This is a genomic window from Nostoc sp., from assembly GCF_036917415.1.
GTDB lineage: Bacteria > Cyanobacteriota > Cyanobacteriia > Cyanobacteriales > Nostocaceae > Nostoc.
In genome coordinates this window covers 1-108,502 of the sequence record NZ_JBALDJ010000117.1, presented here as the reverse complement: position 1 = coordinate 108,502, position 108,502 = coordinate 1, and the positions used below count along the sequence as shown (strand labels likewise).

At 40.5% G+C, this 108,502-nt stretch carries 92 protein-coding genes, 1 tRNA gene and 6 pseudogenes; 55 read left to right on the top strand and 44 right to left on the bottom strand.

Translation table 11 applies throughout. The annotated features are described in order from the left end of the window. Nucleotides 1–336 precede the first annotated feature (336 nt). On the top strand, nucleotides 337–1,977 hold the full coding sequence (locus V7K41_RS28905) for a metallophosphoesterase family protein (protein WP_334853821.1): 1,641 nt from the start codon (nucleotides 337–339) through the stop codon (nucleotides 1,975–1,977). Nucleotides 1,978–2,185: 208 nt separating this feature from the next. Here the strand turns inward: V7K41_RS28905 and V7K41_RS28900 are convergent, their stop codons facing one another. Continuing rightward, nucleotides 2,186–3,118: a serine hydrolase gene (locus tag V7K41_RS28900; RefSeq protein WP_334853819.1), complete on the bottom strand. Its 933-nt coding sequence runs from the start codon at nucleotides 3,116–3,118 to the stop codon at nucleotides 2,186–2,188. A gap of 9 nt (nucleotides 3,119–3,127) precedes the next feature. On the opposite strand from V7K41_RS28900, the gene V7K41_RS28895 reads away from it, so the two are divergent. From V7K41_RS28895 to V7K41_RS28885, 3 genes are all read left to right on the top strand, one after another. Beyond that, nucleotides 3,128–3,832, top strand: a complete 705-nt coding sequence (locus tag V7K41_RS28895; protein WP_334853817.1) for a C40 family peptidase — start codon at nucleotides 3,128–3,130, stop codon at nucleotides 3,830–3,832. 14 nt (nucleotides 3,833–3,846) lie between these two features. After that, the gene (locus V7K41_RS28890) at nucleotides 3,847–4,860 is read left to right on the top strand and encodes a glycosyltransferase family 2 protein (RefSeq protein WP_334853816.1); all 1,014 of its coding nucleotides are present in this window, start codon (nucleotides 3,847–3,849) and stop codon (nucleotides 4,858–4,860) included. 118 nt (nucleotides 4,861–4,978) lie between these two features. Further along, complete coding sequence (locus V7K41_RS28885; protein WP_334853814.1) at nucleotides 4,979–6,232, top strand: MFS transporter; 1,254 nt, start codon at nucleotides 4,979–4,981, stop codon at nucleotides 6,230–6,232. A 39-nt stretch (nucleotides 6,233–6,271) separates the two neighbouring features. On the opposite strand, the gene V7K41_RS28880 is transcribed toward V7K41_RS28885, so the two are convergent. Further along, a tRNA-Arg gene (locus V7K41_RS28880) sits at nucleotides 6,272–6,345 on the bottom strand. A gap of 34 nt (nucleotides 6,346–6,379) precedes the next feature. Here V7K41_RS28880 and moaC point away from each other — a divergent pair. Then, the gene (moaC, locus tag V7K41_RS28875; protein ID WP_334853812.1) at nucleotides 6,380–6,889 is read left to right on the top strand and encodes a cyclic pyranopterin monophosphate synthase MoaC; all 510 of its coding nucleotides are present in this window, start codon (nucleotides 6,380–6,382) and stop codon (nucleotides 6,887–6,889) included. A gap of 14 nt (nucleotides 6,890–6,903) precedes the next feature. Here moaC and V7K41_RS28870 read toward each other — a convergent pair. After that, nucleotides 6,904–7,035 (bottom strand): annotated as a pseudogene (locus tag V7K41_RS28870) (Uma2 family endonuclease); the annotation flags it as partial. A 124-nt stretch (nucleotides 7,036–7,159) separates the two neighbouring features. On the opposite strand from V7K41_RS28870, the gene V7K41_RS28865 reads away from it, so the two are divergent. The 3 genes from V7K41_RS28865 to V7K41_RS28855 all read left to right on the top strand — a co-directional run bounded on the left by V7K41_RS28865 (nucleotide 7,160) and on the right by V7K41_RS28855 (nucleotide 8,341). Continuing rightward, nucleotides 7,160–7,417, top strand: coding sequence for a hypothetical protein (locus V7K41_RS28865; RefSeq protein WP_334853811.1), 258 nt, complete (start codon nucleotides 7,160–7,162; stop codon nucleotides 7,415–7,417). A gap of 119 nt (nucleotides 7,418–7,536) precedes the next feature. After that, a complete protein-coding gene (locus tag V7K41_RS28860) occupies nucleotides 7,537–7,845 on the top strand; it encodes a DUF3181 family protein (protein WP_334853809.1) in 309 nt (102 codons plus the stop codon). Between the two features lie 280 nt (nucleotides 7,846–8,125). Continuing rightward, nucleotides 8,126–8,341, top strand: coding sequence for an acetyltransferase (locus V7K41_RS28855; RefSeq protein ID WP_334853808.1), 216 nt, complete (start codon nucleotides 8,126–8,128; stop codon nucleotides 8,339–8,341). Between the two features lie 488 nt (nucleotides 8,342–8,829). On the opposite strand, the gene V7K41_RS28850 is transcribed toward V7K41_RS28855, so the two are convergent. The 3 genes and pseudogenes from V7K41_RS28850 to V7K41_RS28840 form a co-directional block, all read right to left on the bottom strand. After that, entirely contained in the window at nucleotides 8,830–9,303 is a 474-nt protein-coding gene (locus V7K41_RS28850) for an ABA4-like family protein (RefSeq protein WP_334853806.1), read from the bottom strand. 226 nt (nucleotides 9,304–9,529) lie between these two features. Then, nucleotides 9,530–9,754, bottom strand: a pseudogene (locus V7K41_RS28845) (GTP-binding protein); the annotation flags it as partial. Between the two features lie 207 nt (nucleotides 9,755–9,961). Then, a pseudogene (locus V7K41_RS28840) lies at nucleotides 9,962–10,282 on the bottom strand (acyl-CoA dehydrogenase family protein); the annotation flags it as partial. A 656-nt stretch (nucleotides 10,283–10,938) separates the two neighbouring features. Between V7K41_RS28840 and V7K41_RS28835 the strand changes: the two are divergent. Beyond that, a pseudogene (locus tag V7K41_RS28835) lies at nucleotides 10,939–11,451 on the top strand (iron uptake porin); the annotation flags it as partial. A 112-nt stretch (nucleotides 11,452–11,563) separates the two neighbouring features. On the opposite strand, the gene V7K41_RS28830 reads toward V7K41_RS28835, so the two are convergent. Continuing rightward, on the bottom strand, nucleotides 11,564–11,710 hold the full coding sequence (locus tag V7K41_RS28830; protein WP_334853803.1) for a hypothetical protein: 147 nt from the start codon (nucleotides 11,708–11,710) through the stop codon (nucleotides 11,564–11,566). Between the two features lie 68 nt (nucleotides 11,711–11,778). Then, nucleotides 11,779–12,012, bottom strand: coding sequence for an acyl-CoA dehydrogenase family protein (locus V7K41_RS28825; RefSeq protein WP_334853801.1), 234 nt, complete (start codon nucleotides 12,010–12,012; stop codon nucleotides 11,779–11,781). 792 nt (nucleotides 12,013–12,804) lie between these two features. Here V7K41_RS28825 and V7K41_RS28820 point away from each other — a divergent pair. Both V7K41_RS28820 and V7K41_RS28815 read left to right on the top strand, forming a co-directional pair. Beyond that, a complete protein-coding gene (locus V7K41_RS28820) occupies nucleotides 12,805–13,716 on the top strand; it encodes an LLM class flavin-dependent oxidoreductase (RefSeq protein WP_334853826.1) in 912 nt (303 codons plus the stop codon). 23 nt (nucleotides 13,717–13,739) lie between these two features. Next, nucleotides 13,740–15,023, top strand: coding sequence for an ABC transporter substrate-binding protein (locus V7K41_RS28815; protein ID WP_334853799.1), 1,284 nt, complete (start codon nucleotides 13,740–13,742; stop codon nucleotides 15,021–15,023). A gap of 309 nt (nucleotides 15,024–15,332) precedes the next feature. Here V7K41_RS28815 and V7K41_RS28810 read toward each other — a convergent pair whose 3' ends face one another. Continuing rightward, nucleotides 15,333–16,049, bottom strand: a complete 717-nt coding sequence (locus tag V7K41_RS28810) for a biliverdin-producing heme oxygenase (RefSeq protein WP_334853797.1) — start codon at nucleotides 16,047–16,049, stop codon at nucleotides 15,333–15,335. 569 nt (nucleotides 16,050–16,618) lie between these two features. Here V7K41_RS28810 and glmM point away from each other — a divergent pair. From glmM to V7K41_RS28750, 12 genes are all read left to right on the top strand, one after another. Next, nucleotides 16,619–18,091, top strand: coding sequence for a phosphoglucosamine mutase (gene glmM / locus V7K41_RS28805; RefSeq protein WP_334853796.1), 1,473 nt, complete (start codon nucleotides 16,619–16,621; stop codon nucleotides 18,089–18,091). A gap of 497 nt (nucleotides 18,092–18,588) precedes the next feature. Then, nucleotides 18,589–19,365, top strand: a complete 777-nt coding sequence (locus tag V7K41_RS28800; protein WP_334853795.1) for a glycosyltransferase family A protein — start codon at nucleotides 18,589–18,591, stop codon at nucleotides 19,363–19,365. Nucleotides 19,366–19,827: 462 nt separating this feature from the next. Then, nucleotides 19,828–21,483, top strand: a complete 1,656-nt coding sequence (hpsL, locus tag V7K41_RS28795) for a hormogonium polysaccharide biosynthesis protein HpsL (RefSeq protein WP_334853793.1) — start codon at nucleotides 19,828–19,830, stop codon at nucleotides 21,481–21,483. A gap of 271 nt (nucleotides 21,484–21,754) precedes the next feature. Further along, nucleotides 21,755–22,735: a hormogonium polysaccharide biosynthesis glycosyltransferase HpsN gene (gene hpsN, locus V7K41_RS28790; RefSeq protein WP_334853791.1), complete on the top strand. Its 981-nt coding sequence runs from the start codon at nucleotides 21,755–21,757 to the stop codon at nucleotides 22,733–22,735. A gap of 81 nt (nucleotides 22,736–22,816) precedes the next feature. Then, nucleotides 22,817–23,992: a hormogonium polysaccharide biosynthesis glycosyltransferase HpsO gene (hpsO, locus tag V7K41_RS28785; RefSeq protein ID WP_334853789.1), complete on the top strand. Its 1,176-nt coding sequence runs from the start codon at nucleotides 22,817–22,819 to the stop codon at nucleotides 23,990–23,992. Nucleotides 23,993–24,155: 163 nt separating this feature from the next. After that, on the top strand, nucleotides 24,156–25,331 hold the full coding sequence (gene hpsP / locus V7K41_RS28780) for a hormogonium polysaccharide biosynthesis glycosyltransferase HpsP (protein WP_334853788.1): 1,176 nt from the start codon (nucleotides 24,156–24,158) through the stop codon (nucleotides 25,329–25,331). A gap of 58 nt (nucleotides 25,332–25,389) precedes the next feature. Beyond that, nucleotides 25,390–25,809 carry a XisH family protein gene (locus V7K41_RS28775; RefSeq protein ID WP_334853786.1) on the top strand — a complete coding sequence of 140 codons (420 nt, stop codon included), beginning with the start codon at nucleotides 25,390–25,392 and terminating at the stop codon, nucleotides 25,807–25,809. Beyond that, on the top strand, nucleotides 25,797–26,144 hold the full coding sequence (locus V7K41_RS28770) for a XisI protein (protein ID WP_334853784.1): 348 nt from the start codon (nucleotides 25,797–25,799) through the stop codon (nucleotides 26,142–26,144). Before V7K41_RS28775 ends, V7K41_RS28770 begins: the two co-directional genes overlap by 13 nt. 138 nt (nucleotides 26,145–26,282) lie before the next feature. Beyond that, nucleotides 26,283–26,921, top strand: a complete 639-nt coding sequence (locus V7K41_RS28765) for a peroxiredoxin (RefSeq protein ID WP_334853782.1) — start codon at nucleotides 26,283–26,285, stop codon at nucleotides 26,919–26,921. Nucleotides 26,922–27,060: 139 nt separating this feature from the next. After that, nucleotides 27,061–27,645, top strand: a complete 585-nt coding sequence (locus tag V7K41_RS28760) for a Uma2 family endonuclease (RefSeq protein ID WP_334853781.1) — start codon at nucleotides 27,061–27,063, stop codon at nucleotides 27,643–27,645. Nucleotides 27,646–27,908: 263 nt separating this feature from the next. Then, nucleotides 27,909–28,160 carry a hypothetical protein gene (locus V7K41_RS28755; protein ID WP_334853779.1) on the top strand — a complete coding sequence of 84 codons (252 nt, stop codon included), beginning with the start codon at nucleotides 27,909–27,911 and terminating at the stop codon, nucleotides 28,158–28,160. Further along, nucleotides 28,126–28,497: a type II toxin-antitoxin system PemK/MazF family toxin gene (locus V7K41_RS28750; protein WP_334853778.1), complete on the top strand. Its 372-nt coding sequence runs from the start codon at nucleotides 28,126–28,128 to the stop codon at nucleotides 28,495–28,497. The genes V7K41_RS28755 and V7K41_RS28750 overlap by 35 nt, the downstream gene beginning before the upstream one ends. A gap of 206 nt (nucleotides 28,498–28,703) precedes the next feature. Here the strand turns inward: V7K41_RS28750 and V7K41_RS28745 are convergent, their stop codons facing one another. The 5 genes from V7K41_RS28745 to V7K41_RS28725 all read right to left on the bottom strand — a co-directional run bounded on the left by V7K41_RS28745 (nucleotide 28,704) and on the right by V7K41_RS28725 (nucleotide 35,079). Beyond that, nucleotides 28,704–29,378, bottom strand: coding sequence for a DUF305 domain-containing protein (locus V7K41_RS28745; RefSeq protein ID WP_334853776.1), 675 nt, complete (start codon nucleotides 29,376–29,378; stop codon nucleotides 28,704–28,706). A gap of 122 nt (nucleotides 29,379–29,500) precedes the next feature. Further along, nucleotides 29,501–31,747 (bottom strand): dynamin family protein, encoded by a 2,247-nt coding sequence (locus tag V7K41_RS28740; protein ID WP_334853774.1) that lies wholly within the window; start codon nucleotides 31,745–31,747, stop codon nucleotides 29,501–29,503. A 362-nt stretch (nucleotides 31,748–32,109) separates the two neighbouring features. After that, entirely contained in the window at nucleotides 32,110–34,188 is a 2,079-nt protein-coding gene (locus tag V7K41_RS28735) for a dynamin family protein (RefSeq protein ID WP_334853773.1), read from the bottom strand. A 16-nt stretch (nucleotides 34,189–34,204) separates the two neighbouring features. Continuing rightward, a complete protein-coding gene (locus V7K41_RS28730; protein ID WP_334853772.1) occupies nucleotides 34,205–34,540 on the bottom strand; it encodes a DUF3040 domain-containing protein in 336 nt (111 codons plus the stop codon). A 368-nt stretch (nucleotides 34,541–34,908) separates the two neighbouring features. Continuing rightward, nucleotides 34,909–35,079 (bottom strand): hypothetical protein, encoded by a 171-nt coding sequence (locus tag V7K41_RS28725; RefSeq protein WP_334853770.1) that lies wholly within the window; start codon nucleotides 35,077–35,079, stop codon nucleotides 34,909–34,911. Between the two features lie 281 nt (nucleotides 35,080–35,360). On the opposite strand from V7K41_RS28725, the gene V7K41_RS28720 reads away from it, so the two are divergent. After that, on the top strand, nucleotides 35,361–36,218 hold the full coding sequence (locus V7K41_RS28720; RefSeq protein WP_334853768.1) for a sulfurtransferase: 858 nt from the start codon (nucleotides 35,361–35,363) through the stop codon (nucleotides 36,216–36,218). A gap of 202 nt (nucleotides 36,219–36,420) precedes the next feature. Here the strand turns inward: V7K41_RS28720 and V7K41_RS28715 are convergent, their stop codons facing one another. Further along, a complete protein-coding gene (locus V7K41_RS28715; RefSeq protein ID WP_334719382.1) occupies nucleotides 36,421–36,612 on the bottom strand; it encodes a hypothetical protein in 192 nt (63 codons plus the stop codon). A 260-nt stretch (nucleotides 36,613–36,872) separates the two neighbouring features. On the opposite strand from V7K41_RS28715, the gene V7K41_RS28710 reads away from it, so the two are divergent. Beyond that, nucleotides 36,873–37,163: a hypothetical protein gene (locus tag V7K41_RS28710; RefSeq protein ID WP_334853766.1), complete on the top strand. Its 291-nt coding sequence runs from the start codon at nucleotides 36,873–36,875 to the stop codon at nucleotides 37,161–37,163. 91 nt (nucleotides 37,164–37,254) lie between these two features. Here the strand turns inward: V7K41_RS28710 and hpf are convergent, their stop codons facing one another. Next, complete coding sequence (gene hpf / locus V7K41_RS28705) at nucleotides 37,255–37,902, bottom strand: ribosome hibernation-promoting factor, HPF/YfiA family (RefSeq protein WP_292860256.1); 648 nt, start codon at nucleotides 37,900–37,902, stop codon at nucleotides 37,255–37,257. A gap of 620 nt (nucleotides 37,903–38,522) precedes the next feature. Between hpf and lipB the strand changes: the two genes are divergently transcribed. Then, nucleotides 38,523–39,206: a lipoyl(octanoyl) transferase LipB gene (lipB, locus tag V7K41_RS28700; protein WP_334853825.1), complete on the top strand. Its 684-nt coding sequence runs from the start codon at nucleotides 38,523–38,525 to the stop codon at nucleotides 39,204–39,206. Between the two features lie 274 nt (nucleotides 39,207–39,480). Then, complete coding sequence (locus V7K41_RS28695; protein WP_334853763.1) at nucleotides 39,481–39,681, top strand: hypothetical protein; 201 nt, start codon at nucleotides 39,481–39,483, stop codon at nucleotides 39,679–39,681. 88 nt (nucleotides 39,682–39,769) lie between these two features. Here the strand turns inward: V7K41_RS28695 and V7K41_RS28690 are convergent, their stop codons facing one another. Further along, nucleotides 39,770–40,525: an amino acid ABC transporter ATP-binding protein gene (locus V7K41_RS28690; RefSeq protein WP_334853761.1), complete on the bottom strand. Its 756-nt coding sequence runs from the start codon at nucleotides 40,523–40,525 to the stop codon at nucleotides 39,770–39,772. Between the two features lie 89 nt (nucleotides 40,526–40,614). Between V7K41_RS28690 and V7K41_RS28685 the strand changes: the two genes are divergently transcribed. The 3 genes and pseudogenes from V7K41_RS28685 to V7K41_RS28675 form a co-directional block, all read left to right on the top strand. Further along, nucleotides 40,615–42,105: an ABC transporter permease subunit gene (locus V7K41_RS28685; protein ID WP_334853760.1), complete on the top strand. Its 1,491-nt coding sequence runs from the start codon at nucleotides 40,615–40,617 to the stop codon at nucleotides 42,103–42,105. A gap of 353 nt (nucleotides 42,106–42,458) precedes the next feature. After that, nucleotides 42,459–43,094: a restriction endonuclease subunit R gene (locus tag V7K41_RS28680; protein ID WP_334853758.1), complete on the top strand. Its 636-nt coding sequence runs from the start codon at nucleotides 42,459–42,461 to the stop codon at nucleotides 43,092–43,094. A 24-nt stretch (nucleotides 43,095–43,118) separates the two neighbouring features. Beyond that, nucleotides 43,119–43,721: pseudogene (locus tag V7K41_RS28675) on the top strand (Uma2 family endonuclease); the annotation flags it as partial. Between the two features lie 220 nt (nucleotides 43,722–43,941). Here V7K41_RS28675 and V7K41_RS28670 read toward each other — a convergent pair. The 3 genes from V7K41_RS28670 to V7K41_RS28660 form a co-directional block, all read right to left on the bottom strand. Continuing rightward, on the bottom strand, nucleotides 43,942–45,207 hold the full coding sequence (locus V7K41_RS28670; RefSeq protein ID WP_334853756.1) for a GUN4 domain-containing protein: 1,266 nt from the start codon (nucleotides 45,205–45,207) through the stop codon (nucleotides 43,942–43,944). A 79-nt stretch (nucleotides 45,208–45,286) separates the two neighbouring features. After that, nucleotides 45,287–46,330, bottom strand: coding sequence for a glycerate kinase (locus V7K41_RS28665; protein WP_334853754.1), 1,044 nt, complete (start codon nucleotides 46,328–46,330; stop codon nucleotides 45,287–45,289). 15 nt (nucleotides 46,331–46,345) lie between these two features. Continuing rightward, complete coding sequence (locus V7K41_RS28660) at nucleotides 46,346–46,678, bottom strand: DUF565 domain-containing protein (protein ID WP_334853753.1); 333 nt, start codon at nucleotides 46,676–46,678, stop codon at nucleotides 46,346–46,348. Between the two features lie 807 nt (nucleotides 46,679–47,485). Here V7K41_RS28660 and V7K41_RS28655 point away from each other — a divergent pair. Both V7K41_RS28655 and V7K41_RS28650 read left to right on the top strand, forming a co-directional pair. Then, nucleotides 47,486–48,109 (top strand): hypothetical protein, encoded by a 624-nt coding sequence (locus V7K41_RS28655; RefSeq protein WP_334853751.1) that lies wholly within the window; start codon nucleotides 47,486–47,488, stop codon nucleotides 48,107–48,109. 355 nt (nucleotides 48,110–48,464) lie between these two features. Further along, entirely contained in the window at nucleotides 48,465–50,432 is a 1,968-nt protein-coding gene (locus V7K41_RS28650) for an ArnT family glycosyltransferase (RefSeq protein ID WP_334853749.1), read from the top strand. Nucleotides 50,433–50,497: 65 nt separating this feature from the next. Here the strand turns inward: V7K41_RS28650 and V7K41_RS28645 are convergent, their stop codons facing one another. After that, nucleotides 50,498–53,734, bottom strand: coding sequence for a hybrid sensor histidine kinase/response regulator (locus V7K41_RS28645; RefSeq protein WP_334853824.1), 3,237 nt, complete (start codon nucleotides 53,732–53,734; stop codon nucleotides 50,498–50,500). Nucleotides 53,735–54,395: 661 nt separating this feature from the next. Here V7K41_RS28645 and V7K41_RS28640 point away from each other — a divergent pair. The 8 genes from V7K41_RS28640 to V7K41_RS28605 all read left to right on the top strand — a co-directional run bounded on the left by V7K41_RS28640 (nucleotide 54,396) and on the right by V7K41_RS28605 (nucleotide 62,515). Continuing rightward, the gene (locus V7K41_RS28640) at nucleotides 54,396–54,977 is read left to right on the top strand and encodes a KaiA family protein (RefSeq protein WP_334853748.1); all 582 of its coding nucleotides are present in this window, start codon (nucleotides 54,396–54,398) and stop codon (nucleotides 54,975–54,977) included. Between the two features lie 108 nt (nucleotides 54,978–55,085). Then, entirely contained in the window at nucleotides 55,086–55,400 is a 315-nt protein-coding gene (kaiB, locus tag V7K41_RS28635; protein WP_334853746.1) for a circadian clock protein KaiB, read from the top strand. Nucleotides 55,401–55,477: 77 nt separating this feature from the next. After that, nucleotides 55,478–57,040, top strand: coding sequence for a circadian clock protein KaiC (gene kaiC / locus V7K41_RS28630; protein ID WP_334853744.1), 1,563 nt, complete (start codon nucleotides 55,478–55,480; stop codon nucleotides 57,038–57,040). A gap of 103 nt (nucleotides 57,041–57,143) precedes the next feature. Next, complete coding sequence (locus V7K41_RS28625; RefSeq protein ID WP_334853742.1) at nucleotides 57,144–59,390, top strand: TolC family protein; 2,247 nt, start codon at nucleotides 57,144–57,146, stop codon at nucleotides 59,388–59,390. 606 nt (nucleotides 59,391–59,996) lie between these two features. Continuing rightward, a complete protein-coding gene (locus V7K41_RS28620; RefSeq protein WP_334853741.1) occupies nucleotides 59,997–60,374 on the top strand; it encodes a hypothetical protein in 378 nt (125 codons plus the stop codon). A gap of 238 nt (nucleotides 60,375–60,612) precedes the next feature. Further along, nucleotides 60,613–61,119 carry a hypothetical protein gene (locus V7K41_RS28615; protein WP_334853739.1) on the top strand — a complete coding sequence of 169 codons (507 nt, stop codon included), beginning with the start codon at nucleotides 60,613–60,615 and terminating at the stop codon, nucleotides 61,117–61,119. Between the two features lie 111 nt (nucleotides 61,120–61,230). Then, nucleotides 61,231–61,647, top strand: coding sequence for a GNAT family N-acetyltransferase (locus V7K41_RS28610; RefSeq protein ID WP_334853737.1), 417 nt, complete (start codon nucleotides 61,231–61,233; stop codon nucleotides 61,645–61,647). A gap of 88 nt (nucleotides 61,648–61,735) precedes the next feature. Next, complete coding sequence (locus V7K41_RS28605; RefSeq protein WP_334853735.1) at nucleotides 61,736–62,515, top strand: photosystem II S4 domain protein; 780 nt, start codon at nucleotides 61,736–61,738, stop codon at nucleotides 62,513–62,515. Between the two features lie 108 nt (nucleotides 62,516–62,623). On the opposite strand, the gene V7K41_RS28600 is transcribed toward V7K41_RS28605, so the two are convergent. The 8 genes from V7K41_RS28600 to V7K41_RS28565 form a co-directional block, all read right to left on the bottom strand. Further along, a complete protein-coding gene (locus V7K41_RS28600) occupies nucleotides 62,624–63,400 on the bottom strand; it encodes an SDR family NAD(P)-dependent oxidoreductase (RefSeq protein ID WP_334853733.1) in 777 nt (258 codons plus the stop codon). A gap of 419 nt (nucleotides 63,401–63,819) precedes the next feature. Continuing rightward, nucleotides 63,820–64,377 (bottom strand): hypothetical protein, encoded by a 558-nt coding sequence (locus tag V7K41_RS28595; protein ID WP_334853731.1) that lies wholly within the window; start codon nucleotides 64,375–64,377, stop codon nucleotides 63,820–63,822. A gap of 617 nt (nucleotides 64,378–64,994) precedes the next feature. Next, nucleotides 64,995–65,600, bottom strand: coding sequence for an exopolysaccharide biosynthesis protein (locus V7K41_RS28590; protein ID WP_334853730.1), 606 nt, complete (start codon nucleotides 65,598–65,600; stop codon nucleotides 64,995–64,997). A gap of 117 nt (nucleotides 65,601–65,717) precedes the next feature. After that, nucleotides 65,718–66,602 (bottom strand): lipid kinase, encoded by an 885-nt coding sequence (locus tag V7K41_RS28585; protein WP_334853728.1) that lies wholly within the window; start codon nucleotides 66,600–66,602, stop codon nucleotides 65,718–65,720. Nucleotides 66,603–67,301: 699 nt separating this feature from the next. Continuing rightward, nucleotides 67,302–67,478 (bottom strand): hypothetical protein, encoded by a 177-nt coding sequence (locus tag V7K41_RS28580; RefSeq protein WP_334853726.1) that lies wholly within the window; start codon nucleotides 67,476–67,478, stop codon nucleotides 67,302–67,304. A 49-nt stretch (nucleotides 67,479–67,527) separates the two neighbouring features. Further along, nucleotides 67,528–67,944, bottom strand: a complete 417-nt coding sequence (gene arfB / locus V7K41_RS28575; RefSeq protein ID WP_334853724.1) for an alternative ribosome rescue aminoacyl-tRNA hydrolase ArfB — start codon at nucleotides 67,942–67,944, stop codon at nucleotides 67,528–67,530. A gap of 47 nt (nucleotides 67,945–67,991) precedes the next feature. Continuing rightward, entirely contained in the window at nucleotides 67,992–68,246 is a 255-nt protein-coding gene (locus V7K41_RS28570; protein WP_104909068.1) for an RNA-binding S4 domain-containing protein, read from the bottom strand. 317 nt (nucleotides 68,247–68,563) lie between these two features. Further along, nucleotides 68,564–68,923, bottom strand: coding sequence for a hypothetical protein (locus tag V7K41_RS28565; protein WP_334853722.1), 360 nt, complete (start codon nucleotides 68,921–68,923; stop codon nucleotides 68,564–68,566). A 246-nt stretch (nucleotides 68,924–69,169) separates the two neighbouring features. Here V7K41_RS28565 and dpdE point away from each other — a divergent pair, with 246 nt between their 5' ends. Next, on the top strand, nucleotides 69,170–72,475 hold the full coding sequence (gene dpdE, locus V7K41_RS28560) for a protein DpdE (protein ID WP_334853720.1): 3,306 nt from the start codon (nucleotides 69,170–69,172) through the stop codon (nucleotides 72,473–72,475). Between the two features lie 142 nt (nucleotides 72,476–72,617). On the opposite strand, the gene V7K41_RS28555 is transcribed toward dpdE, so the two are convergent. Next, entirely contained in the window at nucleotides 72,618–73,637 is a 1,020-nt protein-coding gene (locus V7K41_RS28555) for a tRNA-dihydrouridine synthase family protein (RefSeq protein ID WP_334853822.1), read from the bottom strand. Nucleotides 73,638–74,431: 794 nt separating this feature from the next. Between V7K41_RS28555 and V7K41_RS28550 the strand changes: the two genes are divergently transcribed. Continuing rightward, nucleotides 74,432–75,457: a S66 peptidase family protein gene (locus V7K41_RS28550; RefSeq protein ID WP_334853718.1), complete on the top strand. Its 1,026-nt coding sequence runs from the start codon at nucleotides 74,432–74,434 to the stop codon at nucleotides 75,455–75,457. 89 nt (nucleotides 75,458–75,546) lie between these two features. Here V7K41_RS28550 and V7K41_RS28545 read toward each other — a convergent pair whose 3' ends face one another. From V7K41_RS28545 to V7K41_RS28535, 3 genes are all read right to left on the bottom strand, one after another. After that, nucleotides 75,547–76,065, bottom strand: coding sequence for a hypothetical protein (locus V7K41_RS28545; RefSeq protein WP_334853716.1), 519 nt, complete (start codon nucleotides 76,063–76,065; stop codon nucleotides 75,547–75,549). Nucleotides 76,066–76,132: 67 nt separating this feature from the next. Further along, a complete protein-coding gene (locus V7K41_RS28540; protein WP_334853715.1) occupies nucleotides 76,133–76,570 on the bottom strand; it encodes a hypothetical protein in 438 nt (145 codons plus the stop codon). A gap of 128 nt (nucleotides 76,571–76,698) precedes the next feature. After that, complete coding sequence (locus V7K41_RS28535; protein WP_334853713.1) at nucleotides 76,699–77,562, bottom strand: DUF2382 domain-containing protein; 864 nt, start codon at nucleotides 77,560–77,562, stop codon at nucleotides 76,699–76,701. 680 nt (nucleotides 77,563–78,242) lie between these two features. Between V7K41_RS28535 and V7K41_RS28530 the strand changes: the two genes are divergently transcribed. From V7K41_RS28530 to V7K41_RS28510, 5 genes are all read left to right on the top strand, one after another. Further along, on the top strand, nucleotides 78,243–78,698 hold the full coding sequence (locus V7K41_RS28530; RefSeq protein WP_334853712.1) for a CAAD domain-containing protein: 456 nt from the start codon (nucleotides 78,243–78,245) through the stop codon (nucleotides 78,696–78,698). A gap of 129 nt (nucleotides 78,699–78,827) precedes the next feature. Continuing rightward, a complete protein-coding gene (locus tag V7K41_RS28525; RefSeq protein WP_334853710.1) occupies nucleotides 78,828–79,310 on the top strand; it encodes a hypothetical protein in 483 nt (160 codons plus the stop codon). A 268-nt stretch (nucleotides 79,311–79,578) separates the two neighbouring features. After that, nucleotides 79,579–81,066, top strand: a complete 1,488-nt coding sequence (locus V7K41_RS28520) for a helix-turn-helix domain-containing protein (RefSeq protein ID WP_334853709.1) — start codon at nucleotides 79,579–79,581, stop codon at nucleotides 81,064–81,066. 260 nt (nucleotides 81,067–81,326) lie between these two features. Next, nucleotides 81,327–81,620: a hypothetical protein gene (locus tag V7K41_RS28515; protein WP_334853708.1), complete on the top strand. Its 294-nt coding sequence runs from the start codon at nucleotides 81,327–81,329 to the stop codon at nucleotides 81,618–81,620. After that, entirely contained in the window at nucleotides 81,608–83,227 is a 1,620-nt protein-coding gene (locus tag V7K41_RS28510) for an NAD(P)/FAD-dependent oxidoreductase (protein ID WP_334853706.1), read from the top strand. Before V7K41_RS28515 ends, V7K41_RS28510 begins: the two co-directional genes overlap by 13 nt. Nucleotides 83,228–83,344: 117 nt before the next feature. On the opposite strand, the gene V7K41_RS28505 is transcribed toward V7K41_RS28510, so the two are convergent. From V7K41_RS28505 to V7K41_RS28490, 4 genes are all read right to left on the bottom strand, one after another. Beyond that, on the bottom strand, nucleotides 83,345–84,004 hold the full coding sequence (locus V7K41_RS28505; RefSeq protein WP_334853704.1) for a hypothetical protein: 660 nt from the start codon (nucleotides 84,002–84,004) through the stop codon (nucleotides 83,345–83,347). 28 nt (nucleotides 84,005–84,032) lie between these two features. Then, on the bottom strand, nucleotides 84,033–84,875 hold the full coding sequence (locus tag V7K41_RS28500) for an iron-siderophore ABC transporter substrate-binding protein (protein ID WP_334853702.1): 843 nt from the start codon (nucleotides 84,873–84,875) through the stop codon (nucleotides 84,033–84,035). 167 nt (nucleotides 84,876–85,042) lie between these two features. Beyond that, complete coding sequence (locus V7K41_RS28495; protein ID WP_334853700.1) at nucleotides 85,043–87,682, bottom strand: TonB-dependent siderophore receptor; 2,640 nt, start codon at nucleotides 87,680–87,682, stop codon at nucleotides 85,043–85,045. 206 nt (nucleotides 87,683–87,888) lie between these two features. Next, nucleotides 87,889–88,854, bottom strand: coding sequence for a helix-turn-helix transcriptional regulator (locus V7K41_RS28490; protein WP_334853698.1), 966 nt, complete (start codon nucleotides 88,852–88,854; stop codon nucleotides 87,889–87,891). Between the two features lie 417 nt (nucleotides 88,855–89,271). Between V7K41_RS28490 and V7K41_RS28485 the strand changes: the two genes are divergently transcribed. Together V7K41_RS28485 and V7K41_RS28480 are read left to right on the top strand one after the other, a co-directional pair. After that, nucleotides 89,272–89,460: a hypothetical protein gene (locus V7K41_RS28485; RefSeq protein WP_442943301.1), complete on the top strand. Its 189-nt coding sequence runs from the start codon at nucleotides 89,272–89,274 to the stop codon at nucleotides 89,458–89,460. Nucleotides 89,461–89,809: 349 nt separating this feature from the next. Further along, entirely contained in the window at nucleotides 89,810–90,694 is an 885-nt protein-coding gene (locus tag V7K41_RS28480) for a hypothetical protein (RefSeq protein WP_334853697.1), read from the top strand. 460 nt (nucleotides 90,695–91,154) lie between these two features. Here V7K41_RS28480 and V7K41_RS28475 read toward each other — a convergent pair whose 3' ends face one another. Continuing rightward, the gene (locus tag V7K41_RS28475; RefSeq protein ID WP_334825091.1) at nucleotides 91,155–91,421 is read right to left on the bottom strand and encodes a hypothetical protein; all 267 of its coding nucleotides are present in this window, start codon (nucleotides 91,419–91,421) and stop codon (nucleotides 91,155–91,157) included. 520 nt (nucleotides 91,422–91,941) lie between these two features. Continuing rightward, the gene (locus V7K41_RS28470) at nucleotides 91,942–93,066 is read right to left on the bottom strand and encodes a THUMP domain-containing class I SAM-dependent RNA methyltransferase (protein ID WP_334853695.1); all 1,125 of its coding nucleotides are present in this window, start codon (nucleotides 93,064–93,066) and stop codon (nucleotides 91,942–91,944) included. A gap of 552 nt (nucleotides 93,067–93,618) precedes the next feature. Between V7K41_RS28470 and V7K41_RS28465 the strand changes: the two genes are divergently transcribed. After that, the gene (locus V7K41_RS28465; RefSeq protein WP_334853694.1) at nucleotides 93,619–95,016 is read left to right on the top strand and encodes a hypothetical protein; all 1,398 of its coding nucleotides are present in this window, start codon (nucleotides 93,619–93,621) and stop codon (nucleotides 95,014–95,016) included. 406 nt (nucleotides 95,017–95,422) lie between these two features. Here the strand turns inward: V7K41_RS28465 and V7K41_RS28460 are convergent, their stop codons facing one another. Further along, nucleotides 95,423–96,310 (bottom strand): UTP--glucose-1-phosphate uridylyltransferase, encoded by an 888-nt coding sequence (locus tag V7K41_RS28460; protein WP_334853693.1) that lies wholly within the window; start codon nucleotides 96,308–96,310, stop codon nucleotides 95,423–95,425. A 10-nt stretch (nucleotides 96,311–96,320) separates the two neighbouring features. After that, nucleotides 96,321–97,502 (bottom strand): radical SAM family heme chaperone HemW, encoded by a 1,182-nt coding sequence (gene hemW / locus V7K41_RS28455; RefSeq protein WP_334853691.1) that lies wholly within the window; start codon nucleotides 97,500–97,502, stop codon nucleotides 96,321–96,323. 404 nt (nucleotides 97,503–97,906) lie between these two features. On the opposite strand from hemW, the gene V7K41_RS28450 reads away from it, so the two are divergent. Beyond that, nucleotides 97,907–98,983, top strand: coding sequence for a PIN/TRAM domain-containing protein (locus V7K41_RS28450; RefSeq protein WP_292775495.1), 1,077 nt, complete (start codon nucleotides 97,907–97,909; stop codon nucleotides 98,981–98,983). A 179-nt stretch (nucleotides 98,984–99,162) separates the two neighbouring features. Here the strand turns inward: V7K41_RS28450 and V7K41_RS28445 are convergent, their stop codons facing one another. After that, the gene (locus V7K41_RS28445) at nucleotides 99,163–99,798 is read right to left on the bottom strand and encodes a YqaE/Pmp3 family membrane protein (RefSeq protein WP_334853689.1); all 636 of its coding nucleotides are present in this window, start codon (nucleotides 99,796–99,798) and stop codon (nucleotides 99,163–99,165) included. 390 nt (nucleotides 99,799–100,188) lie between these two features. Between V7K41_RS28445 and V7K41_RS33035 the strand changes: the two are divergent. Beyond that, nucleotides 100,189–100,481: pseudogene (locus tag V7K41_RS33035) on the top strand (transposase); the annotation flags it as partial. A gap of 72 nt (nucleotides 100,482–100,553) precedes the next feature. Here the strand turns inward: V7K41_RS33035 and V7K41_RS28435 are convergent. Both V7K41_RS28435 and V7K41_RS28430 read right to left on the bottom strand, forming a co-directional pair. Further along, entirely contained in the window at nucleotides 100,554–101,456 is a 903-nt protein-coding gene (locus V7K41_RS28435; RefSeq protein WP_334853686.1) for an AraC family transcriptional regulator, read from the bottom strand. Between the two features lie 116 nt (nucleotides 101,457–101,572). Next, nucleotides 101,573–101,818, bottom strand: coding sequence for a hypothetical protein (locus V7K41_RS28430; RefSeq protein WP_442943300.1), 246 nt, complete (start codon nucleotides 101,816–101,818; stop codon nucleotides 101,573–101,575). Nucleotides 101,819–102,446: 628 nt separating this feature from the next. Between V7K41_RS28430 and V7K41_RS28425 the strand changes: the two genes are divergently transcribed. The 3 genes from V7K41_RS28425 to V7K41_RS28415 all read left to right on the top strand — a co-directional run bounded on the left by V7K41_RS28425 (nucleotide 102,447) and on the right by V7K41_RS28415 (nucleotide 108,433). Further along, nucleotides 102,447–104,393 (top strand): amino acid transporter, encoded by a 1,947-nt coding sequence (locus V7K41_RS28425; RefSeq protein WP_334853684.1) that lies wholly within the window; start codon nucleotides 102,447–102,449, stop codon nucleotides 104,391–104,393. 261 nt (nucleotides 104,394–104,654) lie between these two features. Further along, nucleotides 104,655–107,894, top strand: coding sequence for a PAS domain-containing protein (locus tag V7K41_RS28420; RefSeq protein WP_334853682.1), 3,240 nt, complete (start codon nucleotides 104,655–104,657; stop codon nucleotides 107,892–107,894). Between the two features lie 98 nt (nucleotides 107,895–107,992). Continuing rightward, nucleotides 107,993–108,433, top strand: a complete 441-nt coding sequence (locus tag V7K41_RS28415) for a 2OG-Fe(II) oxygenase (RefSeq protein ID WP_334853680.1) — start codon at nucleotides 107,993–107,995, stop codon at nucleotides 108,431–108,433. Nucleotides 108,434–108,502: the final 69 nt, after the last annotated feature.

The window sequence follows — 108,502 nt, the reverse complement described above, 5'->3', positions numbered from 1 at the left end:
ACGCCGAAATAACAAATGGGTACGCCGAAATAACAAATGGGTACGCCGAAATAACAAATGGGTACGCCGAAATAACAAATGGGTACGCCGAAATAGCAAATGCGTACGCTGAAATAACAAATGACCTAAGAGGATGTTTGAAAAGTCGTATTGTCGGTATAAAAAGTTCTAGATCCCCCTAAATCCCCCTTATAAAGGGGGACTTTGATTCCGGTTCCCACCTTTTTAAGGGGGGTTAGGGGGGATCTAAAAGTGCCTAAAATCACAGTGAAATATATACTTGTGCTTGTTATATGCTTTACTCTGGTAGGTGCGCGTTCATTTGGGCAAACAATTATGACATCAGTACCCCAACTGCTCACCGACCCATTTTTGCAATTGCCAACTGAAACTTCAGTACGAGTAGTTTGGTTTACTGAATTTGCTGGTGTTAATCACACAGTAACCTACGGCGAAAATCTCAAACAAACTGCTAAGGCAAGTACTACTAAGCTTAGTCGCACACGTGAAGACCAACACTCAAGAGTTGCAAACCAAACCAAAGACGGACAAGTTTATCAAAAACCCATCCAGCGAGATATTTGGCGACATGAGGCTGAGGTAACTGGCTTAACTCCTGATGTGCGGGTAAACTATCGTGTCACAAGTGTGCAAGAAGACGGCGAGAGTGTCGACAGTGATGTTTTTACCCTCACAGCTACTCCCAAATTAGATACAGCACTGAAAATTCTACTTACCTCAGATCATCAATTAAAGCCGATGACAGCAGCAAATCTGCAAAAGGTGGTAGAAACAGTTGGACGAGTTGATGGCGTGTGGTTTGCCGGTGATTTGGTCAATGTTAGCGATCGCGCCTCAGAATGGTTTGATGATAATATTGGTGGTGCGTTGTTTCCCGGTTTACAAGGTCGTGCTAAATATGAAATGACGCACAATGGTGTTAAGACAACCTACACTGGTGGACAAATAATTCAACACGCACCCATGTTTACTTGCATTGGCAATCATGAGGTGATGGGGCGTTTTGCCAGGATGGGAAGTTTAAATGATGAATTTGATGATACAATTCCCCGTGTCGTTGCTCAAAAAATCTACCCAGATAAATCTTTAATCGATAATTCTTTTAATACTAATACCTATGAAGAAATTTTCTCTTTACCAAAAAGTCAAGAGGGTGGAAAAAGGTATTATGCAGTCAGTTTTGGTGATGTGCGTTTGGTGGTACTGTACATTACGAGTATGTGGCGGACTCCCAGTTTAACCAGAAAGCATAAGGGTAGATATCTAGAAGCAGAAAAGGATTTAAATAATCCTGAAAATTGGGGCTATGGACAAGTTATTTATGAGCCAATTGCTAAAGGCAGCAAGCAGTACAATTGGCTAGAGGCAGAACTTAACAGCCCTAAGTTTCAACAAGCAAAATACAAAGTTGTGATGTTTCATCATCCGCCCCACACTCTGGGTGATAATATAGTTCCTGCTTATACAGAACCAGTTCAAATAATTGAACGGGATAGTGGCAATATCAAAGCAGTGCGTTATGAGTACCCCAAAGACGCAGATTATATTATTCACGATGTTGTGCCAATACTTGAAGCAGCTAATGTCCAATTGGTATTCTATGGACATTCCCATTTGTGGAATCGCTTTGTTAGTTCCAGTGGAATGCACTTTCTAGAAACATCTAATGTGGGTAATACTTACGGTGCTGCTTGGGGTGACAGAAAGCGAGAAGTACCAATTGGATATCAAGAGGATTATGTTAAGCTTGGCGATCCCAATGGTTTAGAACCGATAGTGCCAACAATTTCTCCCTCGCTGGGTGAAAATGGAAAGCCGATGCCTTATATTGCGAGTAATGATATTACAGTTTTCAGTATCTTTGATACGGGGGCAGGTACGATAAGTAGTTATCGTTTTGATACTCGCAAGCCTGATTCGGAAGTATTGAAGTTTGACGAATTTAAGTTGAAATAGTAAAGTAGCACATCTGTCATTAGTGTCAGACTGTATAAGTTTTGCCCTCACCCCCAGCCCCTCTCCCAATTTTGGGAGAGGGGAGCAAATTCTCCAGTTCCTCTTCTCCCAATTTGGGAGAAGGGGTTAGGGGATGAGGGCGACCCTATAACCCTTTCTCTTACCTCTAAGGAAGAAATAGGTATTCTTGCGATCCGATCGGAGTAGATTATAGACTAGCGATCGCATCGGCAACTAGTTTAGAAATAAAGGGCAAAATATCCTGATTCTTAGCCTGGGCTTTACCTTCAGTAAATACCACTAAAAGGTAAGGGCGTTGTTCTGGTAACTCAATATACGCGGCATCATGGCGAACTTGACTTGTCCAACCGGCTTTTGACCAAATTTGAGCATTTTCAGGCAATCCACCACCTAAAAAACCTGTCACCTGATTTTCCTCGGTGTTAGTGGACAAATCGTTGAGAGGACGTTTCAGTAAAGCCATCATGGCTTGCGATCGCGCACTTGAAACCGCCACCCCACCTACAATACTATGCACTAATCTAGCGATCGCATTTGTGGTCAACATATTACGATTTTCTAGCAACTCTCCCACAAACGCCCGTTCCCGTCCATAAGGGCCATCACCCCAAGTTTTTTGACAAACGTTAATTGTCTCCAATTCTTCCCAACTCAAAGATTGGTAATAGCGATTAACAATATTACGCTGATATTTCCAGGTTTCAAAGGGGCCGATTGGTAATTCTGGGCCTGATGTAGTGCCACTCAAAATATCGACAACCAAGCTGGTAGCATCATTACTAGAATCGACAATCATATCCCGCAAAGCTCGCTCCAACTCCTTGGAGGTTTGACTCATGCCTTTTTCTAGCCATTCGTTTACCGCCACCAGGTAAAATAGCTTGACTACACTGGCAGGATAAATCCGCTCAACACCGCGATAAGTGAAACCACGAACTGGGTGATCCCAAAAAGCTTTAGGAGTAAGCGCTCCACCAGTATTTACTCGCACCGGTGGATCGTAAACAACCCAAGTCAAGGCAATTTGGTTACGTGCTAAGGTTCCAAATGCTGCCCAAGTTGCATCTAAAATGCCTAACCCAAGATTTTCGAGTTGTTCGTCTTTATTAAAAAAAATCATTCTCTGATAATGTCCTTTAATCTAAAATCCAAAATCCAAAATCCAAAATCAGGGGAGTATCAGTGTTTAGCTGACCTGAATTTATATGATTCTCCTGAATGTACGCGTTTAGCAACTCAAGCTGCATCTGGGAGACATTTGTGGGTAACATCAAATCATCAAAATTCGGCGGTTGAGGTGTATTTATGTGAAGATGACTATCCAGGATGGGTATCCATTTCAGAATTTGATTCATTACAATCTGCTACTGTACCTTATCAAGCTGCAACATTTTCTGAATCGGAGATTAAAAAACTTCTAGCAGAAATTATCGCCTTTACCCAAAAAGCGATGCAACAATCAAATTATTACCTTTGGGGTGGTACGGTTGGACCAAATTATGACTGTTCTGGGTTGATGCAGGCGGCGTTTGCTTCGGTGGGTATTTGGCTACCTAGAGATGCCTATCAACAGGAAGGATTCACTCAACCAATTACGATTGCAGAATTAGCAGCCGGGGATCTGGTATTTTTTGGAACTAGCCAAAAAGCCACCCATGTCGGGCTTTATTTGGCGGATGGTTATTATATCCATAGTTCTGGGAAAGAGCAGGGACGAAATGGGATCGGAATTGATATTCTCTCGGAACAGGGAGATGCAGTTAGTCAGTCGTACTATCAGCAGCTGCGAGGTGCTGGTAGAGTTTTTAAGAGTTACGAACCACAGAGACGCTGAGGACGCTGAGGCTTATGAGGAGTGGGTTGGTTGATCAAGGGGTGATTGGGGAAAATGGGGCGATTTCTGCAATTGTTCCAGATGTTTCGGTGGTAGTACCAATACATGATGAGGTGGAGAGTTTGCCACTTTTACTAGAAGCGATCGCCTCTACTTTATCCTCTAGTCAGATAAATTATGAAATCATTTGTGTAGATGATGGTTCTACAGATGGTTCTGGGGATTTTCTCAAGAAAGAGGCGCAAATCCGCACTGATTTAAAGGCGGTGATTTTGCGTCGCAACTACGGACAAACTGCGGCGATGGCTGCTGGATTCTATTATGCAGTCGGTAAAGCGATCGTTACTTTAGATGCCGATCTCCAGAACGATCCGGCTGATATTCCCATGTTATTAGCAAAGCTGGATGAGGGTTACGATTTGGTGAGTGGTTGGCGACAAAAACGCCAAGATGGGGCGGTAAATCGGTTACTTCCTTCCAAAATTGCCAATTGGCTAATTCGCCGCACCACTAGCGTGAATATTCATGACTATGGTTGTTCGCTGAAAGCCTATCGTTCAGAACTGTTAGCAGATATGAATCTCTACGGGGAATTACACAGATTTTTACCTGCTTTGGCGTACATCGAAGGAGCTAGAATTACTGAAATACCTGTACGTCATCACGCCCGCCGCTTTGGTCGTAGTAAATATGGAATTTGGCGGACATTCCGGGTATTGATGGATTTGTTAACCATTCTGTTTATGAAAAAATTCCTCACCCGTCCGATGCACGTTTTTGGGCTGTTGGGCTTGATTTCAATGTTTTCGGGCACTGCGATCGGAATTTACCTAACTTTCGTCAAATTAGCTTTAGGTGAAATGATTGGCAATCGCCCTTTGCTGATTTTAGCAGTTCTGCTGCTACTAACGGGAGTGCAGTTGTTTTGCTTCGGACTTTTAGCAGAATTGCTCATGCGTACATACCACGAATCCCAAGGACGGCCTATCTATCGCGTGCGAGAAGTAGTAGCAAAAAATGTTAAGTAGCGTAACAATAGTCATTAGTCATTAGTTATTAGTCATTAGTCATTAGTTACGAGCAATAAATGACAAAGGACAAATGACAAAGGACAAATGACAAAAAACCAATTAAATTGCATCTACCTTGAAAACATTTAATACCTTTGACGCCCAACTGCGGCGCAACCTGCTGATTTTATTTACAGCAGGTTTATTATTCTGGTCGAGCCTGTCTTCGCTCTTACCAACCCTACCGCTTTACATCAATGATGTGGGCGCAAGCAAGCAAGAAATTGGGATTGTGATGGGTAGTTTTGCTATTGGGTTATTGCTATCTCGCCCGATGCTGGGACGGTTAGCCGATGAACGTGGTCGCAAAATTGTCTTGTTGATTGGTACGATAGTAGCTGCGATCGCACCTTTTGGTTACTTGGCAACTAAATCAATTGGGTTATTGATCCTGGTGCGGATTTTTCACGGCATTAGTATTGCTGCTTTTACCACTGGCTACAGTACCTTAATCGTAGATTTAGCGCCCGCCGAGACTCGTGGTGAAATCATTGGTTACATGAGCCTAGCAACTCCTATTGGTTTAGCAATTGGCCCTGCCTTGGGTGGGTATTTAGAAGCTACAAGTGGTTACGGGATATTATTTCTGTTATCCGCCGAATTGGGTTTTGTCGCCCTGTTGGGGATTGTACAAGTTACGAATCCGCCAGTGCAAACGCAGGAGCAGACAGAGGCAGAGGATCGCAAATTTTGGCAAATTTTGGCCAGTCCACGGGTGAGAGTTCCAACTTTAGTTATGTTGCTGGTTGGTTTGTCCCTTGGTGCTGTACATACCTTTGTGTCCTTATTCCTCAAATCCACTCAGGTGGACTTCAATGGCGGACTGTTTTTTACAGCTGCGGCAATTTCTAGTTTTAGTATCAGGATATTTGTTGGTAAGGCAAGCGATCGCTTCGGGCGTGGTTTGTTTATTACCTTTGGTATTTTTTGCTACGTTTTGGCGTTAATACTGCTGTGGCAAGCTGACAGCGCGATCGTTTTCTTACTGGCTGCGATCGCTGAAGGTGCTGGTGGTGGTACACTGTTCTCGATGATGATTACGATGATGGCAGACCGTTCGCTGCCGCAAGAACGGGGGAAAATTTTTGCTATGTGCATAGCTGGACTTGACCTGGGAATTGCGATCGCTGCTCCTCTTCTGGGTATCATCGCCGAACGGGTAGGCTACCACGATATGTTTGGCTACGGTGGTGCGATCGTTTCTGTTGCACTTGTCCTTTTCCTCACTCAGTCGAGCAAAAACCTATCCAACTCCCTGCGCTTTGCACTAGGTCTAGCTCCAGATGTCTACGCATTGAAAAAATTAAAAGTTAGGAGTGATGAAATTTAACTCCTCACTCCTAACTTTCAACTCTTAACTTTTTAAAAACGGGCGAGGAGGGATTCGAACCCCCGACACCGTGGTCCGTAGCCACGTGCTCTAGTCCACTGAGCTACACGCCCTTACCGACAATCTATATTAACATGTTTTAACCAAATGGCACAAGATAATTTTCCAGCTAATTTTGCCAACTTAACCCATCTAGATCCCCAAGGACAGGCACAGATGGTAGATGTGTCTGATAAAGCACCCACCGTCCGCCAAGCAGTAGCCGCAGCCAATGTGCGGATGCTGTCAGCCACCTTCGCCGCCATTCAAGCCGGAAATGTCCCAAAAGGGGATGTGTTGGCAACTGCAAGATTGGCTGGGATTATGGCAGCCAAGCAAACAGCCACTTTAATTCCTCTGTGTCATCCCTTGCCTTTGCAAAAAATCGCAGTCGAAATCATACCCGATCCCCAACTACCGGGTTATCAAATTCAAGCCACAGTCAAAACCAAAGCTGAAACCGGTGTAGAGATGGAAGCCTTAACTGCCGTTTCTGTAGCTGGATTGACTTTATACGATATGGCAAAAGCTTTAGAAAAGTCGATTCAAATTGAATCAATTCGTTTAATAAGTAAGAGTGGCGGGAAATCAGGAGATTATTCCTCGCCAGAGCAATAAGCTGCACGATCGTTATTAGCAAATAGAATCTCTAAATTCTCTTTAATCAAGACAATCCAACGATATTGCTCTGTATTGTCTGCCATTGGTTTGCCGTCGCGATCTGGATAGAGGAGATCGGGGTCTATTTGCTCAAAGATCGTCATCGTATTTAACCCAGCGGCTCTTGACTTCCAATTCAATTATTACTGCTTCTAGAAGTCTAATCGCAACGACTGCCCCAAAAACCTTAGAATAAGTAGGGTGTATTTAAATCTGTAACAAATATTTATGCCTCCTCGTTGGCCTCGCAAACCCGATCGCAAAGACCCAGATTACCGCAAGATTGATGACCGGATGAATTTTGCCATGCATGTAGCGATCGCTGCTATGATTAATTCTGGCTTATGGTTTTTTCACATCTTGAAAAGCACTACCTGGGACTGGCTGCCGTTGTTGACTGCAAGTTGGACAGGAATAGTATTAGTGCATCTCATTTATATTAGTGCGATCGCTAATTACAGCGAAACTCCACCTAAATCCATCTGAAGATGGACTGCTGATGCTGGGGCGATTGTAACCTGTGATAGTAGAATTAGCCTATTAATTGAGCGATAATGTAAAAAAGCCTGAGATTTCGCACTCTTTCTTAACGTAGGGTTATTTTTATGGCAAAGACTAACACCACAGAATTACTGGAAGCCCTAGCAGCTGAAATTGGCGAAAATGTCTACATGGATATTGCCAAATGGCATCTTTATTTATCTAATGCCAAACTGCATACCCTTGTTGCTGAACAGTTGTATCCTTTAATTACTTCCAACAATGTAAGTGAAGATCGAGTTTTAAAAGTCTTGAAATCAATTACAGTAAAAATTGGCGGCGGTAGAAGCGAACTTCCTTTAAGTGATTTACTGCCACTGCAATGCCAAGTAACATTAGTTGATATTTTAGAAAAATATCAACGCGAAATCTAATCTCTACAACCAAGATTATTTGAATTAAACAATTTTCTCGGTCAGTATTCCCTAATTATATTTGAAATGCTGAATTGAGGATTAATTTGTTATATCAATTTTATAAAGATAAAAACCACCGAGACACATAGATAGATTTTGTGTAGTTTATGTGTTCATATCTGGTAAAAATGTCCTTTAACAATTAAGGAATCTCGACCTTCTAAATCGGTTGAGAGGTGAGTGAGTATATCTTGAGAATCACTCCCAACTTTCATGGAAACTTATTGAGGCAATTTCTATGCTTTTACAAGTCAAAGATACTGGCGAATTGGTAAAAATTGTTGAAATTCAGGAATTAATTGACCCGAATACTGATGTTGTTCAGGCAAAAGACCAAGAAGGTCAAGAAGAACAGCAACCTGAAACTTTTAAAAAACAAAATCTCGTTTTTCCTTCAGGTGAAGTTCTACCACGCTGCTGGATAGATGCTAACTATAGACACGGCAACGATTAATGATTTTAAAATCAGATAATTGGTAATGGAAGTAAACTATAGGACTCATATTTGATTTTTGAAATATACGTAGGGTGCGTTATGCCTCTGGCTAACGCACCATGCGAAGGCTTTGGTGCCGTACTCTCGGCGATAACACAACGCCAGTCCGCTCAAGTCGGGAACCCGCCCACGCGGCTGGCTCCCCTACCATACTTAGATAGATTTTTTCATAAATCAAATCGGATTCCTATATTAGCAATTATCAATAGTAGGGGCACACATCTGTCATAGGTGTCAACTTAACGTAAAACCCGCTTGGTGAAAACGTTTTGCCCTTACCCCCAGCCCCTTTCGCATCCGTGAGAGAGAAGCCTGAGATTTAATCCCCTTCTCCCTTGGGAGAAGAGGTTAGGGCATGAGGGCGTAAGGTGATGTGTAAAACACATACCCGATATAGCTTTCAGCTTAAGTTGACACCAATGCACATCTGTGACCCCTACTATGTGCTAGTTGATTACTTCTTGTTCTGCTAATGTCGCCTTTTCATTCTGCTGAAAGTTTGGGAAAAATCTCTTAGTAATCAAGGCAGTTAAAATGTGAGACAGTAATCCCAAAGGCCCAGCGAACAAAGATAAAGCTAGAGAGTGAATTGTCCAAACACCTGTTTTCTGTCCTTCCCAATAAATCCAGCGACCAACGAATAAATCCATCACTAAAAAATGAATCCAACCTGTTGCCGCAGCTGTTTCATCTGCAAAAAACCGTGCAATATCAGCTAATTGAGGATTCGATAAAGCTTGAGCATTTTCTGGGGTAATGCTGTTGATAAACAAATACAAATACGCCCCAGCTAGTAGCACAAAGGGTAAATAAGATGACATTATCTGTCGTGTAACTTTCCAGTTGGGCAATAAAATCATCAACGCCCAAAATGGCAACACGAAAAGGTTGGCAACGTTAAATAGTTGAGAAATCGTCATATCTTTGTAAAGTGAAGGGTGAGTTTAGAGTAAAAAATCGGAGCTTTTAGTTATTTAGTATTATTTTTTCTTTTGAATTTACTAATACATAATAGCAGTATAAATTTACCATTATAAGTTGCTCTAAGCCGCGTAATAACCGATAGACAAGGGCAAAATTTTCTTGTTAAAGGTAGGCAAACTTCCGCCACAATGTATTAGTTTTACTTAACTCTTAACTCCTAACTTATAAAGCTACAAGCTGTGATTCAGTTTTTGAAGACTTCAAATCACGTCCAATGAAAACTAAGCGCGTTTGCCTAGCTTATTCTGGTTTCCAGGGGCGATCGTAAAATTTATCAAATCGGGTTCCCACACCTTGCATCACTAAGCGCATAGATTTATTTGGCACTGCGACAAAGCCTTTAATTCGGTAAATTTCTTGTTGTACTAATGTTTGCAACTGCTGTTGGGTAGGAATTACCAAAATATTCAATTCACCAGTTTTTTGATGAATGGCAATAATCGGTAATATATCAGAGTCTTGAGAGCCAGAGCAAAAGCTTTTAATTCCGTTTAAACGAAAATAATCATTTTCCGGTGTCAGAGTAGCTCTTTTATCTAAAGGGTTGAGGGCATTGCACCAAAACCAATTATTGTGAATAGTTTCTGAGTAATATCGCTGTTTTTGCTCTGCCGATCCAAAGATATGCGGAATTACTACGCCTAAATGGTGGTAAGAAAAGACGTGAGCAATGGAACTATCAACCTTAGCAAACTCGCGGCTAATTTGCAGAACGGTAATCCAGCTTTGCCCTAAACCACCGTATTCTTTGGGTACGATCAGTTTCAGTAAGTTACTTTGGCGCAAGCGATCGCGTTCGTGCTTTGGCGTTCCCCCTTTAGCATCCCGCTCGACAGCAGTTTGGGCAAATTCCTCTGCTAAAGACTTAGCTAGATCGAGATATTTTTGAGACTCTTTCGTTTCGATTAATTGCATACCTTACCACTTCTCCTACTAACTTTATTGTGAGAAGTAACTATAATTTTCTCTGAAACTTTTTAATTTAAAATAATTTTATAAACCTATTTTGCTATAAACATAGTATTACATATACTAAGTAACAAAGCAAGCTAAAATAAAATAAGTTTTGCTAAATTATCTAAGTTGTTAATGCAACATAAAAAATATTTTATCGAGAATAAAGCCGATTCATAATTTGAAATATTTTTTCTACTCTACTTGTCTTTAGAGAAGATATATGCAATATTATTAATTTAAAGACAAAAAACTACTTAAACTTGATATTTATATAGGAGTTTGTGGTTGATTGCCAATATAATCTGATTATTCTGTAAAAAGATTGTGATTTTACAGATAGATATTCTCTTGGAAAATAGATTAGCTTGTGCAAGAAATCTATTTATGTGATAACAAGTTTTTTCTACACTGAAATATGCAGATACAAGTAGCATAAATTAACTGAAACATCTGGTTATATCTCGAAGTGTAGCAATCTTAGTTAAAAATTTCGAGTGTTAAATTAATTCAACATTATCAGGGCTAGTCATGATTTTTTAGCTTGACAAGTCACTGAAATGCGTGATGGCTTTCACTAAATTTTTCAAACAAAAAAAATATGAGGAGTGGTAGAAATGTTCAATCGTTCATTTAATAATTTATTCATAGAATCGATGGTTTTGGGGGCTACTTTGCTAACCAGTACATCAGCCCATGCTGAAGACAAGAATTTAGTGGCTAAGACTGAGACTCAAACAAATATACCAATTGCGATCGCGCAGCCCACTGCAAGCATAGCCAATTTTAGAAACAATTCTTCGGTAACAACCATAACACAAACGCCTAAAATTCCTGCAATCAATACTGATGCAATTGTCCAACAGACAAATAGTATGTCTCAGGTAACATCTGTATCTCAGTTTTCAGATGTACAACCAACTGATTGGGCGTTTCTTGCACTCCAGTCTTTAGTTGAGCGTTATGGATGTATTGCAGGGTATCCAAATAGTACTTATCGGGGAAACCGCGCCATCACTCGTTATGAATTTGCAGCAGGCTTAAATGCTTGTTTATCTCGGATCAACGAGCTAATTGCAACAGCTACATCTGACTTAGTTACCAAACAAGACTTAACTACCCTACAAAGATATTGTCAAAGAAGAACAAACTGGCGGCGGCGGCAATAATTGCTGTTTGTCCCCACAAGCCAACAGGTGTATCAGTGAGAATTGCTTTTGCAGAGATGATTTTCCAAATTTCTCAAGTTATGTAAACTAGCGCTAAAAGCACTACTAAATTCACTGTTCCTCGTCCAAATCGGGTAGAGGAAAAGCGAGAACCTGGATAGCCGTTGAGGGAAAAACCTAAATGCCACCACCAGACGAAGCATATCGTAATGTAAGTCAACTTTGTTCCCACATTCAGCTGAATAACTTGACCAAAGATGAGTTCAAAAATATAGCTAATGACAGCAATTACAGCAATAAGAAGGCGTTACCAAAGCGCTTACCTTGTAGAACCAAATCAAAGAAGAACTTCTTCTGCTCATTTGTACCATCTAACCGCACTGCTTCCACCATGTAGAGGTGGTTTTGGGGAATTTGACCGAGGCTAGAATCAGCTTCGGAGATGATTTTAATTACTTCTGCTAGAGTGGCATTTGATACAAAAGCACCGCCATACTCTTTTGGGACTGTAATTCCCCACAATCCACGTTGGGAATCCAGTAGGCGAACTTAATATCTACCATAATTGTGCGTTTGTAATTGAAATTGCTTGGTTATTTGTCTAAGTTTGCAAGTCAAGCAACAAAATCTAATTTGTCATCATTAACAAATCAGCTAAAACTTGATAGAGCAAAATTTTAGTCAAAATCGAAAGCTTGAGAGTGGTTGCAAACTACTTTGAGTTTACAAGTAGACAAATCTCTGATGGCAACAATATACTATAACTCGACTGTGCTACCGTAGTTTTTTAATGAATCAGACTTTATCACAACAATTTTTCTGATGTCGTGACTCGATATACTTAAATTCCATTTCCATATTCCATTTTGGAATACTGCCCAATTTTCCTGGGTATTTAATTATTTTTTATACCTGCTGGCTATTATCCTGATTCAGTCAGAACAATTAGGAATCAGGACTCGACAGAGTATCGATACTATTCCAGATCGTGATAAATATAGGACTTACGCAAAATATCTCTCAAACTCTGATTTCTTCGTGCCGCGCCAGTTGCTACAAGTCGGGGAACCCGCCCAACGCACTGGCTTCTCTGTGCCTCTGCGGTTCGTTATTCCGTAACTTGTGCGTAAGTCCTAAAATAAATGCTTCTCATCTGGTATCTGCCAATACGGTTCGGTTAACGTGTTTATTCCTCGAAGATCCCCCCAACCCACGCCAGTTGCTTCTCCCAAGGGGAGACGCTGCGCGAACAAGTCGGCAGAGCCGCCCAACGCACTGGCTCCCCTAAAAAAGGGGGGCTTTTTCTTCTAATACATTCCCGAACATTACTTAAATGCAGTTCACGAGCCTAACTATAATGTCGCTGACGCTTGGATTACAGCAGCTTTAGCAAGTTTGAACACCAAGAATATCAAGATTGTTGCGGCTGTACAACCTGGTTTTAAACTGCCTGCGGTAGTTGCCAAGCTGAGTGCAAACATTCAAAATCAACTTAGTAACGGCAGATTTGCTCTCAGTAATATTGCAGGTTGGTGGAAATTAGAAGTAGAAAGCTATGGAGATATCTGGCTACCTCACAGTGATCGCTACGCACGATTAGCAGAGTACATTGATGTAATCAAGGGGCTGTGGACAGTCGAAGGGTTTAATTATGTTGGCAAATACTACACTATTAAGGGTGGTATTCTCGCAGATCAGCCTACACCAACACCACCCATTTTCATTGCTGGTGAATCAGATCGGGCGATTGATCTAGCGGCTCGTCTGGGAGATTATTTATTTATCAATGCTGATGAACCAGAAAAAACGGCAGCATTGGTGCAGAAAGTGAAACGATTGGCTAGCGATCGCTACGGTCGTCAGATTAAAGTAGCAATGAGTGCCTTTGCGATCGTTGGCGAACATACAGCCCAAGCCGAAGCTAGATTAGAAGCAATTTATCGTTCTGCCGATTGGCAGCAAATCGAGTACTTTCAAGAGCAAATCGATCCTAACGTAGTTCCCCACAACAAACTAGATATCAGTCAAACCATTGAAGCCAATCTCGGTTTATCTGCTCAACTGGTTGGCGATCGCTATACCGTTATTAACCGCCTGAAAGAATACGAAGCCGTTGGCGTTGACTTAATAGTACTGAAATTTGAATCTATGTTGGAAGACACTATTCGCTTCCACAAACTAGTTATTTCCGAATATAGACAGCAGAGTAGCTTAATTACCTTGTAATTAAAAATCTTGCCTTACCTAGCATGAATAAGATTAAACTCGAAGACATTACCCTAAATCACCTCAAAATCTTAAAAGCAGTAGATGTCAATGAATATGGAATTTATCTTCATGTTTCTCGTTTCAGTGAATTGTTAATATCCGCAGAGAGTTTGGTGAGAAGTTTTAGACTAGATTCGGATAACTTAGAAAGTTTGCCCAACATAAATCTATTTTTGGGTAGCTGTTCTCCCAAAGAAGAAAATGTTCTTAGAATAGGTATTCAGAGAGATTCCATAGGACAGTTTATTGCTGGATATGGAACTAAGCATATTTCGGATTTACAGAGAACATCATCACTTGAACAGGCTATTTTCAAAAATATTGAAATTAATCGAGATTTCGAGTTACAAATTATGCCCTTTGCTTCTGGGGAGCAAATGAACCGACAGATGAAACGGGGAGAACTAGATATTTGTATTTTAGATGATATTTCTCTATTGAATAATGGTAGCCAATTCTTTGATAATTTAAGTTTTGGTTCTAAATTAATTGGGATTGCTTCGTATAATCTTTTGGGTCAAGATATAAATATTGTTCTGCATAAAGATTCTTCTATAAAGACTATACAGGATCTAAAAGGTAAACGAATTTCTACTTTATTTGGTTCAAATGCCCATAGGTTCATCATTACTCTTTTTGACCTCTATGATATGGATGTCAGTAAAGATTGCAGATTAGTGAATGAAGATCCTCGTAAAGCAAGTAAGAGTTTGGCAAATAAAACTATAGATGCTTACGTATGTTGTCAGACTTTTGCCTCGATTTTAAAAGCTTATGCTTTTGTCAGAAAGCTGCCTCTATCTCAAACAATTAGTTTAAGAATTCCATCAATCAGAGGAATTGTTTGTCGCTCGCAGTTCATTAAAGAAAACCCTAAAATTGTAGTTGCTTATTTACATGATTTAGTGGTTGCTAACTATTGGTTTAATTTATCTCCAATCAAGGCAGCAGATTTATTAACTAAAGTGATTGATGTGAGAACAACTCAAGTAAATCAGTTTTTTAATCCTGTATTTGGAAACCGCATCGATCCGACTCTCAAACCTCAATGGTCTTGGTTGCTGAAAACTTTAAATCGCAGGTTAGAAGGAAAATATGGTATTTCACTATTTGATGTAGATTTCTGGATAGATGATTATTTTTTAAGACTTGTCTATAATTTGCTGAATCTAGATTATCACTTTCATCAAGTTTCTTTTGCAAGTGAATTTTCTAGTAGCTATTTTGTTGAGGAACAGTTTAGCCGACACATAAAAGTTCTGTAATGATTCAGGTCGGAGGTAGTTATACCAATTAAAAATTAAAAATTAAAAATTCAGAAAACTAAATTTTATTTATATTTCTAGGTTTGTATCTGTCACATTCTTTTTTTAAATTGGTATTAACTCCTTCAATCATAATTGAGGGGCAATCTCCCCATGCTTACTTTCACGAATCAAAAGCAGTCACAAGGCTATTGCCCCTAAATATTTTGAGCTTCGATCGCTCTTTCGCCAGAAACACCTATGAATTATTCTTCATCAGGCTATCTGAACTTATGACTCCACACACCATACTCCGCAATCTCAACACGATTACTCAGCAGTGACGAGTTCAGTACTACCGCGTGTACGACGCCGTGTGAGGCTATTATACAGCATTACACCGATCGCCTTGATCAAATTACCTTCCAATTCCTGGAACAGCTTCATGTTCGTGCCAAAGGCGGCATTAGCTTCATCAACGATGCGATCGGTTGCCGCCTCGTCAAGGGGTAATTCATCCAAAATTTGCCGATATTTGGCTTTGAATGCCTTCTCATCAGTAATTTCTGGAAACTCATAAAAGGCTGTTCCTTGTCCATCAGACAAATTCATCGCTGTTACAGCAATATTTTTAAGAATTTGTCCCCCGGATAAGTCACCTAAGTAACGAGTATATGAATGGGCGATTAACAATTCTGGTTCTGTAGCAGATATTTCTCGGATGCGCTGTACATAAGCTTCACCCGCCGGAGATAGTTTGATTTGCTCTTTCCAGTTTGCACCAAAGTAATAACTCAGGTCTTGTTCTAGGCTATGCTTGCGATTTAACTGAGGAAAGTTAATTTTAGAAACTATTGGGTGCTGGCGGTGCTTTTCCATTTCCTCTTCCATCGCTGAGTAGACGAAGTAGAAGTTAGCAACTAGTTTCCGGTAAGAGTTTTTTTCTACTACTCCTTTTAAAAAGCACTTGACAAAACCTACATTTTCTGCCATTGTGTGGGCTTTCTTAGTGCCTACACGTAATTTGGTTGCTAAATTGCTGCTCATGCTAAATTTCTCAACTTTAAAAAGTTAACTGCCGGAGTTTTGATTCACTAACGGCTAAAAAAGCCATTAAAACGTTACCTTAAAACTATTTGATGAGAATTTATATTAAAATTTTTTAAGCTGCGATGAATTTGTAGTTTTTTACACAGCAACAAGGCTAAGAAAACAGAACTTTACGTTTCAGTATTTCGATTTTTTGTTGTTTTTAGCTAAATCTTGCTTTCATTCTCAGCTTTGCTGAAAAATTTTTGTGATAAAACTAGAGTAATATTTATTACATACTTTTTGGTTCGTATGATTGCAAAGTGCCAACTAATACAGATAAAAATCAAAACTAAAGTTGAGGGCATAAAAGGAATAATTGGCTAAGATGTGGAGACTTTACTAATAACGTAAAAACCAATACTAATTTTATCAAAGATTTACACTCAAAGAAAGATAAATTCAGTATTATTACGTAAAGATAGCTTGATCTAGAATGATTTTCTAAAGAGAAAAAGCATGTCGAAATTGCTGAATAAAGTCTTAAGTGCTATTTTTCAATGTTATTGTGTGGAGTGTTTAAAAATATGGTTTCATCTATAACTCGGACATCGGGCATTTCTGGGGGTTCTACTTCCGAAGTTGAGGGATTGGGCAAAGGGATTGAGAGCAGTTTTGGGCTGAATTTAATCCCACTACCAGCAAATCCCTTATTTGGCACAGATGGGATTCGCGGACGAGTCGGAGAATTACTGAGTGCGCCCCTAGCATTGCAAGTTGGTTTTTGGACGGGGATTGTTTTACGTAATCATGCTACTCAAGTAGGGCCAGTCATTCTCGGACAGGACTCTAGAAACTCCAGCGATATGCTGGCAATGGCTTTGAGTGCAGGTTTAACAGCAGCGGGGTTAGAGGTTTGGTATTTGGGATTATGTCCCACTCCTTGCGTTGCCTATCTCACCAGCGTTACTGATGCCATCGGCGGAGTGATGATTTCTGCCAGCCACAATCCCCCAGAAGATAATGGGATTAAGATTTTTGGTGCTGATGGTGGGAAGTTACCGCAAATATTGCAGGCAGAAATAGAAGCCGGACTGCGTGGCAAGATATCACCTATTACTAGAGTCAGTAATTACGGACGGCATTACTCACGTTTCGAGTTAGTGGGGCATTATAGCTCGGCGTTGAAAAAACCCTTGAACAGTGCCCTAAATCTTCAGGGAATGAAGATTGTTTTAGACCTGGCGTGGGGAGCAGCAGTTGGGTTAGCACCATTAGTATTTACACAAATGGGAGCAGAGGTAATCTGTTTGCATAACGAAGCAGATGGCGATCGCATTAATGTTAACTGCGGTTCCACGCACCTAGACATTCTTGCAGCAACGGTACAAGAACACAACGCCGATATCGGCTTTGGCTTCGATGGCGATGCCGATCGCGTCTTAGCAGTAGACAATACAGGCAGGCAAGTTAACGGCGATTACATTCTCTACCTGTGGGGACGACACTTACAACAAAACCAACAATTACCAGACAACCTGATTGTATCTACAGTCATGGCCAACTTAGGCTTTGAGAAAGCTTGGCAGCAAATTGGTGGTAATTTAATTCGTACCGCAGTTGGCGACCAATACGTGCAAGCCGAAATGTTGCGGACTGGGGGAATGCTAGGTGGCGAACAATCAGGTCATATTCTTTGCCGTCATTATGCCGTGACTGGAGATGGCTTGTTAACAGCATTACACATAGCAGCTTTGGTGAAAGAGGCGGGTGTTTCCCTAGCAGAATTAGTAGATCAAAGCTTCCAGACCTATCCGCAATTGTTGCGGAACGTGCGAGTCGTCGATCGCGATCGCCGTTTGGGATGGCAAGATTGCCAACCTGTACAACAAGCGATCGCTCTTGCTGAAGCTGCAATGGGCGATTCTGGCAGAATTTTAGTTCGCGCCTCTGGCACAGAACCAGTCATCAGAGTAATGGTGGAAGCCGCCAATGCCGAACTCGCCAACTACTGGACAAATGAACTAGTTTCGCAAGTCCAGCAGCATCTGATGGACTAAATTAGCTAATATCTCATCTGAAAAAAAACGCCAAGTTTAATCACAGCTTCTACCAATTAACCACCCTTAGTTATGTGTAGAAGCTGTGACATTTTGATTACTTATTAAACCCGAATAACCCAATAGAGTTCGGTTAAGGTTTTTTGATGAAATTTCTAGACTGCTAAAGATGCGATAAATCGCCGTCAAGACGAAACGACTGATTATTGTAGAGACGGCGATTCATCGCGTCTCTTGCCTTAACCGAACAGTACTAAGGCTCAATCTCTATTGGAGGCGGAGCCTCCAATAGGCATTTCCAGTCTCTGACTGGGAACAAGACGCCTCTCATAGAGATGGCAGTTCGATAAATTAAGCTTTTTGGCGATTTTTGCCTAAGTTCTGTGAGGGAATCACAACTAATTATGCAGACATGATATGACATTTAATCTTAGCGTAAGTCTTAACGTGTTATTATTTGCTTCAAGATTCCTAGCTGTTTGTTCTGATAAAATACAGTGCTTATTTTTGTTATCCCACTCAAAAGTGCACAAGTTTCCAATTCCTGGGAGCGTGTTACACAATTATTTGAAAGATGCATTAAATCAGTTTGCAATCAAACCTCACCTAACTTTCATGTTATTGTTGTTTGTCACGAAAAGCCCAGAATAGAATTCACTCATCCTCATATTACATACATTACAGTTGATTTTTCCCATCCAAACGAGCCTACCCCTGAAGCCAAAGGAGACACAGATAAAGGGCGTAAAATCTTAAAAGGATTGATTTATGCTCGTCAATTTTCTCCCACTCACACTATGACAGTTGATGCTGATGATTGTGTTAGTCAAAACTTAGCCAAATTTATTCAACAACACCCTGATTCTAATGGATGGTTTATAAATAAAGGTTATAAATATCAGGAAGGCAGTAATTACATATATATCAAGAGAAGCAATTTTTATAAAATGTGCGGTACTTGTAATATTCTTCGATATGATTTGAATGATTTGCCAGAAACCGCAGAATATAATCGTGGCTACGGATACTATAGATATTATATAGACCACGCTAAAGTCAGAGATATTTTAAAGAACAAAGGAAAATCTATTAAATCATTACCATTTAAAGGTGCGGTTTATATTTTGGGAACAGGAGAAAATCTTTTTGAAAATTCAAAAAGATTAAGATTTAGCTTTTTTAATCGGAAATTATTAAATCAATCACTTAGAGATGAATTTGGATTATACAATTTACAGCAATCCAAAGAGATTTATCAACTATCGGAATCGTAAATTGTTTTTGAAAAAATCTAATACTGTTTCTTTAGGAAGCTGCAATATATTTTTACCCCCCGGCTAACGCCGTCCCCCCGATGCCTTGGGGGGACTACAGGGGGGTTCATAAGGCGCATCTTCATACAGAGTTGGTATAAGTAGTCTTGTAGGGTGTGTTAGCGAAGCGTAATACCGATTCTGTATGAAGATGCGCTAAACCATAAGTACAAGAAAGAAAAACGAACCGCATTCGCGTTAGCGTCTCCCCTTGGGAGAAGGACGCATTCGCGTAGCGTCTCGTTAGAGAAGGACACAAAGAAAGAAGTTAAAATTTGGCGCAGCCTCACAAAGAAATGGTATAACGCACCAAAAGCTTGGAATTGTGCCATAGTTTCTGCGCTAACACACCTACGTGTCAAAATCAAATATTAGTCCTATATAATGGAGTATTTTGCAAGGCTGATAGGCTACAGTGCCACTATGCCAAAATTCAAATCAAAATCTCAGCAATCTAAAAAATCGAAAAAGCAGGCTAAAAAGGAAACTTCTACCCTTAGCCTCAAAGAACAGTTAGCCCAAAAGCGCAAATCTGCCCAAGTACGTAAGGAACTCACTAGCTTACTCACCACCGCCACTTTTGGCGGTGTCTTCGTTGGCATTCTACTTTTTTTCGTAGCTGGAATTAAAGCAGCAGTCCCTGGCGTGTTAGGGATAATAGTCATGTCCCTTTCCTACAAATATCCGCGCCAAGCTCTATATGCCTTCATCATTTACATACCTTTGGGAGGTACTGTCACTTACTACTTGGGCAATAGTCCCATACTCCAATTAGCTAAAGATGCCTTTTACGTTCCAGCGCTAATTGGACTTTGGCAGACTTGCCGTATACAGGGGCTACCTATAATTATTCCCAAAGGCATTAAAATCCCACTTTATATTGTTTTGGCTTGCAGTCTGCTAACACTGTTGTTTGTCAATGGTGCACAGCAATTTAACCCGCCTAGTGCGGGACTATTAGAAAAAGCACCCCAAGAAATACCATTAGGTATGGGAATTCTGGGACTAAAAGTATTTTTAGGCTATGTCCCCCTGATTGGTTGTGCCTACTATCTAATTCGCGATAAGCGGGATTTTCTATTTTTATTGCGCCTCCAGATTGTCCTCACACTGATTTGCTGCGCGCTGGGATTTATTCAATATTTCTTACTACTAACTGGTGTATGTCAAGGCACTAGAGGTCTTGAAGGAGATGCCTTATTTAGAGCAACACTCGAAGCTCGGTGTTATTTTGGTGGAGCGCTAGTATATAGTCCCGAAGAAGGGATTATTCGCCTACCAGGGACATTTGTAGCTCCTTGGCAGTGGGCATGGTTCTTAATTTCTAGCACCTTTTTTACCTTTGCCACCGGCTTCAACGATCCCTCTCCAATATGGCGGATAATCGGTTTAGCTTCTTTAGTGGGAGTCTTTATCGATGCTGTAATCTCTGGACAGAGAATCGCCTTAGCTTTAGTACCAATCTGCTTCGGGATTTTGCTATTACTCACCGGACAACTTGGCAACCTGAAACGATTTATCCCCATAGGCGTGGGACTTGCCTTCATTCTGGGAATTGCGATGGTGGCTAACCCTGCTGTCGTACAAGAGAGAACCGAAAGTTTTGCCAGTCGTTGGAACGCTTCACCACCTCAAGATTTTATCATCCAGCAATTTGAAGAAAATTGGAAAAACGTAGAGGGGCCATTGGGAAGCGGCTTAGGACGAGCAACAAACTCTGCCCGTGTGATGGGTCAAACTAAGCTTGTAGAAACCTACTACCCCAAAGTACTTTATGAAGTGGGAATTTTTGGATTATTAGCGTTTCTGGGTTTGGTAACAAGTTTAACAATTCTTGGCTTTAAAACCTATCGCTCCATAAAGAACCGTAATTTCCGCAGTTCCGGAGCAGCTTTATGGGTGTTTATATTGTTTATTAGTTACAACACTTACTACTATCCTCTGGATGTCGATCCTGTTGCTGCCTATTATTGGTTTTTTGCGGGAGTTCTTTTTAAATTACCAGAATTGGAGAAACAAGATAAAGAAGATGCCAGCCCTCAACAAAAAAACAAGAAAAAACGTCTAAAAACAATTTAAATGAAATAAAAATGCCCAAACAATATCATTGGAGGACAAAAATACCTCAGCATTCCAAATCTACCTCGAAATTCTCGTCATAGACTTATTCTTAGATGATACTTATTGATGAGTAAGCAATTTCGTAGTCAGGGAGAGGAATGAAAGCGAGGTTTTCCAGAAACCGTGAAAATACAGTGTGTAAATTAAAGCAATAGCCACTTACTGAATTTCATGAAAATTAATTTTTACAAGGCTATTATAGAAGTAGTAAAATCATTTAATAATAATTATGAATAATTGGCCATTAGTTACTGTAGTTATCGCGACCTACGGACGAGAAGAAGCGCTACGCGATAGCATTGTGGATGTCTTAAAACAGGACTATCCAAATTTTGAAGTTTTAATTGTAGACCAAACTCCAAAACACCAACCAGAAATTCAAGCCTACCTAGAAGAGATGGCAAAGGCAGGTAAAATTAAATGGTTGCGCTTAGATTGGGCAAGTTTGCCAGGAGCGCGGAATTATGCTGTGCGGCGGTCATCTGGTGAAATAATATTGTTTATTGATGATGATGTTCAGTTAACCCCTGGATTGTTAGCAGCCCATGCGAAAAATTATGTGCAAAACCCAGAGGTGGGGGCTGTAGCCGGTCGAGTCTTTGACAAAATGAAATTAGGTGATTCTGGAGGAGATTTACAGATTGAATATCTGCCTCCCGAAGCTATGGACCCAGGAATTGCTTGGTATTATATTGATTTAGTACATACCATTAAACCCCAACAAGTGCTGACAGCAAGGGGTTGTAATATGTCATTTCGCCGCGAAATCTTTACTAAGTATGGATTGAGGTTTGATGAGAGGTTTGGCGGGAGTGCAGTGCGCGAAGAGTCAGATTTTTGTTTGCGCTTGCGACAAACGGGGTATAAGATTTGGTACGACCCAGAAGCCCATTTGGTGCATTTAGGCGAAGAAACAGGGGGTTGTCATGATATTAGTATGCGATCGCTAAAATATCAACTCACCTTTTACCACAACCATTTTTTACTGGGGCTGAAAAACTTGACTGTGACTCAAGCTTTGCGCTTATACGGCCGTTTATTTGACTGTCACGTTCTCGGACGTCCACCTTGTCACAAAAGCGGTTCCCCCATCAAAATTGCCACTCGCGCAATTTTCTACACTTTGGGTTTTTTCAAAGCTTTAGGTACTGTCATCCAATCACTATGGAACGATGGTCAAATTTACAGTCGATTGGATGAACAAGTTTAGTTATTGGGTATGGGGCATTGGGCATTGGGTATTAGTTATTTAAAAAAATGACAAATGACAAATGACAAATAATAAATATCAATGAAAATCTTAGTTGCTAGTCACACTTATATCGTAGACCTCAACTGTGAAAAATTACGCGCTTTATCTCAACTAGAACCTGACATTGAAGTGACAGTTGTAGTCCCAAAGCGTTGGAAACCAGGCGGTGTACAAAACAGAATTATTGAAACTGAATACCGTGATGAAGGCAGATTTAGAATAGTTCCAGTTTCTAATTTTAGTCAAAATCATCAGGGACTCCTTACCTTTGGCACTGATTTGATATCTTTATTAAAACAATTTCGCCCCCAAATCATCCAAGTTGAACAAGGGTCTAGAGGCTTGGCTTATACTCAAATGATTGCCTTAAATCAGCTATTAGGACTCAAGGCAAAAAATGTATTTTTTACCTGGTGGAATCTTCCTTATGAACTGAAACTACCAATTTATTTATTAGAAAAATATAACCTCAACCATAGTCACGGCATTATTTCTGGCAATCAAGATGGAGCAGAAGTTTTGCGACAACGGGGATATAAAGGGGCAATTAAAGTCATGCCACAACTGGGTGTAGATGAAAGTTTATTTACTCCCAAAGCCCAGCCAGAGTTAGCAGCTAAGTTGGGCATTAAAAAAGAGGATTTTGTAGTAGGTTTTGTTGGGCGATTTGTGCAAGAGAAGGGTTTGTTAACGCTTTTGCAAGCATTAGCAACTTTGAAAAATAAACCTTGGAAATTACTGTTATTGGGACGGGGAGAGTTGCAAAGTGAATTAATTAAAATAGCGGCAGAAAAGAATATTAAAGAACGGTTAATTTTGATAGAAAGTGTTCCCCATGATGAGGTTTCAAGCTATATAAATTTAATGAGTACTTTAGTATTACCTTCAGAAACAACTTACAAGTTTAAAACCTTAACTTCTGCTGGCTGGAAAGAGCAATTTGGTCATGTGCTAATTGAAGCGATGGCTTGCCAAGTTCCCGTAATTGGTTCTAATTCAGGTGAAATTCCCTATGTAATTGGTGATGCTGGCTTAGTATTTCCTGAAGGTGATGTTCAAGCTCTTGCTAATTGCTTAGTACAATTAATGGATAAACCATATTTTGCTCATACTCTCGGTGAAATGGGTTATCAAAAAGCAATGATTCAATATACAAATAAAGCTTTGGCTAAACAGCAATTAGAATTTTATCAAGAGTTAGTCATTGGTCATTAGTCATTGGTTATTGGTCATTATTGAATAATATCAAGTCCGGCTAATTAGTTATAATTACCGCGCTATATGCAGAAAACTTTTCTCCTCTGCTGCCCTTATGATTAAGTCTTTAACCAGACATGATATAACAAAGGACAAATGACAAAAAACAAATGACAAAAAAATGAAAATATTACAAATTGTGCCCTCAATTTCTCTAATTTACGGTGGGCCTAGTCAAATGGTACTAGGATTAGCTCCAGCGTTAGTAAAAGAGGGAGTAGAAGTTACAATTCTCACAACTGATAGTAATGGTGATAATGGTCAAACACCTCTGGATGTTCCTTTAAATCGCCCAATTAAACAAAATGGCTATGAAATAATTTATTTTCGTTGTGCCCCATTTCGTCGCTACAAATTTTCCCTAGATTTATTAAACTGGCTAAAACGTCACGCTCACGAGTTTGACATAGCACATATTCATGCTCTATTCTCGCCAATAATTAGTGCTGCTGCTCTTGTGTGTCGTCAGCAAAAACTACCTTATATTTTCCGTCCTTTAGGTACTCTCGATCCGGCTGATTTACAGAAGAAAAAGCAATTAAAACAGCTTTATGTTGCAATTATAGAACGTCAAAATTTAGCTAGTGCCGCAGCAATTCATTTTACTAGCGACCAAGAAGCTAAAATATCAGAACGTTTTGGAGTATCTACACCAGATTTGGTGATTCCCTTGGGTGTGATTCCCCGTCAATCTTCTATTAAAAATGTATGTAGTCAGTTAGAACTACCAAAAGATGTACCCTTGGTGCTATTTATGTCACGAATTGACCCGAAAAAAGGGTTGAATTTGTTGATTCCGGCGCTAGAGAAGCTGTTAGCGGTTGGTTATAAGTTTCATTTTGTCTTAGCTGGTACTAATCCTCAAGATCCAGATTACGAACAAAAGATAATATCCCAAATTCAAAATTCACCATTGCGATCGCACACTACAATTACAGGCTTTGTCACTGGTGAACTCAAAGTTAGTTTACTACAAGCTGCTGATTTATTTGTCTTACCTTCCTACTACGAAAATTTTGGGATTGCTGTAGCTGAAGCGATGGTAGCAGGTGTACCCGTAGTCATTTCTAACCAAGTGCATATTTGTCAACAGATACGTGATAGTGAGTCAGGTTGGGTAGGCGCAACAGATGTTCAAGCACTAGTAGAATTACTACAAGAAGCTTTGCAAAATCCCGCAGAACGCCAACGCCGGGGATTAAATGCCCAAAAATATGCCTTGGAAAATTTTAGCTGGGATGCGATCGCAAGGCAAACAATCCAAGCTTACCAAAAAATTCTGGCAAACAAACTGTAAGTGTCATGGGAGCAATGTGATAGGTTGAAATAGCAAACTGTAAGATCAATCATCTCTTGTGGCTGCTAAAGATCGCTTTCATCAAGTTGTTAAGACATTTCTCACCAAGGATGGGTGGAATGTTACTCACGCTCCATTACAAATAAAGGTGGGCGGTATTGATATGGAGATTGATTTAGGGGCGGAATGGCTACTGGCAGCAGAGCGAGGGGATGAAAAAATTGCGGTTGAAGTCAAAAGTTTTCTGGCTAGCGCATCCCCAATTTACCAGTTTCATACAGCACTTGGTCAGTTCATTAATTACCGAGCGGCTTTGCGTCGTGAAGAACCCGATCGCGTCCTCTATCTAGCTGTGCCTGACTTAACCTATAACAGCTTCTTTCAACTTGATTTTCCCGCCTCCATGCTACAAGAAAATACTGTCAAACTGCTGATATACGATATTCAATTGGAGCAGATTGTACAATGGAAAATCTGACAGATCAATTAATCAACTATCAGCAAACTGTCCAGCAATTATTGATGGATTATGCTCAAAATAAGCCTGCTTATGGTGATATTGAAGTTGAAACTATTTTTGATACTCAGCGAAATCACTATCAAATTATGCATTTGGGTTGGCAACATAAGCGCTGGATTCATCAATGTGTAATGCATCTTGATATTCGGAATGAAAAAATCTGGATTTTCTACAATTCAACTGAACATGATATTGCGGCCGATCTAGTCAGGCTGGGTGTACCAAAACAAGATATTGTGCTGGGCTTCCATCCTCCTTTTATGCGTGAAATGAGTGATTATGGTGTGGGATGAGAGCGTTAGAGAAAGTTTCTCAGTGTTGACAACCTAAAATTTTGTTTCAAACTGCTAAAGTCCGATTGGGAAATCGGGGTTTTATGTCATGATGGCATACTAGAATATATATGCCTTTCTAACTACAGGGAATCTCTCATGACTCTCCGTCTAGGTGACACAGTACCCAACTTTACGCAAGCCTCAACACACGGCGACATCGATTTTTACCAATGGGCGGGTGACAGCTGGGTTGTGCTGTTTTCTCACCCTGCTGATTTTACACCTGTTTGTACAACAGAACTCGGCACAGTTGCCAAGCTCAAACCAGAATTTGACAAGCGCAATGTCAAAGCGATCGCACTCAGCGTTGATGACGTAGAATCCCATAAAGGCTGGGTGGGAGACATTGAAGAAACTCAAAGCACCACTCTTAACTACCCAATTTTGGCAGATGCAGATCGCAAGGTTGCTGACCTTTACGATATGATCCACCCCAATGCTAATGCAGCTGTGACAGTGCGATCGGTCTTCGTGATTGACCCCAATAAAAAACTCCGTCTCTCTTTCACCTATCCTCCCAGCACAGGACGCAACTTTGATGAACTTTTGCGCGTGATTGATTCTCTGCAATTGACTGATAACTACAGCGTGGCGACACCAGCTGACTGGAAAGATGGAGAGGATGTTGTAATTGTCCCCTCACTCAAAGATCCAGAAGTACTAAAACAGAAATTCCCCAAAGGCTACGAGGAAGTTAAACCTTATCTGCGGCTAACTCCTCAGCCTAATAAGTAAATCTGAAAATGATTTCGGATAATCAAGCAAAGGCGCAAAGATATAATTTTGCGTCTTTGTCTTTTCTTTGTCTTTTCTTCGTCTTTTTGCCTGAGAATATAGTCAGTGAGCTAAACATCTAAAGCTGGAGGAAATCCCTATGTTCTCATCTCCTTTGGTTTTGCAAATTCCGTCATCAATGCAAATGACAGACGAACAATTTTTTGAGTTCTGTCAGGTGAATCGTGACTTACGCATTGAGCGCAAAAAGAGTGGAGAATTGGTAATTATGCCTCCTACTGGTTCAGAGACAGGAAATCGAGAAGTTAATATCTCAGGACAGCTATGGGTGTGGTCAGAACAAGATGGTACAGGTATAACTTTTAGCTCTAGTACTGGATTTAAGCTATCAACAGGTGCAGAACGCTCTCCAGATGCTTCCTGGATTAAACTAGAGCGGTGGAATGCTCTTTCAGCAGAACAACAGAAAAGATTTGCACCCATTTGTCCAGATTTTGTAGTCGAACTCAAATCTCCTAGCGACAACCTCCAAACTTTGAAGGAAAAAATGGAGGAATATATGAATGAGCCAGGAATACAGTTAGGCTGGTTGATTGACCGTAAGCAGTGTAAAGTTTATATTTATCGTCCTGAATTACCAGAGGAATGTTTGGATAATCCTGCTACTGTTAGCGGCGAGTTGATATTGCCTGGGTTTATTTTGAATATGAGTAAAATTTGGTAAGAAAATTTTATTTAAATTTAGGCTGGTGACGACGATACAGCAGTTTAAATTGGGAAATTGACCTGACATCAAAGGGTAATTGAATGGTAAAATTGCTACCTTTGCCTAATTGACTCTAAGGTTAAGAGGTTTAGAAGCACAAAAGCAACAAATCATAAAAGCAAATAACGATTCTATATAAACATAACTAAATATTTTTAATCATAAGGAAATTGTTGTCATAAGCCACACTATTTGACTATTCACAAGCAGCGAGGTTAAAAATGTTGACTAGTGTTGAAGGAATATATCGTAATGGTCAAGTGGAATTCACTGAACAACCCACTGATATAGATGAAGGAACGCGAGTAATTGTGACTTTTATGAGGTCGAATGAGATTGACCTAGCTTCTCAGAGAATTAACAAAGCGCAGGCTGAAATTTTGCGATCACATCTAGCAACCTTTGTAGAGGATTGGGATAGCCCGGAAATGAGTATTTATGACAACTATGACGCAGCCAAAACAAACCTTTAAGCGAGGTGATGTTGTTCTGGTACTATTTCCAAATTCTAACCTGACTACTGCCAAAACACGACCTGCTCTGATTGTGCAAGCAGATAATTTGCAGACAGGTTTACCCCAAGTTATCGTTGCTATGATTACCAGCCAGATGTTTCGAGCAGGACATCCTAGCCGTGTCACTATACTGCTAAGTTCACCACAAGGACAACAATCCGGGCTTTTAGCAGATTCAGTAGTAATGGCTGATAACTTGGCAACAATTACACTGTCCACAATTTATCAAGTAATTGGCTCACTACCAACAGCAAATATTGACAGAGCATTAAGAGATACACTTGGATTGCAGTGAGAACTAATAGCAATTTGTTACTTGCCAATTGAGAATGCGCCGCACTTCATTAGGGAAGAGAGATTAAGCAGTAGGGGGTTGCAGGCGAATCTACACAGATACTTAGTACAGCATTTGATTAATTCGTAGCGAATGAAATTTGGCAATGCCAATGCGTCCCTCTGCATTTAAAAACACTACGATTTTATGCAAAACTGTACTTAGGTTCACTTGTTATACCAGGTTTTTCGCCACTGCTGCATTTGCTTAATCTCTGTATTTTGTGCTTTGATAATTTCTTGGGCTAATTGCTTGATTTCAGGGCGCTTAGACTTACTCAAGACATCTTTTGCCATTGTTACAGCCCCTTCGTGGTGAGGAATCATCGCATTGATAAAGCGCAAATCAAATTCAGCATCGGCTGCACCTAAGTCTTGACTCATCATCATAGTTTGCATTTGGTCAGACGACATTTCCATCGTATGACCCATTTGGCTGTTGTAAGCCATTGGTTTATCTCCCGCTTTGGCATACCAAGCTTGTCGCCACTGCTTCATCTGAGTGATTTCTTGGTTTTGCGATTTGATAATATTGTCTGCTAGTTTTTTGATTTCAGGACGTTTTGATTTCACCTGCGCTTCTTTAGCCATTTCCACAGCCCCTTGATGGTGTGGTATCATAGCGTCGATAAATCGTAAATCAAAATTAGCATCGGCTGGGCCTAAATCCATTCCCATGCTGTGATTCATCATCTGCTTGTCATTTGCATTGGTGGCGGTTTCTTTTGGCGCTTGGCTTTGGTTCTGGGAAGCAGTACCACAGCCTGTAATTAACCCACCGCCTGAAGCGATCGCACTAAAGGTTAACGCTAAAAAGCCATTCCTCAAAGATAGCAGTTGCATAAGTCTCACCTCATAGTTTTTTAATTCTATATTTACTTATTAGCTTGGCAGCGAGAAATGAAATTAGGATGAAATCTAAAGATCCCCGACTTCTTTGAGAAGTCGGGGATCTGGTTATTTATTTATTTATCACTCAAAATTGTGTAAGCATCATTAACTAAATGCATTTTCTCTTGAGCTTGTTTTTGTAGTTGCGGCTGATTAACAAACAAATCTGGATGCCATTTTTTAACTAAATTTCGATAAGCCTGCTTTACCTCAGCCTGAGAAGCATTTGTTTGCAATCCTAAAATGCCGTAAGCGCGAGTAATTTTATCTTTTTCCGTCTGGCTTTTAGGTTGGTTAGGTGCTTTCTTGCTTTGAGTTGAATTTTGCCGTTTGCTAGTTTGAAAACCAGGCGATGTCTGACGACAAGCCTTAGGGCTACGCATCTCTGCTTTCATCCGCGCTATTTCCTCATTGAGTTCCCAATCACGAAATTTAGCCTCCACCTCTTCTTTCTGTGGAGAGGGAGAAACTTTTGGCGGTGGTGGTGGAGAAACAGATTCTACCCTTGTCCCACTATTCTTAGTAGTATTTTCCTGTTTTTGCTTAATGACAGGATCTTTCTCAGGGGAAATTTTAACTCTTTCTGGCTGTGGCGAATATTTTCTATTAGTATTCGTGTATTTTGGTATTTCTTTATAAGGTTGATAGGTTGAGAGTATTTTGGCTTTTTCTAATTCTCGTAGCAACTGATTAAAACCGTTTTGTAACTGCTGCAAAGTTTCACGCTTATTAGTAATCTCTAGCGGTTCCTGACTGAATTCAAAGCAAATTACTTTTTCGGCTTTCCGTTCATATTCAGTCAAAATTGATAATCCTTGACAGCTAAAGCTAAAGAAATAATCTTCAATTGCAGTTATACAAAGTTTAGCAACTTCTTGATGATAAGATTCCTTTGCTAATTGTTCGTCTTGTTTTTGGATATTCTTATTTAACAAATAAGAAATACTTCCGACGACAGCAGCACCCACCGGGCCACCTAACAACCAACCAATACCACCACCAACAGCGATGGAACCAGGTTCACTCAAATCATCACTATTGTTTGGCTTTGGGGGTAATATTACTTGTGGTTCGCTAGGAAAGGGAATTAATAAATCTTGTGGTCGTTCTTCTTGGAAAAACTCGTAAGCTTGATAAAGCCATTTCACCGCAGCTAATTGTAATTGATTCAGGTCTTTTTTAAGAGTATTTGTTTGCCAATCTTTAAATTTATTTTCTGCCAATGCAACTGCTGCATCAGCTTGATATTTTGTAAGTAGCTTGGGTAATTCTAGCCAATCTCGTAACTCTCTAATGCTAGTAGTAAAACCTTTATAAATTAAGTTTGCTGCTTTTTGTTTAATTTCAATTTTACTATTTTGTTTATCGTCAAAAGATTTTATTTCAATAGCAATCGGGTCAATTTTAGCTTTTAATGAGAGTTGGATTTGAGAAGCGATCGCTTGCACTCTTGGCAAACGCACACTACCACGATTTGGTTGCAAAATCCCCACAATATTTTGCAAAGCTGTTTCAAAAGCTGCTAAACCGCTACTATTTGCAGCAGCAACGTCACCTTTTAATCTGGCTCTTAAAGCAGGTAAAGCATCAACGCGATATAAATTATTAAAACCTGGAGGTAATTCGGCTCGAAAGCTTTCTGCAACAAACAGCAGGCGATTTTGGACTTGTTTTTGCTCGTCAGGTTCTAGCAAGTTAAGAAAATTGGCAACAAATATAACTGTTTTAATACCGCGATCTAATAACCAATCTCGTAAATTTTCCCGTTCACCTAAAGTCATTAACTTGCGTGCATCTAATAATTGTATAACTAAATCTGCACTTAAAAGTTGTTCTCGGACTAAATTATCTTGTTCATCTCTATCATTTGTTCCTGGTAAATCCAGGAATTCTACTCCTGTTTCCAAAAAGGGATGCGGACAAAAAACTTCTACAGATGCTACATCTTTTCGCATCTGCCTATTGCTATCAAGAATTGCAAATTGCTGTAAAATTTCTGTGCCACTCCGATAGATTTCTGTACCATCTAGCAACATGAGGCGAGTCCGTACATTAGAGCCATACTTAACAGTAATCGATGCGCCTGTAGTAGGAATTAAATCAATTGGTAAGGTGCGATTTCCTAGTATGGCATTCAGTAAGGTAGACTTGCCATGATTAAAAGGGCCAAATACCGCAATCCGAAAGCTAGGATTAACGAGATGATTGCAGATGGTAATTATATCTTGATGCAGTTGTGATTTGCGTTCTAAATTCAGTAATGCAGATGCGGACTTGAGAGAATCTGCTAAATCCTTATAACCTTCATACTGTTGTTGCATAGTTCCTCATTCCCAGGTTACAGCCTCATATTATTATGTTTATGATAGGCATAATTTAACATACAATAAATCATAGTTCGTAGTGAGAGAATCATCGTTAATATAGTAGTCCTAAAACATTTGGGAAAATTATATATCTCTTTCTTCTTTCTTACCTTTGCGTCTTTAACGGTTCGTTTCCTTATCTGTATCTATATTTTTCACAAATCAAATAGGACTGCTATAGCAAAGTTTATCAGGACGAAAGTCCTTACTAAAAACTTAGATTTATTTGTGTTTACTACTTATACTTATGGGAGGCAAAGCCTCCCAGTAGGCATTCCCAGCTTCTAGCTGGGAACGAACGAGAGTAATGAGATATGTTAACTATAGTAAGCTAATAAATTGCTATACGCTACCTCTATTTTTTGCAACTGAGCTATTACATTTTCCTGTAATTTTTTTAAACGATTTAACTCACTCTCACGATTGATTTCGCGGGTCTGTTTCTGCTTGACTAAATTATCTAATTCGGATTTGCGAGATACAATATCATCGTTAATCCGCTTACTCACTTCTCTTTCGTAAGAGTCAAAACACTCTTTTACGGCATTGTATACAACTTGAGATTGCTCATGTGCCACTTGTGGTAGATGTCTAACTAACTCTTTATTAGCTGTTTTAACTAACTCTCTACGTGCTTGATCTGCTTGCAAAAATCCTACCCCTAAACCTAGCAACGCAAACCCGATTGGGCCAAGAAAAACCCCTGTCACTGCTGTAATTATCCCGCCAACGCCAATTACGGTGAAGTAGTTTAACAAGATATTTTTCCAATCAAATCCGGCCCCAGCTAGTGCGAAACCAGCAAGATTTCCTTTAGACAGTGATAACAATCCCATTGCCCATTTTGCCCAGCCGGGAGAGTTATCTTCTTCAGCAGTAGTAGTATATACTTTTACGTCTTGTCCGGTGAGCTTTTCTGTAATTTGATCTGTGATTTGATTGTAAGACGCACCATATTGTGCAGCACTGCGAGAAAGTTCTTTAAAAGCTGCATTTATATCTTTTTCAGCAGTTAATGTCCAAGCCGCAGATTTGTCGGTAATATATTGCTCAAAGGCTTTTTGGAGTGCGGTGTTAAATGCTTCCCGTTTACCGCTACTGAGAAAATCAAACAAATTTAATTCCGGCTGATAGCGTAAGAAATCGTTTTCAAAGGTATTACCTAAGTTTAAAACGTAGCTACGAAAAGATTCAGAAATTGTTCTTGCTTGAGTATCTCTGGTATTGATAATTTCTTTTTGGAATTCATCTCGGATACCTGTGAGTTTGTTAAACTCTGGTTCTACAGAATCAATCCGTTTTTTCAATTCATTTACATCTTGATCGAGTAATGGTATGCGTCTTGCAACTGCTTCCCGTGTATGATTGCAGGCAAGTCTTGCTAAAGTTCTGACTTGACGGAGTTCTGCGATCGCACGTTCTCTGGTAAGAAAAGTATTAAGCGCTTCCATAAACTTTGGAAAGCCAGTCCCCTCTAAATCAGCTTGAGAGTTCTTCAACCGTCGTCTGAGTGCTTGAATTGACGAAAGCTCAAATACCCGTTCGTCATAAATATTTTGACCTTCTACAGTACAATATTCTGCTAAATTCGCATGAAATACTTGCCGTAATCTGTTTTCAGATGCTTTTAATTCTTCGACATCATCAGGATCAATTAGTGATTCCCGCACCTGATCCCAAGCATTAACTAAGAAAAAAACTGTCAATCCTCGACCTTTGATATAATTTTCTAAGTAGCGACGCTCACCCAAGGTACAAGGTTGAGAAGCTCTCATCACAAACAAAATTGCATGACAATTATTTACATAGCCCAAAGATAATTCGTTTCGCGCTTCTGTATCATTCAATCCTGGACTATCAATAATTTCAATTCCCTTTTCTAGTAGCGTTAAGGGATACTCAACTACTGCATAATCAACATCTGGAAATGCTTGTTTTTTTTCCTGCTCTAACTTTTTAGCTTCAGCTGGGTCGATGGTATATTTATATTTAAAGTTCTGAAAATCTAGCTGTTGTGGAGTTTTTCCATCATTAAAATGAATGGTAACTTTCTTTTCTGGCCCATAACGTAAAACTGTTAAAACTGCTGTGCAAGGGTTAACGTCGCTAGGTAATAAGTTTTCCCCAATTAAGGCGTTGAGAAAAGTACTTTTACCGCGTTTCATATCGCCTAATACCAAAAGGCGAAATACGCCTTGGCGGAGATTTTTACTAGCTACTGTAATATCTTCAATATTTCGCTCCAAACTGAGTTTTCCTGATGAAGAATCTCCAGCTAACTCAGCTTGATTAATTGTTTCAGCCAATTTACTCAAACACACAGACATCTGCGATCGCACTTGAGCAACACGCTCTAAATCTTGGATAAATCTGTCAGTTGCTACTTGATTTGTCATAATATTTACACCTTAATTACAGATTGTTTCTTTTAAATTCCAAAAATAATTTATAAGACATCCATCCCAGCGCACCAAAAATAATAAACCCAGCCAGCACTGAGGCTATTTTCACTGCAACTAGCGCTACCACACCAAGAGCAAAAAGCTTTCCACCCAGAATCACTTTTTTCATCCAAGGTTTCTGGGAATTTTCTGGCTGATGCTTCACAGTTTGATGAAAAGCCACATCGGTAGCATGGATGTTAGTTTCCATTTGCCGGAGTCGCAATTCAACTTCTCGTTCCCGTAATAAGCGTTCCCGGTGTTCAAGTTCTTTTTGGCGATCTTCGCCTATGCTCTCAGATGTCATCGGTGTTCATCCCGTCTAAGACAATGAAAAGATGTCAGGATTTACTCATCACTTATATTGTATATTAACTTACATAAATACTCAAAAAATCAGTAAATTTACTATTTAGCTTTTCATTGGCTGTTGAACTTAACCCTGTTTTGTCACTTTGGGGAAAGAAAAATAATTGTAGGTTGGGTTGAACGAAGTGAAACCCAACATTTGCCTTAGTTTTCGGATGTTGGGTTTCGTTCTTCAACCCAACCTACGCCTAGATTGATAACTATAACGATATAAGCCCAGGTAAAACTTTAGCAGGCATCTTGCGATCGCACATTTACATTTAGAACATCAGTATGGACTCTCAGAGAGTCAATAAAAAAAATCCACTAAAATAGCATCCGAGCGGTGATAAATGCTTCAAAATACTTGATGCAACCATGATTTGAAAGACTTGAAGTCGCTACACAGTCGATATTCTTAACTCGATCATCTTTTTCCTCGGCTTGAGTGCGTTCTGCTGGTGGTGGATAAAACGCGATCGCACGACAGTTAAGCAACTCCAAATGGTCTAGTACCGTAAGGCGGAAGTCAAAAGTTAAAAAAGAGAGGCTTATATCTCAAAAAATCATTATCGACCCGAAAGTATTGTCAATGAACTTTGGCGAGAGTAATTTATATATAATTCTGGATTCTAAATTCGGAATTATTACTTAAAAACATACATCCACAAAAGTTATCTCGTAACATTTAACCTTAATTCTTCTGTAATTTACATTCCACAAAGTAAATCTACCAAGGGCGATAATGCCTAATGGCACGATAACAGAAGCATGAAAGTGTGAATACAAAACTCCTCATTTCTCCTCAAGAAGTCACATCACTGTTAGCAGAAAACTCATCAAAAACTGTCATTATCGATACGCGAAGTCAAGAAGATTATGCTATTTCTCATATTTCTCAATCCATAAATATTAGAGATTTTTTCACCTATCTTTTAGAGAATTCCTCCCTAGCAGGATTAAAGGAATTGCAAGAGTATTTTGCAAAAATTATGAGCAGGGTAGGAATATCTGGTGCAGAACAGTTAATTGTTTATGAAGATGCTTTAAATAAAGGTTATGGTCAATCTTGTCGAGCAGCTTTCTTACTGAAATATTTGGGTTGCGCTCAGGTATCTATTTTACACGGAGGATATAGAGCATGGCTCAAGGCAGGATTACTTACTACTGATAAAGTACCGCAGCGTGAAAGCAGCATATTTAGATTGCATCCTAACGCTGACATGATGGTGACTACCACCGAGATGTTGCAAGCAATTGACAATCCAGCAATTATTAAATTAGATGTGCGCGATCGCAACGAATGGCTTGGGTTGAGTTCTTCTCCTTACCATCCTGATTTTTGTCCTCGCAAAGGTAGAATCCCTAATGCAGTATGGTTAGAATGGCATCATCTAATGAATTCTGAATCGGAAATTCCCACGTTCCGATCGCCAGATGAAATCCGAGAAATTTGTCAGTCAGTAGGTATTACTTCCGAGTCCCTTGTGTATATTTACTGCTTTAAGGGTTCAAGGGCTGCGAATACATTAATAGCCCTTGAAGAGGCGGGAATTTCTGCTAGAAATTATTTTGGCTCTTGGAATGAATGGTCTCGTGATTTTGCACTACCAATTGATAGCAGAGTCATGCAATGAGTGTATCAAGCAATACGCTTTGGTTGAGAATGTGAGTTGCATTATTGCGTCGCTACAGTGCAAATACATGAGCACTTAATCGAATGTTGAATAAACCTTACAACACCACACTAAATCGGAGATTAGTGGTGCAATAATTAAGTGGCGGGTCTGAATCTCATACCCGTTAATTCTGACTCTTTAATTCTGAATTCTTCTTCAATCAAATATCAACATTTATCTGTTCTATTTGTCTAGCAGCTTTATCCCAAAGCTTTGCTGAAGTCTCATCTTGCCAATGAGTTCTCAGATTTTCCGCTTTTTTATGACATATTCGCTCTAACATTTCTAATATTGCGGATAATGTCAATTTATTAATTAATGATTCTAAAATTTCCATATATTCTTTTTGCATGATAGTTACCTCCTTAACATCATCTGAGATATGCTGACAAAACCCACTTATTCTTAAATAAAATATTATGATTTGTTGCGGAGCGGGACTAATATTCTGCCAGTTTCTACACGCAGTTTAACCTATTTTGAATACTCAATTTTGAGAATTTATTTTAAATAGATGAAAAAACTGTTTAATTCAAATATTTCCTCACAAGTTCCTCAAGTTTTTTATCTAACTTAAAAATAGGGTTGGATAACTAAAAAGTATAAATTGTAATGCGATGGGCTATATTTTACCGGAGGCGATCGCAATTGGTTACGGTAATGAGTTGCGTAGTGATGATGGCATTGCAAACCTGTTTCGGTACAACACAAAACTCTGATGTCTACTTCCAAGCTAAAGAAACTGTCAATCCTTACTATCTAGCTTGTGCAGACATCACCCAGAAAGTTATGGATGAATTTGCTGTGATGACTGGGCAACAATATCAACTATTTGAATACCACGGCGATTTAGCAGCTGAACTGCAAATTTTCACATTACTCCAACGTTCGCGTATTAGCTAATTTCTGGAGGCAAAGGTAATGGGCATTGGAAGAGGCAGAGGTGGAGAGGGGAAAGATTTACTGCAACTTCTCCCCTGCTCCCCTCATCTCCCTATTTACTCGAATGCGACTTTTCTGGCATGACTATATTAGTGTGGCTTGCCTTGCCATTTTTGCCGTTAGTATGTCCGTTACCATTGCGGGGATGGATAACACCATAACCGCCGTGGTTACGTTCGTAAATTACATTAATCTCTCCAGTTTCAGAATTGTGGAACATATAAAAGTCGTGTCCCACGAGTTGCAGTTGTTCTAGGGCTTCTGCAACGGTCATCGGCGGCATGGAAAAATATTTGGTGCGGACGACTTCATTGGGCAATTCAGCGGTGCGATCGCCAATTAAATCTGTTACTATCGACTCTGGAATAACTACTTCTGTTGGTTGAGTATGAGTTTTGTGGTCTTGACGCCGTTCTTTATATTTCCGCAGTTGACGCGCAATTTTATCTGCAACTAAATCAATGCTGGCATATAGACTTTCGCTACTTTCCTCGGCACGAATCACGCTACCATTAGCATAAATAGTTACTTCAGCCGCTTGTCTTGGATTAATTCGGGGATTCCGGGCGACGCTCAGATGCACATCCACTTCATTGGTAATGCTTTGAAAGTGACTAACTGCTTTTTCAATTTTTTGATGTACATATTCACGAATCGCATCGGTGATTTCAATATTTTTGCCGTGGATGACAAGCTTCATGTAATACTCTCCCGCTGAATATTTTGGATGTGTGAATTTGCTTTGTATGAAAAGAAATTGCGGTAAGGTTTTTTACTCCCGCCAAAACAAATTGTGAACTATATTGTATCTACTGCTGTTAAGCTGTCTCTCAGCTTGCTGCATCTGAAGAATTATCAAGTATACCCTTGATTTACCTCCTCATCTCTGCACTGATGTCTAATTGTATATCCAATTAGCACTCTTGAGTGAGGAAATCTAATTGTAGCTCCTATGACTACCTTTTCCTTTAAAGGAATGCTTACAGAACTATTGATATTTGCTCCTTCTGTGTTCGATTGAGGTTTGCTTGCTGTTGTTCAAGAATACAAGGCTTTGTGGAAGTTTGATTCTGTTTTAAATGCAAACAATGGTATTAAAGCCATCAGCCAGTACATTCGTCCTTATTGTCTTGGCATGATGCTTATTGCAGAGAATTCCTCCTAAAACCTATTGAGGTTATCTATTCAAGCTAGCACTTTGTATTTTCTAATGCATATTCCCTTGACTTTCCTTTAAAATCCTTTGCAAAGCTTGACAATTGCTGATTCTAATTCTGTAAATTGAAATATATTTAGTTCTTTATGCGGTTGATTTTTGGCATGATCCATAGTAACAAACCATACAAAAACCTTTGTTTGCTGTATAACCAAGGATTAATGCCTTATTTAGAAGCTCATGGATGGCAGCGATCGCTTTTAACTGAGCGCATCCACGACCCCAGTCTAGATGACGTATTAATTTTGCTAGAACATCCACCTGTCTACACTCTGGGACAAGGAAGCAACTCAGACTTTATCAAATTTGAGATTGACAAAGGTCAATACGATGTGCATCGAGTTGAACGAGGCGGCGAGGTTACTTACCATTGTCCCGGTCAACTCGTGGGCTATCCAATTTTAAATCTGCAACGTTATCGTAAAGACCTCCATTGGTACTTGCGGCAAATCGAAGAAGTAATAATTCGCGTATTGGCAATTTATGGATTGCAAGGAGAAAGAATTCCGGCTTTTACTGGCGTTTGGTTGCAAGGGCGAAAAGTTGCAGCTATTGGTATTAAAGTCAGCCGTTGGATTACTATGCACGGCTTTGCGTTAAATGTTTGTCCAGACATGACAGGCTTTGAGCGCATTGTACCCTGCGGCATTTCTGACAAACCTGTAGGCAGTTTAGCCGAATGGATTCCAGGTATCACCTGCCAAGAAGTGCGTTCTTACATAGCACAATCTTTTGCGGAAGTCTTTGGCGTGGAATTAGTAGAATCTCAGCCTCAAGGATTTTTCTAGTCTGAGTAAATTCAGCTTGTAATATGTAATAAATACTATAGCAGTCCTATTTAAATTGTGAGACACTTATGAGAGTAGTCCATATCTAATAGTATCAAAATAACTATTTAATACCCATTTGAAAAAAGAATGCGATCGATACAAACCTGAAAAGCCAGATTAAATCAGACTTTTTGAATTTTAAATTGGTATAAGTGCGATTGTCAAAGCTAGAATCTGATTATTTCTAAATTTTTATACTAACTTTTTACGGCTGTCAAGCACAACTTTGCGCGTGAATTACTCAAATAATCTCCAGGTATATGCCCCATCGATAATATCTCTCAGAGAACGTGATTGGACAGCTTTGATAGAACTATTTGATAGAGACGACGGTGATGAAATTGAAGCTGATATCCACAGTAGTTTATTTTGGCTAATACCTGAACCTTGTTGGGAAGACGATCCCTTTGATTTCTTGCGCGAGTACCTTTAAGTAGTGCTGAGTGCTGTTAGCGGTAGCGGGGCGTTTAGCCCGTGATGAGTGCTGAGTGCAAAAGAAGCCTTTAATTTATAACTCTTAACTATCTAACGTTGAGGCGACTTAGGAAAATACGTAGGCGATCGCTTTGGGGATTGGTCAGCACTTCATAGGCTGGGCCTTGTTCTGTCACAATACCTTTGTCTAAAAATATCACTTGATGGGCTACTTCTTGCGCAAATTGCATTTCATGGGTGACAACTACCATTGTCATCCCTTCTGTGGCTAATTGCTGCATTACTTGCAGAACTTCGCCAACGAGTTCGGGATCTAGGGCGCTGGTAGGTTCATCAAATAGCATGATTTGGGGATTCATAGATAAACTACGGGCGATCGCTACTCGTTGCTTTTGTCCGCCAGAAAGTTGTTCGGGATAAGCAGAGGCTTTGTCAGATAAACCGACTTTTTCTAAATATAATCTCGCTAGTTGGGCGCTTTCTTTTGGTGTTTTACCCAAGACTTTACGCGGTGCGAGTGTCATATTTTCTAAGACGCTGAGATGGGGAAACAGGTTGAATTGCTGGAAAACCATGCCTACTTGTGTTCGTAGTTGTCGCAGTTGGCTATAGTTGACAGTGGGTCGGGATAAGTTGATTCCGTTGATGATTAAACGTCCTTTGTCAATGGTTTCTAGACGGTTGAAGCAGCGTAGTAGGGTACTTTTACCACAGCCGGAGGAACCGATAATTGCAACGACTTCTCCTCGGTTGATTTCGCCGGTGATTCCTTTGAGGACTTTGAGAGAACCAAAGTTTTTTTCGATATTGTCAAAAATAATCGCGGGGATGGTATTGTTCATTACTTATGTCAAGCTGCTCTAGAGTTGATTGTAAGGTTTTTAACGAACCGCAGAGGCGCAGAGAGCGCAGAGAGGGAAGAGAAAATAATATGATTAAATTTGGTTTTGGGCGCTGGTGTGTGGTTGTAGGTTTTAGCTGTTTGTTACTGGCTGGCTGTGCTGTGAACTCTAGCGCCGGGAAAACTTTGCGGGTTGCTACGGAACCGGCGTTTCCACCTTTTGAGTTTCAAGGAAAAGGTGGCGAGTTGCAGGGGTTTTCTATTGATTTGATGAATGCGATTGCTTCTTCTGCTAAGTTTAAAGTTGATTTTCAAAGTCTGCCTTTTGATGGCATTATCCCAGCTTTGCAAGCCAAAACGGTAGATGCGGCCATTAGTTCGATTACGATTACTGAGGAGAGGGCGAAAACGATTTCTTTTTCTCGTCCTTATTTTAAGGCTGGATTGGCGATCGCAATTCGTGCAGACAATCAAGAAATTACTGGTTTTGATAGTCTCAAAAATAAAAAAATTGCAGTACAAATTGGCACAACAGGGGCTACAAAGGCTAAGAGTATTCCGGGAGTACAAATTCGCAGTTTTGATTCTGCACCCATAGCCCTGCAAGAATTGCTCAACAGTAATGTAGATGCGGTAATTAATGATGCACCTGTTACTTTATATGCAATTAATACAGGCAATCTTCAGGGAATTAAAGTAGTACAGAAATTGCTGACAGAGGAGTTTTATGGAATTGCTACAGCTAAAAACTCGCCGAATTTGACATTGATAAATGATGGCTTGGATAGGGTGCTGAAAAATGGCACTTATGCCCAAATTTACCAAAAATGGTTTAAAGTTCAACCGCTATCACTACCAGCTAAATCACCGTTTGAGAATCAAACTAACGCTGGCGCACCTAAAATATTAACTTCAATTGGCGTGATTTTGCAGGCTTTTCCCAGTTTATTGCAGGGTGCATTAGTAACGTTGCAATTGACAATACTTTCTGTAGTGTTTGGTTTAATTGGTGGTTCCTTAATTGGTATTGTCCGCCTTTCTCATATTGCACCTGTGCGTTGGTTAGCGAGGGCGTATGTAGATTTTTTTCGAGGAACGCCTTTGCTGGTACAAATTTATATGATTTACTTTGGATTACCAGCAATTTCGCAAGAGCTTGGTTTTACATTTACTTTTGATCGCTTCGTAGCTGGGGTAATTGCCTTAAGTTTGAATAGCGCTGCATACATTGCCGAAGTTGTACGTGCTGGGATTCAATCAATTGAACCAGGACAAGCAGAAGCAGCAAAATCATTAGGTTTAAGTTCTGTGCAAACCATGAGTTATGTAATTTTTCCCCAAGCTTTCCGGCGAATGATTCCACCTTTGGGTAATGAGTTTATCAGTTTGTTGAAAGATACTAGCTTAGTTTCTGTGATTGGATTTGAAGAATTACTACGTAAAGGACAGTTAATTATTGCTGACAACTATCGCGCCTTTGAAATTTACGCAGGTGTAGCGGTGGTTTATTTATGTTTGACGCTACTTTCTTCTCAAGTATTTAGCCGATTAGAAGCTTGGATGAATCCCATCAAGCGCTAAGAGACTTTCAAAAATAATTTCTCAAAATCCAGAGAATGATAATAAATATACTTGTAAAGCTGATTTTTGGGATACTTAGCAGTTGTGCGTTAAGAGCCTGAGAAAATTGAATTATAGGGTTTGGATTATACCTTTTTTGGGCTAATTATAATTTATTGTTTAATTTTAATTAATGTTTTATGGCGAATCCAATAAAAAAGTTTCATTTACCTGAAATACGCTGTAATTTTTCTCACAGCAGTGTAGTTGTACTACACTATAAATTATTTGTATTTCATGTAATCAGCCACGGTTTAAGATAGGTTTTATATAGGATATTTGGATTGAGTTGCGCCTGAATCAACCAAAAATATATGACAATTCTGAATGCTCGTAATTTATCTTTAGAAGAAGTTGAGCGTCTGTTTGGCTTTCAAGAACAGTACAGTGAATCATTTTCTAACTACTTATCTCTGGAATCTATCACCGAAGCAGAACAACAGGAACTTGTGCAAATAAGAAATGACTTTCGACGCTACCTCAAAGGCGGTAAAGTTACTGAGGGCCAGGTAAAGTTTCTTGCAGTTGCGCCTTTACTAAGATTAGCTGGTTTTTATCGCTATCCAATCGAGATTGTTTTGGAGGAGAATATTGCTGATATAGAAGTTGAAGATGAAGATATCAAAATTAAAGGAAGATTTGATATTTTAGCCGTTAGTAAAGCTAAACATACAAAACCTCAAACGTATTTTTGGGTGCTATTAATTGAATCTAAAAATTGTCAAGTTGATATATCAACTGGTTTGCCTCAGTTACTCACGTATGCTTATAAAAATTTAGAGAATCAAAAATCAGTTTGGGGATTAGCGACTAATGGTAGGAGTTATCAGTTTGTTTATATTGAACAAGGAAATCCCCCTATTTATTATCTGTTACCAGAATTAAATTTAATGGAAAGAGAGCGTTCTAGTCAGTTACTACAAGTTTTGAAAGCAATTTGTCAGCTTTAAAAGCGAGTATTAAAGCAACAAGTTATGACTCAAGCCATACCCAAACTAGTAACATTTGAAGATTTTGCAGCTTGGCGAACCGAAGGTGGAAGATACGAATTACATGATGGCGTTATTGTTGAAATGCCCCAACCAATCGGTGATCATGAAGATGTTGTTGGTTTTATAGCTAGAAAACTAACAGTAGAATTTGACCGATTAAATTTACCTTATATAATTTCCAAAACTGTCTTGATAAAACCTGCTAATTCGGTATCTGCCTACTCCCCAGATGTGTTAATATTAAATTGTCTTAATTTAGTGAATGAGCCGCTATGGAAAAAAGAATTAACTGTATCATATCCGGCATCAATTTCCTTGGTAGTTGAGGTAGTTAGTACTAATTGGGATGATGACTACTATACAAAACAAGGTAAATATGAGGTTATTGGAATTCCTGAATACTGGGTTGTGGATTATCTGGGTTTAGGCGCTAAAAAGTTCACTGGCAACCCTAAACAACCTACTATGTCTATTTATTAATTAATCGATGGTGAATACCAAGTTACTCAATTTAGAGGTACGGTTACCATCATCTCGCCTACTTTCCCAGAATTGAATTTAACCGCCGAACAGATTTTTCAAGCTAGAGTAATTTTGTCGGGTGCGTTATGGACGCAAGTCCTAACGCACCGAACATCATTGACGATGCGTTACGCTAGCGCGATAACGCACCCTACAAAACTACAAGCACAACAAGAAGACGTTTTTTTGCCACAGTGCCAGGTAACGAAAACGTAGAAACCGCAATGCTTCGTGCTAAATGACTTGTTTGTGAATCTTCACAATTTCCTGTAAGCCTTATATGTTAAAGTTTACAAGTCTCGACGCGAGCAAAGAGACTTGTAAACTCTTCTCGATTGCTCGGGATCTTCTTATTTCGCCACGACCTCGAATACATTTCGCTGATAATGCCTACACTCCGCCATACACTCCCATCAGACAAAGAACGATCAAAAAGCAAGTGCACCGCAGCAACTGTAGGCAAATGTCCCTGCGGAGAATTTGTTGTGAAGGTCAGGTCTGAGTAAGATAGCCATTTATAAAACATTTCTTTTCGCCATCCGACGCGATCGCCAAACTTTCCGTAGTCGCCTCCAACGCTTTCCCAAATTTGCTTTTGCACACTAAACCCAAAGTGCCCATTGCTGTATTTTACCCATAGTTGGTCAATGGTGCGTAAGTCAGTGCAAGGAAAGTTATTAATAGATTCAGAATCTAGCCAGCCTTGTTGTTGTCTACCAGCGGCTTTGAGCATAACAGCCAGAGTTTCTTCATCCGCTTGTTTCCAATTCCCTGCTTTAAGTAAATCGCGCAACCGCGTATAGTCTACACCTTTCTCAGAGAGGAGATCGTTACCAGTAGATTGCTGTTCTTGTCGCAGCTTATCGGCTTTTTCTTGTTCTCGTTGTCTTTGTAGCCTATCTGCTTCTTCTTGTTCTTGTTGTCTTCGTAGTCTTTGTGCTTCCTGTCTTTGTAGCCTATCTGCTTCTTCTTGTTGTTCCTGTAGCCGCAGCCTTTCTTGTTGCTGTTGTTGTAGCTTTCTATTTTCCTGTTCTTGTTCCCGTAGTCGCAGCCTTTCTGCTTCCTGTTTTTGCTTTTGTTCCTCTCTTTCCTTCTTTAGCTTCTCAGCAACTACCCGAATTCCTCTAGCTACATCCGTGAAGGCTTCATCTTGATTGTACCAATTCTTTGACACTACAGGTTCAGCATTCTTAGGCAAAGCTTGAAGTTTTCCAAATGGTGCGCCATTCCAATCAACACTTCGCAAAATAACTGGGATAACACAAGCCTCTCCAGCATGGTGACGTTCTATTGCCTTCTGAACTTCTACATCCCAGCAATATTTAGAAAAAAGAAAATCTGAACTGATGAGTAACAGAATGATGTCGGCGGTGTTTAGATTATCGTTAATTTGGTAATCCCACTCCTCTCCAGGTAGTATCTTGCGATCGTGCCAGCTTGAAATCACGCCCTGCCATTGTAATATGCTCAGGTGTTTAGCTAGTTCATCCCGTAGAGCTTCGTCTTTGTGAGAGTAAGAAAAGAAAAGCTTTAACGATACCTCTGGCATTTTTGTTTTAAGGAGTAGGATAAATCACGCTTTAAGCAAATTATAGTGTTTTTACCTGGTTTGCTTAAGAACTAACGCCCTAAGTGCGATCGCAATACACTTGACCAAAACTATGATCGGGATGAATCTCAATCACTAAATCAACCGCTGTCGCATCTCTTACCAACGGCGTGATGAATAATTCCGGGTGAAGCGATCGCCAAAAATAATTGACAAATTGTTCTATCTCTGCACTACTCATTCCCGATTTCCCCGCAGCAATCATCTGCTGTTCCGCCTGTTTGCGCCACTCTAAAGAACAGCGGTAATCGATGGGATACAGCACAATTAAACTGTCCAATCGCTCCCACAGTGGTAAATAATCGTGGAGGCGAAGATTCATATCACGGGCGAATGCTCTATCTTCATTTGTGACAATTGGCGATAGTGCAGTATCAAATAAATTAGGGTCGATTGGTCGCACACCCACAAACCAACCTTCAAATAGTACAATATCTACATCCGTCACCATTTCGGAAGAAGTGCGATCGCCAGCACCTCCAAAAGCTGATTTATCAAAGCGGGGAAGCATCACTGGGCTTTGCGACTGGCGAATTTGATCTAATACATTTAAGCCTAAGTCTATATCGTGGGTTCCTGGTGGACCGCGCCAAATTAAGCGGGGATCTTGCTGTGTCAAAAGCAAGCGATCGCTGTAAGTTTTATATAAGTCATCCAAAGATAAACTTATAGTCCTATATCCCAAATGATCGAGAATCAAAATCAGAACCTTTGACATTGTGGTTTTACCAGTGCCTTGTCCTCCCAATATTCCTTGAATCAGGGGGTGTCCCAACTGTTGGCGCTGCGATGCTAGTTTGATCCCCAAAGGCAGCCACAAGTCCCACAATACCTGTAACATTTCCTGGGGTTGTACTTGGAGAGTAGCTTGACAGAATTCGCTAAAAGCTGGAAAGACAGATTTTAGTAAATGCGATCGCCTTTCGATCGTTTCATCAACATTTTCCGGTGCGATCCCAAAAGCTTTTGCCTTTAACCGATCTGCCAGCGCTGCTTCTCTTGCTTCCTGCTTCCAAGTTTCCCCCACCCCATTGGTTGCCAAAACACTCAGCCACAAATTCATAAATTCTCCATCTCACTACGATCCCAGCTTAAAAGCTTCGAGAAACAGGCTGTAGATGAAACCAACTTTGAGGAGATTTAGTGAGTCTACCAAAAGCGATCGCCGCTCCAAAAAGCTGCGACTATAAAATATTCTGCTGGTAATTTCTGTCAACAATACTAAAAAACCAGCTGCCACAATGTCTAACTCTGCCCGTTGTCCAGCTGTAGTGGAAACTGCGTTTCCCAGAAAAAAACCGAACAAAAAACTAATTATCAGCAACGATAGTCGTCGCCAAGGATTTAAAAACCATTGCCCAAAGCGTGTAGCAATGGCATCGAACAAGTTATTGAGACGAGTGTTTTGCATCAAAGGGACTTCTGGGAAAAGTCAAGCTATCTTGAAATATATCTATATTAGGGTAAGGAGGATATTGGTTTTAGCATCAGCTTGTTTGTTAATATTATAGATATCTACTGGAATTCCAGTATTTATTCAAATTTGACTATTCTATCATCTTCTTTAGAAGTACAGTTTCTTAGAGGGTGTTTGGAAACAATAAATATTTAGTTTGATCCCCACGTTCAAGCCTTAAAAAATGGGAAAATGATTCAAAATTCCCTTTTTTAAAGGAAGCTAGTCCGTTAAGTGGGTTTCCTGACTTGTATCCATATTATCCATATACGGAAGTAAGCTACCCGTAGCGTCTACCAAAAGGAGAAGGGACTTGCGTAGATTTAGGAAGGAGAATCTCTAAGCTATTGGTATATCACCAGGCACTTTTCAAACATCGTCTGAAGGTAGCTTTTCATAGCAGAAGAGAAAATATACCACTTAGATTTATCTGAGGTTTATCTTGTAGAGGCCGTTAGCGGTTTCAGGAAACTTTTGTTTCTTTATACAAATGAATTGGCTGAATAGGTATCAAATTTTCTTGCTTTTATCCATACTTACGGTCAAAAACCAAAGTAATGGGTGTCTGTACCTCTTGTTTTTCAAACATCAAAGAGATTATATCCTTCAAATGTTTTCTAATCAAAATGATATTTATCATACATTTGTGTTTCTAATTTTAGGAAAGTCTATATTCGGCTATTTTGTGTGATTGCCTTTTGGGATAATAGGCTACTATTTGGTCAAGCCTAGACAAAATATTTATTTCTAATAACTATCAATATGAAATTTTCAGTGTATCGTAACGTCGGTATTACAGCTTTTTGCTTGGGACTGCTTGTTGCTCTGGTGGGATGCTTTGGAGTGAGCGTATCTTTTGAGTCCACAAACCCAGATACATCTTCAGAACTGCCAACAGAAACTCAAGAGTGGCAGACAACTTCGGTTGTACCTGAAAAAGGTATTTCCGCTAGTCTATCTACTCCAGCACCTACCCCATCCAATCAAGTAGAACGTAGCAGTAAAGAGAATACTTATCCTGTTTTGGCAGAGCGTGATAAATCAGCAAGCATTGCCAAGGATCAAGGGACTTTGCGAATGAGCAATCAAACAAATCAGCCTGTGCGGCTGGTTTTACTGGCACGACAGTCGGTAGCAAAAGCTAGTAAAAAACAGACTCACTATGATGTACCGGCACATTGGGATTTTGCTCCCCAAGAAGGTAGTGAGAAGGGACTGGTTCTATCTCTACCTCAGAATAATTTAAAGCTAGAGAAGGGAGATGTTTTAGTTGCTTTTGCACAAGATGGTTCCCGTCGTTACTGGGGCCCTTATGTTGTTGGCGAAACTCAATTACCTAAGTGGAATTCCCAAAACAGAGAATGGCAACTAGTGCTGAGTCAATAAATAGTACGAAGTGGTGAGTATTGAGTACAAAAGCAATTTTTGGAGAGTGGGCATTGTTTACCGTTTGCTCAAACCTTTATTTTTACATCCTTACCCTACAGTTGGTAAAGTGTAAAGTAATGGATATAGGACTTACGCAAAATATCTCTCAAACTCTGATTTCTCCGTGCCGCGCCAGTTGCTACAAGTCGGGGAACCCGCCCAACGCACTGGCTTCTCTGTGCCTCTGCGGTTCGTTATTCCGTAACTTGTGCGTAAGTACTAGGATAGAGGAAAATTGTTGAATTAAAAACTCCCAAGAACAAAAGATAGATAACCAACGACTATTAATTAGTGATTGTTGACTATTGACTAAATGAGAATGAAATTGAGTGTTAAGCACACTGTTGATCGGTGGTTCAACAAAATAGCAAAAAATCCAGCCCTGAGTGTAACTGTGTCGATTTTGTGGTTGATGGTAGTTGCCTGGGTGGCTTTTGGGTGGAATTTGGGCAACACTGGCTTGATTGATGAGACAGAGCCGCTCTTTGCCGAAGCTTCCCGCCAGATGTTCGTCACAGGTGATTGGATTACCCCATTTTTCAATGGTGACACTCGTTTCGATAAACCTGCTTTAATTTACTGGTGTCAGGCGATCGCATATCACATAATTGGCGTGAATGAATGGGCAGTACGTCTTCCTTCCGCGATCGCAGCATTCGGCTTAATTTGTTTAGCTTTTTACACCATCCAGTGGTATCTAACTAAACAAGACGAATTAGAGGAAGTTTCACGTCCTACTCGTCGCTACTTAACATCTTTTATAGCAGCAGCGCTCATGGCACTCAATCCCGAAACTATTATTTGGGCGAGAACGGGTGTCTCTGATATGCTACTCACCGGATGTATGGCATCGGCTTTGTTATGTTTCTTTCTAGGGTATGCAGGGAAGGAAGGGACTGGGGACTGGGGACTAGGGACTGGGAAACTGGGAACTGAAGGCAGTGGACTGAGGAGTAAGGAGGAATTTTCCCAATCCCTAACCCCTAATCATCAATCCCGGAGCGAAGCGACCTCTCCATTTCCTAATAAGTGGTACTTAGCTTTTTATGTGCTGATTGCTGGTGCAATTTTGACCAAAGGGCCAGTGGGAATTGTTTTGCCGGGGCTAATTGTTGCTGCCTTTTTACTTTACGTGGGTAAAGTGCGAGAGGTATTGCGGGAAATGCACCTTTTCGTAGGTATACTGATAATTATCGCTTTGTCAGTGCCCTGGTATGCTTTAGTAATTTGGCGCAATGGCTGGAATTACATTAACTCCTTTTTTGGTTATCACAACCTGGAACGCTTTACAGAAGTAGTTAATGGTCACTCAGCACCTTGGTATTTTTACTTTTTAGTCGTGCTGTTGGGTTTTGCACCATACTCAGTGTATTTACCAGCTTCTATAATCAGACTAAAGTTTTGGCAGCGATCGCATTGGCGATCCCTTGAGCGTTTTCAGCAATTTGGTTTATTTGCCTGGTTCTGGTTTGCTAGCGTCTTTGCCTTTTTTAGCATTGCCGTTACTAAACTCCCTAGCTACGTATTGCCTTTAATGCCAGCAGCAGCAATCCTGGTAGCCTTGTTGTGGAGCGACCTTTTTTCAGATACAAAGACACGGCAAACAATTCCTGTTTCTCCCTCTCCTACTCCGTCCATCTCCACATCTTTGGTGCGAATGAGTGGTTGGGTGAATGTAGTATTTTTATCAGTTCTGGCAACAGCACTGCTGAACATAACCCACATATTAGGTACCGATCCAGCTATAAGTAACTTCCACGAACTAATTCAACAATCTGGTTTACCAGTAATAGCGGGTATAATTTGGCTAGTTTGTGCTGTTTTGGTTGCGGGTTTATTATTGAGTCGCCGCTGGAACTACATTATCAGTATTAATTTAATCGGGTTTGTGGCGTTTATAATTTTTGTCTTAACGCCTGCTTCGTTCTTTATCGATCGAGAACGTCAATTACCCTTAAGGGAATTGTCTGCGGTAATTCTAGAAGCAAAACAACCAAATGAAGAATTGATCATGCTTGGCTTCAAAAAGCCTAGTGTAGTATTTTACAGCCACATCCACGTAAATTATTTAAAATTTCCTAAAGAGGCTGTGGAGCATATTAAAAACCAGGCTGCTAAAGGACTAAAACCTTCCTCAGTGCTGTTGTTGGCTGAACAGAAAAAGTTTTTACAAATGGACTTACAGCCAGATGATTACAAGAATTTATCGACCAAGGGTGCTTATAACTTGGTTCGAGTTCCTTTTAAGAAAATGAAAAATGAAAAAATAGACATATCATAAATGGTCATTAGTCATTAGTCATTAGTCATTGGTTATTCACAAAGGACAAATGACTAATGACCAGATTAACATTTGTCATTGTGACCATTGACAGCTAAAGCTTGATTGATCTGGCTTAATAGGTCTTCCATTGATATCGATCGCGGTAAGATTTGGGTAGCGATCGCACCAACAACAGTTTCTATCGATTCCAAACCATTCTTCTTCTGCTTGTTAATTTCCCGATCAGCTACTCCATCCGGGAAACTGGTTTCCGAGCGATTAAATCGCTGATTTAATACCAAAATTGGTGGCAACTTTAAAGGCGAATCTCCTAATTTTTTCAGTGCTTTGAGTACATCTCTGTGGATAGAGGTTTCTCCTAAACAAATTAGCAGTAAGTCAACGCTTTCGTGGCTAATTTGTTGCAACACTTCTGCCCAACAAGGACTCATCGCCGCTTTGAAGCCTGCTGTTTGGAGGTATTGAATTAAAGCTTGGAACCATTCAGATCCCCGTTCAGCAGTTTCACTACTAATTGAGCAATTTTTTTCTGTCCGATAACCCTTAGCTGGCTTACGTCTTACCTGGGGAAAATCCCGTAGCATTGTTAAATCCACTACTAAGATGTTGGGAGGGCAGCAAATACCAGAAGCAATTTCCAGTACTGATAGTAAAGCATCTGTTTTCTCAGTGCGACTGCTGTTATCTTTAGCAAATGGTGTTAAGTAAGGAAATACAGATAGCCCTGGTATTTTAGAAGCAATTAAGGTAGTTGCAACATCGCAAGTAACCAGTGGTATAGCTGCTAAACGCGGATGTCCAATTAATTGTTGCAAATAAATTTGGGCGGTGGTACTTTCGACATCTAGCAAAATCACATCAAACTGCCATACCCGCGCCAAAAGTTCTGCCTGATCTAGGTCATCTACTTCAATCACCCGATGTTCTCGAAGTGAGGGATGGGGATTGACCGATTCTAACTGGGGATTCACCAACCTGAGAATTCGCAGTGGGGTTTTAGTTGGGATAATTGCACTATTATTTAACCCTATCTGCGGTATTACTTGTGCAGTAGATAATTTTTCTAAAGCTGGTGCTAAGACCTGATGCTCTACTGGCAAACTTAAGAAACCATCGGCTCGGTTAGCAAATGCTTGCTCCTTTTCGGCTCCTGTCGCTGTCACAATTACAGATATATGACGGGTTGCGGTGTCAGATTTTAATAAAGTCAGCACATCCCAGCCTGATAGCAGGGGTAGCAACGGATTTAAAAATATCGCTATTGGTTGCAAGCGTCGCGCTTTTTCGACTGCTTCTGTCCCCGATCGCGCAATCACTACCCGATATCCTAAACCTTTGAGTTGTTCGGTCAACTCTTCAATATATCGAGCTACAGCCTCGACTACCAAAACCAACCGTTGCGAACTCGCAAGATGATGCTGTGTGGGCGTACTAGGATGCTGACGAGCGGCGGCGAGATTTTCCCGTGTCGGTTGGTATTGTGTCTCCTCGTCTTCTCTGATTCCCATATCTGGTTCTGAAAAGCCTGTTTTCGGGGGACTGGGCGGCAGAAGTAGTGTAAACTGGCTACCTTTACCTTCACGCGATAAGAAGCTAACATCTCCTCCGTGGAGGCGAGCCAAGGCGCGAGTTAATACTAGCCCTAAACCAGTGCCTTCAAATTGGCGGGTGAGGGGATTTTCTAGTTGTTGGAATTTTTGAAAGATTAAGTGTTGTTGGTGTTCAGGAATGCCAATACCTGTATCCCAAACTGTAAAGGCAATCCATCCTTCCCAACGACTTACCCGCAGCCCAATTTCGCCAGATATTTCGGTGAATTTAAAGGCGTTGGAAAGTAGGTGTACTAGCATCTGGCGTAAGCGCAATTCGTCTGCCACCATCTGATCTAAACCTAGTTCAATGGAAAGATAGAATTGGGGAGCAGATGAACGGGCATTTGCAGGTGGCGGGGCAGATGTTGCTTTGGTGGTTTGAGTGTGGATAGCTTTGGCTTCCGATAGGGCGCGATCGCACACAGTACTGATTTTCACCGGAGTCAGCGTCAAATCCATTTGTCCCGTTTCCATCCGGGTCAAATCTAAAATGTCATTCACCACACTCATTAGGTGGCGTCCGCTTTGATGAATCAGTCCCGCATAACGGGCTTGACGCTCGTTAAGTTCTCCCAACTGCTGATCCACTAGCAAGCGCGATAATCCCAAAACGGCAGTTAGGGGAGTTTTGAGTTCATGACTAATACAAGCTAAAAACTCGTCTTTTAACCGATTTAGTTGAATTAAATCGGCATTCTTCGCTGCTAGTTCTTTACAAAGTTGCTGCTGTTCAGTGACATCAGTAGCTAAAATCAACCACAAATCAGTGCTGAGTGCAATCTCCTCTTCGGCACTCATAACTTTAAACTCAGGACTATCTAAGGGAATTTTGGCAAACTGCCAAATTTGCTCTTGACCATTTTGCACTTCGACAACGCAGGTACAAGTACCCACCTGACTATCCAAATAGCAGCGGCTGTATGTAGCATCACTTGATGTTTCTTGCTGAATCAGTTCTTCTTCACCAATATGCTCATTCTCCCTACCATTGGGATAAACCTTAATTGCTGGTTGGGTGACATATTCTGCTATTTCGGAGCGTTTAGGGACAAGTATTGCCTCCACCTGTTGCCTAACCCCTTCTGGATCTTTTAAGGTTCCTAATTGCTGCCACCAGGCGGGATTTCGCGCTACCACCTCGCCAGTACCCGTTTGCAACATTAAAGGCCAAGGCAGTCTTTCTAGCAAGTGTACCAGTGGCTGGTGTCCTAACGACTTGGGTTCATTTGGCGCACCATCATACTCATGACGATGCTCACTAGACCTTTGTAAGCCAGCCATACGTTCTTGAGCCAGCGATCGCAACAGGCGTGAACTATCTAGCAGCCCCAAATATCGACCATCCAAGTCAATCAGCGCCCAATCTAGATTTTGAGGTTTTTCGACTTGTGAATCGCACCAGCGCAAGCTTAATCGCTCTACACGCTCTGAAACTGATATTGTCTGTATTGGCTCAATTAGACCCTGACCCCAGGTAGAAAGCGATTGGTGTAAATTTAGATTTTTATCGTCACTTTGGGCTAATAATTTTGGGATTAAACGGGCAGAATACAGCAATCCGATGGGACATTGCTGTTGATTCACTACTACCAAGCGATCGCACTGCTCTTGCTCAAAAATCTCCAACACCATTGCCAGAGAACTTGTTTGGGGGCAGCTAGGTACGGTTGCCTGAAAGTCATAAAGCGGGTAATCTAGCATTAACATAGGGATTTGGGGGTCATTCTTCCTGTGGAACCCTCCGGCATTTCCATCTGCCAGTTGATGGTCTTTTCGCCTGAAGTCATATCCTCTAAGAAGACTCATATAAGCAACTCTGGTTATTTCAACGCCATTAAAACAACGGGATTTTCCCTAACGGACACGGGAATTGCGAACGAGTGCATTTTTCCAAGAGGCGACGTTTCTAATTTCTAGCAACTAGCCAGCCTCCCCAGCGTCTTACTGGTATTTAAACTCCTCATCGATAGCGACGGCTAAAACAATTATGGCCCCAAAGATTCGCTTTAGAACCTTGAGGAATTATAATGATTTGGAATACGACAATCCTTTAAGTTCGTTTAAGTATCTTATCAAGGAGCAAAATAAAAAAATCTATCTATTTATATACATAGATATGTAAATCATGAGTTAATTATTGTGTCTTGCTATGCCGACGGATACCTCATCATCAAAGACCTACTAAGTTCTACCAGTTAGGTGCTCCACTAGATTATTGAGTGCCTAGCACTATCTGCTCACATAGAGCGTTATTTTGGGATTAAATCAGCAGTTTACTGCACACGCAGCATTTCCCTACAAGCGTTAGCCAAACTTATCAGCCCGCGTTTCTTGGTCAGGGCGATCGAGGAGATATATTCAAGAATAGATGTTATTACCGATATTGATTCTGCAATCTAATGTTAAAAAATGCTTAAATAATCCAGTTGACTTAGCCAACCTAAAAGGTTTGAGTACGTGGGTGGGGAAATTGATGGACGCAATTATTACCCGATTTTGCCACTTACCTGTTGCTGCAACGACCTCTGGAAAAATTAACCACTTACCAAATTGGCCGCCACTAAATCCAAGTAAGGCATACACTAGCAAGTACGTTTATGTATTTGCCAGTCAGATGCAAAAAAGTCAACAGCATTTTCAGGAGATGAATCCGGCACAAAGACAAGGATTATTAAGACAGCTTAAAACAGATTATAGCCTGATTCTTATAGATTATTTTACTACAGACAAAACACTCAAAGAGAAAATTGATAAATTTATCAATACTATATTTTATGCTAATATTCCTGTGCCCCAAATAATCGAGATTCACATGGAGGTAATCGAAGAATTTTCTAACCAGCTAAAATTAGAAGGAAGAAGCAATGAAACGTTACTTGATTACCGCTTAACGTTGATAGATGTCCTGGCTCACCTGTGCGAACTCTATAGGAGTTCGATTTCTAAATAAATTAACTTTATCGATGTTTGTTCCACTTGGAACAAGCTACTGCTGTTAATTACTCCCAATGCGCGAACACATCTTGTATTTTTCTGCTCATGACTAGCTATCAAGTATATGAATAAAGCCAGAAAAACCTACGTTCTCAAGCTTTACGTAGCAGGGAATACCCCGAATTCAGTCCGGGCATTAAAAATACTCAAAGATATTTTAGAAGAGGAGTTTGAAGGTGTTTATGCTTTAAAAGTGATCGATGTACTGAAAAGTCCGCAACTGGCGGAAGAAGATAAAATATTGGCAACACCAACATTATCTAAAATTTTGCCTCCACCCGTTCGCAAAATTATTGGGGATCTTTCAGATAGAGAAAGAGTATTGATTGGATTGGATTTACTCTATGAAGAACTTAGTGAAGAAGATTTTGAAGAGTAAAATTTTAATCATAAAAAAATTAAGTACCAACTTTAGTAATAAAAAAACAGGTTTTAATACCCTTTTGTGATCGAGCAATGAGTGAAAACGAGCAAGTAGAACTAAAGCAACCACAAAGAATTAGAGGTGTAGAAAAAATTCGGACGATGATCGAAGGGTTTGACGATATTAGTCATGGTGGTTTACCAATTGGTAGAACTACCTTGATTAGTGGTACATCCGGCACAGGCAAAACCTTATTCTCGCTTCAGTTTCTCTATAACGGTATTACCTACTTTGATGAAGCAGGAGTATTTGTTACGTTTGAAGAATCACCCAGTGATATTATTAAAAATGCCCATGTTTTTGGTTGGAACTTGCCCCGCTTAATCGAAGAAGGCAAGTTGTTTATTCTTGACGCATCTCCCGACCCAGAAGGTCAAGATATTGTAGGAAATTTTGACCTTTCTGCACTCATTGAGCGCTTACAATATGCCATCCGCAAATACAAAGCTAAACGAGTTTCAATCGATTCAATAACAGCGGTATTTCAGCAGTATGAAGCGATGGGAGTAGTGCGACGCGAAATTTTCCGCCTGGTAGCACGTCTCAAACTACTGAGTGTCACCACTCTAATTACCACTGAACGTAGTGAAGAATATGGGCCCGTTGCCTCTTTCGGAGTCGAAGAATTTGTTTCCGATAATGTAGTAATTGTTCGCAACGCTTTAGAAGGAGAACGCCGCCGCCGCACAATTGAAATTCTCAAGTTGCGCGGCACAACTCACATGAAAGGCGAATATCCCTTCACGATTACTAATGAAGGAGTTAACATCTTCCCACTCGGAGCAATGCGCTTGACTCAACGTTCTTCTAATGTCAGGGTATCTTCTGGTGTCAAAACTTTAGATGAAATGTGCGGTGGTGGTTTCTTTAAAGATTCAATTATTTTGGCAACAGGAGCCACAGGTACTGGTAAAACCCTGTTAGTAAGTAAATTTATTCAAGATGGCTGCCTGAATGGAGAACAGGCGATATTATTTGCTTATGAAGAATCACGCGCCCAACTATCTCGTAATGCTTCCTCTTGGGGAATTGATTTTGAAGAATTAGAAGATCAAGGTTTACTCAAAATAATCTGTACCTATCCTGAATCAACTGGTTTAGAAGACCACTTACAAATTATTAAATCAGAAATTGCTATTTTCAAACCCGCTCGGATTGCTATTGATTCCCTATCAGCACTAGCTAGAGGAGTTACAAATAATGCATTTCGGCAGTTTGTTATTGGTGTGACAGGTTATGCTAAACAAGAAGAAATTACTGGTTTCTTTACCAACACAACCGACCAATTTCTGGGGGCGCATTCGATTACTGACTCTCATATTTCCACGATTACCGATACAATTCTGATGTTACAGTACGTAGAAATTCGCGGAGAAATGTCGCGGGCAATTAACGTATTCAAAATGCGCGGATCTTGGCATGATAAGGGCATTCGTGAGTATAATATTACTGCTGACGGGCCCGAAATCAAAGATTCTTTCCGAAACTACGAACGGATTATCAGCGGTGCTCCTACTCGCGTTAGTATCGATGAAAAGGCGGAACTTTCTCGCATTGTTAGACGTTTTGAAGACAAACAGAGTTCCGAACCCTAAATTTAGTATCGTAGTATATTCTTTCCTAAGTTTAGTATCGTGCTATATTCTGTGGTGAAGAAAGGTTTTCTGCCGCTAGATTGATTTTCGTGTGAGGGATGCGGTGAAAGGACAGCAATTATTTTATAGCTTCTTACCTGGTGTAACGGCAGCGGTCTTAACAACTCAGCCTGCTTGGGCTGGTACTGCGAAACTAACTGGGGTACAACTGGCGTCTTCTCCTAGTGTTTTGACTTCTACTTATAGTCAAGGCTTGGTTGTGGACACCATAAATAGGCAACTGCCTAACAGTGCAAATGTTAGTGTTCCAACCCTAGTACCTGCTTTGGGTTTTACTAAACTTAGTATGAAACCTTTAAGTAATAACAGTATTCCAGTATTTACGACTGAAAATACTGTTGTGCCAATAAAACAACTACTTAAGAAAGACAAAGGTAGATTTTTCAGTTTGACACCTACCTCTAATTCTTCCCAAGTTCAAAAGAACCAAAAACAGAGTAATTCAAGCGCTGATGGGCAGAAATTAAAGAAGATAGTAGTTCCCAACTACACTTCAAAACCCCCTTTTGTCCAAAAAGGAATTTTGTCCCTGTCTTCTACACAGCAGCCAGTGGTTCAAAAGATAAATACTGTTACTCAGTTGCAAACATTTTTACAAACTTCAGCCACAGGTGCAGGAGCAGCAAAACTTTTGTCAGCGCAGAGGTGTCCACAGGAGTTGAGCAAAAGCAAAACTGACTCTTTGTCTGATTTGCTAATAACCTCAAGCACTTGCTTACAACAAAATGCTATTGGTCGCTTGGCTCAGAGTAATACCACGATTCCGGCAGATTCGACGCTAATCACTGCGCCAGGAACCGTAACTCCTGCACCAGGGGGTTCGGTGCAACCTGTTACTGTACCAACAACCGTAACTCCGACGCCAGGGAGTTCGGTGCAACCTGCTACTTTACCAGGAGGTTCGGTGCAACCTGCTACTGTACCAACAACTGTAACTCCTGTGCCGTCAGGGCGGGTACAAATTCCAGAGAACCTGATTCCTAACTCAAATCCCCTACAATTTCCCACCAAAGCGGAGGAAGTGAGACTTCAGGAAAATCAACCAATTACTTTGGCACAGGCTCTAGAGCTAGCACGGCGCAATAATCGGGATTTACAGGTGTCTTTATTGGAGCTAGAACGCAATCGAGCATCTCTACGCGAAGCGCAAGCTGCTTTATTGCCCACTCTGGGAGTTAGCACGGATCTGACTCGCAGTCAGTCTTCTAGCAGTCAGCTTCAGGACGAATTAAACGGGCGAAATGGCTTACTGTCTAACCAAGACCAACCCAGTACATCTTTTTCTGGTCAAGCACAACTTTCATATAACCTTTATACTTCTGGGAGAGTGCAAGCTAGCGTCAGAGCGGCTGAAGAACAGGTACGTTACTATGAGTTGGCTGTAGAAACTCAGTCTGAGACAATCCGTTTTAATGTTGCCACTGACTACTATAATCTGCAACAAGGGGATGAACAAGTACGCATTAGTCAGTCGGCTGTAGTGAACTCTGAGGCTAGTTTACGTGATGCAGAAGCTTTAGAGCGAGCTGGGGTTGGTACGCGGTTTGATGTGTTGCGATCGCAGGTGAATTTAGCAAATGCTCAACAAAATTTAACTAATGCTAGATCCCAGCAGTCAATTTACCGTCGTCAATTAGCAACTCGGATAAGTTTGCCGCAAGCAATAAATATCAGTGCCGCTGACCCTGTACAATTAGCTGGTCTTTGGAACCCAACTTTAGAACAAAGTATTGTGTTGGCTTATCAAAATCGTCCAGAACTGCAACAGCAGTTGGCACAACGTAATATTAACGAGCAACAGCGTAGACAAGCTCTTGCAGAACTGGGTCCTCAAGTTAGTTTGGTTGCTAGCTACGACCTGCTAGATCAGTTCGACGATCATGTCAGCGTTACTGATGGTTATTCATTCGGAGTTAGGGCAACCCTAAATTTGTTTGATGGAGGAGCAGCAAGAGCAAGAGCATCTCAACAGGAAGCTAATATTGCGATCGCAGAAACTCAATTTGCTGAACAGCGCAATCAAATTCGCTTTCAGGTAGAACAAGCCTATTCTACCCAGCAATCTAGTTTGGAGAATGTTCAAACCGCTAATACCGCTTTAGAACAAGCTAGGGAAGCTCTACGTTTAGCACGTTTGCGATTCCAAGCTGGTGTAGGTACTCAAACTGATGTCATTAACTCTGAAAATGACCTCACACAAGCTGAAGGTAATCGAGTCACAGCAATTTTGAATTACAACCGCGCTTTAGCTCAGTTACAACGGTCTGTTACCCTCAGAGCATTCCGCTAATTAGCTGAAACTCAACTGAATCAGTATTTTTGACTGCTGTTGTGTTTTGTAATGCACTTTGCACCTGCTATTAGAGGATCGCAGAGTCCAGTAGCGTTTCTAATAAAAAGCTAGCTAAAAACCTCATTTATTCAGTGTATTTACTGGAAATATGAGGCTTTTTAGTCCAAAAGACAGTATGTAAATTGTGATTTTTGAGAAATTCTTTAGCGATCGCTAAAGGATAAGAGTCTATCGAGAATAGGCTACTATTTTAGGCTGAGAATTTTACTTCCCTTCTTCCAGTAACAAAAGTTTTTCCGCTCGTCTTATATTAATTCTGTATAAAGATGCGCTAAATTATATCAGAAACGAACCGCATAGACGCTGCATCGGCTGACCGCAGGATAGGGCGCATTCGCGTAGCGTCTCGTTAGAGAAGGACACAAAGGAAGAAAGAAAATTTGGCGCAACCTCACAAAGAAATGGTATTAAAAGAGGGTTAGGCAGAAGTCGTAGGGAAGGAGTTGTTTTTGTGAGGTCTGTATTGGACTTAACAGAGAAGCGCTATAGTCAAATTTGGACTAACATAACTGAGTGTCCGATCGCTTGCCTTGTCAAAGACTCATGACTAAAGTAACATCTCAAGAAATTGCACAGTTTCGCTCTCAATTGGCAGATGATAAGAGCGATATGGAAGCGCTGGATTTGATTGAAGACTGTGATGGAGATTTAGAAGATGCGGCGATGACGCTAGCTATCCGAGCCGGACAAGAACCAGAAAGAGCAAATTCCGAGTGGTTAGATGCCTTGGCGAGAAAATGGCGTGTGGTGATTTGCGAACAAGAATATCGCGAAGATTTGCTTAATACTTCACCTCAAAAGATGATGGAACATCTAAAAGCAATGCCGACGTTTCCGAAAATTTTGGCAACACCAGTTTTGATTTATGTCCTCAAGCAAGGCGTAAACAATTTTTGTGAGCCACTAGATTCGCTAAAGTGATCGGATGTACATTTAACTTGTGCTAAATTGTGCGATTGCAGTTTGCAGTTGAGTTTAATACAGACCTCACAAGAACAGCCCCTTAAGAGCTAGTGTTGGGGAGTAAGACTGCTAACTCCTGTAGAGACGCGATTAATCGCGTCTCTACTCCTAACTCCTACCCAATGCAAGATGATTTGACCACTACTGATACGCTGTTAATTAAGGCAAAACTTCTATTAGACAAATTGTAAAATCAATGAATTACCTTGTTGCCGTATTACCAGACCGCATTCAAGCCGAAGCTGCTTACTTAGCTTTAGAAAAAGAAGGCATTAACAGCACTATTTTGGGAAGGGGGTATAAAACGGCTGACGAGTTTGGCTTAATTGACCCCCAAGAGCAGGCTAAAAAGCAAGCAAAACAGATGGCAACCTGGCTGATACCATTTGGCTTTTTTGCAGGTTTTACATTCAGCCTCATTACTGGTTTAGATACTTTTGCCTGGGCGGGTGAAGTTGGCAATCACATTGTTGGCGGACTGCTGGGTGCTGCTAGTGGTGCGATGGGTGGTGTGTTTGTCGGTGGCGGAGTCGGTTTACTTATAGGTGGTGGTGATGCTTTACCTTATCGCAACCGCTTAGATGCAGGTAAATATTTAGTCGCCGTTCAAGGTTCTGAAACTCTCACTCGCCAAGCAACCAAAATATTACGTCAGTTCGATCCAGAAAATATCCAAGGTTATGCCGACACAAGTAGTGTGTAATGAATCATAGTTTACACTTCACGACACAGCGACTTGAGTTGCTTCCCTGTTCTTTGGAGGTGGCACAAGCCGTTGTGACAAGAAATAAATAAACCCCAAGTAGAAAAGCTTTTGGGGGTATGGGTTCCTGATGATTGGTATGCATCTGAAGTGCTAGATTTTTTTCCAATGTATGCTCAGATGCTAGTAGACGATCCTTCCCAATTGGGTTGGGGTATCTGGCTAATGATTCACATTGCTGATTCTACCCTGATTGGTGATTTGGGATTTGGTGGTAAACGCGATCGCACAGGAACTGTAGAAATGGGTTATGAAGTCCTATCAGCTTATCGCCAGCAGGGATTTGCTTTTGAAGCAGTGGAAGCACTGGTCGATTTTACCTTTACTCAGCCAGAACTTAAGAGAATTATCGCTCATTCTCCAGACGAGCGTGTTGCCTCGATTCGCATTTTAGAAAAACTGGGAATGCAACAAATTGCTAGGGATGAAAACCTGCTGAAATGGGAATTAAAGTTAGAATCAAAATAGTTTTAAAGAGGAGAATGGGGCATGGGGCATTGGTAAAAGATAAATGACAAATGACAAATGACAAATGACTAATTCATAATTTTTAAGAATGTTGCCACGAGAAGAACTTTTAAAAGGTGTTGAAAATCGAGATAGTGTAGCTCGTGCAATCGACCAAGCAGAGCAAGCGATCAAAACTTGGGAAGTGGTTTTGACAGATTTTCTATCTCCCCTAGAATTGGCAGAAATTCAACGGGTATTTAACCGATTAACAGAAGTGCAATTGGTGGCGTGGGGTGGATATCCGCAAGCTGAACGCCAAAGAATAGCGATCGCTCGTTCGGAACTTCCGTTAGATCGATCTCAAGTCAGCCTTGTAGCTGTGGAAATTGCTGGTAATTTCCTATTTGATACCGCTTCTCACCGCGACTTTTTAGGCGCAATGTTGGGGACGGGAATTGTTCGTGAAAAAACGGGAGATGTAATTGTCTTAGGAGAACGAGGGGCGCAGGCGATTGTTGCACCAGAGTTGGTGGAATTTTTGTCAATGAGTCTCAAACAGGTGCGATCGGTTCCTGTGAAAACTCAGCAGATTGAGCTAACTGAATTAAAGGTTCGGGAACCCAAGAAAAAAGAATTAACAACTGTGGAGGCTTCTTTAAGATTAGATGCGATCGCATCTGCTGGTTTTGGTATGTCCCGCAGCAAAATGGTTGATTTCATCGATGCTGGTGATGTCCGCGTCAATTGGAAGGAAGTTACCCAAGCTAGTTCTCAAGTCAAATCAGGCGACTTAATCGCCATTCGCTCAAAAGGGCGTTTAGAAGTTGGGGAAATCGCCGTTACAAAAAAAGAGCGTTACCGAGTTCAATTAACAAGGTATATGTAATAAGTGAAGAGTGAGGAGTTTTAAATACACCAGTTTATTTAACTCCAAACTCATAAATTGTACAGACGCGATTAATCGCGTCTCAACTCCTAAATATATACTTAATACTTAAGCTTTAAAGTGTTTTGCTAACATATTCAGTAGAAGTTTACGCGGTACAAGTCGAGATAATTTGCTTCTAATTTGAGTACTACTATTAGAGCTAATAACAGTTGGATAGCCTTTTTCTAAAGCCTCTAAAGATTCCAAAACCACTTTTTGGGAAGAATACACCTTATCTGTACTGCTTGCCAGTGCTGGAGGAAAATTAGCTTCTGCAAAAAAGTTTGTTTCTATTGGCCCTGGACAAGTGACTAAAATACGGACACCATACTCATAATTTTCTGCCCATAACGCTTCACTAAAGCTGAGAATAAAAGCTTTACTAGCAGCATAAACAGAAAGGTATGGTATCGGTTGAAATGCGGTAATAGAGGATACGTTAATAATACTTCCAGAACGACGTTGCCGCATCAATGGTAGAAATTTGTGGGTTAAATCTACCAATGCCAAAATGTTTAATTGTACGATTTTAACTTGTTTTTCTCCATCCCCTTCAGCAAAATCACCATAAGAACCAAAACCAGCATTGTTGATTAATAAGTCAATAGTTAATCCTTTTGCTTTCGTGGTTTCAAATACACTAGCAGCTGCATTAGGTTCTGTGAGGTCTTGTACTATAACGTCTACTTGAATGTTGTGTTGTTCTTGTAGTTGTTTAGCTAATTGGCTTAGTTTGTCTTCAGAACGAGCAACGAGTACAAGATTTGTCTTGCGTGCAGCTAGTTCTTGAGCAAAGGCTTTACCAATACCACTAGAGGCACCAGTAATTAAAGCAGTTGGCATTCTACATATTCAGATAGTTTTTGAGCACTTATAAATCTTAGCTATGCTGACTACAAGTTTTAACTACCCAAAGTGATATATCCAAAAGGGTAAAAGCAGCACTTAGTACTATGAAATCTGAATAAAGGCTTGATCCAATCATAACTTTTTCTTACCTAAAATGTGAATAGAACACAATACTATTAACTGTACCAGTAAGATAAATTTCTATATGACATATATATAGGTATTTTTTATTAGACTCTTGCACAAATGCAAAATTTGCCTGCGGTATCTTGCTAGATCCCCCAACTCCGTTTCCTAATTTTGGGTGAGTAATTTAGTATTAGGGCTTTTGATTCATGTAAGAAGTTTATTAAGTCCGATGCCACAAATAATGATTTTTCTCATGGCGATTCAAATTCATTTTGAATTACTAATTACCATTTTTCAGACCAATAGATAATTTCTGAGTTAGAACTATTAATAGCAACGCCGTAGCTATCTCCATGATTCCACTTAAAGCCAGGTCTACCTTTGTCATCTGTATTTAATACTAATATTTCATAAGTAGCTGGAAAAGATTCTGTAGGAGAGTCACTAGTGTAGAAGAAAGTTGTCGGCACACCGTTAGGTTGATTTATGTGGTCGTTTGTGTTACCACCTCTATATTTGTGCTTGGCACTATTTTTATATTGTGAAAGTAATTTTTCTATCTTCTTTGGTGGCTCTTTTAACCTAATTTGAAAAAAACTACTTCCTTGCAAAATTTGGGGAGAGTAAGCAATACGAACGTCTTTAGCATCAGGGGGAATCTCATTAGGAAAATGTTTTACTTGGTCATTATCAGACCATAGTTGATTACGAATTTCTTTATAGCGTGATGTATCAGTTATAATTTTAGGCTCACTAGTACTGTTAAAAGTTGTTCTCAGAAAAAAGCTTCCCCCGACAATACTAAGACTAGCAAGGGCTAATAGAAATTGCGATCGCTTCATCCAGTTGGGTGTGTCTAACTTTCATAGTCATATACCCAACTAATAAACTAAATTCGTACTATTACGGATATCGAATCAGCAATATTAACAGAAACTTTGTATATTCAGAGGAAAATTGGGATAATTGTAAAATTAATGTGAAGTTAGTCAATGATTACCTAGTCAAATACCGTAGGCGATCCTCATTGAGGCCAGTACTACCGTTGTAGCTAACAAAATCAATTCCACAGCTATCCATTTTTTTTCAATCCTTCCTGATATAGCAATAACTAAAGCGGATATATAAATAGTAGATGCACCTTAATTAAATCACAGCCTTCAGCTTTTAGTTGAGGGCTTTTTTTTATTATTGAGGTTTTTTATTCAGTCAAAAAATAAATTTGCTTAAAAGTCTAATTTACCCGGATATGACAATAAATAAAGCGGATTAATAAATGGTAGATGCACCTTAATTAAATCATAGCCTTCAGCTTTTAGTTGAAGGCTTTTTTATTCAGGAAAAAATAAATTTGCTCAAAAGTATACTTTTCCCGGATATGGCAATAAATAAAGCGGATTAATAAATGGTAGATGCACCCTAAGAATTACAGCCCTCAGCCAAAAGCTGGAGGCTTTTATTATTTCAATATCGATGGCAGCAAACTGGGAGCTAACCACACTGCATAACCAATAAATCCAAACAGCAAGGTAATTAGGACAGTAATGCCGTAGCTGATGCAAATTAATAAACCGTCAGATTCGATGGTGGCAACAGTCAAAAGTAAAATACCGATAGTAGGGATAGGATTTGTAAACGGAATTGGTAATATTAGTAATACTGTTAATAAAGAGATACAAAACCCATTAATTCGCCAAACTAAAGGATTATGAGCTATTTTTGCTAATCGGGGACGGGCGATTTTCTGGAAAACTTTGGTAAGCCGTCCCAAATTTTGCAAAAGTAACTGCGCGAAGGAACGAGGAAATTTGTAGTTAGCGATTCTTTTCGGTAGCCAAGGCGATCGCCTTCCTAAAACCATTTGCACTGACAACAGTAAACAAGCACCACCAAATGGGCCAGTTAATCCTGGTGGCATAGGAAATAAAAAAGGCAAAACTAATAATGTAATTACCAGACTAAAGCCCCGTTCTGAGGTTTCTGTCAGAATATCACCTAGAGTTAGAGGTTGTTCAGCTAGGCGTTGCAATAGGGACTTTATATCTTGAGAAAATCTCAGATGCATTTGGCGTGAGTTGATGCGAGTTGCCACTTTGTAGTAAAGGGAGACGAGGGAGAATAACTTCTAAACTCTGCCAATTTTAGATTTTGGATTGAAGGAAAATTTAAAATTGAATGACTCCTAACTCCTGCTTTCGGGGGGTACAAAAACAGCTATAGCTTTAGGTATAACCCGAAAAAGAGCAGGTGTGTATGTAGTGATTTCACCATCTGTATTAATAGGGCGAGGTTTGCGAGTATGTACCTCTATTTCTTGACCTTGATGGGAGCGTACACTCTGCCAATGTATATGTCGCCCTCGTCGCATTGCGGGTAGTAATAATATAACCTGCCACCAGTGTTCAATCTCCAAGCTATAAAGGTCTAGTCTTTGATCGTCTATTGTGGCATCGTCAGCCACTGCCATACCACCACCGTAATAGCGGCCGTTACCGACTGCAATTTGCACTGTTTTGACGCGAACCAATTCACCGTTGATCGCAATCTCTGCTGTAAAAGGTCTGGCTTCCAAAATCACTTGCAATGCAGTAGCAGCATAAGCAAATACTCCCCAACGGCGCTTAACTTCTTTGGTAAGTCGTTGGGTAATTTTTACACTCAATCCCATACTGGCAACGTTAAAAAAGTGCTTGTCATTTACACAACCCAAGTCGATGCGCTGTAAATGTCTATCTGCAATAATTTTGCAAGCTTCATTGAGGGAATTTGGGATTTCCAAAGTTCTCGCTAGATCGTTGGCAGTTCCCAGAGGCAAGATTCCCAAAGGTAACTGAGTCTCAATTAAAGCATCTACTGCGGCATTTAGAGTACCATCTCCTCCGCCAATAATTACCAAGTCAACTTGATGCTTATAGCTAAGTATAACTTCAGCAAGATGTTTGGGATCTTCTGTAGACTCCTCAATTAAATCAAAGCCAAGTGTTTTCAGATATTGAATCGCTTCCGACAAACCCTTTTGCCCTTGGCGAGCATGACGATTTACTAACAGCAGTGCGCGGGAACTCATGGGTGGTACCTTTTGTTGTTGATATGTCCAATTATCCGCATCTATGTATTTTGCTTGATGTTGACTATAAAAAAGTGTTGAGGCTGTTATGAAAGTTATCAACAATTCATTTTCCTAATACTTATTATATTGTGACTACTAATTTTTATTTTTTATTTTTTTTTAGTTTAGCTCTACTAGCCCTCAGTGTGTTTATCTTCAGCAAATATAATTATTACTTCCCAGATAAATAAATTTTAGGTGTTTTTAGTTATAAAATAGCGAGTTGTTCAAATATTCTTATGCCAAACACAAGGGATATTTTTCATTAAAATAGATACATATACAGCAGATTGCAACTTGGTGAAGTACAGATTATTGTAAAGGCAGAACATTGTTGTGCTCTTACCTATGTACGTCATTTACTTGAAAAAATCTGTATGTAACGCTCCTGTGTTGAATCTAATACAGCACTAGTTGGTTGCTTAACGGGGGAAAATCCCGCAACGCACTAGCTCTCCTACTAACGTTGAGGAGTAAGGTTCAAAGTCTTTTTCCTTTTAGGAAATCGTTATTATAATTGTTTAATTTTTGGTTGATAAAGCAATTGTATCTGTCAACTTATGCTGTGACAGATTGACAATTGTCTAAGAAGAAAGCGATCGCACCTTAAAAACGGCTTTTTCGGGTAAATCCCTATCTGCATTTTTAATTTTGCTTTTATGACTTTTTCGGGTCAGTGTCGCCACCAATAATTGCTTGAAACGTGTCCCCTAGTAAAAATAAAAACGCCGCAACTAACACTACAAGCATTAAACTAGCAAGAGCGGCAAAGGGAGAGATGATAAACAAGATTAAAAGCGCAAACACCAATATATTTAGTAATGTTTTATTCATCTTTTTTGATATTGAATAATACGTGTGTTTTCTACAAATAACAGATAAATCAACAATCTGTCACCTGTCTTCTGTTAGATTTAACCTGTGCGCGCTGACTTTTGTGGTCAAGACGCTTTCTTTGAGAACTGCGAGTTGGTTTAGTGGGTTTGCGTTTGATTGTCACGACAACTGCGCTTTGAATGAGTTCTTGAAGTCGTCTCAATGCTGACTCCCGATTATTCTCTTGGCTTCGGTGTTCCTGGGCTTTAATTACAACTACTCCTTCTTGGTTAATGCGTCGATCGTTGAGCTTTAAAAGCTGTTGTTTATAATAATCGGGTAATGATGAAGCAGCAATATCGAAGCGCAAGTGGATCGCGGTAGAAACCTTATTTACATTTTGGCCTCCTGCTCCTTGGGAGCGAATCGCAGTAATTTCAATCTCAGTCTGTGGGATAATAACTTTGTGGGAAATTTGCAGCATTACTTACAAGGCAAAAGAGAAACTTGTAACTTTGGGATAAACTTTCTTTACTCGGTTTGTTCGGTTAAATCTATCATTATATCTGGGTCTTCATTGTTGTTCAAATTAACCTCTAAAGTCTGTCCTTGAATTGTCACTTTATCGCCTGGTACTAGTCGCCGTCCTCGTCGAGTTTCCAGCATACCGTTTACTTGAACATCGCCACCTTGAATCATCAGCTTGGCTTGACCTCCAGTTGGCACTATACCCATCAACTTTAAAAATTGATTTAACTTAATTGTGTTGTCTCTAATTTTCTTCATAGTAAATAAATGTACACAATCTTAATTGTATCGTGGCCTTCTCAAGCCAAAGGATAAATCTGTTACACGACATCATCAGCTAAGTACAGCATTTCATTAATTCGTAGCAAATTTACTGCTGAATTCAGCAGTAAAACACCTTTGATATATTAATACGCTTGGGTTAAGCGTAAACGTTACCCAACTAAGCTTTGATAATGTTGGTTTACCCTGCGGGAAGCCCCTTCGGGTCTACGTTCTTCAACCTAACCTACTGGTCTGTCAAACCCATTTTGACGGTTGGAGAGACGCGATAAATCGCCGTCTCTACAGAAAATTTATTCGTCAATTATTTCTTGACAGACTACTACGCCAGTTTTAGTTTTTAGCCTTAACCCAAGCGTATTGCTTGATATTTGGGTAACAGATGAATAGTTGTGTACTTCACTTTCCTTGAAATCTACTGTAATTTGGCAATACCCAGCGATGCCAATGCGTCGGCAAACAATGCCAATGCGTCGGCTGACAATGCCAATGCGTTGGCAAACAATGGCATTGTGTCGGCAAACAATGGCATTGTGTTGGCAAACAATGCCAATGCGTCGGCAAACAATACCATTGTGTCGCCCTGCGCTTAACAACGTTATGCTTTTACGCAAAAATTTTACCGATAAATGTGAATTTACACCAGTTTTCATTTAGTTGAACTGTATATGTAGTAGAAGCACAGCAATGCTGTACCTTTACTGCGTGGTGTATTTACCTGAAAATTGCTAATTTTATTAATTGCCTGTGGTGGAGCGTAGGCGTAGCCCGTCGTAGATATCGCTCTAACAAAAACTGTAATACCAGTTATTATCTATAATGTTGATCGACAAAACTGCCAGATATGGGCTAAAAACTAGTCTGGAAGGTTCTTTTAGTGTGTTCAGGGGACTGGATCTATGATTAAGCTTGGTTTATTGGTACAGTCCCAGAATAACTCTTTGGGTATTGGAAAAGTTACAGAAATATCTGATACCAATGCAAACGTTGAGTATTTCTGCTCTATAGGGCAACGTCTCCAAAAAACTTTACCTTTAAATTCTCTCTCTCAAGTCAAGCTGGAACCCCAGGCTCGATGCTATATTAAGTCCCAAACTCAGGATAAATGGATAGTTGGGAGAGTTTTCATTTGGGATGAAGATACAGAAATGTATCAAATTGATTTACCAGATAAGAAAACTGCGATCGCTTCTGTTGAAGACATTTACGTTCGTTGTAATCTACCAAATACAGACCCTATCCAAACTCTGGCGATGAAGGGTCACGAAACGCCCTATTTCCACGACAAAAGATTGGCTTTCGTGAAATCCTTGATTCAGCAACGCGCTGTGAGTCGCGGGATGACGGGACTAATTTCGGCAAATATTAATCTTTATCCTCACCAAGTTGAAGTAGTGCGGCGGGTACTGGAAGACCCAATTCAACGCTACTTGTTAGCAGACGAGGTGGGACTCGGAAAAACCATTGAAGCGGGTGCGATTCTCCGTCAATTTCTTCTCGATGAACCAAAAAAAGGTGCGGTGGTGATAGTTCCGCAATATTTGCTCAAACAATGGCAAACTGAGTTAGAAAACAAGTTTTACATCTCCCATTTTCCCAAACGGGTAGCAGTGCTGGCGGTTGAAAATATCCATAAAATCAACCTGAAAGCAAAGATAGGTTGCTTAATTTTAGATGAAGCCCATCATATTGCGGCAATGGCGACCTCTAAGGATGCAACAGTGCGCCAGCGTTTTCAGACTTGCAAAGAACTTGCTCATAAAAGCGATCGCTTGCTTTTATTATCTGCCACTCCGGTTCTCAATCACGAGCAAGATTTTCTGGCAATGTTGCACTTGCTCGACCCCACAACCTATAAACTTGGCGATTTAGCAGGTTTCCGCACCAAAGTTGAAAGCCGTCAGCAAATTGGTAAACTTCTGCTTTCTTTTAAAGAAGGTGCAGAATCAGAGGTTCTCAAAAGCAACTTGCAGCAACTACGAAACCTCTTTGTTGAGGATAAGTATTTACTGAAGCTAGCGGATGATTTAGAAAATTTACAAGCAAATTCTACCAAGCAAGAGCAAATCATTCAAGCGATTCGCGTCCATGTCAGCGATATCTATCGACTACATCGGCGAATGCTTCGCAACCGTCGCGCTGCGGTGGAAGATGTGATATTTGACCGCAATTTTACGCCAAAAGAAGAGTATGATTTAGACGAGCGATCGCTTGATATCCACGAACTCCTGAATCAATGGCGGAGTGTTGCTCCTGGTGAAAAGCAATATCAGCGAGTTTTTCTGCTGTTATTTCTCGCTGCTGGTACTTGGTTAGGCATTTTAGAGCAGGTAATTACTGCCCGGTTAACTGGTAAGCCTCATGCTAAAATCCAAGAGTTTAAAGAAGATGATGTTCGCTTATTAACTACAACCCCCAAATTTTCAGGGGAAGAAGAGATTCTCCAATCCTTACTAAAAATTGTTCGTCAACCTCAAGAGGACGGACAACGGACGGAAAATTTGAAAACAGTGTTGCTGAATCAGCTAGGTACATACTTCAAAATTCCTGCAAACGTTCGGAAAAATCAAAAGGAATTCATCACGAGAATACAGCAGAGAATTAAGAGACCAATTACTGGCGACATTCTGCCCAAATTTGTTGTATTTACCAGTTTTGTGCAAACTTGTGGCGAAATTGTCCGGTATTTATCTAATACCTTTGGTGCAGAAACAATAGCCAGCCATCAATTTGGAGAATCACCAGACAAGGTTGAGGAAGGCTTAAATAGGTTCAAGAATAACCCAAACTGCTTTATTTTAGTATGCGATCGCTCTGGAGAAGAAGGACGTAACCTTCAGTTTGCCGATTGGTTAATTCATTTTGACCTTCCTTGGTCGCCTAATCAATTAGAGCAGAGAATTGGCAGACTTGACCGCATTGGCAGCAAAATTGGTATCCAATCTAGTGCCTTGATTGGCCCTTACTTGGAAGATAGCTCTCACAATGCTTGGTATAAAGTCTTAAAAGATGGGTTTGGTATTTTCCAACAATCAATTGCCAGTCTACAGTTTTATGTCGATGAGAAACTTGCAGAATTAGAAACAGTTTTGTTTCAATCAGGTGCGGCTGGATTGTTAGAGATGGTTTCACCAATTCAAGAGCAAATTGAAGCGGAAATAGCCAAAATTAGTGAGCAAAATGCTTTAGATGAAATTGATGCAAACGATGAAATTGCTACCGAGTATTTTCAAGACCTAGATAATTACGATGCTCGTCATCTAGAAATTAGGCGAGCAATTGAAGGCTGGATTTGTGACGCGCTGGGATTCAGAGGACTCAATAATCCAGATTCATCAGAGATGCGACGTTATCAACCGACAACGCGGACATTGGTGCCGATAAATGAGTTAAAAGACCGTTTTGCTGAGAGTTATCTAGACCAATTTGGTACTTATAATCGCAGAGTGGCAAACCAGAATGCTGGTGTTAAACTCTTTCGAGTTGGCGAAGGATTTATCGAAGCACTCTTGAACTATATCAACTGGGATGACCGAGGTGAAGCCTTTGCTCTGTGGCGCACTGATGCATCTTGGGACGCGAAAGAAGGGAAGGAATGGTTCGGTTTCCAGTGCAATTATGTAGTCGAGGCAAATTTAAGAATTGCCAAACAAGTTTTACTAGATAACAAACTAGATAATTCTCAATTCAAAAACTTGCAGCGACGTGTTGATGCTCTATTTCCACCAATTATAGAAACTATCTATGTTGATGGTCGCAATGAGCCAATCCGGGTTGTTGAGGATAAAGCTCTTTTAAGTATTCTGCAACGTCCATATAAAGATAAAAACAATAATCAAGGACGAGATTACAACCTAGCAAAAGAACGCTTAGGAATTATTGACGATTTTGTTGATCCTAGTAAATGGCAAAATTTTTGCTATCAAGTGCGTAACACTTCTTCAGAATTACTTTCCAATCGTCCCGATTTTATTGATTTATGTCAAAGTTGTGCTATGGTTGCCGAAAAGAAATTAGCCAATAGAGTAGAACAATTACGCCTACGTCTGAACCAGCAAAGTTGGGATAATGCATTAGCTGAAGAATTGAAGATAGAAACTGCTTTAAATGCAGCCATTCTAGAGGGAATTCGCCAGCCGCTTCTGAGGCTTGATTCTGTGGGTTTTATTGTTGTATCGGGGCGATCGCTTGTGCAATTTGAGTGATATTGTGTGCAATTAAATAGCTTTGGTAATCCTATTTGATTTCCAAAAATTAAGAGCTTGAGATCCCCGACTTTTTAAAGAAGTCGGGGATATTTTTATTTTTGTGTTACTGGTGAAATTGCTGTAAAAACATATACTGATATTACACGCTCAAAGAGGGTGCTAGGGCTAAAGTTTTTGTCAAATCAGTAAGGAGAACGCGATCGCAGAGGTTAAACAATTCTGCCTCAGTAGAAGTCTGTCGCATCAACCGCAAAAAATGACCTTCAGTGTCAACACTCAGGGCAATGTAGTTGAGGAACATTTTCAAGTAACCTACGCGCGATCGCTCTGGCATAGTTGCTGCTGTTGGGGTTTGCCATAAACGATCGATATAGTTGCGTACCTCTGCTAAAGGAACGGGCGCGATCGGCTCGAAACGCAAAGCTTGCCGAATTTGATTAAAAAGCCAAGGATTACCGATCGCCCAGCGTCCCACCATCACACCCGCCGCGCCCGTTTGAGAAAGCACTTCAACAGCAGTTGTTGCCGAGTTGATATTGCCATTAGCAAGCACTGGACAATGGACTTGTCTGACTGCTTCAGCGATCAAATCATATTTCACTGCCCCATGATACATATCTTTGACGGTGCGACCATGCAAAGAGAGCAAATCAATGCTGTGGCGATTGATTATATCTAGAATTTTGTAAAAATTATCTGTATTTTCAAAGCCTACACGCATCTTGACAGTCAAAGGTCGATCGTTGACTGCTTGCCGTAGTTCTCCCAAAATCCGATCCACTTTTTCCGGCAAGAGCAGCAATCCACCCCCAACATTTTTGCGATAGATTCTAGGTGCTGGACAGCCCATGTTCAAGTCAACTCCAGCGATATTATAGTTGCAGAGTTCCTTTGCTGTTCTTACTAAGTCTGGAATGCTTTCGCCAATCATTTGAGCAAAAACGGGACGACCTGTGTCGTTTTCGGTGATTGCTGCTAGAATGCTACGATTGAGCCGTGAGGTATCATTGACGCGGAAATATTCGGTGAAAAAGTAGTCAGGACTGCCGTAGTGGGCAATGACCTTCATAAACCAGAGGTTTGTCACATCCTGCATGGGTGCAAGAGCCGTGAGAGGTAGGTGTGGATAGAACGATTGGGGGAGCGATACCTGGGGCATAAAGATGAAGAGCGATCGACAAAGCATCACTGTTAAGTTATACCAATTTTAAAAATAATTACGACATATAGCGGTTCTCGGTTGAGTGAGGTACACCCGTAGGGGCACGGCAGTGCCCATACGTGTCAACTTAAGCCGAAAACTATATCAGACAGGCGTTTTGTAAATCCCTCACGCCCTCATCCCCTAACCCCTTCTCCCTTGGGAGAAGGGGAATTGAATGTCTAGCTCCCCTCTCTCTTGGGAGAGGGGCTGGGGGTGAGGGCAAAATGTCTTCACCAAGCGGGTTTAGCGTTAAGTTGACACCAATGAGCAATGCTGTGCCCCTACAGCGCCGATCTATTTACATCAAAGAATGATTAATAAAAACCTGAAACGACGTATTTACGTTGATACACAACATGATTTTTTTGTACAGTGCGTAAGTCCTATAATCTTGTACCGCATCTGAATGGGAACCGCTATATGCACTAATAGAACCCAAACAGAGAAAGCGATTCCCAATCCAAAATCTAAAATCCAAAATGGTATTAATTGGTGTTACTGCACTAATGGAGAGGACATCTGCTATCCTATATTCTGCTGTGCTTTCTATAAAAGTTTTTTGAATTAGGCAATATAGCAAGTAGGTTTATTAGTAGTCTTATTCAACAATCTTTTTTATCAAAACTAAACGATAATTATAAATATTTAGCAATTTATTTTGTTGTTGCTCCAGTATATTGTAGGTTGGGTTAAGCAAAGCGCAATCCAACAAAGCCCCGAAAATGTTGGGTTTCGTTCCTCAACCGGTTATGACTATTAAGCGTCGGCAATTTCTCGCAACCTCTGGACTTGCTACCTTAGCTACCCAAATACCTGCACTTACCGCTCAAGGCAAGCCATTTCTAAACACGAGCCGCAAGCCGCCCCATCTACAAGTGGGCGATACCGTAGGATTGATTTCTCCAGGGGGTATCGTTGACGCTAAAGACATCGAAGCAGCGCAGCAATCAATTTCAAAGTTGGGGTTAAAAGTCAAGCTAGGGAAGCATATTTTAGACCGTTATGGCTATTTAGCGGGTAAAGATGCCGATCGCGCCCAGGATGTAAACTTGATGTTTAGCGATCGCTCCATAAAAGCAATTATTCCCATGCGTGGTGGCTGGGGCTGTAATCGCATTTTACCTTTACTAAACTACTCGCTAATCCGCTCACATCCAAAAATTATCATGGGCTACAGCGATATTACAACGCTGTTATTAGCAATTAATGCCCGTAGTCAAATGATTACTTTTCATGGGCCAGTTGCCACATCTACTTGGAATCAATTTACAGTCGATTACTTTAAACGCATCCTATTTAATGGTGAAGCTGTGACTATGCAAAATCTCAACCCTAGCGAAGTGCGGTTGGAGATAATAGCACCGGGAAAGGCGAGGGGTAAACTTGTAGGTGGAAACTTATCAGTGCTATCAGCGATGGTGGGTTCACCTTACTTACCTTTTTGGAACAAAAGCATTCTGTTTGTGGAAGAAATTGGTGAGGATGTTTACCGTGTAGATAGGATGCTGACGCAGTTAAAAACTGCTGGGATACTTAATCAAATTGCTGGCTTTATCTTTGGGCAATGCACTAAATGTAGCCTTGGGGATGAACCGTCATTTACATTAATGCAAGTATTGCAACAACACATACTTCCTTTAGGTATTCCTGCTTGGTATGGTTCAATGATTGGTCATATTAAGGATAAATTTACCTTGCCAATCGGTGTAGAAGTAGAAATAAATGCTGAACTTGGGACAATACAAATGTTAGAGGCGGCTGTTAGCCTTGTGTGAAGGAGGCAGGAGGTTAGAATATAAAAATAGTGACTCACATTTTATCTAATATGTAGGGGCAATTCATGAATTGCCCCTACAGTAAATCACTAATGACGACCAAACCATTTAGAGGCGATCGCTCCTAAAGCTGCTCCGACCACTGGATTACTGAGAAACTTAAGAATCGCTGGTTGTTCAGCCATCACTTCTTGGAAGATGTCAGGATGGCTATGATATGTGAAAGATGCCAGCTTGCTGAGGTCATCTGCACTTATGTGGTTAGGGTTATGGGTAGAAAGTCCCAAGTCTTTTTCTAGATGGCGTTCGTCTAGACCTCTTTGCTTTAAGTGCTTGAAAAATGACCGTGCGACATCATCCCGCTCGTTAGGTTTAATCTGAGCGATCGCCTTCTGCAATTCTGGCTCCATCTGGCTGGGAGGAATGCTGTTATGGTTGAAAGACCGACCAAATAATTGACGACGTTCTTCGTGGGATGAGCGTTGAGCAAAATCATCAAAATTTTGGTATTCCTTGGTTGGGTCAGATGAAACATCATCTAAAGACTCTGTATTACCGTGAGCCAACTCGTTGAGAATTTCGCGTTTATACTTGTCACTGCTGCTCATTTTAAATGTCTCCTTTTCTACTTACAATCAACTGAATTAATTCAGGTTTTCCCAAAACTTAGAGTCGTTATTTATACTGAACTTGCTGAGATTGCACATCATACTGAGCCGTCAAAATCAGTTTTTTGTCTGGTGCATACATCAAAACTTTTAAGTTTTGATTCGGGAAATTTTGGTGAAAACCTTGGAGTAAGGATTTTGCTAATGGTCGCACTTCGGTCGGACGAACTTGAGGTGCAATCACGACACCTAACTTATTGTTGTCACGTACATAAGCATCCTGGACAATTCCCTTGGCTGTAGCGACAACCCAGTTCCCAAAATCTTGACCCTGTACACTGTTACCGCGTGACAACAAGGCATAGTCGGCACTATGACTGATTCCAGACGGTAATTGAGTTGGTTGTTTAGCTTGAACAGTACCACTACAGGCGGCAGTCGTTGTTAGTACTAATACCAAGACTAAAGCTGTTAAAACCCGACGAAACTGTTGAATTATTTTCAATTTAAGCACCTCATCTAAACTAATGACTCTTTTGCAATATCAATTTTCTGAAAGTAATTTTGAGTATAAGTAGGTAGAAAACCCACTTTTACTAACTCAAATGCAATGACCTTTGTAGTTTAAGTAGGTTAACCCCGGTCAGTTTTATTCTCTATTCGAGTTCCATTAGTGTTAACATCTAATTCTTCGCGTCGAATGGTTTCTTGAGCTTCAACGGTTTCTTTGTCTACAACTTTCTGCACTCTGACTTCTTCTCGCAAAAAAGCTTCCTTTTGGATGTCTGCAACTTCTTCATAGAGGTTTATATGCGCTACCTCGCCCTCGGAAAAGTCAGTCGCGTCACCAGACACAACTTTGCCTGTGTCTTGAGAAGTCACTCGCTCAATCACGACTCGCTCTTTTTCCAGTGGAACAGCAACTCTTGCAGTTTCGGTTTCAATATGCTTACTAATTGCTACTTCTCCGCTTTTTCGGCGCTGTTTATTAGCAACTAACCTTTCTTGGTAAAGTTTGAAAGTTTGGTCTTCGTGAGCGCTGACATCATACAGATCCGCGTCCTGTGCGTAGGTGTAGTTGTCAGGACTTGGAGTAGTGCGACCAACTGTCGATGCTAGCGCAGCTGAACTTTCTACAGACGGTGTACGATATCCTCCACGCACCTGTTCTTCATAGTCGTAGTCAAGTGTTGTATGCTCTTGATATTCAGGTAAATTTTCCGCTTGCTCTCTTGTTATACCAACAACATATACACGGTTTGCTGTAGAGTCAATACGCGATTTTCCTACTGGTAGTAAGACTTTCTTGCCAAAAATCCAAAAGCCGATGTCAACAATTAAATAGCGGAATGCTCCTTGGTCGTCTACTACAGCATCATTTACTGTGCCAATCTTCTCATCAGTTCCTTGAACATACACACCCATTCCTTTGATGTCATTACCTTCAATAGTATTATGGTAATCTGCATCAAATTCACTTATTTTCTGGAGTGGCATTATTTGATTCCTTAAAATCTTGCTGTGTCTTTTTTATAAATTACACAATTTAGTTTAGATAAATCTTCTGTCCGAGGATTGACTTCAATCATCTTGATATTTCATCAATCGAAGTAATTAAATATAGTTTAATAACCCAAAAGTATGAGACAGGATAAGGCTTTTAGTATTAATGTATTACTCTCAAGGAGATTGATTATAACTAAATTTTTATAACTTTCGTGACTAGTTTCTAGCATTTATGTGACTACTTACTAGCAGTAGATTTCAAGTCTAAATTTAGCTAAATCGATACATACTATCAAACCTAGCTAGTTTAATATGTTTATTAATACCTTACACTTAAATTAAATATCCTCACATTCTTAAAGATTTATTGCCTGAAGTTGTAATGCTTGCTCTATCACTCTTGTTGAAGACAGAATTTATTCCAAAAGATTGATGAGAAGTAAATCTAAAAATGCCTAAATATTATTAAAGTCCTAAAAAATTCGCAAACAAATATTTACCTGTGCTGCTAAGGAGCAATAAGGAGAAATAATGGACTTAAGTGTACATCAGCGTGCTATAGGCGTATTTACTCATCATCGGGATGCGGAATAAGCGCTGCATAAGTTGATAAATTGTGGCTAAGTGTAAACTTTAAAACTGCTCTCATTGCAGAAAATCAGGAGATAATTATGGATACAGAATTACAGCAACAGCAGTATGTCGATGCTGCCTCCCAAAACCAGATAGAAGCACTTAAAGGTTCAGAGTCTGGAAACCTGGCAATGTTACCACCCGCCTCGGAAAATGAAGAACAATGGCAAAAAAATGGTAGACAGATTTCTATATTTTTGGCAAAAATACCTGAGTACATAGGTAGATTCTACCAAGAATACAAACTACCGATTATCACCTTTGCTTTGCTTGTGATAACGGTTACGGCACTAAGAATTTTTCTAGCGGTACTCAACGCAATAAATGATATTCCACTAGTTTCTCCATTTCTCCAATTAATTGGACTTGGTTACACAATTTGGTTTACTTTCCGTTATTTGCTCAAAGATTCCACTCGGCAAGAATTAACAGCAGAAACTCGCTTGCTTAAAAAACAAATTCTAGGCAGAGAAGAATCACAGACTTTAAGCTAACTAAAGTATAGTGGCGAATACAGTGTATTTGAACTTTCGGTCAAGTAAAACTCGGCTTTTTACTTGACCATTGTATAGAACTGTAGACTTTTATACCACGTCAGCTAAATTAGCAGGAAAAGAAAATGTATGATCAAGACAAATAGATTAGCTTCGCTGACAACAACAGTATTTCTTTCAACATTGCTAACAGTCCCGCTGCTTAATAGCTGCGGTGGAGGTTCCCAACATGCTGCGCCACCTCCAATTGACGATAGTGTTGGTAGAAATTTAAATAATCGCGCCCCCGTAAATCAACCCCAAGCTAGGAGGGGATTGAGTACAGGGCAGAAAGTGGCAATCTTGGCAGGAGCCGCTGGACTTTACTACCTCTACAATCACCGAAAGAATGCCCAAGGAACAGGAGCGCAGGGGAAATACTACCTTTCTAAGAATGGGCGTGTTTACTATCGAGATGCTCAACATCGCCCTATCTGGGTAACAGCGCCACAAGAGGGCATTCGTGTTCCACAGGAGGAGGCACAACAATACCGGGACTTTCAAGGATATAATAACAGTCCCACAGGGCGAGATTTAAGGGGTTTGGGTGAAGGTACTGTTCCAACAAATTAATTTTTGTACATATTATAAATAGATGGCGTTTAACCGTCATTCTATTTTTTAATAGAAACTTTTTTCCATATTTAAACTTAATAATGTTCCTAATACCAATTCTGTTATGACTTACGCAAAAAGGCAGTGAAAGCCTTGATTTTCCGTAGGGGCAATTCATGTAGACTCAAAGCGGCTGAGAGTTATATTCTAGCAAGGTCAAATAGAAGAAACTCAGCTTTATTTTATCATTGTAAATTACCTACGTGAGCAGCGGATTTGTATAAAAATGAAACAGTTAGCAAAAATATTATATAGTAAACTTCTGCATCTATTTCACCAGGTAATGAGAATTACCATTTCCCGTAATCCCAATTCAAAGGAAACTAATGTTGCTCTTGATGAAGAATCTCTAAAAGACCTAAATACTCAATTATCAAAGCAAATTCCTCTTCAAGATAGAGTTAATAAAGATGAGCAAAAATTACTATTAAATTACCAGTATTCAGCCAAACCTCGGCAATTCAAAAAAGCTTCTTTATTTCCTGATAGTAAGACTAATGTTGCTGCCTTGTCGCTAGTTTTGTATGGAGTTGCTGAAGTCTTATCTCAAAAAATGAATCTGTCATGGAATCAAGTAAATAATACTTTTAGTTACGAAAAAGAAGCTGAAACCGGAAAAGGAAAAATCTTTTATTATGTAACAGATAATCCCGAAACTCCACAACCAGAAACTCTGGCAGAAGAGGCAGCTTTAGTTGTTATAGACCAATTTGATCCAAGGGCCTGTGCTATTCACCTGATTTACTGTGCCTTAGTAGCTAGTCTAGATAAACCTTGGTCAGGCAATTTTGTAATTGATGATAAGCAACTAATTGAATACACAGGGCTTGTTAAACGCAGGGACTTATGCAAGCATGAAAAATTGAGTATATTGTACGGCTTGTTACGGCAACCTGCTCAGGTACTAGCTTGTATTGCATCGCCTAAACAGGGGAAAGTAGGAGCTTTTACTGTTGCTGATTTAAAGATTTGGGATATCAGCATAATACGAGATTTTGAAACAGATAAAGCTGGCAATAACAAGCTAGTGGGTTTAAAAGTGATAGGTCAAGCTGGAGTATGGACAAAATACTTCCTCAACAAATCTAAATACGACTACCACACTGGAATTATTACCAAGAAAACCGTACAGAAACTATTTAGTATTGGTAAACAAAATGCTGGCGCGGCTAGAATGCTAGTTTGGCTAACCTTCCAAATCCAACCGGAATTCCAGGATTGTGTAATGGGCAAGACTCTGATGGAGATTGCCTACGGTGCAGACAAAGTGTCAACAGCAGAGCAAGACAGACAGCTTAGACGGCAAATGGCTGATGATTTGGAAACTGACTTGAAAGTTGTCAAAGAAACCGGATGGGAAGCAGAACTGGAAACAGGCCCAGCTTGGTTAACAAGCAGCACAAGCGCTAAAAGACCTATAGGTTACTGGAATCAAATACTCAATTCTAGATGGCGTTTTCATTTACCAGCAGAAGTACAGGAACGCTTGACCGTGGACTCGAATCAGCTAAGTGCAAACAATATCCAGCCTGTATCAGGTAATCTCATTAGAGAAGCGAGAAAAGCAAAAGGCTGGTCTAGAGCATTTTTCGCTACAACGATGGGGAAAAGCGTTTCCTGGGTTGATGCAGTCGAGACGGGTACACGTCAGGTTTCTCAAAAGGACTTGCCCAAGTTGCTCAATACACTGGAACTACACCTTAACAGGTATTGATTTCAAGTAAACTTTTCTTTTTTATCTGAAGTAATTTTTGCTACGTATTATTACTCATTGCAACTGCGTCGGGAGGGAGGTTAGGTTTTTCGTGGGTTTTTCCATGACGTAAGCGAACCCCAGCGCTAAAGCGCTGGGGTTTGTAGTAGCCCTGAGTTATCTATATTGAGAGAACAACATAGACACCTCGAACCTCCGGGCAAGCTTACAGATTGCCCCAATAAAGAAATCATTTTTGCCCCGTTCAAATCAGCGTCGCCATGCCACCCACAATTACCACACTTGAAACGTTTATCAGACCTCAACCCAACGTCAGTTATTTGTTTTCCATCCCATTTATCCCCATTGCTAGTTACGGCAACGTCGCGCCGACCAAAATCTACACCAATAACATTGGTTGCTTTGATTGGTTGAGGAGCTTCATCTTTGATTTGAATATGAATGTAGTAGGAACCATCTTGATGCTTGCACAACTGCGCCGACGTGGGTTTTTTGCCTCTGTTGTTAATATTTTGATAGACAGTATGAATTTCTCCTCGCTATGTTACGACTAACTGAAGTAAAGCTCCCGCTCGATCATCCTGAAGATGAGATCGAAACTGCTATCCTCAAAAAGCTGCAAATCACGGACGAAGATTTGATCGGCTATTCCATCTTCAAGCGTAGCTACGATGCCCGTAAGAAAGGAGAGATTAACCTTGTTTATATTCTGGATGTAGAAACGACTCAGGAAACTCATCTACTCAAGCGCCTGAAAAAAGATCCTCATGTGATTGCCACGCCAGACATGAGCTATCGCCCAGTAGCACAAGCATCGAGCAATTTGGCGATTCGCCCCATCATCATTGGTACTGGGCCTTGCGGCTTGTTTGCGGGTTTGATGCTGGCACAAATGGGCTTTTGTCCCATCATTTTAGAACGTGGGAAACAAGTTCGCGATCGCACCGCTGATACCTTTGGTTTTTGGAAGAAAAAATCAGACTTCAACCCAGAATCTAATGCCCAATTTGGCGAAGGTGGTGCGGGTACATTTTCTGATGGCAAACTCTACAGTCAAGTCAAAGATCCTCAGCATTATGGGCGTAAGGTATTAACCGAACTCGTCAATGCGGGAGCCTCACCAGAAATTCTCTATATCAACAAACCGCATATCGGCACTTTCAAACTGGTGGGAATCGTCCAAAGTATGCGTGCCAGAATCGAATCCCTCGGTGGTGAAATTCGCTTTCAAAGTCGGGTGGAAGATATCAACATCGAAAATGGACAGGTGCGGGGAGTCACCCTCGCCAGTGGGGAATATATCGCCAGCGATTATGTAGTTCTCGCAGTAGGTCATAGCGCCCGCGATACTTTCCAAATGCTATTTAATCGGGGAGTTTACATAGAGCCGAAACCATTTTCTATCGGCTTTCGGGTCGAACATCCCCAGTATCTCATCGACCAATGCCGTTTCGGCTCTCAAGCTGGTCATAAGCTTTTAGGTGCTGCCGATTACAAACTGGTTCACCACTGCCAAAATGGTCGTTCCGTCTATAGTTTCTGTATGTGTCCGGGGGGCTTGGTGGTTGCAGCCGCATCAGAACCGGGGCGAGTCGTCACCAATGGGATGAGCCAATACTCTCGCAATGAACGCAATGCCAATAGTGCGATCGTTGTGGGCATCACCCCCGAAGATTATCCGGGCAATGCCTTGGCAGGAATTGACTTCCAACGGCGCTTGGAAGAAAAGGCTTTTGAGTTGGGCGGTGGTACTTATGAAGCTCCAGGGCAGTTGGTGGGTGACTTTCTCAACCATCGCCCTTCTACAGCATTGGGCACTGTTAAACCATCTTATACACCTGGCGTACATTTGGGTGATTTGAGCCAGAGTTTACCAGATTATGCGATCGCCGCCATCCGTGAAGCCCTTCCCGCTTTTGACAAACAAATTAAAGGATTTGCAATGGATGATGCCGTATTAACTGGGGTGGAAACCCGCACATCATCACCGATTCGGATTAAACGCAAAGAAGATTATCAGAGTTTAAATACAGTTGGTCTTTATCCGGCTGGTGAAGGCGCGGGATACGCGGGGGGAATCCTTTCGGCCGGTATCGATGGAATTAAGGTTGCAGAGGCGGTGGCTTTAAGTATTTTGAGGAATTACAATTGTCAAATCTGAAATACTTTGTATCCGATTTGAGGTTGATAGCGATCGCCTAAAATAAAATAGTTATGAGCTAGCCCCAAGAATAATCTATGACTCAATCTACTCTTGAGAACTTGCTAATCGAACGGCTTAAGACTCTGGTAGCCAAAAGGAAGTCGCTAGATGCAAACGGTGTTGAGTTGCATTCAAGGAAATAGGAGATACCATGTGCCAAGAGCGATCGCAACGGACAATAGCAACTGAATATTGCGGCAATGGTGGAACTTCTTCAATTACAGAAGTAGTCTGATTATCTTTAAGAACTTGAAAATACCCTCCCCACTCTGGGTTCCATCCCTCATTGAAATAGAAAAGTTGAGTTACATGTTTACGCGGGATATCTGTATGAGGACGGTTCCAGAACCCTAAATCATGTCGTGTTAAATAAATTGTTAGTGAATGGTTTTTCAAATCCAAATTAGTAAGATGCTCCATCGCCTCTCGATAATCAGGAGTGAGAAGTTCTTCAATCAATTTTTGCCAACTAAGACTCAGATCCTTGATATCTTGTAGACCTTTGTACTTACTTTCATCCAGAATGCAGCGTGCAAAAAACCTGTAGTCATTATATGTATATTCCGGGTATCCATCTGGCTCAAAGTCTCTAGCATGATATTCTTTATAGTTTATAGTAGGAAAACTATTTGCTAGTTCAGATTGTACTGAAGTGTCAAGCAAGTTTTCAAATACAATCCATTTATAAGGAATTTTCTGCATAGTTGCATTACTAATTACACTCAAGTTCAACATGATCCCTCTTAAAAAACTTTCAAATAGTTTATTGCTGTTTAACTAAATATCGCTCCAAATCGTCTATCATCCGATTGGCTGCAAGGGGGCCAAACTGAACCCAGTAAAACCCCACCTCATGAACTTTTTCCTGTTGGACAACTTTCAACTTCGACCACAACGGTTCTGCTTTCAGTTGCTCAAGCATTGGGTGTAAATCCCTTGTGCCCAGTACGTCTTCTGATACTAGAAATAAAATATCCCCATCTAACTCACTCAGGAGTTCGTTTGATAAAGCGTATGCAGCAGGGCCACCCCCTAGACTTAGGGTTGCTTGACTATCCAAAGTTTGAGAGTAAGGACGTGCAACACCCGCATCTTTGAGAATGACACCTGAAAAACTTGCCTTTGCCCACAGCCAAAGTGCATCAGTACGTAATTCGGCAACCGAGACTAAAGTTGTGTTCAAGCGATCGCCCATTTTTGCTTTGAACCGTGCCAAACGTGCATAATAATTATCCATTACCTGTTGGGCTGTTTTAGTTTTACCCAGAACACGGGCTGTGAAAGCAAAAGATTCTTTCCAAGCTCCACTGGCTCCAGGAGGAGCCAAAACAGTGGGTGCAATGTGTGATAACAGTGGATAAATATCTTGATGAAAATGCATACCAAGAATTAGGTCTGGTTTGAGAAACAATACTTTTTCGATACTAGGAGAGAGCCAATCTACATCTTCAATACCTGATAGCGGGCCTACTAATCGCTGCAATTGTGAGACAAATGACTTTGAGGCAGCTATAGGTTTGATCCCCAACGCCAAAGCATTTTCTAAAGAACGACCACTAAGCACAACAACTCGTTGAGGATGAGCAGGAACTATTGTCTTACCCATAAAGTGCTGAACTACTCGAACCTGACTTAAAGAAGAAACACTCTTATCATGGCTAACTTTTGGGTAATTAAAAAAGAAACAACCGTTTAGCCACACTATCACAGCAAGCAATCCTAAAAGGGGCAGGGATATGACAAAACACTTGGTTAACCAATGAGTTGTTCTCATTAAAATTCCCACTTTACTGTCAACTGTGCTGTATACGGACGACCAGGAATAATTCTTTGGAGATAATCAAAGCTTGCTTCATAATATCGGACATTAAATATGTTATTCAAGTTGAGTCCAATGCTAAAGTTGTTATTCCGATAGTACAGAACTGCATCGGTGAGAAAGTAGCTTGGGATCGTATATGTATCAAAACTATCTGGCATTTGATCTCCAACGTAGTTAAAGCCAATTCCACCTCCAAAACCTTTGAGAGAGCCAGTAAGAAAGGTGTAAGTTGTCCACAAACTAGCGACATGAGCTGGTACTCCTTCTACTCGATTCCCGACTGGAAGATCATTGTCTTTGGTAATGCGTGCGTCTGTATAACCGTAGAAGCCAATCACATTCCAACCAGGAAGAATTTCTCCGGTGACGCTCAGTTCTACTCCCCGACTTCTTTGTTCTCCTGTTTGCACACTATAATCGGGATCGGTAGGATCGGTAGTCAAAATGTTAGTTAGTGTCAGATCATATAAAGCAAGTGTTGCTGAGAGTTTGTTATTGAATAAATCAGTCTTAACGCCCACTTCATACTGAGTACCTAGCTGTGGTTTAAAAAGGCTATCATTTTTATCTGCACCCGTTACTTGTTCAAAAGAGCGGCTGTAGCTGGCGTAGAGTGAGACAGGCGCTATGGGTTGATAAACTATGCCTACCCTTGGACTAAAGGCAGAATCAGACTGGACACTCGCCGTTGAAGCAATCCGATTAGCAAACTCATTCTCTACTAAGTCATAACGTCCACCCACAAGTAGTTTAAGGTTATTGGCAAGTGTCACTTGGTCTTGAAGATAAAAGCCTAAAGCATCATCTCTAAAGAAGATATCAACTCCTCCAAGAGTATCACCTAGTGGTTGACCATACACTGGGTTAAAGACATCAACAGGGGCGGCAGCTGTTCTAAGTACACTAGTACTTCGGGTTTGTCTAAATAAGTCAAACCCCGCCAAAAGTTTATGTTTTATACTACCAGTGTTGAAATCACCAACAACATGAGTATCTAAAGTATAAGCTTCATACTCTGTTGGCTTTGGAAAAGTAGTCTGTGTTCTTTCGACAGTGCGGTTGTCTGCTTCCAGTAGACTGGTAACAGCTGTTTCACGTAAATCAAGGGTTAAAAATGCAGCTTGAAATGAATTACTAATAGACCAGTTATCGTTAAAGCGATGTTCTAGATTGTAATTATATCTATTAAGCTGGCGGTTAAAGAAATCAGTCGGTTCCCCTAAATAACGGTTAATAGGGATTTTGCCATTTGGGTTAGGAAGTATAGTTGCACTAGCAATCTGATCACCACCAGTACCTAGCGACTGTTGGATGTCTTCATATTCTGTATCAAAAGTTAAATTTGTATTTTTCCCTATACGCCAATTAACAACAGGCGAAACGAAAAAACGCTTTTCATTATAAAAATCAGTAAAGTCTTCTGCGGTTCTGTAAGAAGTGTTTAAGCGATACGATAGACTGCCATCTTTTGTTAGAGGACTAGAAAGGTCAAGTGAAGGTTCAAAAAGTTCATAACCACCACGCCTTACCTCTAAGGCATAGTAAGGCTGACTCAAAGGCTTTTTAGTAACTATATTAATGATTCCACCTGGATTGACTTGACCATAAATTACAGAGTTTGGCCCTCTAACAACTTCTACTCTATCTATATTTGTCAGCGAACTTGAAAGAGCAGCAACATCTGCAAAGCGGTCTTTGACACCGTTTCTATAAACGTTTCTGGCTCTAAAACCTCGAATAAAAAAAGTGTCTGCAATTCGAGATGAAAAATTATTTTGGACAACGCCAGCATTTCTGAGTATCCCAATTAAGTTACGCGGTTGTTGGTCTTCGATAACTTGTTGAGGAATCACCTGAACCGAAGCGGGAATATCACGCAATGGTGTATCTGTTTTCGTTGCAGTAGTGGCATCTGGAACCCGATAACTTGTATCTGGTGGAGCAATCACATTTAACTCAATGGGCTTTTCTGGCTCTGTTGTAGATGGTTTTTGTTCTGGCGTTGTTGTTGGCTGTTGAGCAGTAGAAGTACTAGGAGTTACTCCAAAAACTAAACCTTCTTTTGTACTATCAAACAACTCCACCGCAGGCGCAAAAGCTTCCCCAGTCACCGTTACTCGCAAGGTGTTTGCATCTAAATTTGCAACTGTTACTTCTGCAATTCCGGCTACTGGCTTTTCTTGTCTAAAATCCCCACTTCTTAGTTGCAACTTGGCATTAGGGATATCTGCAATATAGGAATTACCCTCAGTTTTCGGTAAAACTTGTAACTTAAGAGAATTAGCTGTGACTAAAATTAACTCTATCCCTTTATCAGTAGAGTTAACCTTCACATCCGTAACTAATACCACATCTGTAGTTGCTTGACTAAGTTCGGGAAATTTATTCTGTCTGGGTACTCTCCATAAATATGAAGCATTAGTTTTAGGAAACTGTAGCTGATTCAATGTTTGAATTTCTTGGAAGACTTCACCTGAGCGTACTAAAGTTTTTTTGACTAACGGTTGTTCAGAATATGCTGGATTGGCTAAAGTTAGAGAAACAACAGATATTAACCAGCAAACAGCAGGATATGGTAGTCTGATAAACATTTTTACACACACTACTTAGTGAATACTAGGTCTTGAAATTGAGAATTAAGTATAATTTTCCTTTCAGTCCGTAGCCCCCAATTACTATCACTAACTAAGTTGGTGAAAAAATATATTTATACCAACCCAATTATTGTAAAAATATATAACTTTTCAGTGTTTGCGTCTTATTCGAGCCGGAATTTTTTTTATTCCATCCGGAATTTTTATCTCTGACAGGACTTAGGACTTACCCCAAACTTCTTACGAAAAGCATTACTAAATGAAGGTAAACTAGCATAACCTACTGTTCTGGCTACTTCTGTGACATTCATATTTCTTTCAATAAGCAGCTTATAAGCTAATTCCATTCGGCAATGATGCAGATAGCCAAACACTGTAGTCCCAAAAACCTGCTTAAAGCCTTGCTTCATTGTGCAATCATTTAAACCAACTTGTCGTGCTAATTCGATAAGAGATGGTGGGTTGTCTAGATGTTTCAACACAATTTCTCTAACATGATAGATGCGGTCAATATCTGATGGCTTGAGTCCATTAATCTGGAAGCAACCTTGGTTTATTTGTAGCTCTTGCTCGACTAGCATTGCTACCAGTTCCCAAACCTTACCTTCAAGATACATTTGTTTAGTAAAGCCTTGGTATGGACATTGAAGAATTTGCTGTACTGCTATTTGCATTGCGGAAGTTTGAGTTCCATAGCGCTCATAAGTTGGTTGATCCCAACGTCTAATTAGATGTTGTAATTCTTTTGGAAGTTTACCAGATGTATTTTCTACAAAACTACGAAACACATTTGGATGTAGGTGAATAGCTACTTCTACTATCCGCGCTGATGGCTCGAATACAGCGCACTCAGATGCCATACCACTGCCACTTAAAAAGTATTCTCCTGTCTTGAACTCAAGGTTTTTAAATTGGCTATCTACTAAAATAAAGAATCTAAATTCTAATGGATGCTTTCGCTCATGACATTTTAAGATTATTGATTTGGGCTGCTGATAATTGGAAATGTCTAAAGATATGCTATCTCGTAGCTGAATCTGTCGCCAATACCCTTCCCCAAATTGATATTTCCTGGTAATGTCAAAATTCTCTAAAATATCATTATTCTGAATTATTTCTGCTTGGTATAGTATTTTTAAGTAATCTGCTTGCGGGAGGATAAGTGTCATATTAATAGTAACTTACTAGAAAGTGTTGAAATAGCTATGAAGGGTAAGTGGAAGACGTATTATCCTTAGGTACGTCAGTTAACCATAGTCTGAATATTACCAACTTTGTGAGTAAAATATAAAATATTTTCTTGATACAAATCTTAAAAACAGTATTCTAAATCTTGCTGCTCAGACGGGGATAACTTATCATTGGGCTACTCAAATTGAGTACCGAAGCCATTTTTAATTAAAATTATTCGGGGAAGTACTGTTAAGTTGTCCCAAGTCTTTTGTCATAGTATCTTTACCAAATGCAGTATTAAGTAGCCAAGATTATTGGTAATACGATCGCAATACAATCTAAATATCTATCAAGCAGGGCGATCGCTCAACAATTCTCATTATGAGAATTGCTGACTTAAGAAGGTCAAACAGATGGAAACTACCTTGTCGCACTTGAATCTAGCCTGGGTCAATAGTGGCTTTGGCAGCGATCCTTCCATGCAGTGGGTAATGGACTTTTGCCATTGGATTGTACAAGTAGTTATCCAACCCAAAGAGCACAAGGGGTTTGTTTTGCTGCCTAAGCGCTGGGTTGTTAAGCGTACCTTTGGTTGGGATTAGCAAACAGACGTATACTTGCTTCTACAACTAATTGGCTTCCTGAGTGTAGATAGTCTTGATTTTGCACAGAAATGACTTCTATATTGGACAAGCCTTAATGTCTTTTTTCGTCACTATATTAAGTGCATTTATAATAGCTTGATTCAACTCTTGAAAAGTTTTGGCAGCTTGCGAACGTAATACGAATTGTTTAGCATTAGGTGTTTTTATTCTTATTTGTATCCCCTGAACGTTTACAATTAATTTAATGGCAACCTAACTAGTGTGTCACACTTACAGGTGCGGTATTGCAGCATATAAACTCCCTACTCGCTGGGAAGATTAATTAAATGGCAACAAAATTACAGGAATGATGAAAAAATTAAAATATTTTTCCATGTTATTTTTATATATCGTTTTGATGGACGGAGCAACTATAAATATTTCTGCCCAGGCTGCTGGAACTAAAGTTTTAGTAACGGCTCAAAACGAATCTATTAACAAATCGGATATTGACAAAGTTATCGCTTTTTACGAATGGGTCTTTTCAGCAAAATTCACTAGCGAACAGCGTAATGAATATCAGTCAATCAAATTAAATGAGTTTCGCAAAGACCCAGATGGAACCAGAAAAAGCATTGACAATATAATTTCCAATTATACCCAAGCTCTTGCTAAGAATGAAGAAGAACAAAGCCGGATTTGGCAGGCATTTAACGGAGAATTTGTAGGGCAATTACGAAATTTACCGAATGATGTAGAAGCTAAACTTTTGCTGTCTGTTTACGATAGCGCGCACGCGGGCGAAACTGTTTCAAATGATGCTGATGATTCATCTGGTAGCGTTGGAGAGATTTCGTCTTTAGCTGGAAAATGGGTTTGGACGCATACTGGAAACACTGCTATAAGCACGAGTGGTACATATATCGGATCGAACGGTTCGCGTTTCACTTATCAATTTCTGCCGAACGGAACGGTCGAATTTACAGGAATAATGAACGTAATGAACGGTAGCTGCAACCAGCAAATTTTCCAATCTCGAAAAGGAAAAGCCAGTCTGAGCGGCAGTACGATGACAATTAACTGGTCTCCAGCAACTTTCACTCGTGACTTTTCGTGCGACAGAGCGAATAACTACACGAAAACTTTGCCTGCTGAAAACGAAACTTATCAGGTGAAATTCAAAACCGATTTAGGTCAGAAACAGCTTTGTCTGATAAGTAAGGATGAAACCTGTTTCAGCCCAACAAATTAGGCAAAATGACAAAGCCAGCTTTATCCGTTTACTCAAGTAGCTAGATTGTCAATTTCAAAAAGGCGATCGCCATACTCACATTAAGCTACGAAGATCGCAAAGTCCAAGTAGTTGAAAGCGATCGCCTTCAAGATACTACAAACCTGCTAGATTATATTTTCATCGCGATCGCTTCCCCAAATAGGCGCAGTCACGGCGTCTCACTGGCTGTCCCTAGCTTCTTTGAGCAACTTCTCTAAAAGGGACATATAGCAATCCGATTTGATTCCTGAATTACTCGTAGAGACTGGGGACTCTTAAGAATGAATAAAGCTGTACTGAGTTTTTTTCAAAAATCAAATATGAGTCCTATATCAATTCTAATATCAAGCCCCACTTAGATACTTTCGAGGTAGGGCTTTTGTTTTTATGGCTGGAATCGATATGCAATCATGTATCAAGCGCGATCGCAGTGCAGAATTTATCCGATTGTTAAAGCTGGTTCTTTACAGAAGTTAAATAGGGCTGACTCAGTTTCTGATTCATCTTCAAATACAGCAGAAATGTACCATTCACAGGGCGAACCATTCGTATATTCAGCCCAAGCAATTGTTGCTGTTTCACCTGATGGAATCCCTGACTCACCCAAGCTAAATGAGGCCCACTCTTCATCATCTACAGATACCCACAACTCTGTAATTGCCAATTCAGTTTTATTGGTAACGGTAAAGGTGAATTGGTCTGACATAAATAGCCTTGCCTTTTAACGATAAATAAATTGCAGATTGTCAGTCACTGATTATACTGCCACTTGTTTCAAAAATTGTCATACTAACTGCCAGAATATAGACTTACACATAGTTTCAAGTTTGTTTGACTTAATTTAAATTTCTTAAAAAGGATTAAAAATATCACCGATTCAGATTGAGTCTATCGAGATAGCCAATGCCATGCAACAGCAGATTTAGGTCGCGGTTCTCACAAACTCCGACAATACAGCACATCTCCAGTGTCACAAAATTTTCAGGCAATGTATTTTTATACTGAGCAAAAGTAGTTGAGAGCGATCGCTTTAAACATACTACAAACCGGAAATTGCAAAATTTAATCGATTCTGTCTTAATACAGTTTTGCGTAAAAGCGTAGCATTTTTAATGTAGGGAGATGGATTGACATTGTATTGGGACGCATTGACATTGCAGAGGGATGCATTAGCATTGCAACGTATTGCCAAATTTAATTCGCTACGAATTAATGAAATGCTGTACTTAGTACAGTTCATATTTCATTAACTGACAGGGCAGCGTTCCGTTGTACACTGCAATCCGTTGGGATGATTTTAGTCCAATCGATTGAGACAGTTCCTTGTTGCCACTCAGGACAAATGCAGTCCAGCCTTTGAAGCGTTGTTTCAGCACATCACCTAAAAGTTTATAGAACGCCCCTAGATCGCTATCTCGTCCCAGCCGTTCGCCATAAGGTGGATTGCAGAATAAAATCCCACTGTCTGCGGGGGCGACAACATCAGCAAGCTCCATTTGAGAAAACCATACATGGTTATCAACGCCGCAGTTTTGAGCATTGTTAATCGCTTGCTCGATTATATTTTCATCGCGATCGCTTCCCCAAATAGGTGCGGTCAAGGTATCCAGTTGGCTGTCTTTAGCTTCTTGGAGCAGTTTTTCTAAAAGGGATAAGTCAAAATCGAGCCAAGTTTCAAATCCAAAGCACTCACGAAATAGTCCTGGTGCTATGTTCAGTGCCTTTAAGCTAGCTTCCAAGGGTAAAGTGCCAGATCCACAGAGAGGATCGTAGAACATCTGGTCTGGCTGCCAGCCCGAAAGTTGAATCAGGGCAGCAGCTAGAGATTCCTTGAGAGGGGCTGCTCCAACTGCAGGGCGGTAGCCTCTACGGTGCAGACTATTTCCAGAACTGTCGAGTTTAACGGTACAACTATCGCGTTCAATATGAACATTGATCCGCACATCTGGGTCATGAAGCTCTACATTTGAACGTTCGCCCAGATTTTCTTGCTGCTGGTCAACGATCGCATTTTTGATCTGGAGAGATGTGAAGTGGCTGTGGTTGAGGCGATCGTTTTTGCCCGTGACATTCACCGCCAGCGTCATGTCTGGCGTGAGATAGTTTTGCCAATCGATAGTCTGGATACCGCGATAGAGATCCTTCGCATCAAGGCAAGGAAACTCATGGATATTCACCAAGATTCGGAACGGTAGCCTAGCCCAGAGGTTGACGCGATAAAGTAAAGTGCGATCGCCCTCAAAGGCTACACCGCAAAACCCCGGCTCCACGGAATGGGCACCCAATTGCTCTAACTCCAGAGCCGCGAGGGTTTCTAATCCGCGAGCAACCGTTGCAAAATACTGATTCATCCTTTAATCCAAAGCATTATCTTCATTGCTCACCCATTGACGCACTTTAGCTTAACTCATATCTTGTGACATTCTCTCTCGTTAAGTCTGCGATTCTAACCTTAGTCGGGTAGAGGCAGGAGGCAGGAGGCAGAAGGCAGAAGGCAGGAAGGTAAACCCCCTAAATTTATTTATCGGTTTCGTTTCAATAAGGAGGCAGTAAATATTCGCTACGCACCTCAAAATACATATTTTCTTCTTTCTTGTCTACGACACGCTACGCGAAAATAAATAAATTTACTTGCTCTAAAAGAAAGTGGCAGAGGGTAAAAAATATATTTTCTTACTCCTGCCTCCTGCCCTCTGCCTTTCTTCGGTAACTCACCACAACAAGCCCCAGACAAACGAAATCAAGCCTGAGTAAGGACACAGCAAATATTTGTTGAAAGAGATTATATTTTCTTCAGTTTAAGTACTATCTTAAATCAATTAACCCTGCTAATATCAAGCTGAAATACTACTCAGGTACTTTGCAATACAACCCATGAATAAAAATAGTCAGAGAGAAAAACTATGACTTTAGTATCTGATATTGTTCTGCTACAAGATTTAACATCGTCATCTAATGACAATTTAGTCCAGCTTAAAGCTGTACTTCCGGGGACGGTAAATCGCTTAACCAATCCGACATTAGCAAGTATCTTTGGTGATGACCTAAAATTTGGTATTGCCTCTTTCAAGGATAAGCCAATTCCGCCTTTTGGGGGTTACGCTGACTATGTATATCAAGCAGAAGTCGCTTTGACAAATAATGTCACAACAATTAAAGACAAAATCTTTGACTTTCAAGCTTTTGGTGGCAATGATGGACCAGAATCACAATTATTTGCACTCTTGTTCGCAGCTTTAGATAGCGGCGGCAGTCTTGGTTACAGAGTAGGTTCATTTCGTATTGTTATAATAGCCACCGATAGTATTTATCACGTTGCCGGCGATCGCGCAGCAGTTAGGCCAAGTGATAGTATTGGCAATAATGGAGATGGGATAGCTGATGCTTATGAAGATTATCCAAAGATCGAACAAGTAAAAACTGCGCTAGAAGCAAATAACATTATTCCAATTTTTCTAACTACGAGTAATGTTGTAGCCGATTACGAGACACTAGTTACCCAGCTTGGTCGAGGTGCTGTACTGACTCTTGGTTCTAAAAGTGAGAATCTTGCAGATACCATAAAAGAGGCAGTTGCTCGATCCAGAAATGCCATCGGTACTGATGTCGCTACAACCAATGGAGACGATACCTTTAGTTCGGAGAATTTTTCGGCTGGCGATAAGGTTATTTTTGCTGGGGATGGTGATGACAGTATTTCGCTTTCTGGTGTTATTGGTAATCATTACATTGATGGGGGGGCAGGTTCTGACATCCTTGTTGGTGGAGCTGGTGTAGATAGAATCGATGGGGGTAGTGATGATGACAACCTTTTGGGGAACAACGGTGATGATATTCTTTTTGGCAGTAGTGGAAAAGATATTCTGATCGGGAACAAAGGCAACGATTACCTACAGGGAGATAGTGGGGATGACTTACTAGAAGGAGGCGCTGGTTCAGATAAGTTTGCATTTGCAACAGGATCGAAGTTTGATATTAGGGAACTCGGAGTTGATATTATTAGTGACTTCAATCCTAAGCAAGACAAGATCCAACTATCTAAATCTACCTTTACCGCTCTAAGTAACTCAGTCTTCCCGAATAAATTAAATTCCGCAGACTTTGCCACAGTGACGAACGATACTTTAGCTGCAAGTAGTAGTGCGGCGATCGTTTATAATAGCGCAAATGGTAGTCTCTTTTATAACCCTAATGGTTCGGCGGATAATTTTGCTGAGATTAATTTTGGGGGTAAATTTGCACAATTGGATTCTACGTCTTTTCCGGCTCTAACTACCGCTAGTTTTGAGGTAGTTTTTTAAGGAGGCAATAGGAAGGAAGTAGAAATTCTTTGTGTCTGATTTTGAGTCCTGCATTTTGTAACTCATCTACCTGAAAACAGCTTTAACAAAAAAACATGAGGCTATCAACAAGGACAAACTAAACGGTATAGTTTCAAGACGCCTCAAGTACTTGCTCATCGCTTTACTTACCTCAATAGATTACATCATGTCCGCTTGATTAGTTATTATTCCGGGCATCTATGCAAAAATCTTAATAACCCTCTTTCCCCCTGCTCCCTGCTCCCTGCTCCCTGCCCCCTGCCCCCTGCCCCCTGCCCCCTGCACTGTTAATGATAAGTCTTTTACCGAACATGATATTACTGTCTGCTTGAGCCATCTTAAAAAGTGAGATCCTCCCAGACAAACGAATTGAACTGAGATTAATCTATATTTTTCTAAAATCACTTATTGTTTGACGATAAGCATCTGGCAAACCTGTATCAAAACACTTGCCTTTAACAACGTATCCTGTCATTTCCTCTTCCTGACGCAATTTTTCCAGACAGGATGTTAACTGAAATTCACCTCGTTCTCGAAAATTTTGGTTAATATGTTCTGCTAAAAAATCAAAAATTTTCGGTGTTAGTAAATATAAGCCAAATATACCTAAAAAATCATTTTCTGACATTCCCTCTACATGTAAATGCTGTTGTGCATACTCAACAGTCGGTTTTTCATAGAGTTGTGTAACGGACAAAATCGAGTTTAACTCTTGCCAAACTCCTGTTATACATCCAGCTTTATGAATAATTTCTGCTGGCATTGTAGTTAAGCCAACAATGTTTTGATTAAGTTGTTCGTAAACATCTAAAATTTGACGCGCACAAGATTTTTCAATATCAGATGCATAAATATGGTCGCCCAACATGAGCAAAAACGGCTCATTTTGTACCCAATCTTTGGCACAAAATACCGCATGACCATAGCCTAGTTGTTCCTCTTGCAATAAAATTGTAATTTTGCTACCTAAATCTTCCAGATATCGACTATATTCTTGATTTTCTGGTGAGAGTTTTTGTAAAAGCTCTTTTTTGGGTGGATTTTTCAATAAATCTGTAAATATTTTTTTGTCATCCGGCTGCACCACAATCCCCACTTCTGCAATTCCAGCACTAATTGCCTCTTCAATAATTGCGAGAATCACAGGTTTTGCCCTACCATCTCGATCGATAATCGGGAAAAGTTCTTTTTTCACAACTTTAGTAGCTGGAAACAAACGAGTACCGAAACCAGCTACCGGAATCACAGCTTTTCTAACTTTATTTTTTTGCATAAGCAGTTCGTCACCCCAACTTCTCAAACAATTCCGCCAACACCACATTAGAAAATAAAAATCCTTGGGGATCAATTAAACGCAACCTTCCCTCTGCAATTTCCACCCAACCTTTCTCAAAATACCCTTGCAAACATCGGCAAATCTCCTCTACCTTCTCTTCCCCAAACGCCTCTACCAACGCCGCCAAACTCAAACCCTCCGCCAAACGCAACCCCAACATTAACGTTTCTAACAATACTTCCTTTGGGGGAGTCACATCACAATCAATTACACCGCCAGCTTGTACCCACTGGTAATACTCCCTAGTTTTGCGCGGACGAGTGAAGCGTTTCCCCTCAACATAACTCGCCGCACCCATACCAAAACCATAATAAGGGCGGTTTTCCCAATACACTCGATTATGCCGACACTGATGACCAGGTTGAGCATAATTAGAAATTTCATAATGCTCATAACCTGCACTAGTTAAAACCTGCTGACCCATCTGGTACATTTTGACTGTGGCTTCATCCGTAGGCATTGGAGTATCACCAGGTTTGTAGTAACGACCAAAGGCTGTACCTGGTTCGATGGTAAGATCGTAAATGGAAATGTGAGTGGGTGCGATCGCCACTGCTTTTTCTAAGGAATCCTGCCATTGATCTAAAGACTGATGCGGCAATCCAGAAATTAAGTCTAAGCTAAATACGGGAATCTTGACTTGGTGGATTAGTTCCACTGCTGCAAAAATATCTTCAACTGAGTGCGATCGCCCCGCCCTTTGTAATAATTCTGCTTGAAAGGCTTGTACACCCAAACTTACCCGGTTCACGCCTGCACTGCCATAGCCTGCTAGATGGGCTAAATCAAAGGTGGCTGGGTCAATTTCCATAGAAATTTCTGCCCCAGACGCAATCCCAAAATGCTTCTGTAGCTCTGTGATTATCCGTTGTAGCTGCTCTATTGATAGCAGTGAAGGAGTTCCACCACCGAAGAAAATTGTCTTCAGAGGTTGACCAAATGCTGGTGTAATGGCAATTTCTTGACATAGCACCTCAACATATTGGGAGATAGTACCAGATGTTTCGCCCCGCAAGCGATCGCCCACAACAGACACCGGGAAATCACAATAAAAACACCGTCGTCTGCAAAAGGGAATATGCACATAAGCAGAACTCGCAATTCCAGAAATACTAAATTTTTTACTCATTTTGAGAAAGTTTTAAGTTAATCTAACTGCAAATTAGAGACAATGAAAATGAGGAAAGAATTCAGGACTCAGGAGTCAGGAGCCAGAATAATTGTAAAATCAAGCGTGCAATCACTTCTTGATTTTATTAAAATTATTAAGTTTGGGTATCAAAGTCTTCTTAATTCTGACTTCTGGATTCTGGATTCTGAATTCTTACAAAATGAGTAGTTTATTTACAAGTTTTTGTCGTTTTACAACGAAACAATGAAAAATATTAAGATAAAAGCCTTTAGTTATAATAATTGCAGATATTGTCAGCCTAAACCCCTAGTGTAAGTCAATATTGATCAGTTTATCTTACCGATGAAATAAAAAATACTTAACTTTATCGGTTAACACAGTTGCAGGAAAACAAGACAACCATGCTTGACGCCATTATTATTTTCTCATTTATCCTAGCAGCGTCGGGAATAGGGTTCTACAGCATTGAACTACTACCCAATGGGGCGCTAGATCAGGTAACGAATCTAGAAGCTTTACGCTTAGTTGTTGCCGTCTTTGCCGCTATTATTGGTGGTGCGATCGGGCTGAGTTTCCAGACGACATATCGTCGCTTAGAATCACAAGTCAAAGAAATGCCTCTGGAAGTGATTTTAACTCGTGCCATTGGCTTAGTGATTGGGCTATTACTAGCCAACCTGATGCTAGCCCCATTATTTTTGCTTCCTATCCCGGCGGATTTTGGATTTATTAAGCCATTGGTGGCTGTTGTCGGTAGCATCATCCTCTCCGTCACTGGCATGAATTTGGCAGACACCCACGGGCGAGGCTTATTGCGGTTCATTAATCCCAACACCGTCGAATCGATGGTAGTGGAAGGAACATTAAAACCAGCCAATACCAAAGTTTTAGATACTAGCTGTATTATTGATGGTCGTATTGAAGCCTTACTAGAAACAGGGTTTCTGGAAGGGCAAATTCTTGTACCGCAGTTTGTCTTGCAAGAACTCCAACAAGTAGCGGATGCTAGTAAAGACCAAAAGCGGGTACGGGGAAGGCGAGGACTAGAAATTCTCAACCGCATTAAGGAAGATTATCCCGATCGCATCCTGATTAATGCAGTTGATTACGAAGATATTCCCACAGTGGATGCGAAGTTAGTACGCTTCGCCCAAGAAATTAGCGGTACACTGCTAACTAACGACTACAACTTGTCTAAAGTTGCCAGTGTTCAGAAAGTACCTGTTTTGAATGTGAATGATTTAGTGAATGCCGTCCGTCCCAGTTATTTACCTGGCGACAACCTGGATTTAAAAATCCTCAAGGAAGGCAAAGAACCCAGTCAAGGCATTGGCTACCTAGATGACGGCACAATGGTAGTTGTTGAAGAAGGTAGCAGTTATGTGGGTGGTGAACTGCGAGTAGTAGTTACCAGTGCTTTGCAAACTACAGCAGGAAGAATGATTTTTGCCAAACCCCAAGCTTCAGCATTGGCGTGAAACAATGGGATGTTCAATTCGAGTGACACTTGGTAATCGGTGCAGGTTGACTGCACCGATTATTTATTGATTGGACTCACGAGACTTACTTGCCTGTAAATACTGTAACTGCTCAATTGATAACCCTGTCACTCTAACGATCTGTTCTAATGGCATACCAGTACTAGTCTAAACTCCAGTTATTTTATTACATAATCTGAACTTACCCAACCGTATTTTTCCATTCCCTCTACACAAACGTATTGCCATGTTTTCTCTGGATTCGATGTTAAATAAATAAGCTTATTTTCATCTTGTAATTCTTTTATTATGATATTATTATCATCAACTGTTTCAGGTGTTATACGTAATTTAGGATGCTTACTTTTATAAGGAACTTTATAATTAAGTTTATATCTATTATCATTATCTTTTAAATAACATGGATAGTTAGTTTTTTGAAGACCACTGAAAGGGATTTCTGTTGGTTTATGATAATTTGTAAAAAAAGTAATCAAGGTTGTAAAACCTACTAAAGCAGCAATAATACCATTAAGAATGGCCACTTTCGTATTAGTATTGTTTAGGTTTATAGTACTTAATGAATTAGTAGGTACATTGTTCGAGCCGGGCAATTGTGGAGGATTTATTTCTGCATTCACAATAAAGTAAACTGCATGAATAAAACCTGGAATCCAGAATATAATCGTTAGAAAAAAATTAATCCAAAATTGCCCCTTTTGAGTACTATTTTGTTTAGAAAGTGTAAGAAGAACACCTACAGGGGGAAAAAACCAGCTAATTAACAAACGGATAAACAAATCAGGGTTGTTCATAATATTAATACTATTTTTTGAATCAGTTTCCACTTACATAAGACTTACACAACTTACACAAAACACAGGGCGGCGGAAAAGCTTGTCAACCTATCGGAGCGAAGCCAAATCTGGTACTACTTCATTTATAGTCATCGTATTTCTTTTTGTGATACCTCAGTAGCTATAACTTAGCAATCACGCCGCATTTTTTCTATATCAAATCCTGCTAAAATTTCACAAATCATGCTAAGTACCTACGCATAAATATTTAGACATTCTGCAACCTGACTGAAATCGCTGTATGCCATTACTATTGCCTATTGCCTCTCTCAACTAGATAATTTATTTTGCACGACTACTTAATTGGCGTATTTACCCAGCAAATTCTTCCTAAATGTCGAAATTAACTGTCATATCATCGCAGATAAAGGATTTATTGACGGTAAATGGCACAAAGACATTTCCCAAACCATCGGCAATCAAATTTTCACTCCCAAACGAGCTAATCAACTTTAACAACAGTCAAAAGCAATTGATCGGTTTATTAAACAGTCTGCGTTCTGGTGTTGAAGGTGTTTTTAATGAGGTACAAAATACCGGATGTAATTTGGAACGTCTGTTGAGAAAGAAAGTTGACGCTTTGTGCGTCCAATGTTGCAGCTAAAATGACTAGTCATACTCTGCGTATTTTTCTACGTTAGCATTCTGGTATTGATGTGCTAGCTTTTGAACAACATCCTGTGGCTTAATTTACATAAGGCGTAACGTATAAATCATAAAGATTTTCTGTAAGCAGAAGGTGTTATCCCCATGTATTTACGGAAGAAGGTCGTAAATTGTCCCTGATATTCAAACCCTAGACGCGTACCGATAGATGAGAGCGATAATTCCGGCATTGCTAATAACTGCTTGGCAATTTCCAGACGACGTTGCATGACATACTGCCAAGGTGCGAGTCCTATAGATTGTTTGAACAAGCGTGAAAAATGACTCATGCTCATATCGGCTGCTGATGCGATCGCATCAATAGACAAATCCTCTGCCAAATGGTTGTTAATATATTCCAGCGTCCGTCGCAACTGAGAATTAGACAGACCGTCTTGGTATTTGCGAATAGTTAATTTTTGTGTAGAGTATTTTTGCAACAGGTGAAGTGCCAGCATATTTGCTGCAGCTTCAATGTAAAGACGGTTACTCATTTCACTAGACTCAATTTCCGTCTTCAGCATCAAACCAATGCCGTGAATTAATGGATCGTGGAACTGAGACTGAGGTATAATCTCCACTGAATCTGTATTAACTAATTCACCAGCAATGCGGTTAATAAATTCCGGTTCAAAGCAAACAACGATATATTCTGCATCTCCGTGCATCCATACTTGGTGAGGCATACAAGCAGGAACCAGGAAACCGCCGTGACTTTCTATCCACGAGCTATGAAAACAATCATCCAACTTCCGCTCTATTTTGAATGGATGATATGCATTCATAATGCAAAGGACGTGTTGTTTCAGATAATGCTCAGGAGTTTCATGAGTCGGCTGATATAAATATTCAACATAAATACCGTTCCATCTTTTCTGATGACTAGAGACAAGAGACGGACGTGGAAGAATTAGCGAAAGTGAGTTTTCTGTAGCAAAATCAACTGTAATTAAGCGTGTCTTACTGCTCATTGCTTTCCTACCATAAACAGGAATATTTAACTTACCCAAAGCTTTATTTAATTAGGTTTTGCTAAATTCCACCCTCATTCCAGCTCGTCAATATTTAGATTGTTTTAGGCGATGTCCTACGGCGGGCTACGTCTACGCACGCTGCGAATGCTCCCGATCTTGGTCATTTCGCATTGCTCAATTGTACTGCTTAACACCGCCAAAGGTAAAAGTCCAGGTGTTCTCAAAAATACTTCAATTGGTTGTTCCCAAAGTCTGATAACTGTAAATTCATGCCGTGTCCTAGCAATTGTAAATGTATTTTGTTGCACCAAATTTGAATTTGTCTGCTTGAGGGACTTCCAAATAAAAAAATATCCCATCGCTTTGACGGCAGGGGGGCAGGGAGCTTTCTAGCAGGGGGAGAGAAAATCATTTTGACTCAGTGAAATTAGATAATTTATTTCTTGGAAATCCCTGAGATAAATTGTCCTTTGTAATCACAAATGACTCTTGAAAAATGACCAAAGACGACCATAATAAAAATTTTCACAATCTCATTTAGGATTGCTATATATGTCCATAATTCCATCAAACTGAAGTCTGCGGCTAGACAAACAAAGCTATAGATTAGCAGGTCAATTATTTTATGGCCATTTACACAAACATCATATAACTAAAAGTGACTTTTATTTTAAGGTTGATTTGTTAATTGCGTACATACCTTGTTTAGCAGCGCCGTTTTTTTAGAATTTATGCAGCTTCAAGGTATTAAGGATGCAAAAGCGTTAATCCCGAAATATACGGTTGCGGTATTGATTATTCCTATACCAAAAGCCGCAAACGATCTTGATATGGTAGACGACTACGAGCAGCTACTATATATTTTGTAAATTGGACAGGATGCTTAACATACAATAATAATGCTATACCTTTGTAGCTAAAAATTTTAATAAACCACGAAGGCTTAAAAAAATCACAAAGCCGACTTTTGCAACACAACCGTATTTGATGGCTAAATCAATTGTTTCAACAAAACGGCTCGGCAGCCAGTTAATCCATTGGTTGCTTGAAGAAAACCGACAAGAGAAAAAAGGGCATTACCGCAAGAAAGAAGCACATCGCCAGCATTCTTGGTGGCAGGTTATGTGCTTGACTGGTGTAGATTATTTCTCGACCCTTGGCTATCAACCAGGGATTGCAGCACTAGCGGCTGGCGCTCTTTCTCCTATAGCTACCCTGATTCTGGTTTTGCTGACGCTCTTTGGAGCGTTGCCAATCTATCGGCGCATTGCTGCCGAAAGCCCTCATGGTGAAGGGTCGATCGCAATGTTAGAGCGTTTACTTCCCTGGTGGCAAGGCAAATTACTTGTACTGTGCTTACTTGGGTTTGTGGCAACTGACTTTATTATTACGATTACTTTGTCAGCAGCTGATGCCACAGCCCATATCATCGAAAATCCGCTGACACCAAATTGGCTTCACAATCAGACGATCGCAGTTACCCTGATATTAGTTGCATTACTAGGTGCAGTTTTCTTGAGAGGTTTCCGAGAAGCCATTGGGATTGCAGTAGTTTTGGTGGGAGTTTATCTGCTGTTAAACTTCATTGTCGTTGGTGTCGGTGTGTATCAGATATTAACTCACACAGAAGCGATCCCGAACTGGCAAACTGCACTTTTTGCACGCCATTCTAACCCTTTGATGCTAATCGGCATTGCTCTCCTCATCTTCCCCAAACTAGCGCTGGGATTATCAGGCTTTGAGACTGGTGTTACCGTTATGCCTCTAGTTAAAGGTAGCAGTAACAACACTCCGCAGCATCCCAAAGGGCGGATTCGGAATACACGCAAGCTGCTCACCTCTGCTGCACTGATAATGAGCTTCTTTTTGCTTACCACCAGCTTTATAACCATTCTACTGATTCCAACCGCAGAATTTGCATCGGGGGGCAAAGCTAACGGACGGGCCCTTGCTTATTTAGCACATTTGTATTTGGGCAATGCCTTTGGCACAATTTACGATTTAAGTACTATTTCAATTTTGTGGTTTGCAGGTGCATCTGCAATGGCAGGGCTGTTAAATATCGTGCCTCGCTACCTACCACGCTATGGCATGGCGCCCAATTGGGCACGAGTAACCCGACCATTAGTGTTAGTCTACACGGCGATCGCTTTTGTTGTCACAATTATCTTCAAAGCAAGTGTAGAAGCCCAAGGTGGGGCTTACGCAACTGGTGTGCTTGTGTTGATCACCTCAGCCGCCTTTGCTGTAACTTTATCAGCTCACCGTCACCGACAGAAGCGGGCCAGACTCGTTTTTGCCATCATTACACTGTTATTTTTATATACCACTATTGTCAATATCATCGAAAGACCAGAAGGGATTAGGATTGCTGGGTTTTTTATCGGTGCGATCATTTTTACCTCGCTGGTTTCTCGTGTTTGGCGTTCAACGGAACTGCGAGCAGAGCGAATTGAAGTTGACGAACTTGCTAGCCAATTCTTTGCTGAAGATAGCCAGGGAACAATACGACTGATTGCAAATCGGTTAAATACGGGCGATGTCCTAGAGTATTTTATGAAAGAGAAAGAGGTACGCGAAGACAATCATATTCCACCCAACGATCCAATTCTGTTTCTAGAAATTCATGTATCCGATGCTTCCGAATTTGCGGATGTGATCGTAGTAAAAGGGGTACAAGTTGGTGACTATCGCATCCTCCGGGCTGAAAGTGCAGCAGTACCGAATGCGATCGCAGCTTTACTACTTTACATTCGCGACCAAACAGGTAAGATTCCCCATGCTTACTTCGGCTGGGTTGAGGGAAATCCCATACAATACCTATTGCGTTTTATCTTGTTTGGTGAAGGTGACATTGCTGTAGTTACCCGTGAAGTACTGCGTCGGGCTGAAAAGAATCCCCAGATGCGACCTGGTATTCATGTTGGGGGTTAGATTCAAGAGTGCTGAGTGCTGAGTGCTGAGTGCTGAGTAAATTAAAATCACTCAGCACTGTTTCGTTAACAGAGTTCTTTTTTCTCCTTGTTCCCTTGTTTCCCCCTCCCCTTGTTCTATAAAGGTGCGGCAAATAAACCAGTGATACAAGTCGCGATCGCTGCTTCTGCCTCAAGATGGAAGAAATTGCCCTGAAATTTATGTAAAGATGAGCCATTCAATCTGAGATTAACTTTAAAATTATTTAATTAACTTTTTAGAATGCCAGACGCGGAAAAGTTCCAAAACCAGCTGGCTAATCACAAGCTGCTGCATCAGCAAGTTAGTAAAAAGGCAAAATCTTCGCTAGTAGCCAGTGAAGAAGGAATGGTACTTCAGTTGACTGATGGCACTATCCAGGCTTGCAATGCCGCTAGCGATCGCATTTTGGGACTGACCGCACAACAGCTTGTGGGGCAAAATTTGCTCGATCGCAAGTGGCAATTTATTCATGAAGATGGCTCTCCTTTACTCAGTGAAACTCACCCTGCGATCGTTACCCAAAATACAGGTAAACCTTGCTTAAATGTGGTGTGTGGCTTTTATAAGCCAAATGGTGAGCTAGTCTGGCTGTTGTTATCTTCGCAACCTCTGTTTCAAACTGAAGGAAGTAATCTCTATGCGATCGTGACAACTTTTTCGGATATTACGGAATCTAAGCACGCTCAGAGGAAGGAGGACTGTAGTTGCGAACAAGATACTCAACGATTTGATGCAGATGAATTTCAGACACTTTGGGATAGTCATCGTCTGTTTCAACAAATTGCTGGCACTCTTCCAGGGATAATCTACATTTATGACCTAATTGAGCAGCGAAATTCTTACGTTAATTACGAAATTGCTCAAGGTTGGGGCTACACACCAGCAGAAATCCAGGCGATGGGAAAAGAGTTATTTAATCAACTTTTACACCCTGAAGATTTGGCTCGACTCCCTAGCTATTTTGAAAAATTTAATTCTGCTTATCAGGGTGAAGTCCTCAGCTTTGAATACCGGATTCGACACGCCAATGGTGAGTGGCGCTGGTTTTGTAGCTATGACACCGTGCACAGCAGAACTACTGATGGATTGCCGCAATATCTTTTGGGGATCGCTTTTGATATTACAGAACGACGACACATAGAAAATTCCTTGCGGCAAAGTAACGAAAGGTTTGAGTTGGCAGCGGCTGCGGTTAATTGCCTAATCTATGACTGGGAGATTGGCAGAAATACTGTGGAAAGAACTCAAGGTCTAACCCAGGTTTTTGGCTACACACAACAAGAAACTGAACCTACCTTCCAGTGGTGGCAAGAACGCATCCATCCCGATGACCAACAAAGAGTTAATGACCAGTTCATGGCTAGTATGGCCAATGGAAACCGTTATCGCATCGAGTATCGAGTCCGTCACCAGGATGGCCGTTATCTGTGGGTAGAAGACCAGGGGTTTGCAGTCCGGGATGCAAATGGTCAGGTAGTTAGGGTAGTTGGTGCGAGTACTGATATTACCGAACAGCAAGCTGCTTTATGGGAACGTCAAAAAATTCAAACAAATCTGCGCGAGAGTGAAGAACGGATTCGGTTGGCCACTAATGCTGCTGAACTAGGTATGTGGTTTTGGAATATCATCACCAACGAGGTAATTTGGACAGACAAATGTCGGCAGCTGTTTGGACTGTCCCTAGAAGCCGAAATCAGCTTTGAGATTTTCCTCAACTGTGTACATCCAGAAGACCGCCAATGCATTCATGAAGCGATCGCCCGCTCTCTTGAAGAACAGGTTGAGTGTGACATTGAATACCGCACACTTTGGTCTGATGGTAGTATTCATTGGATTGCTGCTAAAGGTCGCGTCTTTTATGATGCCGAAGGTAAGCCAGTACGAATGATGGGTACTACCCAGGATATTACCCAACGCAAACAGGTAGAAAATGATTTGCGCCAGCGTGAAACTCAATTAAGGCGCTTAGTAGATTCCAACATTATTGGCATTATGTTCGCCACTCCTGATTACATTACTGAGGCGAACGAGGCTTTTTTAGAAATGGTGGGTTATACACGAGAAGAACTTTTAACGGCTAAGGTACACAGACAACACATCACCCCACCTGAATATCATGCTCTCGATCGGCAAGGGCTAGAACAACTTTTAACGGTTGGGATATGTACTCCCTTTGAAAAAGAATACATCCGCAAGGATGGTTCCCGCATTCCCATATTAATTGGTGGTGCTTTGGTGGAGCGAGAGCCAGCGTCTTGGATTTGTTTTATTCTTGACCTAACCCCCAGGAAGCAATTAGAAAAGGCACTTAGGCAACAAGCTGAGGAACTCAAACAGGCAAACCGGAATAAAGATGAGTTTCTGGCTATTCTCTCCCACGAATTGCGATCGCCCCTTAACCCCATTTTAGGGTGGTCATCGCTACTCAAAAGCCGCAAATTTGATGAAGTGACTACAAATCGTGCTTTAGAAACCATCGAAAGAAATGCTCAATTGCAGAGTCAATTAATTGATGAGTTGCTGGATGTTTCCCGAATTATTCGCGGTAAGTTGAACCTGACTTTTGCCACTGTTAACCTGGTAGCTGTAATTGATGCTGCATTGGAAACAGTCCGGTTAATTGCCGAAACCAAATCTATCCAAATTAAAGTACAAGTTGACCCCAAGGCTAGTAAAGTGTTAGGCGATTATTATCGCTTACAGCAAATTGTCGGGAATTTACTCTCGAACGCAGTCAAGTTTACTCCCTCTCGTGGTTCAGTGGAAGTAAGTCTCTCATTGAGTGGTGAGTTAACTTTCCACTCAGCAATAATTCAAGTTAAAGATACAGGTCAAGGTATTTCCTCTGAGTTTCTACCCCACGTATTTGAATATTTTCGTCAAGCCGATAGCAGCACAACCAGGAAATTTGGCGGACTGGGATTGGGATTGGCAATAGTTCGTCACTTAGTAGAGTCGCATGGTGGTACTGTAAAAGCAGCCAGTCCCGGAATTGGACAGGGAGCAGTTTTTACTGTCAGACTGCCTATGATGAAGGAGAATGAGGGTACAGGAGAAGCAAAAAGAACAGGGGAGAAATTTAACTCGTCAGTTCTGCGTGGACTAAGGGTATTAATTGTCGATGATGATGTTGACACACGTGAGTTTCTACACTTCTTGCTACAACAGAATGGAGCGGTGATAACTGCCGCAGCATCGGTAAATGAGGCGCTTCAAATCATAACACAGGCTGTACCTAATTTATTAATCAGTGATTTAGGAATGCCAGAAATGGATGGCTACAGCTTGATTAAGATGCTCAGAGCCATGTCTAAAGAGGAGGGCGGGGAAATTCCGGCGATCGCTCTTACCGCCTATGCAGGAGAAAGCGATCGCGATCGAGTTTTAGCAGCTGGTTTTCAGAAACACATTGCCAAACCAGTACAACCAACTGAATTACTCACCTCAATTGCAGATTTGCTAGGGCAAAATCATCGCTAAAACTCTATTTCTGTTCATTGGATTTTAGGCTCAACTGAACTGTATTGGGTTATAAAGAATACACTATTCATCAGGCTTAAATCTCAATCGACTTAACCATGACTAAGAAAGATTTGCTTCGCAACCAAATTTTCACACTGGAAAATATTCTTTCGCCAGCAGAATGCGCTGAGTATATTACTTTAACAGAAAACATTGGCTATGTAGATGCTCCTATTACTACCCACCGAGGTTTTGAAATGCGTCCCGACATCCGCAATAATCAGCGCGTTATTTTGGATGACCGGGAGCGTGCTTTTGATTTATGGCAGCGTGTGTCAAATTATATCCCCAGCACCATTGGTAGATGGCATCCAGTTGGGCTGAATGAGCGTTTTCGTTTCTATCGCTACGATCCAGGTCAGAGGTTTGCACCTCACCATGATGGTGCTTATCGACGAAGTAACAATGAGGAAAGTTTATTGACTTTCATGATTTATCTAAATGAAGGCTTTGAAGGCGGCGAAACCCGCTTTTATAGCAACCGCCAAGATGGTTAGGACAAGCAGTATAATCTCTAATGAAAGTAAGATTAGATACTGATTATATATTCAGTATAAAAACAGATT

What these genes read in the sequence shown, in the direction of transcription:
- V7K41_RS28905 (WP_334853821.1), top strand. Translation starts at nt 337, where the DNA reads ATGACATCAGTACCCCAACTGCTCACCGACCCATTTTTGCAATTGCCA.
- V7K41_RS28900 (WP_334853819.1), bottom strand. Translation starts at nt 3,118, where the DNA reads ATGATTTTTTTTAATAAAGACGAACAACTCGAAAATCTTGGGTTAGGC.
- V7K41_RS28895 (WP_334853817.1), top strand. Translation starts at nt 3,128, where the DNA reads ATGTCCTTTAATCTAAAATCCAAAATCCAAAATCCAAAATCAGGGGAG.
- V7K41_RS28890 (WP_334853816.1), top strand. Translation starts at nt 3,847, where the DNA reads ATGAGGAGTGGGTTGGTTGATCAAGGGGTGATTGGGGAAAATGGGGCG.
- moaC (WP_334853812.1), top strand. Translation starts at nt 6,380, where the DNA reads ATGGCACAAGATAATTTTCCAGCTAATTTTGCCAACTTAACCCATCTA.
- V7K41_RS28865 (WP_334853811.1), top strand. Translation starts at nt 7,160, where the DNA reads ATGCCTCCTCGTTGGCCTCGCAAACCCGATCGCAAAGACCCAGATTAC.
- V7K41_RS28860 (WP_334853809.1), top strand. Translation starts at nt 7,537, where the DNA reads ATGGCAAAGACTAACACCACAGAATTACTGGAAGCCCTAGCAGCTGAA.
- V7K41_RS28855 (WP_334853808.1), top strand. Translation starts at nt 8,126, where the DNA reads ATGCTTTTACAAGTCAAAGATACTGGCGAATTGGTAAAAATTGTTGAA.
- V7K41_RS28850 (WP_334853806.1), bottom strand. Translation starts at nt 9,303, where the DNA reads ATGACGATTTCTCAACTATTTAACGTTGCCAACCTTTTCGTGTTGCCA.
- V7K41_RS28815 (WP_334853799.1), top strand. Translation starts at nt 13,740, where the DNA reads ATGAATAAGATTAAACTCGAAGACATTACCCTAAATCACCTCAAAATC.
- V7K41_RS28810 (WP_334853797.1), bottom strand. Translation starts at nt 16,049, where the DNA reads ATGAGCAGCAATTTAGCAACCAAATTACGTGTAGGCACTAAGAAAGCC.
- glmM (WP_334853796.1), top strand. Translation starts at nt 16,619, where the DNA reads ATGGTTTCATCTATAACTCGGACATCGGGCATTTCTGGGGGTTCTACT.
- hpsL (WP_334853793.1), top strand. Translation starts at nt 19,828, where the DNA reads ATGCCAAAATTCAAATCAAAATCTCAGCAATCTAAAAAATCGAAAAAG.
- hpsN (WP_334853791.1), top strand. Translation starts at nt 21,755, where the DNA reads ATGAATAATTGGCCATTAGTTACTGTAGTTATCGCGACCTACGGACGA.
- hpsO (WP_334853789.1), top strand. Translation starts at nt 22,817, where the DNA reads ATGAAAATCTTAGTTGCTAGTCACACTTATATCGTAGACCTCAACTGT.
- hpsP (WP_334853788.1), top strand. Translation starts at nt 24,156, where the DNA reads ATGAAAATATTACAAATTGTGCCCTCAATTTCTCTAATTTACGGTGGG.
- V7K41_RS28770 (WP_334853784.1), top strand. Translation starts at nt 25,797, where the DNA reads ATGGAAAATCTGACAGATCAATTAATCAACTATCAGCAAACTGTCCAG.
- V7K41_RS28765 (WP_334853782.1), top strand. Translation starts at nt 26,283, where the DNA reads ATGACTCTCCGTCTAGGTGACACAGTACCCAACTTTACGCAAGCCTCA.
- V7K41_RS28760 (WP_334853781.1), top strand. Translation starts at nt 27,061, where the DNA reads ATGTTCTCATCTCCTTTGGTTTTGCAAATTCCGTCATCAATGCAAATG.
- V7K41_RS28755 (WP_334853779.1), top strand. Translation starts at nt 27,909, where the DNA reads ATGTTGACTAGTGTTGAAGGAATATATCGTAATGGTCAAGTGGAATTC.
- V7K41_RS28750 (WP_334853778.1), top strand. Translation starts at nt 28,126, where the DNA reads ATGACAACTATGACGCAGCCAAAACAAACCTTTAAGCGAGGTGATGTT.
- V7K41_RS28745 (WP_334853776.1), bottom strand. Translation starts at nt 29,378, where the DNA reads ATGCAACTGCTATCTTTGAGGAATGGCTTTTTAGCGTTAACCTTTAGT.
- V7K41_RS28740 (WP_334853774.1), bottom strand. Translation starts at nt 31,747, where the DNA reads ATGCAACAACAGTATGAAGGTTATAAGGATTTAGCAGATTCTCTCAAG.
- V7K41_RS28735 (WP_334853773.1), bottom strand. Translation starts at nt 34,188, where the DNA reads ATGACAAATCAAGTAGCAACTGACAGATTTATCCAAGATTTAGAGCGT.
- V7K41_RS28730 (WP_334853772.1), bottom strand. Translation starts at nt 34,540, where the DNA reads ATGACATCTGAGAGCATAGGCGAAGATCGCCAAAAAGAACTTGAACAC.
- V7K41_RS28715 (WP_334719382.1), bottom strand. Translation starts at nt 36,612, where the DNA reads ATGCAAAAAGAATATATGGAAATTTTAGAATCATTAATTAATAAATTG.
- V7K41_RS28710 (WP_334853766.1), top strand. Translation starts at nt 36,873, where the DNA reads ATGCGATGGGCTATATTTTACCGGAGGCGATCGCAATTGGTTACGGTA.
- hpf (WP_292860256.1), bottom strand. Translation starts at nt 37,902, where the DNA reads ATGAAGCTTGTCATCCACGGCAAAAATATTGAAATCACCGATGCGATT.
- lipB (WP_334853825.1), top strand. Translation starts at nt 38,523, where the DNA reads ATGATCCATAGTAACAAACCATACAAAAACCTTTGTTTGCTGTATAAC.
- V7K41_RS28690 (WP_334853761.1), bottom strand. Translation starts at nt 40,525, where the DNA reads ATGAACAATACCATCCCCGCGATTATTTTTGACAATATCGAAAAAAAC.
- V7K41_RS28685 (WP_334853760.1), top strand. Translation starts at nt 40,615, where the DNA reads ATGATTAAATTTGGTTTTGGGCGCTGGTGTGTGGTTGTAGGTTTTAGC.
- V7K41_RS28680 (WP_334853758.1), top strand. Translation starts at nt 42,459, where the DNA reads ATGACAATTCTGAATGCTCGTAATTTATCTTTAGAAGAAGTTGAGCGT.
- V7K41_RS28670 (WP_334853756.1), bottom strand. Translation starts at nt 45,207, where the DNA reads ATGCCAGAGGTATCGTTAAAGCTTTTCTTTTCTTACTCTCACAAAGAC.
- V7K41_RS28665 (WP_334853754.1), bottom strand. Translation starts at nt 46,330, where the DNA reads ATGAATTTGTGGCTGAGTGTTTTGGCAACCAATGGGGTGGGGGAAACT.
- V7K41_RS28660 (WP_334853753.1), bottom strand. Translation starts at nt 46,678, where the DNA reads ATGCAAAACACTCGTCTCAATAACTTGTTCGATGCCATTGCTACACGC.
- V7K41_RS28655 (WP_334853751.1), top strand. Translation starts at nt 47,486, where the DNA reads ATGAAATTTTCAGTGTATCGTAACGTCGGTATTACAGCTTTTTGCTTG.
- V7K41_RS28650 (WP_334853749.1), top strand. Translation starts at nt 48,465, where the DNA reads ATGAGAATGAAATTGAGTGTTAAGCACACTGTTGATCGGTGGTTCAAC.
- V7K41_RS28645 (WP_334853824.1), bottom strand. Translation starts at nt 53,734, where the DNA reads ATGTTAATGCTAGATTACCCGCTTTATGACTTTCAGGCAACCGTACCT.
- V7K41_RS28640 (WP_334853748.1), top strand. Translation starts at nt 54,396, where the DNA reads ATGTTATTACCGATATTGATTCTGCAATCTAATGTTAAAAAATGCTTA.
- kaiB (WP_334853746.1), top strand. Translation starts at nt 55,086, where the DNA reads ATGAATAAAGCCAGAAAAACCTACGTTCTCAAGCTTTACGTAGCAGGG.
- kaiC (WP_334853744.1), top strand. Translation starts at nt 55,478, where the DNA reads ATGAGTGAAAACGAGCAAGTAGAACTAAAGCAACCACAAAGAATTAGA.
- V7K41_RS28620 (WP_334853741.1), top strand. Translation starts at nt 59,997, where the DNA reads ATGACTAAAGTAACATCTCAAGAAATTGCACAGTTTCGCTCTCAATTG.
- V7K41_RS28615 (WP_334853739.1), top strand. Translation starts at nt 60,613, where the DNA reads ATGAATTACCTTGTTGCCGTATTACCAGACCGCATTCAAGCCGAAGCT.
- V7K41_RS28605 (WP_334853735.1), top strand. Translation starts at nt 61,736, where the DNA reads ATGTTGCCACGAGAAGAACTTTTAAAAGGTGTTGAAAATCGAGATAGT.
- V7K41_RS28600 (WP_334853733.1), bottom strand. Translation starts at nt 63,400, where the DNA reads ATGCCAACTGCTTTAATTACTGGTGCCTCTAGTGGTATTGGTAAAGCC.
- V7K41_RS28595 (WP_334853731.1), bottom strand. Translation starts at nt 64,377, where the DNA reads ATGAAGCGATCGCAATTTCTATTAGCCCTTGCTAGTCTTAGTATTGTC.
- V7K41_RS28590 (WP_334853730.1), bottom strand. Translation starts at nt 65,600, where the DNA reads ATGCATCTGAGATTTTCTCAAGATATAAAGTCCCTATTGCAACGCCTA.
- V7K41_RS28585 (WP_334853728.1), bottom strand. Translation starts at nt 66,602, where the DNA reads ATGAGTTCCCGCGCACTGCTGTTAGTAAATCGTCATGCTCGCCAAGGG.
- V7K41_RS28580 (WP_334853726.1), bottom strand. Translation starts at nt 67,478, where the DNA reads ATGAATAAAACATTACTAAATATATTGGTGTTTGCGCTTTTAATCTTG.
- arfB (WP_334853724.1), bottom strand. Translation starts at nt 67,944, where the DNA reads ATGCTGCAAATTTCCCACAAAGTTATTATCCCACAGACTGAGATTGAA.
- V7K41_RS28570 (WP_104909068.1), bottom strand. Translation starts at nt 68,246, where the DNA reads ATGAAGAAAATTAGAGACAACACAATTAAGTTAAATCAATTTTTAAAG.
- V7K41_RS28565 (WP_334853722.1), bottom strand. Translation starts at nt 68,923, where the DNA reads ATGAAAACTGGTGTAAATTCACATTTATCGGTAAAATTTTTGCGTAAA.
- dpdE (WP_334853720.1), top strand. Translation starts at nt 69,170, where the DNA reads ATGATTAAGCTTGGTTTATTGGTACAGTCCCAGAATAACTCTTTGGGT.
- V7K41_RS28555 (WP_334853822.1), bottom strand. Translation starts at nt 73,637, where the DNA reads ATGCCCCAGGTATCGCTCCCCCAATCGTTCTATCCACACCTACCTCTC.
- V7K41_RS28550 (WP_334853718.1), top strand. Translation starts at nt 74,432, where the DNA reads ATGACTATTAAGCGTCGGCAATTTCTCGCAACCTCTGGACTTGCTACC.
- V7K41_RS28545 (WP_334853716.1), bottom strand. Translation starts at nt 76,065, where the DNA reads ATGAGCAGCAGTGACAAGTATAAACGCGAAATTCTCAACGAGTTGGCT.
- V7K41_RS28535 (WP_334853713.1), bottom strand. Translation starts at nt 77,562, where the DNA reads ATGCCACTCCAGAAAATAAGTGAATTTGATGCAGATTACCATAATACT.
- V7K41_RS28530 (WP_334853712.1), top strand. Translation starts at nt 78,243, where the DNA reads ATGGATACAGAATTACAGCAACAGCAGTATGTCGATGCTGCCTCCCAA.
- V7K41_RS28525 (WP_334853710.1), top strand. Translation starts at nt 78,828, where the DNA reads ATGATCAAGACAAATAGATTAGCTTCGCTGACAACAACAGTATTTCTT.
- V7K41_RS28520 (WP_334853709.1), top strand. Translation starts at nt 79,579, where the DNA reads ATGAAACAGTTAGCAAAAATATTATATAGTAAACTTCTGCATCTATTT.
- V7K41_RS28515 (WP_334853708.1), top strand. Translation starts at nt 81,327, where the DNA reads ATGCCACCCACAATTACCACACTTGAAACGTTTATCAGACCTCAACCC.
- V7K41_RS28510 (WP_334853706.1), top strand. Translation starts at nt 81,608, where the DNA reads ATGTTACGACTAACTGAAGTAAAGCTCCCGCTCGATCATCCTGAAGAT.
- V7K41_RS28505 (WP_334853704.1), bottom strand. Translation starts at nt 84,004, where the DNA reads ATGTTGAACTTGAGTGTAATTAGTAATGCAACTATGCAGAAAATTCCT.
- V7K41_RS28500 (WP_334853702.1), bottom strand. Translation starts at nt 84,875, where the DNA reads ATGGGTAAGACAATAGTTCCTGCTCATCCTCAACGAGTTGTTGTGCTT.
- V7K41_RS28495 (WP_334853700.1), bottom strand. Translation starts at nt 87,682, where the DNA reads ATGTTTATCAGACTACCATATCCTGCTGTTTGCTGGTTAATATCTGTT.
- V7K41_RS28490 (WP_334853698.1), bottom strand. Translation starts at nt 88,854, where the DNA reads ATGACACTTATCCTCCCGCAAGCAGATTACTTAAAAATACTATACCAA.
- V7K41_RS28485 (WP_442943301.1), top strand. Translation starts at nt 89,272, where the DNA reads ATGGAAACTACCTTGTCGCACTTGAATCTAGCCTGGGTCAATAGTGGC.
- V7K41_RS28480 (WP_334853697.1), top strand. Translation starts at nt 89,810, where the DNA reads ATGATGAAAAAATTAAAATATTTTTCCATGTTATTTTTATATATCGTT.
- V7K41_RS28475 (WP_334825091.1), bottom strand. Translation starts at nt 91,421, where the DNA reads ATGTCAGACCAATTCACCTTTACCGTTACCAATAAAACTGAATTGGCA.
- V7K41_RS28470 (WP_334853695.1), bottom strand. Translation starts at nt 93,066, where the DNA reads ATGAATCAGTATTTTGCAACGGTTGCTCGCGGATTAGAAACCCTCGCG.
- V7K41_RS28465 (WP_334853694.1), top strand. Translation starts at nt 93,619, where the DNA reads ATGACTTTAGTATCTGATATTGTTCTGCTACAAGATTTAACATCGTCA.
- V7K41_RS28460 (WP_334853693.1), bottom strand. Translation starts at nt 96,310, where the DNA reads ATGCAAAAAAATAAAGTTAGAAAAGCTGTGATTCCGGTAGCTGGTTTC.
- hemW (WP_334853691.1), bottom strand. Translation starts at nt 97,502, where the DNA reads ATGAGTAAAAAATTTAGTATTTCTGGAATTGCGAGTTCTGCTTATGTG.
- V7K41_RS28450 (WP_292775495.1), top strand. Translation starts at nt 97,907, where the DNA reads ATGCTTGACGCCATTATTATTTTCTCATTTATCCTAGCAGCGTCGGGA.
- V7K41_RS28445 (WP_334853689.1), bottom strand. Translation starts at nt 99,798, where the DNA reads ATGAACAACCCTGATTTGTTTATCCGTTTGTTAATTAGCTGGTTTTTT.
- V7K41_RS28435 (WP_334853686.1), bottom strand. Translation starts at nt 101,456, where the DNA reads ATGAGCAGTAAGACACGCTTAATTACAGTTGATTTTGCTACAGAAAAC.
- V7K41_RS28430 (WP_442943300.1), bottom strand. Translation starts at nt 101,818, where the DNA reads ATGGGATATTTTTTTATTTGGAAGTCCCTCAAGCAGACAAATTCAAAT.
- V7K41_RS28425 (WP_334853684.1), top strand. Translation starts at nt 102,447, where the DNA reads ATGGCTAAATCAATTGTTTCAACAAAACGGCTCGGCAGCCAGTTAATC.
- V7K41_RS28420 (WP_334853682.1), top strand. Translation starts at nt 104,655, where the DNA reads ATGCCAGACGCGGAAAAGTTCCAAAACCAGCTGGCTAATCACAAGCTG.
- V7K41_RS28415 (WP_334853680.1), top strand. Translation starts at nt 107,993, where the DNA reads ATGACTAAGAAAGATTTGCTTCGCAACCAAATTTTCACACTGGAAAAT.